Source organism: Acidovorax sp. SUPP1855 (genome assembly GCF_030158955.1).
GTDB lineage: Bacteria > Pseudomonadota > Gammaproteobacteria > Burkholderiales > Burkholderiaceae_C > Paracidovorax.
In genome coordinates, this window is record NZ_BQXI01000025.1 from 1 (window position 1) to 83,076 (window position 83,076).

Consider the following 83,076-nt stretch of genomic DNA (forward strand, 5'->3'; position numbering starts at 1 on the left):
CGGGCCTGCAAGGCCCCTCATGCACCCAGGCGCAGACCGCTGCTGGGCCTCATCACGCTCAAACGGCTGCTGGCGCCCACTCATTCCTGTTCGGATTCGTCAAACATGGGGTTGTGAGAGGCTCCCGACGGTGTGGGCGACCGGCTGGTGTCGTCCCGCCTGCAGGGAACCTCTCAAAACCCCTGTCTCAGCCACTTGGCGCGCTTACAAATCACGAGTTACGGCGTTCAAGCCTTGCAAATTCGGAAGTTTTGAGAGGTTCCCGAACGGCATCGTCACGGTCAACACGGCCGTCAATCAGCTCGACCAGGTGACGCAGCAGAACGCCGCGCTGGTGGAGGAATCGGCCGCGGCGGCGCAAAGCCTGCGCGACCAGGCCTCGCAGCTGGCGGATGCCGTGCAGGTGTTCCGCCTGACCACGGCGCAGGCCACGCCGCTCGCTCGGCCCGCGCGCCCCGCCCTCGCCGCGGGCTGAGCGGAACGCGCCCCCGCGCCAAGCGGCGCGCCAACGGCGGCGCCGCTGGCACTGCGCTGCCGCGCCCAGCCATTCCACCCGGGCCAACCGGCCGGCCGGTGCGGTGGTATATGCTGCGGCCCCCGAGCTGCCCTGGCCGGCACGCCCCACCGCACCCGACATGCCCACTTTTGCCATCGATCTGCCCACGCTGCTGGCGATGACCGTCATCGGTTCCGTCGTCATGGCCGCCTGCCTGGTGCTGGTCGGCCACGAGCGCCGCCGCGATGGCCTGGGCCTGTGGGCCGCCGCCCTGGTGCTGCAGTCGCTGGCTTACGTGCTGCTGGCCCTGCGCGGCCGCGTGCCGGACATGCTCTCCATCGTGGTCGCCAACGGCCTGCTGTCCAGCGTGTTCGCCTGCCTGCTGGCGGCCGTGTGCCAGTTCCACCGCCGCCCGCTGCCCTGGGGGCGGCTGATCGGGCCGGTCGTGCTCACGCTGGCGCTCTTCCTCGCGTTCCTGCAGGACTACGAAATGCGCCTGGTGCTGGCGGGCGTGGTCTTTCCCGCGCAGTTGGCCCTGGTGCTGTGGACGCTGTGGCGCTTTCCGTCGCCCGGGCGCGGCGCAGGCCTGGTGGCGCTGGGCATCGTGCTGCAGATGTCGGTGCTGGTGGTGCGCGCCGTGGCCGCGGCCACGGGCGCCATGCCGCTGAACGGGCTGCTGCAGGGCGGCTGGCTGCAGCACGCCACGTTCCTGTCCACCTTCATCGCCGTGCAGGCCTCGTCATTCGGCTTCATCTTCATGGCGCGCGACCGCGCCGACGACACCAACCGCCGCATGGCCGCGCGCGACCCGCTCACGGGCGTGGCCAACCGCCGCGCGGCCATCGCCGCCCTGGACCGCGACATCGCCCGGGCCATCCGCACGCGCGAGCCGCTGTCGCTCATGATGGTGGACATCGACCACTTCAAGCGCATCAACGACGGGCTGGGCCACCTCGTGGGCGACCAGGTGCTGTGCCGCGTGGTCGATGCCATGGGCGAGCGCCTGCGGGCGCAGGACATGATCGGGCGCTACGGCGGCGAGGAGTTCCTCGTGGTGCTGCCCGACACGCCGCTGCACGGCGCGCGGCAGCTGGCGATCCAGCTGTGCCGGGCGATCGAGCAGACGCGCTTCGACCTGAGCGGGCACACCGTGCCGGTCACCCTGAGCATCGGCGTGTTCGGCGGACGCATCGAGGAGGGCGACAGCTGGGACATGCTGATCGCCGCCGCCGACCGCGCCATGTACGAGGCCAAGCGCAGCGGACGCAACCGCGTTGCCGTCGCGGGCGATCTGCGCGGGGTGGTGCCCGCCTCCGCACTGCACGACAATCCGGAAACCCTTCCTCCACCGGAGCGGTGAACTGCAACGCACCGGCGCGCCCGCCGGATGCCGCGGCCGGTGGCAGGATCTTTTCCTGGACCGCCCCCGAGGAACCGCCATGAACGCCCGCACCGCCCCCGACCTCCTGCAACCCGCCGAAGCCCTGGCCCACGTCAGCCGCCAATGGGACGGCGACATCCTGCGCCAGCTCACCGAATACATCGAGATCCCCGCCAAGTCGCCCGGCTTCGCCCCCGACTGGGAGCAGCTCGGATACCTGGACCGCGTGCTGCGCAATGCCGCGAACTGGGTCGAAGCGCAGAAGGTGGCAGGCCTCACGCTCGAGATCGTGCACCTGCCCGGCCGCACGCCGGTGCTGTTCTTCGAGGTGGCCGCCACGCAGCCCCAGTCGAGCCAGACCGTGCTGATGTACGGCCACCTGGACAAGCAGCCCGAGTTCGAGGGCTGGCGCAAGGACCTGGGGCCCTGGACGCCCAAGTACGAGGACGGCAAGCTCTACGGCCGCGGCGGCGCCGACGACGGCTACGCGGTGTATGCCAGCATCGCCGCCGTGCAGGAGCTCAAGCGCCAGAACGTGCCGCACCCGCGCATCGTCGGCCTGATCGAGACCTGCGAGGAAAGCGGCTCGGGTGACCTGCTGCCCTACATCGACCTGCTGCGCACGCGCTTAGGAAGCGTGGCCCTGGTGATCTGCCTCGATAGCGGCGCCGGCAACTACGACCAGCTGTGGCTCACCACCAGCCTGCGCGGCATGGCCAGCGGCACGCTCAAGGTGGAGATCCTCACCGAGGGCATCCACTCGGGCGATTCGTCGGGCCTCGTGCCCTCGTCGTTCCGCATCATGCGGCAGGTGCTGGACCGGCTCGAGGACAGTGCCACCGGCCGCCTGCTGCCCGCCAGCTTCCACTGCGAGGTGCCCACCGACCGCCTGGCGCAGGCCCGCGCCACCGCCGGCATCCTGGGCGAAGAGGTGTACAAGCGCTTTCCCTGGGCGCACTACGACTGCGGCGGCTCCACCACCTTCGCGCTGCCCACCACCACCGACCCGGTGCAGGCCCTGCTCAAGCGCACCTGGGAGCCCACGCTCAGCGTGACCGGCGCCGAGGGTTTTCCGGCCCTGAAGGACGCGGGCAACGTGCTGCGCCCCTACACCGCCTTCAAGCTCAGCCTGCGCCTGCCCCCGCTGGTGGACGCCGCGCAGTGCGTGCAGGAGATGAAGGCGCTGCTGGAGGACAACGCTCCCTACCAGGCCAAGGTCACCTTCGAGGGCGGCGGCGCGGCCAGCGGCTGGAACGCGCCCGACACCGCGCCGTGGTTCGAGGGCGCGCTCAACGCCGCCAGCCAGGCCCACTTCGGCGCGCCGTGCGGCTACATCGGCCAGGGCGGCACCATTCCGCTCATGAACATGTTGAGCCAGGGCTTTCCGAAGGCGCAGATGATGGTCTGCGGCGTGCTGGGCCCCAAGAGCAACGCGCACGGCCCCAACGAGTTCCTGCACGTGCCCTACGCCAAGAAGCTCACCGCCGCCGTGGCGCAGGTCATCGCCAGCCTGCCGCCCGCCGGCGCGCAGGACGGCACGGCGGCCGCGCCGGCCGCGGCCGCCTGAAGCCGCTGCGCACTGCCACCGTGGCCGCGCCCACCCCTTTTCCCGGGCGCGCCACCATGGCGCGCCTTTTTTCCGACAAGCCCGCTCCCTTTCGCATGGTCGATCCCGACGCCCCCTCCACCCTCAGCCCCTTCACCGCCGCCGATGGCGAGAACCTCGCCCTGCAGGACTGGCCGCTGCCCCATGCCGACGCGCGCGCCACCGTGCTGCTGGTGCACGGCCTGGGCGAGCACGTGGGCCGGTACAACCGGCTCGCCCGTCGGCTGAACGCCTGGGGTTTTGCCGTGCGCGGCTACGACCAGTACGGCCATGGCGAATCGGGCGGGCTGCGCGGCGCCCTCACGCCGCCGAACCGGCTGATGGTGGACCTGGCCGACATCGTCGATGCGACGCGGGCTCGGATGCCGCCCGGCCAGCCGCTGGTGCTGCTGGGGCACAGCCTGGGTGGGCTGGTGGCGGCGGACTTCGTGGCGCAGGCGCTGCGCCCCGTGGATGCGCTGGTGCTTTCCTCCCCCGCGCTGGACCCGGGCCTGAGCTGGACGCAGAAGTTCCTGGTGGCCACCCTGCCCCGCGTGCTGCCGAACCTGCGCCTGGCCACCGGGATCGACCCCACGCACCTGTCCCACGACCCTGCCGTCGTCGCGGCCTACCGCGCCGACCCGCGCTGCCACGACCGCGTCGGCGCCGGACTCGCGCGCTTCATCGCCTACACCGGCCCGGCCGTCGTGGCCCGCGCCGCGCAGTGGAGCGTGCCCACGCTGCTGATGTGGGCGGGCGCCGACCGGCTGGTCAACCCCGCCGGCAGCCGGGCCTTCGCCCGGGCCGCTCCGCCGGGCGTGGTGCATGCGCAGGAGTTCGCCCTGGCGTACCACGAGCTGTTCAAGGAAAGCCCCGAGCACGCCGCGCCGGTGTTCGCGGCCTTGCAGCAATGGCTGGACGCCCGCTGCCCCCGCACCAGCGGCCTGGAGCAAAATCGGGCGCCAGCACAATAACCACTAGGGCATATTGCTATATTTTTAATAGCAACTTGCAGGCATCGTGCTGGGCCGGGTCACAGGAAAGCGGGAGGCCCCTTGTCAGCCTTGCTTTCCACCGGGTTGGCCAGCAGCCAGTTGGCCGGGTACTGGCGCATGAACTCCCGCGCCTTCTCCGGCCGGGCCGACAGCCAGGCACCGTAGGCGCCCTCGTTGAGCAGGGCCGGCATGCGCTTTTCGCTGCCGGGCGGCTGGTAGCGGTGGATCAGCGCATGGCTGTTGGCGTTCACGGTGAGCACGGTGTAGCTGACCAGCTCCTCGCCCTCGGGGCCGGTCCAGCGGGCCCACAGGCCCGCCGCGGCCATCGGCAGGCCATCCACGCGCGCGATGCGCGTGGGCACGGCCTTGCCGCTGCGCCAGTCGTCCTCGAAAAACGCCGCCATGGGCACGATGCAGCGCTGGCCTTTCAGCCACGCCTCGCGGAACGGCGTGGCGGTGGAAACCGTCTCGGAGCGCGCGTTCACCAGCTTGGGGGCGCGCAGCCGCCCGTCGGAGGCCGATTTCACCCAGTGCGGCACCAGCCCCCACTGGGCGTGCACCAGTTCGCGTGCCAGCCGGGGGGCGCCGTCCGCATCGGGAGCGGCATCGGGATCTGCCCCGGCCGCCGATTCGGCATCGCCCGGCGGGGCATCGGTCGGCGCCGGCCCTGGCGTGCCCGGCGGGGGCGCCACGGCGCGGATGAAGAAGCCGGGCTTGCGGGGCTTCACGTAGCGTTCGCCGCGCGTGTCCGGCGGCTCCACGCCGAAGGCCTCGCGGTAGGTTTCGGGCAGGGGCAGGGTCTCGTAGCGCGTGGTCATCCGGGGATCGTACCTGCGGCCCCGGCCGCCCCCGCCCCTTCCTCGCACGGGGCCGCCCAGACCGCCCGGTCGCGCCCCTGCGCCTTGGCCGCATAGAGCGCGCGGTCCGCCCGCTCCAGCGTCTGCTCGATCGACTCGCCCACCACGTGCTGCGCCAGGCCGATGGAGACGGTCAGGTGGATCGCCTCCGAGCCCGGGTGCGTGAGCCGCAGCGCCGAGACGGTGCGGCGCACCCGCTCCAGCAGCGCGCTGGCATCGGCCGGCTGGGTGTTGCACAGCATCAGCACGAACTCCTCGCCGCCCCAGCGCGAGAGCACGTCGGAGTCGCGCACGCTGGCTTTCACCGAGCGGGCGAAGGCCTGCAGCGCGCGGTCGCCCGCCGCATGGCCATGGGTGTCGTTGATGGCCTTGAAATGGTCCAGGTCCAGCTGCACCAGCACCAGCGAATGCCCGCTGCGCGCGGTGCGGCGCTGCTCCAGCCGCATCAGCTCGATCATGTGGCGGCGGTCGAGCAGCCCGGTCAGCTCGTCGTGCGTGGCCAGCTCGCGGATGTGCTCCAGCGCCTCGGCCAGATCGTGCTTTTGCTGGCGCAGCTGCTGGCGCGTGGCCTGCACCCGCGTGGTGAGGAAGGTGCTGCCCAGCAGCACCACGAAAATCATGATCCCGTAGGCGGCGGCCATCGCGGGGCCCTGGTGCAGGTCCTCGCGCAGTTCCAGCAGCACGCCCCCGGCCCCGAACGCCGCCAGCGAATAGAACAGCACCCCCACCATCTGCCGCGTGGACAGCCCGAAGATCCCGAACATCAGGATCACCGCCAGGATCGGCAGCGTGATGCCCCGCGCCGGCCCCGCGATCACGAAGGCCGCGGCGTTGCAGGCCACGGCATAGAGCATCTGGAACAGCGTGAGCGAAGGGTCGCGAAAGCGCCGCGACACCCCGCTGCGGATCAGCGCGAACACCCCGATCAGGCCCGAGACGCAAAACACCGTCCACGTGTTGACCCATTGCACTTCCGCGATGCCCGCCCGGGCCACGATGTGCATCGCCGCCACGCAGCACAGCATGAGCAGCCCCGCCAACCCCGCCATGGCCGAGCGCACGCGCAGGCGCCGCTCGGTGCCCAGCAGCCCATCGAGCACGCGGGAGGGGGTACGGAACAGGGCGCGGTCGCGCCATCTCGCAAGCCGTGGCGGCAAGGGATCTCCTCGGAGTGGGTCGCAGGCCAGGCCGGCCATCGGGCGGCCCACGACGCCGCCGGGTGGGCCAGCACCGATGGTGCCTGCGGAATTCTAGGAGTCCTGTCGCCTGCGCGGCCACCCGGCATGGGAGGGTTTATACCCATCCCTCTTGCTCCGCGTTGCAACGCGGGCCCTGCCCTGTCGCTGTCAGGGAGCGGCCGCGAGCCGTTTCTTCATCGACGGTGCCGGGTGGAGCGCGTAGCCCCCGCGCTCGTAGAACGCGATGGCCTCGGGCCGTGCGTCCAGGAACACCACGACCATGGCGCGCGCCTGCGCATCGGCTTCGGCATAGGCCATCAGCGCCCGGCCTGCGCCGCTGCCCCGCACGGCGGCATCCACCACGAGGTCATCGACATGCAGGTAGGCACCGCGCGCCAGGGTCTGCACGGGCCGCATTCCCATGACCCCGACCAAGGCGCCGCCCTGGTAGGCGCCCACGAGTTCATAGCCGGCGCACGACTGCTGGCGCACGCGCCGCAGGAACTCGGCCTCGTCCAGCGCGCGCAGTTGCGCCATCACCGGATGGGCGTCCTTCCACTGCGCAGGCAAAAGCCTCCGGATTTGCAGGGCATCGGCGGGGTCTTGGGCCATGGCAATGGCATCTTTCATGCGGGCACCGGCTCCAGCACCGGCACGCCGCGCCGCTTGGCCACCGCGATGGGCGGGGCCCAGCGCGAGCCCTGGGGCTTCTTGCTGGTCACCAGGGTGATCTCGGCGGGTTCGAAGACTTCCAGGTTGTGGGTGATGGGCGTGGTCAGCACGTACTGCGCCTGGGTGGAGCGCAGGAAGTGGCCGACCAGCTGGATGTTGCGCACGTCCAGGTGGGCGAAGGGCTCGTCGATGAACACGAAGCCGCCCGAGCCGCTTTCCTCGTCCTTGAGCAGGCCCACGAGCAGGATGAGCGACTTGATGACCTGCTGGCCGCCCGAGGCCTCGCCGTCGTTCATGCCGATGCTGCCCTTGCCGTCGAACGCGAAGTGCACCTTCAGGCCCGCCTGCGCGAGCACGGTGTCGTCGTTCTCCAGCAGCGGCAGGTCGGCCGCCACCTCCACGCCGGCGAGGGCGCCCAGCTCCTGGATGTTCTTGCGGTAGCGGCGCACGGTGCTGCGCAGCACCTCGATGTAGCTCTCGCGCGCGTTGTGCACGGCGGTGCCGGCCTGGGCATTCTTGGCTTGGTGGTCCGACAGGCTCAGGGTCTGCTCGCGCACGGTGGTCTCCATGCGGCGGTGGCGCTCCTCCACCGTGGCGTCCTGCTCCCAGGTGTTGTGCTCCAGCTCCTGCTCCACGGACTGCAGCCGCAGGCGGGCCTGGGTGTCGTTGACGTATTCGTCCACCAGCGCCTGGCGCGTGGCCGGGGCGATCCAGCGCGGCGGAAAGCCGTGGCGCTGGCGCTGGCTGTGCCCCGCCGCGGCCACGTGGTTGCGCCGGCGGGCGGTCCATTCGTGCGCGGCGCGGTCGCTGTCGCTGCGGGCGCGCTGCAGCTGCTGCTCCAGCCGCTGGTGCTCGTCGGCGAAGGCGCGGTGGCGGTCGTGGGCGCGGGTGGCCTCGGTGTCCAGGCGCTGCCAGCGCTGGGCGGCGGCGATGCGTGCCTGCCTGGCCGCGGGCAGCACCTCGCGCGCCTGGGCGAACTCGTCGCTGCGGCGCGCCAGCTCTTCGGCGGCGCTGTGGCCTTCGAGCGCGCGGCGGGTGTCGGTGATCTGCCGCTTGAGCGCCAGCACGCGGTCCAGCACGGGCGCGAGCTGCGCATCGATCTGGGCCGCGTCGCGCTCGGCGGCGGCGCGGCGGGCATGCACGGCCGCGGCGCCGAATTGGTGCTCGCGCGGCTCCACCCACATGGAGCGAGCGCCGCGCCCGTCGTGCATGTAGGCCTGCGGCGTGATCCAGGTGCCGCCCAGGCGCTTGCCCTCGCGCGGATCGGCCACGCAGCGCAGCTGCTGCATCTGCTGTACCAGCCAGCGCGGCACGGGCGCGGTGAAGCGCACGTGGGACAGCAGCGTGCCCGGATCGCCCTTCAGGGCCTTCTCGCCCGGGCCGACGAGGTAGTGGCGGTAGCGCTCGCGCTCGCCGATCTCGTAGGCCTCGGCCAAGTCGCTGTCCTTGTCGAGCAGCACCACCCAGCGGTGGCCGCGCAGCACGCCTTCGATGGCGGCGCGCCATTGCTCGTCGGCCACCTCGACCACCTCGGCCACGAACCGGTGGCCGATGCCCTGGGCCACCAGGCGCTTGCGGAACTGCTGCACCTCGTGCGGCAGCGGCGGCAGGTGCTGGCCTTCCAGGGCCTGGAGGGCCTGCTGCGCGAGCTTGCGCCGCTGCTGCAGGGCCGATCGCTCGTCCTGCGCCTCGGCCTCTTCGGCCTGCAGCCGGGCCAGGTGGGACTGCAGCTCGTCAGCGTTGCTACCCTTGTCCACCAGCGCCAGCAGCTCCTGTTCGCGCTTGGCGAGTTGCTCCAGCGGCGATTCGTGGCGCGTGGCGTCGTCCAGCGCGGTGCGGGCCTCGTCGCGCTCGGCCAGCAGCCGGGTGGCGTCGGACTGGGCGCGGGCGCTTTCCTCGATCAGGGTGAGCAGGCGCTTGTTCTGCACGGCCTGGTCGGCCAGGGCGCTGCGGTGCTGGGTCTTTTGGCGGCGCAGCTCGCGCGCCTGCTTGGCCAGGGCCTCGCGCTCGCCGTGCCAGGCCAGCACGGGCAGCACCTCGGTGGCCAGGCGCTCGCGCTCGGCCACCTTGAACTGCCAGCTCTGGTAGCTGGCCACGCGGTTCTGCAGCTCGGCCAGTTGCGCGCGGCCGTGGTCGAGCTCGCGCTCGGCCTGGGCCATCTCGCGCACGAGCTGCTGCTGGTGCTCGCGCGCCTGGTCGTAGGCATCGAGCACCTGCTGGTCGCCGAACACGTCGAACACCAGGCGCAGCAGCTCGCGCGGGCTGAATTCGCACAGGCGGTCGGTCTGGCCCTGCTCCAGCGAGAGCACGCGGGCGATGGCGGGCGACAGGCCCGCCGCGCCCAGCACGCGGCCCCAGGCCTCCACGCCCATGAACCCGAGGTCTTTCTCGGGCGTGTCGCGCAGTTGTTCGATGCCCACGTCGCCGTCGAGCAGGCAGTAGCGGCGCTGCCAGTCGCCGCCGTTGCGGTCGATGCGGCAGGCCAGCGTGACCTGGTCGCCGTACAGCAGGCGCCGCGCGAACGGGCGGCTGGAGGTCTGGCGGCCCTGGGGCCGGTTGTCCACCACGGCGCGCAGCCAGGCGGTCTGCGCGCCGGCGTGGCGCGCGTAGGTGCGGTAGTCGCGCGGGGCCGAGCAGCGCAGGCCCAGCAGGGTGCGCATGGCATCGAGCAGCGTGGTCTTGCCCGAGCCGTTGGGCCCGGCGATGGTGATGATGGACGCATCGAGCGGCAGGGCCACGCGCTGGCAGTAGTCCCAGTGGACGAGTTCGAGGGTTTGCAGGTGGAACATGGGGGCGCGGGGTTCGTCGTCGGTCAGGCGGCGGGCGCCGGGGTGGGGTCCGTGGCGGGCGCGGCAGCACCCGGCGTGGCAGCGGCGGCCTCGCTGCGCTCGCGCGCCAGCACGTCGGCCAGGGCGCCGTCGAGGATGCGCGGGGCCATCACGTCGTAATCGAGCAGCACGTCCAGCAGCGGGCCTTCGGCGATCTCGTCCTGGCGGCGCAGGATGAAGCCGTGGCGCTCCAGCAGCTTGAGGTTGGCATCGAGCCGCATCTTCTTGCCCAGCTGGTTGCCGTAGTCCTCCAGCAGGGTCTTGTACGACAGCACGGGGCTCACCAGCCGCGCGGACGGCAGCGGCTTGGCGCCGGGGAACATGTCGTTCTGGCCCTCGTCGGCCTGCTCCACGCGGCTGGTCTGGCGCTCGCGCTTCGGTAAAACGATCAGCGCCCACAGCACCACCAGCAGCGCCTGCGCGTCGCGCGGCAGGTCCAGGTTGTTGTTGGCGTTGACGCCGGCCTCGCCCAGCACGGCGGTCTGCGCGGGCGGCAGCAGGGCCACGCTCACGTGGTCGGCGTAGATGCTGTCCATGAAGCGCAGGCCCACCTGGGCCAGGCGCTGCTCGACCAGGGCGAAGAGTTCGGCATCGACCAGCGCGCGCTTGACGCGCGGGTGGCTGCGCGGCAGCCAGCGGCGCGTGAGGAGTTCGGCAATCAGCAGGGCGGCATCGTCCATGGGGGTCTTCAAAGGGTCTCGGGGCCGGGGTTCGGCGAAGGATCGGGCGCGGTGGCGGCCTTGGCCGGTGCGTCGGCCGGCACGGCGGTGGCGGGCACCATGCGGCCCTGGCTCAGCAGCTCCACCTGGGGATGGTCGATGGCCTCGGTGGCGGCCTCCCACTGCACGCGCCAGGGCAGGCGCGCCAGCGCGCCGGTGGCGCCCGGCAGCACGCCGGCCTGGGGGTCGCCCAGCAGGGGCAGCAGCTGGGCCTTGTAGGCGACCTGGGCGTAACGGGCATCAGCGGGCGTGGCGCCCAGCAGCGCCGCGGCAACGCCGTGCGGCGCTGCCTCGCCGTCCCCTTCGATCGACCAGGCCTGCAGCAGGGCCGACAGGTCGCCCAGCTCGCTCGGCAAGGCCACGGCGGTGAGGTTGCCGGCCGGCGCCGGCTGCGCGCCAGGCAATTCCTCGGCCGGGCCGGCGACGGGGCGGTCGCGTTCGAACTCGGCCTCGGTCACGTCCAGCAGCTCGTGCGGGGCCAGGGCCGACAGGCCCGCGGGCACGCCCAGGGCGCCGTCCAGCAGCGCATGGGGCGAGCGCACGGTCTGCAGCCAGCGCTTGACGTCGGTGCTGGTGATGCCGGTGGTGCCCAGGGTCACGCGCTGGCGGTCCACCTGCTGCAGCGCGCGGTTGAACTGGCTGGCCATGGCCAGCAGCCGCGACTGGGCCTGCCCCAGCCCGCGCGCGGCGCGCTCCAGCGCGATGTGGCCGTGCGCGTGGCCGATGATGGCGGTGATGGCCTCGGAGGCGCGGTCGATCAGCACCGCCGCGCGGTCGTAGCGCTGGCGCGCGGCGCGCAGGCGGAACTCCGACCCGCTGGCGATGGCATCGGCGAATTCGCCGTGCAGCCGGGTGAGCTGCGCCTGCAGCAGCTGCACCTGGCCCGCATCGAGCGCGCCGAGCTGGTTGGCGCCCACCACCTGGCCGAGCAGCGCGGCCAGCTCGCCGCCGTCCTCGTCCCCGCCGCCGTCGCTGGCCAGGGGCGCCAGCAGGCCGGCCACGCGCTGCGCGAGCGGCGGCAGCGCATAGGTGCGGGCGCTGTCGTCCCAGGCCAGCAGGCCCACGTCGCGAAAGCGCTTGAGCACGGTGTCCAGCGCCTCCGGGCGCAGGGCGTGGAAGATCTCGTCGATGCGCTCGCGCGCCAGCGTGGCCTCGCCCTGGCGCGCCAGTTGCAGGAAGGCCCACAGCCGCAGCTGCACCAGTGCCGCCGGGCCGTGGAACAGCCCGCTCAGCGCCTGGGTGACGGCCTGCTCGCGCGCAATGCGCCACAGCAGGGCCGAATCGCCCGCCGCATCGGCATCCCGGAAAAAGTCGAACAGCCCGCCCTCGTTCTCCGCCCCCTGGGGCCACGGCGCCTCGGCCGCCAACACAGTGCTCTCCATGCCGTCCTGTTCAGTGTTCCGTCGTCATTCGAAGGCCAGCTGCGCCAGCGCGGCGACCGAAGCGGTCTCGGCCCGCAGCACGCGCGCCCCCAGGCTGGCCGGCGCGAAGCCGTGGGCCAGCGCCAGGTCTTCCTCCTGCGCGGTCAGCCCGCCCTCGGGGCCATGCAGCACCTGCACGCGGCCGGCGCTGCCGACCGCCTCGCGCAGCGGGCGGGAGCCACCCTGCAGCGACAGCACGAGGCGCGCCAGGCCGCCCTCCGCCGCGTGGGCCTCGGCCGCCTGCGCGCGCAGCCAGTCGGCCAGGGCCAGCGGGGCATGCACCTCGGGCACCCGGTTGCGCCCGCACTGCTCGCAGGCCGCCACGGCGATCGCCTGCCAGTGGGCCTGGCGCTTTTGCGCGCGCTCGCCCGACAGTTTCAGCACGCTGCGCGCGGCGGCCACGGGCTGGATGCTGGCCGCGCCCAGTTCGGCGGCTTTCTCCACGAGCCAGTCCATGCGCTCGTTGGCCGGCATGCCCACCACCAGGTGCACGGCGCGCGCGGCCTCGCGCTCCACGGGGTCGTGCGCGCCGACCTCCACGTCCACATCGGAGCGGCCCATGCGGGTGATGGTGGCGGCGTATTCGCCCCCGCGCCCGTCGAACAGCGTGATCGCGTCGCCGGGCTGCAGGCGCAGCACCTGCACGTGGCGCGCGGCCGAGGGCGGCAGCGCCAGCGCGGCGCCGCCCGCCAGGGGCAAGGGGCAATGGAAACGGGGCATTTGCTACTATTTTTATAGCTACACGCCCTAGTATTGATTGCGGCGGTAGCGGTTTTGACTCAAACTCTTCCGAAAGCGAAGCCGGTGGCTTCCTGCGTGCCTTCGATCTCGTCCACCAGCCGCAGCAGCGGCTTGAGCTCGCGGTAGCGGCTGGCCGTCGAGCGGATGTAGCCGATGAAACGCGGCGTGTCCGCCAGGTACTTGGGCTTGCCGTCGCGCAGCGTGATCCGCGCGAAGATGCCGGCCACCTTCAGGTGCCGCTGCAGGCCCATCCATTCGACCGCGCGGTAGAACTCGCCGAAGTCCGCGCCCCAGCCGCTGGCGCTCGCCGCACCGACCAATCCCGACTTTCGCGCCTTTTCCCAGTAACGCACGGTAATGTCGATGACGAAATCCTCTTCCCAGCTGATGAACGCATCGCGCAGCAGGCTGGCGATGTCGTAGGTGATGGGGCCGTGCACCGCATCCTGAAAATCCAGCACGCCCAGCGGCCCGCCCGCCGGGGGCGCCATGAGGTTGCGCATCATGAAGTCGCGGTGCACGAACACGCTGGGGGCTTCCAGATTGTTGGCGACCAGCACGTCGAAGGTCTTGGCGAGCACGCCCTGCTGCGCCTCGGTGAGCGCCACGCCGCGGTGGCGCGCCAGGTACCAGTCGGGAAAAAGGGCCAGTTCGCGCCGCAGCAGGGCCTCGTCGTAGGGCGGCAGCACGCCGGGGCGCGAGGCCTGCTGCCACTGCAGCAGCACGTCGCTGGCCTGCAGGTACCAGGCGTGCGCCGCCTCGGGCGCCGCGGGGTCGAGCCGCTCGATGACCGTCTGCGCGCCCAGGTCGGACAGCAGCATGAAGCCGTGGGGTTCGTCCCAGGCCAGCACCTCGGGCACGTGCAGGCCCGCGCCGGCCATCAGGCGCTGCACGTGGGCGAAGGGGCGGCAGTCCTCCTTGTCCGGCGGGGCGTCCATCACGATGCGGCTGGTGCCGTCGGCGGCATCGATGCGCAGGTAGCGGCGAAAGCTCGCGTCCGCCGAGGCGGGGCGCACGCTCGCGGGGCGCAGGCCGTGCGTGGCCGCCAGCGACGCCAGCCAGGCCTCGAACGCGGTGCGGCGGGCGGCGTCGGGCCAGGCGACGGCGGGAAAGGCGGGAGCGGCAGCCGCAGCGCCGGCCGGGGCCGGATCGGCCACGATGGGGGAAGGAGGGTGGCTCATGGATAATCCGATTTTACAAACCCGGCCTGCCCGGACCGGGTGGCCTGCGGTGCCTGCTCCGCGCCGCCGACCGGCTGATTCCATGGACATCCCTTCCTTGCCCGATCCGTTCCGACCGACGCCCCCCTTCCTGCCCGCCCGCCGCGGCGCTGCGGCCCGCCGTCCCTCGGCGCCCGCGTTCGAGCGCCGCGCGGTGGCCCGCCTGATCGCCTGGATGCTGTGCGGCGCGCCCCTGGCAGCGCTCGCCCAGTCGGAGGCGGAGCCCGGCGCGCCGGCCGTGCCCGAGGCGGCACCCGCCCTGCGCGCCAGCCCCCTGCTGCAGGAGAAGATCCCCGAAGCCGTGCGCCCGCAGCTGCCGATCTTCGTGAAGGGCGACAGCGTGACCGGCCAGCCGGACATCAACGCCATCGTCGAAGGCAATGCCGAACTGCGCCGCGGCGACACCATCATCCACGCCGACCGGCTGGAATACGTGGTGCCCGACGACCTCGCCAAGGCGCGCGGCCAGGTGCGCATCAACCGCGCGGGCAACGTGTACGAGGGCTCGGAGCTGGAACTGCGGGTCGACGCCTTCTCGGGCTACTTCGATGCCGCCAACTATCGCTTCCTGATGAACGGCGCCCACGGCGAGGCCAGCCGCGTGGACTTCATCGACCGCGACCGCTCGGTGGTGCACAACGCCACCTACACCACCTGCCAGAAGAACGACGAAGCCACCTGGCAGCCCGACTGGGTGCTGCGCGCGCGGTCGATCCGCATCGACAACGAAGAGCAGGTGGGCACGGCCGACGGCGCGGTGCTGGAGTTCAAGGGCCTGCCCGTCCTGCCGATCCCGCACATCACGTTCCCCCTGTCCGACCGCCGCAAGTCGGGGCTGCTGCCCCCCACCGTGGCCATCGACAACGTGAGCGGCGTCGAGTACGCGCAGCCCTACTACTGGAACATCGCGCCCAACCGCGACGCCACCATCACGCCCACCGTCATGTCCAAGCGCGGCGTGAACCTGGGCGGCGAATTCCGCTACCTGGAGCCCACCTACCGGGGCGAGCTGCGCGGCGACTACATGCCGGCCGACAAGCTGCGCGACCGCGACCGCTGGGGCTACGGCCTCAAGCACAGCGGCACGTTCGACACGCCGCTGGGCGGCCTGCACTTCAACATGGACGTGAGCCGGGTCAGCGACGACAACTACTGGCGCGACTTCACGCGCAACGTAACCGGCATGACCCAGCTCACCCAGCGCCTGCTGCCCGGCGACGCCACGCTGTCGTGGGGCAAGGACGACATGTCGCTCAGCCTGCGCACGCTCAAGTGGCAGACGCTGCAGGACGTGAGCGCGCCCATCGTGCCGCCCTACGACCGCATGCCGCAGCTGCGCTGGGGCTACAACCCCACCATGCTGCCCTACGGCCTGGATGCCAGCGTGGAGGCCGACTACACCAGCTTCCATGCGGACCGCTCCCTGACCGGCCAGCCCAACGCCCAGCGCAGCTACGCCATGGCGCAGATCAGCCGGCCGTTCCTCGCGCCGGCCGGCTTCGTGACCCCGCGCGTACAGCTGCACGCCACGCAATACCAGTTCGACAGCCCGCTGGCCAACGGCCAGCGCAACGCGCAGCGCACGCTGCCCACGTTCAGCCTGGACAGCGGCCTGGTGTTTGAGCGCGATGCGCGCTACTTCGGCCGCAACTTCCTGCAGACGCTGGAGCCGCGCGCCTTCTACACCTACACGCCCTACCGCGACCAGAGCCTGCTGCCAGTGTACGACACAGCGGCGAACGACTTCAACTTCGCCACCATCTACACCGAGAACGGCTATGGCGGCAACGACCGCCTGGCCGACAACAACCTGCTCACCCTGGGCGTGACCACGCGGCTGCTGGACCCGGACGACGGCGCCGAGGCGGCCCGCTTCGGCATCGCCCAGCGGGTGCGGTTCTCCGACCAGAAGGTCGTGCTGCCCGGCGAGTCCACCGTCAGCGAACGGCTGTCGGACGTGCTGCTGGGCGCGGGCCTGAACTGGACGAAGCAGTGGGGCTTCGACTCCACGGTGCAGTACAACCCCAAGACGGGCCGCTCCATCCGCTCCACCGTGGGCGCGCGCTACAACCCCAGCGCCTACCGCGTCATCAGCGCCGCCTACCGCCTGCAGCGCGGCACCAGCGAGCAGATCGACGTGGGCTGGCAATGGCCCATCAACGACCTGTGGGGCGACAAGGGCCAGGACCTCGGCCCGGGCCGCGGGCAGGGCCCCGGCCGCTGGTACACCGTGGGCCGCCTGAACTACAGCATGCAGGACCGCAAGCTGGTGGACACCGTGGTGGGCTTCGAATACGACAGCTGCTGCTGGGTCGGCCGCGTGGTGCTCGAGCGCCTGCAAAGCAGCGTGACCACCGCCAACACCCGGCTGCTGTTCCAGATCGAGTTCGTGGGCTTTTCCCGCCTCTCGCTCGGATCCAACCCCCTCACCAGCCTGAAGCAGAACATTCCGCGCTACCAGTACCTGCGCGAGCAGACCAGCACGCCCAGCCGCTTCACCAATTACGACTAACCCGACACCTGCCAACCACATGAACCATCGCGCTTTCACCCTGGGCCTGGTGTGCCTGGCCACCCTGGCCTCCCTCGCACCCGCGGGCGCCTCCGCGCAAGGACTGCGCGCCTCGGGCGCTGCCAGCGGCACCGGCGGTACCGGGCTGTCCTCGCGCGCCCTGCCGCCCGTCACCGTGCCGGACGCCCGCACCGGCGCGGACCGCAGCGGCATCCGCCAGGCCGACTACATCGTGGCCGTGGTCAACACCGCGCCCATCACCAACAACGAGGTGCAGACCCGCGTGGCCCGCGTCGAGCAGCAGCTGGCCGCCCAGGGCGGCGAGCGCCCGTCCCGCGACGTGGTGGCGCGCGAAGTGCTCGAGCGCGTGATCAATGAAAAGATCCAGGTGCAGATGGCCAACGAGAGCGGCATCAAGGTGGACGACATCGCCGTCTCCCAGGCCGAGCAGTCGGTGGCGCGCCAGAACAACGTGAGCCTGGAGGAAATGCACCGCCGCCTCGCGATCGACGGCATCAGCAAGGACCGCTTCCGCGAAGAACTGCGCAACCAGCTGCTGGTGCAGCGCCTGCGCGAGCGCGACGTCGAAGCCCGGGTGCGCGTGAGCGACCTGGACGTGGACCAGTACCTGCGCGAGCAGCAGTCCGCCTCCGATCCGGCCAAGGTCGAACTGAACCTGGGCCACATCCTGGTGCTCGTGCCCGAGAACGCCAGCCCCGAGGTGGTGGAGCAGCGCCGTCTGCGCGCGCAGCAGGCGGCCGACAAGGTGCGCGCCGGCGACGATTTCGGCCAGGTGGCGCGCGAGTTCTCCGATGCGGCCGAGGGCGCCTCCGGCGGCCTGCTGGGCCTGCGCCCCGCCGATCGCTACCCCGAGCTTTTCGTGCGCTCGACCCAGCAGACGCCCGTGGGCGGCATCGTCGGCCCCGTGCGGTCGCCGGCCGGGTTCCACGTGCTGAAAGTGGTGGAAAAGACCAATGCCGCCGCCCCCACCGTGGCGGTGCAAAGCCATGCGCGGCACATCTTGCTGCGTGCCAATCCGCAGCTGACCGAGACCGCGGCGGCCGCACGGCTGGCCGACTACCGCCGGCGCATCCTGGCAGGCCAGGCGGACTTCGCCACGCTCGCGCGCGAGAACTCGCAGGACGGCAGCTCCAAGCAGGGCGGCGACCTCGGATGGGCCAGCCCGGGCCGCTACGTGCCCGAGTTCGAGGAAGCGCTCAATGCGCTCAAGCCCGGCGAGATCAGCGAGCCCATCGTCACGCGGTTCGGCGTGCACCTGATCCAGTTGCTGGAGCGCCGCGAGGCCAAGCTCACCCAGCGCGAACAGCGCGACATGGTGCGCGACGTGGTGCGCGAAAAGAAGCTGGACGAGGCCTACGCCACCTGGGCACAGGAAGCCCGGGCCCGCGCGTATGTGGAATACCGCGATCCGCCGCAATGACGCGCCGCCTGCCCAAGCGCCTTCGCCGCGCAGCGCCATGAAGCACATCCCGCGCAAGCGCTTCGGCCAGCATTTCCTGTCGGACCACGGCATCATCGATGCCATCGTGCGCGCCATCGGCCCCGAGCCGGGCCAGCCCATGGTGGAGATCGGTCCCGGCCTGGCCGCCCTCACGCAGCCGCTGGTCGAGCGCCTGGGGCGCCTTACCGTGATCGAGCTGGACCGCGACCTGGCAGCGCGGCTGCGCCTGCACGGCCAGCTGGACGTGATCGAATCCGACGTGCTGAAGGTGGACTTCGCCCAGGTCGCCCAATCGCTGAGCGTGCCCAAGGTGCGCGTGGTCGGCAACCTGCCGTACAACATCTCCACGCCCATCCTGTTCCATCTGCTGGAGCAGGTGCATGTCATCGAAGACCAGCATTTCATGCTGCAAAAGGAAGTGATCGACCGCATGGTGGCGAGCCCCTCCACGGGCGACTACGGGCGGCTGTCGGTCATGCTGCAGTGGCGCTATGCGATGGAGGATGTGCTGTTCGTGCCGCCGGAGAGCTTCGATCCGCCGCCGCGCGTGGACAGCGCCGTCGTGCGCATGGTGCCCCATGCCTCGCCGGCCCCCGTATCACCCGCCCTGCTGTCCGAACTGGTGCAGGTGGCCTTCAGCCAACGCCGCAAGCTGCTGCGGCACACGCTGGGCCGCTGGTTGCAGGAGCGCGCCTTCCCGGGCACCTTCGATACCCAACGCCGGGCCGAGGAAGTGCCGGTGCACGAGTACGTGGCCCTGGCTCAGTCACTGCACCCTGCCTGAGCGCAGGCGGTGCAATGCGGGGACCGGGCCACCCGGCCCCCTGCACTGAAAAGGGTCAAGCGCGGCAAGCATTGGCCTGAGGGCCTCGCCTGCTGCGCACTACCGCCTGGGATCAGGCGGCGGCAAGCCAATAACCCGCGTTGAACGGGCTGCTCATGCGCAGCGCTAGGGGCGATACGTCGACGAGCTTGTCGGTCGGCATTTTTTCCGCGGAAGGATCGACTGCGATTTCAATGGGCTGCGCTGCGGCGGTCTCGTTAGCCTCGTTCGCCCGTTCTGCCTGGCTGGTGGATGCAGAACGGGCTACAGAAAAGAATAGAAACACCGGAACGGTATCTTTCGATCGCTCCAGTAGTCCGCCGCTTCCCGGAAGATGTCGAGCAACTGCTCGCGTGCTTCCTTGTCGAACTTCACCGTGGTCGGGATCTGCTCCAGCACCACGATGAAGCCCGGTTGCGGGCCCGATTTATGCAATGGGTCCGTCATGCAGTCGTACAGCGCGTCGAAATTCTTTCCGAAGTGCGCCGGGAACATGAACTGGCCTGCGATCAGGTCCAGCACGTCCTGTTTGGTTTGTGCGTGTGCAAGGTTGGCGTACAGGAAGTGTTGGCCGAGCGCCTTGGCCGACTCTTGCAGGTCTTGCACGCGAAAAGCGCGAATAGACTGCACGATGTTGGGGCGCACGCCACGCAATGGGTTTTCCTGATCGTTACGAAGTGGCATTTCCATCTCCGCTGCTCTTTCTTTATGTAGTCACCAATGAGGAATATCCGGAAGTTCGGTCCAGCGGCCCGCCACCAAGGCGGGGGGCCGACAGGCGGGCAACCGATCGCGGCAATGCCGGCGAGCGCTTTTGGCGTCCAGCGTCATTCAACAATTTTTCGAAAGCTCGCGTAGTGGTCGCCGGTGTAGTAGCAGGCATCGGGAACGCGGGGCGCTCCTCCGCACACGATGCGCCGGGCACCACGGTTCTTCGCACCCGGCGTTCTGACGGTGTATTCGCGGTAATAGCCCCGTTTTTCCGGGGGCAGCAACCGTTCGCGATTGCCGAACACCGAACCATCCTTGTCGTAAGGAAATGGTCCACCTTCGCGGATGAGCCCGTAAGTCGCCCGCCCTTGCGGGGGCAACTCGGCCAGTGCGATGGTGGTCACTCCGTCGGAAGACGGGGGTTTTCGGGCCTGTCCCGTGGTCGGGACCAGAACGAACGCGGCACCCAGTACGCACGCAAGACCTGTCTTGTACGCCTGGATGGCGATAGCCTTCAGCATCAACTACACCTTTCAGAAACTACGGGTTTACCCGAAATTTCGAGCCGTTAGTTTGACTTAATCGCCCCCAAAAAGCAAGCGCCTGCCCAATAAATGGGCAGGCGCTTTCAAGGCCAAACGCGTCTAAAAGTTAGCGCTTGCTACGTCATCACCGCTCTACCGGGAGGCATTTGCATCAGCCACCGTGAGTGCCGTCATGTTGACGATGCGGCGCACGGTGGCGCTGGCTGTCAGGATGTGCACCGGTTCCGCCGCGCCCAGCAGCACAGGGCCGATGGCGATGCCGCCGCCGGCCGCCGTCTTGAGCAGGTTGTAGGAAATGTTGGCCGCATCAATGTTGGGCAGGACCAGCAGGTTGGCGCTGCCGGCGAGCGTGCTGTGGGGCATGACCATGGCGCGCTGGGCCGCATCCAGGGCGACATCGCCGTGCATCTCGCCATCCACTTCGAGCCACGGCGCCTGGATGCGCAGCAGGTCAAGGGTCTGGCGCATCTTGACGGCGCTCGGCTGGTTGCTGCTGCCGAAGTTGGAGTGCGACAGCAGCGCGGCCTTGGGCTTGATGCCGAAGCGCATCATCTCTTCGGCCGCCATGACGGTGATCTCGGCCAATTGCTCGGCCGTCGGGTCGTAGTTGACGTGCGTGTCCACCAGGAACACTTGCCGGTCGGGCAGCAGCAGGCCGTTCATGCAGGCGTAGGTGTTCACGCCGGCGCGCTTGCCGATCACCTGGTCGATGTAGTTCAGGTGCAGCGCCGTGTGGCCCCAGGTGCCAACGATGAGGCCATCGACCTCGCCCTTGTGCAACAGCATGGAGCCGATCAGCGCCAGGCGGCGGCGCATCTCGATCTTGGCGATGGGCACGGTGATGCCCTTGCGCTCGGTCATGCGGTGGTAGGTCTGCCAGAAGTCGCGGTAGCGGTGGTCGTTCTCGACGTTGACCACGTCGTAGTCCACGCCTTCCTTCAGGCGCAGGCCGAACTTCTCGATGCGCTGCGCGATGATGGACGGGCGCCCGATGAGCGTGGGCCGTGCGATCTTCTCGTCCACCACGATCTGCGCGGCGCGCAGCACGCGTTCTTCCTCGCCCTCGGCATAGGCCACGCGCTTCTTGGCGGCCGTCTTGGCGGCGGTGAAGATGGGCTTCATCGTGGTGCCGGAGGCATACACGAAGGTCTGCAGATGGTCGCGGTACGCGTCCATGTCGGTGATCGGGCGCAGGGCCACGCCGCTGTCGGCGGCGGCCTGGGCCACGGCCGGGGCGATCTTCATCATCAGCCGCGGGTCGAACGGCTTGGGGATCAGGTATTCGGGGCCGAAGGCCAGCGGCTCGCCCACGTACGCGGCGGCCACCACCTCGCTCTGCTCGGCCTGGGCCAGCTCGGCGATGGCGTGCACGGCGGCGATTTCCATCTCCAGCGTGATCGTCGTCGCGCCGCAGTCCAGCGCGCCGCGGAAGATGTAAGGAAAGCACAGGACGTTGTTGACCTGGTTCGGGTAGTCCGTGCGGCCGGTCGCCATCACGACGTCGCCGCGCACGGCGTGGGCGTCTTCGGGCGTGATCTCGGGATTGGGGTTGGCCAGCGCGAAGATGACCGGGCGCGCGGCCATCTTGGCCACCATGGCGGGCTTGAGCACGCCGCCAGCGGAGAGGCCCAGGAACACGTCGGCGCCCTCAATGACTTCGGACAGGCTGCGGGCTTCGGTCTTCTGGGCGAACAGGATCTTGTCCTCGTCCATCAGCTCGGTGCGGCCCTCGTAGACCACGCCGGCCAGGTCGGTGACGAACACGTTCTCGCGCTTCAGGCCCACCTTTAGCAACAGGTTCAGGCAGGCGAGTGCTGCGGCACCCGCGCCCGAGGTGACGAGGCGCACGGAACCGATGTCCTTGTTCACCACCTTCAGGGCGTTGAGCATGGCGGCGGCCACCGTGATGGCGGTGCCGTGCTGGTCGTCGTGGAAGACGGGGATGTTCAGCCGCTTGCGCAACTCGCGCTCCACGTAGAAGCACTCGGGCGCCTTGATGTCTTCCAGGTTGATGGCGCCGAAGGTCGGCTCCAGCGCGGCGATGACCTCGACGAGCTTGACCGGGTCCTTCTCGTTGATCTCGATGTCGAACACGTCCACGCCGGCGAACTTCTTGAACAGAACGCCCTTGCCTTCCATGACGGGCTTGGAAGCCAGCGCGCCGATGTCGCCCAGTCCGAGAACCGCCGTGCCGTTGGTGACCACACCCACCAGATTGCCGCGGCTCGTGTACCTGAAGGCGGCGTTGGGGTCCTTGACGATCTCCTCGCAGGGGGCTGCGACGCCGGGCGAGTAGGCCAGGGCCAGGTCGTGCTGGTTGACCATCTGCTTGGTGGCGGCGATCGCGATCTTGCCGGGCTTGGGAAACTCGTGGTACTCGAGGGCGGCACGCCGCAGCAAAGCACGTTTGTCGGGCGTCGGGTTCACCGGTGGGGTCTCGGACATCAAGGTCTCCAGCTCTGGAAGAGTGCCAGGCCGCGCCGCCAGGGCGCTTCGGGGCGGTTGTAGGTTCTTAGGGTGTGCGATTGTAGTCAGCCCGCCATCCAGACCCTGGTACGCAATTGTGCTTAATCCGGGTGAAACACCCGTGACCTGCGGCGCCCCGCCGCCCGTCCCAACACGCAACGCGCCGCTCAGGCCGGATCGAGCGGGAACACCGGCCGGCGCACGTTCCTGAACGGGAACAGCGCGTAGTTGGAGCTCGTCACCCCCGTGGGGCTGTCGCACTCGACCAGCGCGTGCGACAGCGGCACGAACACCGGGCGGCAGTACATGCGCGACTTGAGCAGCACGAAGCGGTGGGCCGTGGGGTCCAGGCCCACGCAGGAGAAAACGCCCAGGTCCCACGGCTCGTGCGTGCGCTCGGTCACCACGATGCGCGCCGCGCCGGTATCGAACAGCACCGTGCGCCCCATGGCGCAGCGCTGGCCGGTGTAGATGGGGCCGGTCACGGTGTATTCGCCATCGCTGATGGCCACCACCGTGCCCTCGACTGCCACGGGCGCCTTGGCCACGCCGAGCTGCGTGAGCGGCACCTTGTTGCCCAGCCGCACGGCGACGCGCGCGCCGACGCCGGCCGCCACCAGCTCGGCGACCGCCTCGGGATCGCACAGCGGGCCCACGGCGATGTCCTCCAGGCCGTTGGCGAGCGCCGCCTGCAGCACGTCCATGGCATCGCAGGTGCCGCCGGACATGCAGTTGTCGCTGTGGTCCAGCAACAGTACCGGGCGGTCCGCGCCCACGGCCAGGGCCTGCGCGCGCTGCAGGGACTGGTCTAGCGGCTCGCTGTCGTAGACGAACTCGGCGCGCTCGCTCCAGATGGCGGCGGCGATGCGGTCGGCGGCCGCCTGGGCCGGTTCGGGATCGTCGGCCGGGGCCGTGACCACCACGCTCATGCACGGCGCCTCGATGTCGGCGAGCGAAAAGCCGGCGAACACCGTCACCGCCGGAATGCCGCCCGCCTCGGCCGCGCGGGCCGCGTCCACCGCGCGCAGCATGGCGCCCTGCAGCGTGGTGCTGCGCAGCGTGTGGCCCATCATGGGCAGCGGGTGCCAGCGCACGGTGTAGCGCGCCTGGCCGTGCAGCATGGCCAGCAGCAGGCGCCCGGCGTGTTCGCCGGTTTCGTACATGTCGATGTGCGGGTAGGTCTTGAAGCCCACCATCACGTCGGCGTTGGCGACCATCTTGGGCGTGATGTTGCCATGCAGGTCCAGCGCCACGCCGACGGGCACGCCCGGTGCAGCGGCCCGCACGCGCTCCAGCAGGTCGCCTTCACCGTCGGGGCTGTTCTCAGCCACCATGGCGCCGTGCAGGTCCAGCAGGATGGCATCGCAGCCCGGGGCGGCGTCCACGATGCGGCGGGTCAGTTCGTCGTAGGCCGCGGCATGCACCGGCCCGCTGGGGTTGGCCATGGCCGACACGGGCGTGACCAGCGTGGCGCCCAGCCCCTTGGCCAGGTCGATGAACGCTGCCATGGCCGTGCGCATGCCCTCGTTCTCCTGCAGCGCCTGCGCGCCATAGGCAGGCGAAAAGGCCTCCAGCGGCGTGGGCACGGGCGAGAAGGTGTTGGTCTCGTGGTTGAGCCGCGCGATCAGGATCTTCATGCCGCCACCCCCGCGCTGCGCAGCATGGCCTGCAGCAGCACGTTGCAGCCGGCCTCCAGGTGCTCGGGCTTGGCATCTTCGATCTCGTTGTGGCTGATGCCGTCCGCGCACGGCACGAAGACCATGGCGGTGGGCGCCAGGCGCGCCAGGTACACGGCGTCGTGCCCGGCGCCGCTCACCACGTCCATGGCGGTGTAGCCCAGGGCCTGGGCATCGGCGCGCACGCCTTCGACCAGTGCCGGGTCGAAGGGCTGCGGCGGAAAGTACACGGCCTGCTCCACGGCCACCGGCGTGCGGTGGGCCGCGCCGATGCGCTCGCAGGCGGCGCGCAGGGCCGCATCCATCTGCAGCAGCACCGCGTCGTCGGCGGCACGCAGGTCCACGGTCATGCGCACGCTGCCGGGGATGACGTTGCGCGAGCTGGGGAAGACGTCCAGCACGCCCACCGTGCCGCGCGCGTGCGGGGCGTTGTCGAGCGCGATGCGATTGACTTCGGCCACCAGGCGGCTCGCCGCCAGCAGCGCGTCGCGGCGCAACTCCATCGGCGTGGGACCGGCGTGGGCCTCCATGCCCTGCACGGTCACGTCGTACCAGCGCTGGCCCAGCGCGCCCTGCACCACGCCGATCACGCAGTCGTTGGCCTCCAGCACCGGCCCCTGCTCGATGTGCGCCTCGAAATACGCGCCCACCGCGGGCGTGGGGCCCGCCGTGCCGGCATACCCGATGGCGGCCAGCGCCTCGGCCACGCTGGTGCCCTGCGCATCGCGCTGGGCCAGTGCATGTTCGAGCGTGAAGGCCCCGGCGAAAACGCCCGAGCCCATCATCACGGGCACGAAGCGCGAGCCTTCCTCATTGGTCCACACCGCCACCTCGATCGGCGCCTCGGTGGCGATGCCGGCGTCGTTGAGGCTGCGCACCACTTCCAGGCCGGCCAGCACGCCGTAGTTGCCATCGAACTTGCCCCCCGTGGGCTGCGTGTCGATGTGGCTGCCGGTCATCACCGGGGGCAGGGCATCGTTGCGGCCCGCGCGGCGCGCGAAGAGGTTGCCGATGGCGTCGATGCGCACGCTGCAGCCGGCCTCGCGCGCCCAGCGCACGAAAAGGTCGCGGCCTTCGCCGTCCAGCGCCGTGAGCGCCAGCCGGCACACGCCGCCCTTGGGCGTGGCGCCGATGCGCGCCAGGTCCATCAGCGATTGCCACAGGCGCGCGCCGTTCACGCGGGGCTGCAGGGCAGGGGGGAGGGTCTTCATGTCCACGGTGGTGATCCTGAAAGAGAAAGCAGAAGCAGAAAGCCGGTTTCGAACAAGGGGGCTCAGGCCAGGCCCACGCCCAGGTAGCGGTCTTTGGTGGCCTCGTCGGCCAGGAACGCGGCGTTGCCGGCCTCGTGCACGATGGCGCCCTGCTCGATGATGTAGTGGCGGTCGGCCAGCTGGGTGCAGACCTCCAGGTTCTGCTCCACCAGCAGGATGGCCACGCCAGCGGCCTTGATGGCTTGGAGCTGCGCCACGATCTCCTCGACGATCACGGGGGCCAGGCCCTCGACGGGCTCGTCGAGCATGAGCAGGCGCGGCGCGTTCATCAGCGCGCGGCCGATGGCCAGCATCTGCTGCTCACCGCCCGACAGCTGCCCGCCGCCGTTGCGGCGCCGCTCTTTGAGGCGCGGAAAGATGCGGTAGATGTCGGCCAGTTGCCAGGGCGACTGCTTGCGCAGGCCCAGCAGCAGGTTCTCTTCCACCGTCAGCAGCCGGAAGATGCCCCGGTGCTCCGGCACCAGGCACACGCCGCGCTGGGCGATGCGGTGCGCGGGCAGGCCCTGCACGTCGTCGCCGGCGAAGCGGATACGCCCCTGGCTGGGCGGCACCACACCGCAGATGGCCTTGAGCGTGGTGGTCTTGCCTGCGCCGTTGCGCCCGAGCAGCGTGACCAGTTCGCCATCGTTCACGTGCAGGTCCACGCCCTGCAGCACATGGCTCTTGCCGTAGTGGGCGTGCAGCCCTTCGATCTGCAGGATCGTCATGCCTTGCCCCCGGTGATCATGTTGCCCAGATAGGCGCTGCGCACCCGCTCGTCGCTGCGGATGGCGTGCGGGTGCCCCTCGGCCAGCACGCGGCCCTGCTGCATCACGGTGACGGTGTCGGAGATGTCCATCACGATGTTCATGTTGTGCTCGATGAGCACCACGGTGTGCTCGTCCTTGAGGCCCTGGATCAGCCGCTTCATGTCGTCCAGGTCGTCGATGCCCATGCCCGAGGTGGGCTCGTCCAGGAAGATGGCTTTCGGCCCCGCCGCCAGTGCCATGCCCACCTCCAGCCGCCGCTGCTGCCCGTGCGAGAGGTTGCCGACCGGCGTGTCCGCATGGCGCTCCAGGCCCAGGCGTGCCAGCACGCTGGCCACCACGTCGGCACGGGAGCGGGCACCCACGGGCGCGCTCCAGCAGTTGAGGGCCTGCGCGGGCGCGATGCCCTGCGCGGCCAGGCGCAGGTTCTCGCGCACGGGCAGGGTGAGGAACAGGCTGGTGACCTGGAACGAGCGGGCCATGCCGCGCTGCACGCGCCGGTGGTCGGGCTCGCGCGTCACGTCGTGGCCGTCGAACACGATGCGCCCGCCGCTCACGCCCTTGGTGCCGGTGAGCATGTGAAACAGCGTGGTCTTGCCCGCGCCGTTGGGGCCGATCACCGAATGCACGGTGTTCGCACGCACCTTCAGGTCCACGCCCGAGAGCGCGGCGAACTTGTCGTAGCGCTTTTCCACGCCGATGGCTTCCAGCAGGATGGGTGCGGCGGTCATGCTTTGTCTCCCGTGCCGGCGGCGGTGGCGTTCGCGCCGCCCTGGAGGCCGCGCAGGCGCCCCCATGCGGATTCCAGCAGGCCCCACAGGCCGCGCTGCATGCCCAGGCTCACCGCCATCAGCACCACGCCCAGCAGCAGCAGCCAGCGCGGCCACAAGGTGGAGAGCCAGTCGCCCACGATGAGGTAGAAGGCCGATCCCAGCAGCGAGGCCAGCAGGTTGCCGGTGCCGCCGATCACCGTCATCACCAGGATCATCTCGCTCGTGTGGTACTCGGCACTCGCCAGCGGGGCGATGCCGGTCATCATGGCGTGCAGCGCGCCGGCCAGGCCCGTTACCGCGCCCGAGATCACGAACGCCTGCAGCTTGAGCAGCCGCAGGTTGTAGCCGATGGCGCCCGCGCGCTCCTCGTTGTCGCGCACGGCCAGCAAGGTGCGCCCGAAGATCGACGCCGACACCTTCTGCAGCAGCCAGAAGGCCAGCAGGAACACCACCGCCACGAAGCCGTAGTACTGCCAGGGCGACTGCAGTGGCCACAGCGTGAACCCGCCCACGGCCAGCGAGGGGTGCGGAATGTCCATCAGGCCGTTGTCCCCGCCCGTGAGGCTGGGCAGGGAATAGGCCAGGAAATAGAACATCTGCGCGAACGCGAGCGTCAGCATCACGAAGTAGGTGCCGCGCTGGCGGATGGCCACCCAGCCCACCAGGGCCGCGCCCAGCGCGCCCGCCGCCACGGCGAGCGCCAGCGCGAGCGGCATGGGCAGCGGCCACCGCGTGAGCGTGAGGGCGATGGTGTAGCTGCCCAGCCCGAAGAAGATGCCCTGCCCGAAGGACAGCAGCCCCGTGTGGCCCAGCAGCAGGTTGCAGCCCATGGCCGCCAGGCCGTAGATCAGCACCTCGCTGGCGAGCGAGCCCGACTGCATGGTGAGCGGCATCGCCAGCACGAAGGCCAGGGCCAGCAGCAGGTGGAAGTGTTTGCGCAAGATCGTCATGGCGGTGTTCATCCTTTGCGGCCCAGCAGGCCATGCGGGCGCAGCAGCAGCACGGCGGCCATGGCGATGTAGATCATCAGGCGCGCGCCCTCGGGCCACACCGTGCTCATCACGCTCTGCACGATGCCGATCAGCAGGCCACCGACCAGCGCCCCGCCGAAGCTGCCCATGCCGCCCACCACCACGACCACGAAGGCCACGCCCAGCGCCTCGATGCCCATGAAGGGCTCGGCGCCGCGGATCGGCGCGGCCAGCACGCCCGCGATGGCGGCGGTGGCCGCACCCAGCGCGAACACCAGGCTGAAGATGCGGAACACGTTGATGCCAAGCAGCGACACCATCTCGGTCGATTCGCTGCCCGCGCGCACCGCGCTGCCCAGGCGCGTGCCTTCGAGCACGTACCACAGGCCCACGGCCAGCACGGCGGTGAAACCGATCACGAACAGGCGGTACTTGGGATACACGAAGCTGCCCCACATCACCACGCCCTGCAGCAGGTCAGGCACCGCCACGCTGTCGCCCAGCGGCCCCCACTGCAGGATGACCAGTTCCTGGATCGCCAGCGCCAGGCCCACGGTGACCAGGATGTGGAACTCGTGCGGCTTGGCGTACACGTGGCGCAGCACGAGCTTTTCGGTCAGCCAGCCGAGCGCGCCCACCACGAGCGGCACCACGGCCAGCGCGAGCCAGAAGCTCAGGCCCCAGCGCGTCATCTGGTAGCAGAAATACGCGCCCAGCAGGTAGAAGGCGCCATGCGCGAAGTTCACGAAGCGCAGCAGGCCGAACACGATGGACAGGCCGACGGCCAGCAGGAAATACAGCATGCCGATGCCGATCCCGTTGATGACCTGTAGCAGGTAGATGCTCATGGAAGTGGGGCAGTCAAGGCTTTGGCCCCGCGGCTGCGGGGCGGACGGTGAAGGGCCAAGGCGCGGGGCGCAGGAAGGCGGGAGCGAGCGGTCAGCCCAGCCTGCAGCCGGTCTGGTCCAGCGGCAGGAACGACTTGCCCGAACTCACCACGTCCACGTAGTCGTCCTTGTTGGCCATCCTGGCCTTGGGCTTGCCCTTGAGCAGGTAGTAGTTCTTGAGCACCTGGTGGTCGCCCTTGCGGATCTCTTCCTCTCCCGTGAGGCCCGCGTACTTCATGCCCTCCAGCGCGGCGATCACCGCCTTCTGGTCCACCGTGCCGGCCTTGAGGATGCCGTCGATCAGCAGCTTGGTGCAGATGTACGAGCCCGCCAGGCTGTAGTTGGGATTGGACTTGAACTTGTCGTTGCTGCGCTTGACCAGCTCCAGGTTCAGCGGGGCATCGGCGGTGTGCCAGTACTGCGCGCCGAAATACACGCCGTCGCACAGGTCCGCGCCCAGCGACTCGAACTGCTCCAGCCCCGAGGCCCAGGCGATCAGGATGGTCATGTTCTTGTGCATGCCGAAGCTCACCGCCTGGCGCAGCGCATCCGACGACTGCGAGCCGAAGTTCAGCAGCAGCAGCACGTCGGGCTTGGCGGCCATGGCGTTGGTCAGGTAGCCGCTGAACTCCTTCTCGGCCAGCGAGTGGTAGCTGTTGCCCACGTGCTCCAGGCCCTTTTCCTTGAAGACGTTCTTGGCGGCCGACAGCAGGCCGTCGCCGAACACGTACTGCGGCGTGATGGTGTACCAGCGCTTGGCCTTGGGCAGCGCGTCGGCCAGCGGGCGCACCGTCTGCTCGATGGCCCCGAAGGTCGGCACCGACCAGCGGAACGTGGCGCTGTTGCAGTCCTTGCCGGTGATCTCGTCGGCCCCGGCCGTGGTGATGAAGATGCCGCCCGCCTTCTCGGCCTCCTTGCCCATGGCCAGCGATTCGGACGACAGGATGCCGCCCGCGAAAAAGCGCGTGCCCTGCTGCTGCGACGACTCCTGCACCTTGCGCACGGCCGTGGCGGGCTTGCCCTCGGTGTCCAGCACCGTGTAGGCCAGGGGGCGCTTGAGGGCCGAGCCGTACTGCTCGATGGCCAGCTTCATGCCCAGGTCGGCGAACTTTCCGTTGGCGGCGAAGGCGCCCGACATAGGCACCGGGCAGCCGAACTGGATGGCGCCGGCGGACTGCGCCCAGGCGCTGCGCGCCAGGCCCAGCGATGCGGGCAGCGCGCCCAGTGCGGAGAGTTGCAAGACTTGACGACGGTGCATGAAGGGGCTCCTGTGGGGGTTGGGTCGGCCGGCCTGCAGGCCAGGGCACGGCTTTTTGCAAAGCACGCGGCGTGCCACGTGTTTTTCCTATTTATAGTGATAAATAGAACAAATCGCGTGCACGTAAACCCTGCCCGACCCGCCGCTGCACGGCCCTGGTGCATACACTGCACCACGGAAGCGACAGCCGGGTGCCAGGCACCGCGCTGCGCCTTGCCCCGTCTTCAACCCAGCAACGCACCCATGGCCACGAAACCGCCCGCCGGCAAGCCGATCAAGCCCCTGAAGCGCCCCGACCTGGTGGCGCAGGAAATCAAACGGCTCATCACCGAAAAGAACCTGAGCCCGGGCGACCGCCTGCCGCGCGAGAGCGAGCTGCAGGCGCAGTTCGAAGTGAGCAAGGGCACCATCCGCGAGGCGCTCAAGTCGCTGGAGGTGCAAGGCCTGGTGACCATCTCCACCGGCCCCTCGGGCGGCGGCACCATCGCCGAGGTGTCGCTGGACCGCACGCTGCAGTTCCTGCAGAACTACCTGTTCTTCCAGGACGTGACGATCGACAACATCTACGCCGTGCGCCAGTTCCTGGAGCCCGAGCTGGCCGCCGGCGCCGTGCCGCACCTGACCGAGGCCGATTTCGAGGCGCTGGAGCACAGCATCGCCTGCTGCGATCCCAACTCCAGCAGCGAGGACCTGCTGAGCCAGCGCCGCGAGGACGTCAACTTCCACGACATCCTGGCCGCGGCCAACCCCAATCCGTTCCTGCGCTTCACCTGCGAGCTGATCAACGAGATGCTGCGCCAGCTCATCGTGTATGGCAACCGCACCCCGAAGTCGGAGCACCGGCGCTTCGGCGAGGCCAACGCCAACTTCCACCGCGAGATCGTGCAGGCGGCGCGCGCCCGGGATGCAGAAAAAGTGCGCGAACTGATGGCACGGCACATGCTGGATGCGGCCAGCAGCGTCAAGCGCATGAAAGGCCGCATCCAGGGGCGCCTGATCCTGGACGCCGACACGCTGCGCAGCCCCCGCTCGGCCCACGTCCGCAGCCGCTGAACGGCGCGCCGGACTCCCCAAAACGCCAAAAGTTGGTGTTGGGTCGTGTTATTTTTGAATCAATTGGTATCTTCGTGAACCTTTGACATCGATTTCGCGGCTTCCGCGGCGACACTTCGCGCCTGCGGGCCCCCAATGGCCGGGAAAGCGCGACCGGGAGGGCGCGGCCGGCTCGGGCACCCGATACATTCCATTTCCATTCTTTGATGCACCCATGAACGCAGTTCTTCCGTGGGCCGGCTGGCTGGCGGCCGCCATGCTGTCCGCCGCGGTCCACGCCGGGGCGAAACCCCCCATGGCGCTCGATCCCGCCCAGTGCCAGCCCCCCGACGCGGACCTGTCGCTGCCGGCGGCCTGGGAGCCCTACCGCGACGCGGTGCGCGCCTGCCCGCTGGTGCAGGGCGGCGCCGCCGGGAATGCGCCGGCCAAGGCCGCCAAGGTGCGCCTGCTGGCCGTGTTCACCGACGCCCACTACCGCGGCCTGCCGCCCGATGCGCCGTGGGAGCGCTTTCCGCTGCCCCTGCTGGTGGACGACACCGGCCGCTGCGTCGGCAAATTGACCCACCTCTTTCCCGCGGACCCGCCCGAGGAACTGGACGTGGTCCCCGGCCGCTGGCGCGACGGCGTGCCGCACGAGATCCAGCTCCAGGTGCGCTCGCCCGCCGTGGGCGGCGACTACCACCTGCCCACCCTGCGGTGGGATGCCAAGAACCGCCTGTACCGGCCGGCAGCCTCCGGGCCCGCCTCCGCCAAGCCCCCGACGCCCCCGGACCAGGACAAGACCCCATGCCCGTAGACGCCACCGCGGTCGCGAAGCTGAAGCAGGCCTGCGACCAGGCCGCCGACCTCCATCCCAACTCCTGCAGCCACGCCGTCTGGCACGTGATCAAGCAGTACCTGCCCGACCAGCCCTACATGAGCGCCAACGCGCTGATGGACCACCTGCAGGGGCAGCGCCACTGGCGCTCCGTGCCCGCTTCGCAGGTGGGCGACCTCGCGCGCGGCGGCGCGGTCATCGTCGGGGGCAAGAAGGAGTCGGGCCACGGCCACGTCATCGTGGTCTACCCGGGCCCCGACAAGGCCGCCGGCGGCTATGCCTACACCCGCGGCGGCAAGACCGAAACGCTGCGCACCCGCGGCAGCTACCCGCCCGCGATGTCCACCTCGCTGGGCAACTGGGAAGGCGCCCGCAGCAAGGGCGACAAGACCATCTGGGACCCCTGGGCAAGCGACGCCAAGTTCGCCAGCGTGACCTTCTGGCAGCTGGTGCAGTAAGCCGTTCGCCGCCCGCCGCCCCGCCCGGCCTTTCCCCCCGATCCGTTTTTTTCATTCACAGCAACAGGTAATCTCCATGGCCTCTCACAGCAAACTTCTGGGTCTTCTTTTCAGCGCCGCGCTCCTGGGCGGCTGCGCCAACACGTCCAACACCGAAGCCAGCACGGCGGCTGCGGACGCATCGGCCCAGGCGGCCGCAGCGCCCGCCCCGGCGCCCGTCGCGCCCCCGCCAGCACCCGAACCCGAGCCGCTGCGCATTCCCGAAGACGGCACCGTGGCCGAGTTCTCGGGCCTGGAGACCGAACTGCCGGCCGACACGCCCGCGCTGCTCGACATCCTGACCGCCGACAAGGCCGGCAACCAGCGCTGGGAGATCAAGGGCTACGCCGACCGCAAGACCGCCAAGAACGCCCGCGAGATCGCCCTGGCCCGTGCCCTGGCCGTGCGCAAGGAACTGGTGTCGCGCGGCGTGCCGGCGAAGAACCTGCGCGTGATGTTCAGCACCGACCAGGCCCGCAACGCGGTGACCGTGCTGCCGCGCTGATCGCGCTCGCCTCCGTCGCCTGCACCGGAGTCATCGCCCGGGCAGGCCACCCGGCGGCCCGGGCGCCTTGCGCGCTCCGGGCCGCTGTGCTTTGGGGGCTCAGCGGTTGCTCGGGAAGGCGAACACCGCGCCTTCGCGCACGCCGGCCGAGGGCCAGCGCTGCGTGATGGTCTTGCGCTTGGTGTAGAAGCGCACGGCGTCGGGACCGTAGGCATGCAGGTCGCCGAACAGACTGCGCTTCCACCCGCCGAACGAGTGGTAGGCCACGGGCACCGGCAGCGGCACGTTCACGCCCACCATGCCGACCTGGATGTGGTCGGTGAAATAGCGGGCCGCCTCGCCGTCGCGCGTGAAGATGCAGGTGCCATTGCCGTATTCGTGGTCGTTGATGAGCTGCATGGCTTCCTGCAGCGTCTTCACGCGCACCACGCCCAGCACGGGGCCGAAGATCTCTTCCTGGTAGATCTTCATGCCGGGCTTCACGTGGTCGAACAGGCAGGCGCCCAGGAAGTAGCCCGCCTCATGGCCGGCCACCTGCATGCCGCGGCCATCGACCACCAGCGTCGCGCCTTCGGCCACACCGCTGTCTACATAGGCCTTCACCTTCTCGAAATGCGCCTGGGTGACCAGCGGGCCCATGTCGTTGCCGCCGTTGTCGGTCTGGGTGCCGGGGCCGACCTTCATCTTGGCGATCTCGGTCTTCAGGCCGGCGATCACCGCGTCGCCCACCGCATCGCCCACCGCCACCAGCAGCGGGATCGCCATGCAGCGCTCGCCGCACGAGCCATACGCCGCGCCCATCAGGGCGCTCACGGCGTTGTCCACGTCGGCATCGGGCATGAGCACCGCATGGTTCTTGGCGCCGCCCAGGGCCTGCACGCGCTTGCCATGCTTGCAGCCTTCCGAATAGATGTACTCGGCGATCGGCGTGGAGCCCACGAAGCTCACCGCCTTCACGCGCGGGTCGCGCAGCAGCGTGTCCACCGCCGTCTTGTCGCCGTTGACCACGTTCAGCACGCCGGGCGGCAGGCCGGCTTGCAGCGCCAGCTGGGCGATGAACAGCGTGCTGCTCGGGTCGCGCTCGGACGGTTTCAGCACGAAGGTGTTGCCGCAGGCGATGGCCATGGGCCACATCCACAGCGGCACCATGGCCGGAAAGTTGAACGGCGTGATGCCGGCGGTGACGCCCAGCGCCTGGAACTCGCTCCACGAGTCGATGTTCGGGCCCACGTTGCGGCTGTGCTCGCCCTTGAGCAGTTCGGGCGCGTAGCTGGCGTATTCCACATTCTCGATGCCGCGCTGTAGCTCGCCGTGCGCATCGCTCAGTACCTTGCCGTGCTCGGCGGTGATGAGGGCGGCGATTTCATCGGCGTGCTCTTCCAGCAGCACCTTGAGCCTGGACATCACGCGGGCGCGCTTGAGCGGCGGCGTGTTGCGCCAGGCCGGAAAGGCTGCTTCGGCCGAAGCGATGGCCTGCTCCACCGTCGCCTGCGAGGCCAGCGCCACGCTGTTGGACGACTGGCCCGTGGCCGGGTTGAACACGGGCTGCGTGCGAGCGGTGTCGGCCACGATCTGGCCGTCGATCAGGTGGCCGATGGTGGCGGTGACGTTCTGGTCTTGGTGCATGGGAATGGAGTTCAGGGTAAAAAGTGCCCCCAGTGCATATTCCACTAGGGCATACAGCTACAAAATAAATAGCAAACGCTGGCAGCGAGGCTCAAGCCGTCTCGGCCAGCGCATCGCCCAGGGCGCTCACCAGCCGGTCGATCTCGGCGCGTTCGCTGATGAACGGCGGCGCCAGCTGGATCGTGTCGCCGCCGTAGCGCACGTAAAAGCCCTTCTTCCAGCAGTTCATGGCGATCTCGTAGGGCCGGCGGGCCGGCTCGCCCGGCAGCGGCGCGATGGTGAAGCCCGCGGCCAGGCCGTAGTTGCGGATGTCCAGCACATGCTGCGCGCCTTTCAAGCTGTGTACCGCCTGCTCGAAGTACGGCGCCAGCGCCTTGGCGCGGCCGGGCATGTCTTCCTTTTGCAGGATGTCGAGCACCGCCAGGCCGGCGGCGCAGGCCACGGGGTGGGCCGAGTAGGTATAGCCATGCGGGAATTCGAGCATGTACTCGGGCCCGCCCTGCGCCATGAAGGTGTCGTAGATCTCCTTGGAGGCCACCACGCCGCCCAGCGGCTGCGCGCCGTTGGTCACCTGCTTGGCGAAGTTGAGGATGTCGGGCGTCACGCCGAAGGCCTCCGCCCCCGTCCACGCGCCGCAGCGGCCGAAGCCGGTGATGACCTCGTCGAAGATCAGCAGGATGTTGTTCTGCGTGCAGATCTCGCGGATGCGCTCCAGGTAGCCCTTGGGCGGAATCACCACGCCGGCCGAGCCCGAGAACGGCTCCACGATCACCGCCGCGATGTTGGAGGCGTCGTGCAGCGCGATCACGTCCAGCAGCTTGTCGGCCAGCGCCCGGCCGCCGTCCTCGGCCATGCCACGCACGAACGAGCCCATTGCCGGCTGCGTGTGCGGCAGGTGGTCTGCCTCCACGCCCTGGCCGAAGGTCTTGCGGTTGCCCACCATGCCGCCCACCGAGATGCCGCCAAAGTTCACCCCGTGGTAGCCCTTCTCGCGGCCGATCAGGCGCGTCTTGCCGGCCTGGCCTTTGGCACGCCAGTAGGCGCGCGCCATCTTGAGCGAGGTGTCGGCCGACTCCGAGCCCGAGCCGGTGAAGAACACGTAGTCGAGCCCTGCGGGCGTGAGCTCCTTGATCTTGTTGGCCAGCGCGAACGACGCCGGGTGGCCGAACTGGAAGGCCGGCGAATAGTCGAGCGTGGCGGCCGCCTTGCCGATCGCCTCGGCGACGTCCCTGCGGCCATGGCCCAGCCCCGCGCACCACAGGCCCGAGAGGCCGTCGAAGATCTTGCGGCCTTCGGAGTCGGTGTAGTAGGCGCCCTGGCCCGAGACGATCATGCGCGGCGCGGCCTTGAACTGCCGGTTGGCGGTGAAGGGCATCCAGTGCGCGTCCAGCCAAGCCGCGTCCATGCGCGGCGCGGAGGCTTCGGGAGCGGAGTCGAGGACGGTGAAGCTCATGGTCGGTCCAATCACAAAGAAAACAAAAGGGGCGCAAGGCGCTGCCGCACAGGCCGCGGGCGGCCCTGCCAGCGGGCGGGTGGCCCCATTGTTCCGGCGGTCGATAATCCCTCCAATGGACAAATATCAATGTTTACTTGACGATTCATGCAAGTAAAGCCCACCCCGCTCGCCATGCCGAACGACGCCCCGCCCCCCGCCTCGCCCACGCTGCCGTCCCCGGCGCCCCAGGCCGCGCGCGAACGCGCGGTGCTCGGCCAGCTGAGCGACATGGACCTGCGCTTGCTGCAGGTCTTCAAGAGCGTGGTCGATTGCGGCGGCATGGCCGCGGCCGAACTGGAACTGAACATCGGCACCAGCACCGTGAGCCGCCACGTGAAGGACCTGGAAACCCGCTTGGGCATGACCCTGTGCCGGCGCGGCCGCGCGGGCTTCGCGCTCACCCCGGAAGGCCAGCGCGTGTACGACGAAACCCTGCGCCTATTGGCCGCAGTGCAGGGCTTTCGCGACAGCGTGGACGGCATCCATTCGCGCATGGGCGGGCAACTGGCCGTCGCCGTGTTCGACAAGACCGCCAGCAACCCGGCCGCGCGCATCGGCGAGGCCATCGCCGCCTTCACCGCCCAGGCGCCGGACGTACACCTGCAGATGCACGTGGGCTCGATCAACGCCATCGAGCGCGGCGTGATCGACGGCACCTACCAGGTGGGCATCATCCCCGCCCACCGCGCCTCGCAGAGCCTGCTGTACACCGACCTGTTCGGCGAGACCATGCTGCTGTACTGCGGCGCGGGCCACCCGCTGTTCGGGGCGGACCACTCGGCGCTCGACTGGGACGCCGTGCGCACCCACCCGTTCGCCGGCCTGGGCTACCACTCGCCCAACATGGAGCTGAGCCACCAGGCCCGCCTCACCCGCACCGCCACGGGCTTCGACCAGGAATCCATCGCCACGCTGGTGCTCTCGGGCCGCTACCTGGGCTTTCTGCCCGACCACTATGCCGAGGCGTTCGAGCGCCGGGGCCGCCTGCAGGCCGTGCGGCCCGAGGCGCTGCGCTATGAATGCCAGTTCGTGAGTCTGCTGCGAAGGTCGCCCGAGCCGCCGAGGGCGGCGCAGGCGTTTCAGCGGTGTTTGGTGGGGGCGCATGCTTGCGGCGGGAGTGCTGGCCCACAAGGCTCCGCGGACCATGGGGATTGAAGCCAAGCGTTTTTTTACTCCCCTGCTCAATGCACCACAATGCCCTCGTTCCAGGAGGCGGCCTTTCACCTGAGGACGGCCACACCGTTAACCAAAACAAAACGCACCCGGGAGGAGCGAAAAGATGGAAAAACAGGACGAACTGCTCATCGCCAGTTACTACGCACTCACTTGGTGGGCCGAAACACTCAACCAGCGGCACTTCGAATCCCCGGCGTTCGACGCCATGCCTTTTCGCGATACGTTCGTCAAATCCAGGCTGCAGTCCGGCGAAGGCCCCATTGCTTTGCTGATGCCAAGCTTGTATGTCGCCCTCGTGCTGCCCCGGGAAACCATATTCGATCAATACGCATCGGACTTTGAGGCAATCGATCGGCAGCTTGGTCGATTCGCCCGCAATGTACAGACCACTTATAAAAAGGAGCAGGAAGGGAACATCGCATTCACCCGGCACATCCGGAATGCGGTTTCACACGCTCGCACGGAGTGGATGGGCGATGGCGCGCGTTTTCATGACGAGAACTCCAAAACCAGCGAGGCGTTCAGCGCGGAAATCGGTATCCAGGGCCTGAACTGGCTCATGTCGGCACTGCAGCAGATCGTGCTCAAGCGGGTTCGCGACATCCAGATCCGGCAGGCTTCGGACAACAACGCCTGACATTGCAGACGGGGCTCCGGCCCCAGACCACCGCGAAAGCGGCATGAAGCCACGCATGGCCGTCGTGGGGACAGGCCATGATGTTGCAAAGCGGGCACCAGAAAAACTCAATCCGCCGAAGCCCCCGACTTCTTCACCAGTTCCGCCCAGCGCGGAATCTCCTTGGCCATGTGCGCCGCCAGAGCCTCTGGGGTGCTGCCCACGATGTCCATGCCCAGCTGCGTGTGCAGCTTGTCCACCACGTCCGGCTGCTTCAATGCCTTGACGATCTCGGCGTTCAGCCGCTGGACCACGGCCTTGGGCGTGCCCCTGGGGGCGTACACGGCCTGCCAGGACGACATCTCGAAGCCGGCCACGCCCGATTCGATCATGGTGGGCAGCTCGGGCGCGAGGGCGATGCGCTGGCCGGTGGTCACGGCCAGCAGCTTCACGCGGCCGGCCTTGGCCAGGGGCAGGGCGGCGGTCATCTGGTCGAACATGAACGACACCTGGCCGGCGGCCACGTCGGTGAGGGCGGGCGGCGTGCCCTTGTACGGCACGTGGGTGAGCTTCACGCCGATCAGATCGCCGAACATCTCGCCCGCCAGGTGGGTGGAAGTGCCCGCACCCGACGACGCGAACATGCGCTTGGACGGGTCTTTCTTGAGCAGCTCGATCAGTTCCTTGACCGAGTTCACGCCCAGCGCGGGGTTGACGATGAGCACGTTGGGCAGCGTGGCCACCAGGGCCACGGGCTCGAAGTCCTTGACCGGGTTGTACGACAGGTTCTTGTACAGGCTGGCGTTGATGGCGTGCGTGCTGATGGTGCCGCCGAAGAGGGTGTAGCCGTCCGGCGGGGCCTTGGCAGCGTAAGAGGCGCCAATGCCGCCGGCCTGGCCGGGCTTGTTGTCCACCACCACCGATTGCTTGAGCGCCTCGCCCAGCTTGTTGGCGAGCACGCGGCCGATGATGTCGGTGGAGCCGCCGGGCGTGAACGGCACGACGTAGGTGATGGGCTTGGCGGTGGGCCATTCCTGGGCGCCCGCAAGGAAGGGTGCCAGGGCCAGGGCGGCCAGCAGGGCGGTGTGGCGGATGAATCGCATGGGGTTTGTCTCCGGGTGTCGTTGTGGTGCTGCGATGTGGGGAAGGGGGAAAAGCGGAAAAAAGCGGTGCGGGCGGTGTGGGCCGGGTGTCAGCGGCCTTTCTCGGCGCGCCAGGCGGCGAAGTCGCCGTGGGTGGCGGGGTCGGTGGGCGGGTACAGGCCGATGATCGAGCGGCCTTCCAGCACCTTCTCGGTCACGAAGTCTTCGAAGGCGGTCATCTCGGCGGCTTCAGCGGCGATCTCGTCGGCCAGGTGCGCTGGGATGACGATGACGCCCTCGCCATCGCCCACCAGCACGTCGCCGGGGAACACGGCCACGTCGCCGCAGGCGATGGGCCCGTTGATGTCGATGGCCTGGTGCAGCGTGAGGTTGGTGGGCGCCGAGGGGCGCTGGTGGTAGGCCGGCATGTCGAGCGCGGCGATCTCGGGCGTGTCGCGAAAGCCGCCGTCGGTGACCAGCCCGGCCACGCCGCGCTTCATGAGGCGCGAGGCGAGGATGGAGCCGGCCGATGCGGCGCGCGCGTCTTTGCGGCTGTCGATGACCAGCACGGCGCCGGGCGGGCAGTCTTCCACGGCCTTGCGTTGCGGGTGGTCGGGGTTCTTGAACACGTCGATGGTGTTCAGATCTTCGCGCGCCGGGATATAGCGCAGCGTGAAGGCCTCGCCCACCATGTTGGCGCGGCCGGTGCGCAGGGGGTGGACGTTCTGCAGGAACTGGTTGCGCAGCCCCTTCTTGAAGAGGGCGGTGCACAGCGTGGCGGTGCTGACGTGGGCGAGGCGGTCGCGGGTGGCGGGGTTCAAGGGCATGTCTCCGGGGGTCAGAAGATGTCGGGCTCGGGCTCGGGCACGGGAGCGCCGAAGCCGGTTTCGAGGAAATCGAAGTCGCAGCCCTGGTCGGCCTGCAGGATGTGGCGGCTGAACATCCAGCCGTAGCCGCGCTGGTAGCGTGCGGGCGGCGGCGTCCAGGCGGCGCGGCGGCGGGCGAGTTCTTCGTCGTTCACCTCCATGTGGATGCGGCGCGCGGGCACGTCCACGGTGATGAGGTCACCGGTTTTCACGAGCGCCAGCGGGCCGCCGATGTAGGCCTCGGGCGCGGCGTGCAGGATGCAGGCGCCGTAGCTGGTGCCGCTCATGCGCGCATCGGACAGGCGCAGCATGTCGCGCACGCCCTGCTTCACCAGCTTCGCGGGGATGGGCAGCATGCCCCATTCGGGCATGCCGGGGCCGCCCTGGGGGCCGGCGTTGCGCAGCACCAGGATGTGGTCGGCCGTCACGTCGAGGTCGGGGTCTTCCACCGCGGCCTTCATGCTGGGGTAGTCGTCGAACACCAGCGCCGGGCCGGTGTGCTGCTGCAGGTGCGGAGCGCAGGCGCTGGGCTTGATGACGGCGCCGTCGGGCGCGAGGTTGCCGCGCAGCACGGCGAGCGCGCCCTCGGCGTAGATGGGGTTGTCCAATGGGCGGATCACGTCGTCGTTGAACACGGCGGCGCCTTCGATGTTCTCGCCCAGCGTGCGGCCGGTGACGGTGCGCGCACCGAGGTGCAGGTGCTGCGGCATGCGCGACATCAGGCCGGGCAGGCCGCCGGCGTAGTAGAAGTCCTCCATCAGGTAGGTGTCGCCGCTGGGCCGCACGTTGGCAATCACGGGCACGTGGCGGCTGGCGGCGTCGAAGTCATCCAGCGTGACGGCGCAGTGCGCGCCCGCGCGGCGCGACATGGCCACCAGGTGGACGATGGCGTTGGTGGAGCAGCCCACGGCCATGGCGACGTTGATGCCGTTCAGGAACGATTCGCGGCTCAGCAGCTTCGCCGGGGTTTCGTCCTGCCAGACCATCTCGACGATGCGGCGGCCGCTCTCGGCGCTCATGCGCACGTGGTTGGCGTCCGGCGCGGGGATGGACGAGGCGCCCGGCAGCGTCATGCCGATGGCCTCGGCGATCGCCGTCATGGTGCTGGCCGTGCCCATGGTCATGCAGGTGCCGTGGCTGCGGGCGATGCCGCCTTCCACGCCGAGCCACTGCGTCTGCGTGATCTGGCCGGCGCGGCGCTCGTCCCAGAGCTTCCACGCGTCCGATCCCGAGCCCAGCACCTGCCCGTTGTAGTTGCCGCGCAGCATGGGGCCGGCCGGCACGAAGACGCAGGGCAGGCCCATGCTGATGGCGCCCATCAGCAGGCCGGGGCCGGTCTTGTCGCAGCCGCCCATCAGCACAGCGCCATCGACCGGATGGCTGCGCAACAGCTCTTCGGTCTCCATGGCCAGCATGTTGCGGTAGAGCATGGTGGTGGGCTTGACGAAGGCCTCGGCCAGCGAGATGGCGGGCAGTTCGATGGGAAAGCCGCCTGCCTGCAGCACGCCGCGCTTGACGTCTTCCACGCGCTGCTTGAAGTGGCCGTGGCAGGGGTTGATGTCCGACCACGTGTTGACGATGGCGATGATGGGCTTGCCCACCCAGTCTTCGGGCGCGTAGCCCATTTGCATGATGCGGGAGCGGTGGCCGAAGGAGCGCAGGTCGTCGGGGGCGAACCAGCGTGCGCTGCGCAGGGACTCGGGGGTACGGCGGGTCGTCGTCATAGGCTCCATCACAGGTTTCGGTGCATTAAAGCACTAATATATTAGTACGTCAAAATCGTGCAGTGCGACAATCCGCCGCCTATGAACGTGAGAGACAAAGTCCGCCTCGACCGGTCGCGCCACGCGGCGCCGCAGATCTTCGAAAAGCTGCGCGCGGCCATCGTGTCGCTGGACCTCACCCCCGGCACCGTGCTGGCCCGCGCCGAGCTGGCCGAGCGCTTCGGCATCAGCCAGACGCCCGTGCGCGATGCGCTGATGCGGCTGGGCGAAGAGGGGCTGGTGGACATCTTTCCGCAGCACGCCACGGTGGTGAGCCGCATCGACGTGGCCGCCGCGCGGCAGGCCCACTACCTGCGCCGTTCCATCGAGCTGGAGGTGGTGCGCACGCTGGCGCTGCAGGGCGGCGAGGCCGTCGCCCGGCGCCTGCAGGCCCAGATCGGCGTGATGCAGGCCGCCGCCGACCCCCTGGAGCCCGAGGCGTTCTCGCAGGCCGACCTGGCGTTCCACCGCCTGATGTACGAGGCCGCCGAGGTGCCGCGCCTGTGGGAGCTGGTGCGCAGCCACTCCGGCCATGTGGACCGTCTGCGCCACCTGCACCTGCCCAGCGCGGGCAAGGCCGCGTCGGTGCTGGCCGACCACCGCCGCATCGCCGAGGCCATCGCGCAGGGGGACGCGCCTGGCGCCCAGGAGGCGCTGCGCACGCACCTGTCGGGCACGCTCAGCCAGGTGGACGAGATCTGCGCCCGCCATCCGGACTACGTGCACGCCGACTGAGGCATGCCGCGCGGTGCTGGCCCCGGCGCCAGCCGGATCGGCCTGCAGACCAATAAGTACTAGGGCATATTGCTATTTAACTTATAGCAAATGCTCAAGCGACGAACCGAATGGTCTGCGCCACCAGGCCGAAGGTGCCGGCGGCCACCTGCGCCTGGATCTCCACGGAGCGGTTCTCGGCCAGGTCGGACGCGGTGCCGCCCTCGAAGCGGGCGCTGGCGTAGTGGACCGGCACTCCGCGCACCACGATCACCGAGGCCGCCGGGATCACGCGCTGGATCGATCCCTTCACGTCGAAGCTGCGGCTGGCCAGGCTGCCGGCCTCTTCCAGCGCGATCTCGCTCGCGTTGAACTGGCCGCTCACGAACACGCCCTTCACGTCCACGCGCCGGCCCAGCGCCAGGCCCGCAGGCGGGTTGGCCACGCCGCTGGCGTTCACCGCCACGCCGTTCACGCTGAAGGCCGTGTTGCTGGTGAACGCGGTGATGTAGCCCTTGAGTTCGACCGCCACGTTGTTGCCGCTGGGCAGCGTCACGCTGCTGGCGGTGGTGCGCAGGGCCGAGGCCACCCAGCGGCCGGACGCGTCGGGCGCCGTCTGCAGCTCCACGCGGGCGTACTGCCCGTTGGCGATGCCGGGGGCCTGCGACGCGACGGCGCCGTAGGCGATCACCGCGCCGCCGATGCGGAAGGTCTGCGCCGTGCCGTCCAGCGCGGAGACCACGCCGCGCAGCTTGTAGCGGGTGGGCACGGGCTCGTCGCGCACCACCAGCGTGGCGCTGTACAGCCCGTCGGGGTTGCGAAGGCCGAACACCTGCACCACCTGGCCCACCGCCAGGCTGGCCGCGCCATTGGGCAGGTTGTCGCTGTAGAGCGTGGCATCGGCCCACTGCACGGTCTGGCCCAGCACGGCGAAGGTGCGGGCGGCGGTGTCGATGGCGGTGATGGGCCCCTCGATCTCGCTGCGCAGGCTGATGGTCGAGGCCACGGAGCGGCGCAGCCCGCTGGCGTCCACCGCGATGCCCGAGCCGTTCACCTCCACCACCATGCCCAGCCGCAGGGCGGCGGTGGTGACGGCCTGGCCGGCATCGTCCAGGATGCGCGCGGCGGTGTCGTCGTAGCGCAGGTTGTTGACGATGATGGAGCCGAAGCCGCTGATGGGGCCGCTGGAGAACGACGCATCGGCCGTGCTGCCGACGCCGGAGACATCGCCACCGCCGCCGCCCCCTCCGCCGCAGCCGAACAGCGCCAGGGTGGCGGAAGCCGCGCCACCGGCCAGCAGGCGGCGGCGCGCGGGGGAGGACGGGTGGACGTCGGGGAGCAAGGTGGACTGCATGGAAACCTCCGAAGGCGATGGGAATGTTGAAACGGCGAGGCCGGGCGGCGCTGGCGGGTGCGCGGCCAGAACCGATGCCGCGCGCCACGCCAGCGCCTGGAGGCATCTTGGAATCACCGGTCGCGCCGATGATTTCAATATGTGTACTTACTTGTTCAGTTTTAGAAGGGATTTGGCCACGGCGCCGACCGGGCTTTGGCGGGGCGCCTGTCTCGATACCTCTCGATACCGCGCCCGGCGTGCGCTGCGGCGCGCAGCCGAACGCCGAGCCGGCCGTGCGGCCAACGCCATTTCATTTCGAAACACTTGTGTACGCTTTAGCGTTTCGCGCCACGCCGGGCCCTGCGTGCCCTGGTGAAAAAACCAACGCCTCAGCCATGCCGAGGCCAGCGCAGGGGCGTGCGATCATTCCCAGCCGTTTGCACGGCCGGGCTGGTCATTCCTGCACCTGCGGCGGATAATCCAGGCACTTCCTCGCCCTCCACCGGAGCACTCCCATGGCCTCTGTTTCCTCGATCGCCGCCTCCGGCCTGCGCGCCGCCCAGGTGCGCATGGATGTCTCCGCCAACAACGTCGCCAACATGAACACGCCCGGGTTCAAGCGCCAGACGGTGGACCAGGAGGCCGTGGCCTCGCAAGGCGGTGTGGCCACCACCAATGTGGGCCGTGCGGCGCAGGAAGGCGCCTCGCTCGAGGCCGATGCGGTCGACCAGATCTCGGCCACCTATGCGTTCAAGGCCAATCTGCAGGTGTTGCGCACCGAAGACCGCATGATGGGCTCGCTGCTCGACACCCGGGCCTGACCCGCCGAAGACGCCTCTTACCCGTCCGCGGGGCCACCCACCCTGGACCGACGGCAGCCCGGCGGCTCCCTTTCCTTTTACTTCCTCGCTCAGACCATCACAGCGCGCCGGCCAGGCCGGCCAGCCGCTCGATCAGCCAGTGCCGAAACGGCCCGGCCGCCTGCCGGGGGCGTGGATTCGGTGCAGTGTTCATGGCCGTGCCTCAAGCCGCCAGGGGCGCATCGCCGGCCGCTGCCGCGCGGCGGCGGGCCGCCCGCTCCCAGGCCTTTTCGTGGAAGAAGAACGCCACCGCCTGCACCGTGGGCTCCAGCAGGCTCAGCGTGATCGAGGCGATCAGGTTGCCGGTGACCGCGTAGGCCACCAGGGCCGCCACGCAGATGTGGATGAGGTAGTAGCTGCCCGTCTTCATGAGGGTGGGCAGGTTGCGGAGCGTGGCTTGGCGGATGCGGGACATGGCGGACTCCTGTGGGGCGATCTCGGATGGGGAACAGACGACTGCACGAATGCTAGTGATTCGCATTGGCGAGCGCCAATTGATCGTGTCCAACGCCGCGATAGCCAAGCCCCGGGGCGCCGCTATGATGGCCGCACTTTCCAACCCCTCCGCACACCTCGAACGGGAGCACCGCATGGCCCTCATGGACTTCATCAAGAAACAGTTCATCGACATCATCCAGTGGACCGAGGACAGCGACGGCACGCTGGCCTGGCGCTTCCCGATGCGGGACATGGAAATCCAGAACGGCGGCACGCTGGTGGTGCGCGAGTCGCAGATGGCGGTCTTCGTGAACGAAGGCCAGGTGGCCGACGTGTTCGGCCCCGGCACCTACAAGCTGACCACGCAGACGCTGCCGGTGCTCACCTACCTGAAGAACTGGGACAAGCTCTTCGAGTCCCCGTTCAAGAGCGACGTGTACTTCTTCAGCACGCGCCAGCAGGTGGACCAGAAGTGGGGCACGCCGCAGCCCATCACCATCCGCGACAAGGATTTCGGCGCCGTGCGCCTGCGCGCCTTCGGCAACTACGCCTTCCGCGTGGCCGACCCCAAGCTGTTCCACACCGAGATCTCGGGCACGCGCGCCGAGTACACCGTCTCCGAGATCGACGGCCAGCTGCGCGGCCTGGTGCTGCAGAACATCAGCAACGCCATCGCGGGCAGCGGCCTGCCGTTCCTCGACCTGGCGGCCAACCAGGTGATGTTCGCCGAGGCCCTGGCCAAGGAGCTGCAGTCCGCGTTCGCCAAGATCGGCCTGCTGCTGGAAGGCATGACGGTGCAGAACGTCTCGCTGCCCGAAGAGCTGCAGAAGATCCTGGACCAGAAGATCGGCATGGGCATGGTCGGCAACGACATGGGCAAGTTCATGCAGTACCAGACGGCGCAGGCGATCCCGAAGTTCGCCGAAGGCTCGGGCAACGGTGGGGGCGGCATTGCCGGCGACGCCATGGGCCTGGGCGCCGGCGTGGCGCTGGGCCAGGTGCTGGCGCAAAACCTGCAGCAGGGCCTGCAGGGCCAGAACCCCGGCGCAGCCCAGCAGGCCGCAGCTGCCGTGGCCGCCGCGCCTGTGGCGGGCGTCAAGCCCGAGGACGTGATGGCCACGCTGGAGAAGCTGGGCGAACTCAAGGCCAAGGGCATCCTCACGCAGGAGGAGTTCGACGCCAAGAAGGCCGAACTGCTCAAGAAGCTGGTCTAGATTTCGCTATCGATTGAATAGCATCCTGCCCAATCGATACTAGGGCAGGAGGCCAAAAACACTCAAAAAACATGGCCGAGAGCGGCACCCAGCGTACCTACCGCGCGCCCTGCCCCGGCTGCGGCGCGCCGGTCGAATTCAAGAGCGCGCAGTCCACCCACGCCGTCTGCCCTTACTGCCAGAGCACGGTGGTGCGCAGCGGCGAGGTGCTCACGCGCGTGGGCAAGATGGCCGAGGTCTTCGACGACCACAGCCCCCTGCAGCTCATGGCCAGCGGCCGCATCGTGCTGGACGGGAAGGACCTGCCCTTCACGCTGATCGGGCGCCTGCAATACAAGGGCGACGCCGGCACCTGGACCGAGTGGAACGCCTTCCTGGAGGACGGCAGCACCGCCACGCTGGGCGAGGACAACGGCGCCTACGTGTTCACGCGGCCGGCCCCGGCGGGGCGCGAGCTGCCCGCGGCCGGCCAGTTCCGCGTCGGCATGACCACGGCGGTGGCCGGCAAGCCCTACAGCGTGGCCGCCAACGTGCAGGCGCAGCTCATCTCCGCCCAGGGCGAGCTGCCCAAGCTGCCGCCGCTGGGCCACCCGTTCAGCATGGTGGAGCTGCGCAGCGCGGACGGCGAGGTGCTGTCGATCGACTACGGCAGCACGCCCCCGAAGGTGGACCGCGGCCGGGCCGTGCAGCTCGACGATTTGAAGCTGCAGGGCCTGAAAGACGCGTCCGCCAAGGACGAGACAGGCCGGCAGTTCAACTGCCCCAACTGCGGCGCGCCGGTGCCCGTGAAGCTGGGCAGCACCAAGAGCCTGACCTGCCCGTCGTGCCACAGCCTCATCGACCTGTCCAGCGGCCTGGGGGCCGAACTGCGCCACGCGGTGCAGGACGAGCCGGTGAACCCGCTCATCCCGCTGGGCCAGACCGGGCAGCTGGAGGGCGTGCACTGGCAGGTGGTGGGCTTTCAGCACCGCATGGGCGTGGAGCCGGGCGACGACGAGCATTTCGGCTGGGACGAATACCTGCTCTACCACCAAAAGCGCGGCTTCGCCTTCCTGGTGGACGCAACCGACGGCTGGAGCCTGGTGCGGCCCACCACGGGCGCGCCGCAGCTGACCGGCGGCGGCCAGAGCGCGACCTACCTGGGCACCACCTACCGCCTGTCCAGCCAGTACGACGCCGAGACCACCTACGTGGCCGGCGAGTTCTACTGGCCCGTGGAGCGCGGCCAGAAAAGCGCCAACCGCGACTTCGCCAGCAGCACCGGCCGCGGCCTGCTGTCGATGGAGCAGACCCCGCGCGAGATCACCTGGTCCAGCGGCAGCAAGATCGACAGCGCGGTCGTGGCCCAGGCCTTCAAGCTGGATGGGCAGAAAGACCTGTTCAAACGCGCGGACGCCGCGCCCCTGGCCAGCGCCACCAGCATGGGCTGCATGACCATCATCGTCATCGCGGTCATCCTGATCATCATCCTGCTGCTGATGAGCAACTGCTCGGGATCGTCGGGCGGCGGCTACCGCAGCTCGGGCGGCTCCTTCGGCGGGTATTCCAGCGGGGGCGGGCACAAATGACGAAACGGCGACGCCCCTGCGCTCCCTTGTTGCAACCCCTTTTCATCTGACGGAGGTCATCATCATGGCTCTTGAATGGCTGCGGCCCGCCGCGTTTTTCGGCTCCATCCTGTTCGCGCTCATCGGCGTGCTGGTGTTCTGGGTGAGCTTCATCATCATCGACAAGCTCACGCCCTACGACCTGTGGGCCGAGATCGTCGAGAAGCAGAACAAGGCCCTCGCCATGGTGGTGGCGGCCATGTGCCTGGGCATCAGCATCATCGTGGCGGCGGCGATGCACGGGGGGTGAGGTGGTCCAGTAGCGCTGGGTATCCAGGAAACCCTCTGGCTTTCGGCCGCTGAACGCCGGCCCATGCAAACCCGCCGTTGGCTGGCGACCCATCCCATATATAAAAACGGCTTTTTCTATACAGATGCTGGCTAACATGTATAGAAAACCGGCTTTTCTATACACGTCACAGGCCAGCCCTCGCCCACCATGCCCGCCCTCCTCCCGCTCGAACAGCTGGACGCCACCCGTTTCGACACACCCGCCATTCTCAAGAAGCTGGCCAGCAGCAGCCGCCGATTGGCTGAACTCAAGGGTATTGCGGCGTCCATTCCCAACCAGGGCATCCTGATCAACACGCTGGGCCTGCAGGAGGCCAAAGACAGCTCGGAGATAGAGAACATCGTCACCACGCACGATGAGCTGTTCAAGGACGATGTGCTGCCCGAAGCGTTTGCCAACCCCGCGGCCAAAGAAGTGCTGCGCTACCGCCAAGCCCTGCGGGTGGGGTTTGAGCAGGTACGCAGCAGTAGTCTGCTCACGGCCAACCACATCATCCAGATCCAAGGCGAGCTGGAGCGCAACAATGCAGGCTTTCGCAAGCTGCCTGGTACGGCGCTGAAAGACGGCACAGGCCAGACGGTATATACGCCGCCGCAAGACCCCACCGAGATCGTCGCGCTGATGGGGGGGTTAGAGCGGTTTCTGAACGATCCCGACCTGTTTGCCGCCGACCCGCTGATCAAGATGGCGCTGGCGCACCACCAATTCGAAAGTATCCACCCGTTCTACGACGGCAATGGCCGCACCGGGCGCATCTTGAACGTGCTGTATCTGGTGAAGGAGGGGCTGCTCGATATTCCGGTGCTGTACCTGAGCAAGCACATCGTGCGTACCAAGGCCGAGTACTACCGCTTGCTGCAGACGGTGCGGGACCACGACACCTGGGAAGATTGGGTGCTTTACATGCTGGACGCCGTGGAGCAAACCGCCGCCCAGACCCTGGTCACCATCCACGCCATCAAGACAGCACTGTTCGACTACAAACACCGCATCCGGGCGCAGCACAAGTTCTATAGCCAGGACTTGATCAATAACCTGTTCACGCACCCCTACACCAAGATCGATTTTTTGCAGCGGGATCTGCAGGTCTCTCGGCTCACCGCCACCAAGTACCTGGATGCGCTGGCGGCCAGCGGCTTCGTTCAAAAGCAAAAGATCGGGCGCGGCAACTACTACGTCAATCAGGCATTGAACTCCATCTTGCTGGGTGAGAACGAGGCCCGGCCATGACCCGCATCGAGAGCGTTCGCACCGGCCTGCGGCCGACGTTCAAACGCATCCTGCGCAAGTACCAATACCCGCCCGACCAAGCCGACAGCGCGGTCGAACTGGTGCTGCAGCAGTCCGAAGCGCTGGGCGAAGCATGGGAGCACTGATGCCAGACGCTTCATTGCCCACCACCACAGCCAGCGCCGCGCCCGCGCCGCGCCCCGTCGACATCGCGCTGCTCGCCAGCGTCTTCGTCGTCGCCGCCTGCGGCCTGCTATACGAGCTGGCCGCAGGCGCGCTCGCCTCGTACGTGCTGGGCGATTCGGTGCTGCAGTTCTCCACCATCATCGGCACCTACCTCTTCGCCATGGGCGTGGGATCGTGGCTGTCGCGCTACTTCGAACGGCAATTGCCCGCGCACTTCCTGCGCATCGAACTGCTGGTGGCCCTGGTGGGCGGAGCGCTTCCGGCCACGCTGTTCCTGGCCAACGCCTACGCGCCGGGCGCGTTCCGCGTGCTGCTGTATGGCATGGTGCTGCTGGTGGGCACGCTGGTGGGGCTGGAGATTCCGCTGGTGATGCGCATCCTGAAGCGCAACGCGGTGCTGAAGGACCTGGTCTCGCAGGTGCTGACGTTCGACTATCTCGGGGCGCTGGCGGTGTCGCTCGCGTTCCCGCTGCTGCTGGTGCCGCACCTGGGGCTGATCCGCACGGGGCTGCTCTTCGGACTGATGAACGCGGCGGTGGCGCTGTGGGCGGTCTGGCTGTTTCGCCACGAATTGCGGCGCCTGCGCGCGCACGTGCTGGCCTGTGTGGCCGTGTTCGGCGTGCTGCTGGCGGGGCTGGTGGGCGCGGAGCACATCACGCGCTTTGCCGAGGACAAGTTCTACCAGGACCGCATCGTGGTGAGCCGCGCCACGCCCTACCAGCGCATCGTGGTGACCGAGGGCAAGGCGGGGCACCGGCTGTACCTCAACGGCAACCTGCAGTTCGCCGAGCGCGACGAGTACCGCTACCACGAGGCCCTGGTGCACCCGGCAATGGCGGCGTTCGCCTCGGGCGGCGCCGGGCCGCGGCGCGTGGCGGTGCTGGGCGGCGGCGACGGCATGGCGGTGCGCGAGATCCTCAAGTACCCCTCGGTCGAGTCGGTCACGCTGGTCGAGCTGGACCCGGCGATGACGCGCCTGTTCACCGACGACCCCACGCTCGCGCGGCTGAACGGTGGGGCGCTGTCCAACCCCAAGGTGCATGTCGTGAACACCGACGCGTTCCAGTGGTTGCAGCAGGGGAGCGTGGGGGCGCAAGACTTTTTCGACGTGATCGTGGTGGATTTCCCCGACCCGACCAACTTCGCCATCGGCAAGCTCTACACCAACAGCTTCTACGCCTTGCTGGCGCAGCGCCTGTCCGCGAGCGGCTATGCCGTGGTGCAGACCACCTCGCCGCTGGTGGCGCGCCAGAGCTTCTGGACGGTGGTGCAGACCATCGAATCGCTGGGCCTGCGCACCGCCCCGTACCACGCCCATGTGCCCAGCTTCGGCGAATGGGGCTTCGTGATCGCCAGCCGCCGGCCCTGGCACCTGCCGCAGGCGCTGCCCGAGGGGCTGCGATTCCTGTCGGTTCCCACGCTGGCGCTGCTGTTCGACTTTCCGCGCGACATGGCGCGCGTGCCCGCCGAGGTCAACCGCCTGTCCAACCAGGTGCTGGTGCACACCTACGAGCAGGAGTGGGGTAAGGTGGCGGCCCACTGACCGCGCTGGCCGCCCGGCCGCACCGCCCACATGCAACGCCGCCAATTCCTCGCCGCTTCGGCCACCTCGGCCGCTGCCGCCGCACTTGCCGGGTGCGGCGCCCCGCCCGAACTGGAGGGCGGCTTTGCCGGCATCGACATGGCGCGCGGCCATGCGCTGCGCGACCGGCTCCAGAAGGGCGGGCCGATCGAGCCCGACATCGTCCGGCGCACCCAGGTGGTGATCGCGGGCGGGGGCGTGGCCGGCCTGGCCGCCGCGCGCTCGCTGCGGCTGGCCGGTACCGACGACTTCGTGGTGCTGGAGCTGGAGGACACCGCCGGCGGCAACAGCCGCGCCGGCAGCGTGGCCGGGATGGCCTGCCCGCTGGGCGCGCACTACCTGCCCGTGCCGGGCGACAGCGCGCGCGAGGTGCAGGACCTGCTGGAAGAACTGGGCCTGCGCCAGCGCGTGGCCGGGCGCTGGCGCTACGACGAGCGCCACCTGTGCCACAGCCCGCAGGAGCGCCTGTTCTTCCAGGGCCAATGGCAGGACGGGCTGCTGCCCGTGCAGGGCGTGGGCGCCGAAACGCTGGCGCAGTACCGGCGCTTTTCCACCCGCGTGGCCGAACTGGGCCGCGCGGCGCCCTTCACCATGCCGGTGGTCAAAGGATGGAAGCCCAATCAGCCCCTGGCACAGATTCATCTAGGGCTTGACGCTATTACTTTCATAGCATGGCTGGAGCAGGAGGGTTTCGACGACACGCACCTGCGCTGGTACCTGGACTACTGCTGCCGCGACGACTACGGCGCCGGCACGGCGCGCGTGTCGGCCTGGGCGGGCATCCACTACTTCGCCAGCCGCCACGGCTTCCATGCCCCTGGCGATGCGGCCACCGAAGACCGCGAGGGCGTGCTCACCTGGCCCGAGGGCAACGGCTGGCTCACCCAGCGCCTGGCCGCGCCGCTGCAGGCCGGCGGACAGCTGCGCACCGGCAGCTCGGTGCTGCGCATCGAGGAAACCCGCCAGGGCGTGGAGGTGGACGTGTTCCACCACGCGAGCGAAAGCGTGGAGCGCTGGCAGGCGCGCCGCTGCATCGTGGCGCTGCCGGTCTTCATCGCGGCGCGCGTGGTACGCAACCCGCCCGGCTTCCTGCAGCAGGCGGCGCAGCGCCTGTCGTGGGCGCCCTGGCTGGTGGCCAACATCCACATCGACGCCCCGCTGGCCGACCGCGAAGGCGCGGCCCCCGCCTGGGACAACGTGCTCTACGCCGACCCCACGCCCGGCGGCCTGGGCTACGTGAACGCCGGCCACCAGCGGCTGGACCCGCGCCCGGCCGCCACCGTGCTCACCTACTACCAGGCGCTGGGCGACGTGGCCGACGGCCGCCGGCAGTTGGCGGAGCAACCCTGGGCGCACTGGCGCGACGCCATCCTCGCCGGTCTGGCCGCGCCGCACCCCGACCTGGCCCGGCACGCCCGGCGCATGGAGATCACGCGCTACGGCCACGCCATGTCGATCCCGGTGCCCGGCACCCAGGCGTTCCTGGGCAAGATCGCCCCCCAGCGCCCGTCCAGCAAGCGCTACCAGCTATCGAACGGAGAGCGCGTGGCCGTGCCGCCCACGCCCGGCACCGCGCGGCTGGCGTTCGCGCATGCGGACTGGTCGGGCTATTCGGTGTTCGAAGAGGCGTTCACACGCGGGCACGCGGCGGCACTGGCCTGAGCGCTTTTCTCTGGCCCCCTCTGTCCATCAATGGTCATCGGTAAAGCCGTGATAGCTCCTGCGCGGCGTCAGCCCATGCTCTCTTCGAATGGAGTTTTCTGAAGGGACTTCGTCGGCATAGGGTCCGACGCCGATCGTGCGCAACTCCACGGGCAGCAGCGCTTTCTCCAAAGGACGGTCCGAGCCCTGATGACCAGAGGTCGAAGTGTCTTCCGAGCGGTGTGGCTGAATGCCGTGCAGGCTGTCACGCGCATGAATCATTTCGTGGCCGAGCGTTGCCACGTAATGGTCTGCGCTCAACTCGTACTCATCCGAGTCCTCGGATGAAAACTTCATGCCGATGTCTGGGTCGGTGTGGATCCAGACATCGTCTGCGCCGGGAGTCTCCCTGCCGGGCATCGGGGCGGCCGCCACTTCGGGCATGAACAAATCGCCCGACGGACGGCGGCTCATGTAGCTGTCGATGTCATCCCAATTGTCCATGGGCCGCAACTGCGTGTTGCCAGCGCTCTGCTGGCAGGAAAGCGCGTGCGGCCAACCCCCTTGCGAAGGCGTCAGCACCACGCGCTTTCGGGGCGCCATGGTGGTGATGGATTCGATCTGCCGCAGCAGAGTGCGGCCGGAAGATTGGGACGCCAGTTGCGCCAGGGTTCCCTCGTTGCGGTGCAAGAAATCCTGGTTCTTGGCTTCAAGGGCTTCCACCTGCTGGAGGGTGCGAGCGCCCGCTTCCTGCGGCCGGGGCGTATGGATGTAGACACCGGGAAAATCCGTGCGGTGGATGGGCATGGGACACCTCCTGACGGCGTTTGCCGAAAAGGGAAAGACGCTACCGGCATCTCGGTCACGCGGCGGCCCGCGACGCCAAGGAAGTGACCAGGTTCCGAACGGCATCCCGGGAAGGCGTTGGGCACTGGCGAGCTCTCACAGACCATGGAGCCGGCAGGGATACCGCAGGCAGCCAACCAACCCGCTTCCGAAATAGATATATCTTCTATCTTTTAGATATATCTAATTGCTCCATGAAACATGAATTCCTGGATGTGCGCCAGCCCCCTCTCGAGCGGCGCGGTGGTGGCCGCGTGTTCGGCCACGGTGGCCTGCGCCTCGTGCTGCTGCAGCTCATCGCCGACAAGCCGCGCCACGGCTACGAGCTCATCAAGGCCATCGAAGACCGGCTGAACGGCGCCTACAGCCCCAGCCCCGGCGTGATCTACCCCACGCTCACCCTGCTGGAAGAGATGGGCCATGCCACCGTCACCGCCGATGGTGGCCGCAAGCTGCACACGCTGACCGATGCGGGGCGCGACCACCTGGCCGAGCACCGCACCGAGGTGGATGCGCTGCTGGCCCGCATGGCCAGCGGCCTGCCGATGCGCGGCGGCGGGCATGGCGAGCGCCCTGCGCCGGTCGAGCGCGCCGTGCACAACCTGCGCCATGCGCTGCACCTTCGCCTGGCGCGCGAGCCGCTGGCCGCGGCGCAGATCCATGCCATCGCCGATGCGCTGGACGCCGCGGCACGGCAGATCGAGCGTCTTTAGAACCTGTTCCCCGCCGGCCTGCAGGACGCCCCAGAGCGACCGCCCCGGCGCCCCCCGTTGCCCGGAGTGCGCCCCCACGACGCCCTGGCCTCCCTCCGCAACGCCGGTATCGCCCCGGCAGAAAGCCTGAAATGACCACACCGTCCGCTTCGACCACCACCCCAGCCACCTCTGCCGCCGCCGCAGCGCAGCCTTCCCCCGAACTGCTGGCGGCGCGCGCGCCCCAGCGCATGCGCCATGAACTGCGCCGGCGCATCCTCACCGTGCAAAGCGCCGAGCGCGTCACGCCGCACTGCGTGCGCATCGTCCTCACCGGCCCCGACCTGGAGGGCTTTGACAGCGCGGGCTTCGACGACCACGTGAAGCTCATCCTGCCCGACCCCGCCACGGGCCGGATCGACTTTCCCGTGCCGGCGGACACCGGGGGCCTCGCGCCCGACTCGCCCCGGCCCACCATGCGCGACTACACGCCGCGCCACCACGACATCGCCGCGCGCACCCTCACCATCGACTTCGCGCTGCACGACGCGGGCCCGGCCACGCAATGGGCGCTGCAGGCCGCGCCCGGGCAGACCGTCGGCGTGGGGGGCCCGCGCGGCTCCATGGTCATTCCCACCGCCTTCGACGGCTACGTGCTGATCGGCGACGACACGGCCCTGCCCGCCATCGCCCGCCGCCTCGCCGAACTGCCCGCCGGCGCGCCCGTGCTGGTGCTGGCCGAGGTGGACGGCCCGGCCGACGAGCAGCCCCTGCCCACCGCCGCCGATGCCCGCATCGTCTGGGTGCACCGCCAGGGCGCCGAGGCCGGCACCGCCGAGCCCCTGCTGCAGGCGCTGCGCGCGCAGACCCTGCCCGCGGGCGACTTCCACGCCTGGGTGGCCTGCGAATCGGCCGTGGCCAAGGCCCTGCGCGCGCACCTGGTGGGTGAGCGCGGCGCCTACCCCAAGTGGGTCAAGGCATCGGGCTACTGGCGCCGGGGCAGCGCGGCCACGCACGACACGCACGAGGACTGACCTGCAGGGACCGGCAGGTGCCGCGCAGGCCCCTCATGCGGGCTGCGCGGCCAGCCCCTGCGCCACATGGTCGATCCAGGCCCGCACCCGCGCCGGCAGAAAGCGGTTGGGCGGGTACAGCAGCCAGGCCGTGCCGGAATACGCCGTGGTGTGGCGCCAGCCGGGCAGCACGCGCACCAGCGTGCCGGCCGCCAGGGCCGCCTGCGCCGTGAAGCCTGGCAGCGAGGCGATGCCCAGGCCGCCCAGGGCGGCCTCGCACCGCACCTCGCTGTGGTTGGCCACGTAGCGGCCGCGCACCTTGACCACGGCGGATTCCGCTGCGCCCCCCCCACCACCCGGCCGCTCGAAGCGCCAGTGCCGGTCGCGCTCGTCCTCGCCCAGGGGCAGGCAGTCGTGCTGCGCCAGATCGCGCGGGTGCTCCGGCAGGCCGCGCTGCGCCAGGTAGGCCGGGCTGGCGCACACCACGTGTTCCACCGGCTCCAGCGGCCGGCCCGCCAGCCCCGGGGGCGGCGCGTCGGTGATGCGCACCGCCACGTCGATGTGCTCGGTGAACAGGTCCACGGTGCGGTCGGTGATGACCAACTGCACGTCCACCTGCGGGTGCGCGGCCAGGAAGGACGGCACCAGCGGGTGCAGCCGCTGGCGTCCGTAGGCCTTGGGCGCGCTCATGCACACCAGGCCGCTGGGCACGTCGGCATGGTGGCCGGCCAGCGCCAGCACCTCGCGCGCACACGATTCCAGCCCCTGGCAGCGCGCGAACGCCGCGTGGCCCGCCTCGGTCAGGCGCAGGCGCCGGGTGGTGCGCTCCAGCAGCCGCACGCGCAGCACGCCTTCCAGCCGCGCCACCTGGCGGCTCACGGCCGACGGGGTCAGGCCCAGCTCGCGCGCCGCCGCGGAAAAGCTGCCCGCCGCCGCCACGCGGGCGAACACCGCCATGTCGGGCAGGCAGTCCAGGGCGTCATTTGTGCGCATGGGGAACCAATGTTGTTCTCTGACCAGCCATTATCGATGGCGCGGCATGAATCTACGATCGCCGCATGACCACGCTGCCCCTCGCCCGCCCCGCCACGCTGCTGCGCAGCGCCGACCTCGTCCTGCTGCTGGTGGCCGTGGTCTGGGGCACCAGCTACGGCGTGGCCAAGGGGGCGCTGGCGTTCTACCCGGTGCTGGGTTTCCTGGCTGTGCGGTTTTTGCTCACGGCGGCGCTGCTGGCCCCGGCGTGCCTGCGGGCGACGCGGGCGCAATGGCAGGGCGCCCTGCGCGCCGGCCTGCCGCTGGGCGCGCTGCTGATGGCGATCTTCGTGTGCGAGACCTATGGCGTGGCGCACACGCAGGCCAGCCAGGCGGCGTTCCTCATCAGCCTGTGCGTGGTGTTCACCCCGTTCGCCGAATGGTGGATGCTGGGCCGGCGGCCGGCCGGCGCCGTGTTCGGCTTTGCGGCCGTTTCGCTGCTGGGCGCGGCGCTGCTGGCGGGCGGCGGCCTGCAGATTCGATGGGGCCTGGGCGACGGACTGATGCTGGCCGCCGCCGCGCTGCGCGCCGTGACCGTGTGCGCCACCAGCCGCCTCACCCGGCGGCATGCCCAGGCGCCCATGCTGCTGCTCACCGCCGTGCAGTCCGCCGTGGTGGGGCTGGGGTGCCTGCTGGTGGCCGTGTCGCTGCCGGGCGGTCTGCCCGCCCTGCCGGCCGAGGGCGCCTTCTGGGCCGCGAGCCTGTACCTGGTGCTGGGCTGCACGGTGTTCGCCTTCATCGCGCAGAACTGGGCGCTGAAACACACCGCCCCCAGCCGCGTGGGCCTGCTGATGGGCACCGAGCCGGCCTGGGGCGCGTTGTTCGCCGTGCTGTGGCTGGGGGAGAGTCTGGGCCCGGTGCAATGGCTGGGCGGGGCGCTGATCGTGGGGGCGGCGTGGTGGACGCTCGCGCGCCAGCGCGCGGGCTGATCACCGGCTCGAAGCTCCCATTGCACCGCGACACTGCACGGCGATACTCCGGCAGACAACGCGCCCGCCCCGAGCCGCCGTGGCGCCGCCGACCCCCACAAGGAGCTTTTTCGATGACCGACCTTCGCGACATCCTGGCGCACCTGCGCGCAGGGCGCTGGAACGAGGCCCACCAGCAGGTACAGGACGATGCGACGCCGCTGGGCGCCTGGCTGCACGGCATCGTGCATCTGCAGGAAGGCGACCTGGAAGACGCCGAATACTGGTACGACCAGGCCCAGCGCGACTTTCGCAGCCGCGGCACGCTGGAGGAAGAGATGCAGCGGCTGGAAGCGGCCCTGCCGCCGAAGTAGCGCTGGAAGGCGCCGCGCACGGGCGCGGCCCTGCGCCGTCATGGCCCTGTAACGGCGCGCCGGCATCGTTGCGGTTTTCGTTCGCCACAAGCCATCGCATGCTGCCCTCTTTCCGCCTCGCCCCCTTCGCCCTGCTGGCCTGCGCCGCCGCCCTGCTGCCCGCCCACGCCCAGCAGGCTTTTCCCGCCACGCTCGCCGGCCATGCGGTGCTGCCGGCGCAGACCTTCATTCCCGCGCCCAAGGATGCCCCGGCCGATCTGCAGACCAGCGGCAAGTTCACCACGCCGCAGCGCGTGGACCAGCTGGGCAGCGTGGAAGGCACCTCCGCCGGCCGGCCCACGGGCGTGTCGCTGCCGTTCAAGGGCCAGCCCGCGCAGGGCCATTCGGGCATCAAGCGCATGGCCGACGGGTCGTTCTGGATCCTGACCGACAACGGCGCGGGGGCCAAGGCCAACTCGCCGGACTTCATGCTCTACCTGAACCACTACACGGTGGACTTCCAAAGCGGCCAGTTCAAGCGCCAGAAGACGGTGTTCCTGCACGACCCGGACAAGAAGGTACCGTTTCGCATCGCCGAAGAGGGCACGAAGGAACGCTACCTGACCGGCTCGGACTTCGATCCCGAGAGCTTCCAGTTCGCCGGCGGCGCGCTGTGGATCGGCGAGGAGTTCGGCCCCTACCTCATCAAGGCCGATCTGTCCGGCCGCGTGCTGGCCGTGTTCGAGACGCAGGTGGACGGCAAGGTCGTGCGCTCGCCCGACCACCCGGCCATCACCGCCGCGGGCGCGCCCGATGCCAAGGCGCCGGCCTTCGAGATCAAGCGCTCCAAGGGCTTCGAGGGCATGGCGTCGTCCAGGGACGGCAGCAAGCTCTACGCGCTGCTGGAAGGCCCGGTGTGGAACGAATCGGCCAAGGCCTATGAATCGGTGGAAGGCGGCAAACAATACCTGCGCGTGCTGGAATTCGACGTGAAGCAGGAAAAGTGGACGGGCCGCCACTGGAAGTACGTGCTGGAGGCCAACCACCACGCCATCGGCGACTTCAACATGATCGACGAGAACACCGGCCTGATCATCGAGCGCGACAACGGCGAGGGCACGGCCGACAAGGCCTGCCCCGAGGGCCAGAAGCGCACCGACTGCTTCCACGACCTGGCGAAGTTCAAGCGCGTGTACAAGATGGAGTTGACCGATGCCAACGCGGGCGCCGAGCTGCGCAAGGTGGGCTACATCGACCTGCTGAACATCCAGGACCCGCAGCGCCTGGCGAGAAAGCCTTTGAACAACGGCGTGCTCGCCTTCCCGTTCTTCACCATCGAGAACGTGGACGTGGTGGACGCCACGCACATCGTGGTGGGCAACGACAACAACCTGCCGTTCAGCTCCAGCCGCGAGCCCAACCGGGCCGACGACAACGAACTGGTGCTGCTGGAAGTGGGCGAGCTGCTGCGCGCGAGGTAAAGGGGCGTTCCGCACCATTGAGAGGCTTGCCAGCACCGGCTGCGCGCGTTCGTTTAATAAGAGTTCGACATCCCCCCGCACTAGTAGTTAGTAGCGCGTTGCAAACTCAGCGGTTCGTGATGTCCTGCTATAACTTCCCTCCTCATCGAGATCAGAGGGAACGGGCGAATGTCCAACGAACGAACGTCACAGCTGCAGGCGCTACTGCTCAATTTGCTGCCCGCAGACCACACCACGGTCGGCAACAACACCTTGTTGGAGCAGTTCTTGGAGCAGACACGCCACGCTGGCACCACGCCGCCCGCTACCGACGACGACTTCAAAACCGCACGCGATGCGCTCGTGGCCACAGGGCAGGCGGTCAAAGGCAAGGGCCGGGGTGGCTCCACCGCCAGGGCCACTGGCGCCAAGCGCCCTGCCTTTGCGCTGGACGCACCCGAGGCCCTCGCAGCCCTCGACAACACTGGCAAACCAACCAAGGCAGCGCCCAGCAAGGCCAGAGCCAGGCCCACACCCAGCCAGCCCGACACGGGCGACGCCCAGGTGCTGGCCTACCGCCACCCCGACCGCCGCAAGAACAACCCCGAAGTGGGCTTGGTCAACACCGAAAGCGACCCCGAGCAACCCAAGACCCGCTGGGCCTACGACCCCCACCTGGACCCCACCCTGCAGTTCGATACCGCCCGCGCCCAGGCCGACGCGCTGATCGCCGACGCCCTGGCCGGCAACGACCCCGCCGCCATGCGGCACGCCCTGCAAACCCTGCAGCGCATGGGCGCGCCCTACCTGCAATGGACCGGCAAGGCCGAGCGCACCAGCTTCGAGGTGGACACCGTCAGCCTGCACGTGCACGAGCGCATCGACGCCATGAGTATCCTGAGCAGCGTGAGCAAACGGCAAAACGCTATGAAATCAGGAGCTGCTAGCGCAGGTGCAGCAAGCGCTAGCGGCCAAAAAATCCAAAACTTTCAGTTCCAGACTGGCCTGTTCGAGGCCCCGTTCGAGAGTGTGCCCCTGCGCTCGGCGCTGGACTTTTACAAACACGACCGAGGCTGGGCCAACCGGCTGGTCGCTGGCGACAGCCTGCTGGTGATGAACAGCCTGCTGCACAAGGAAGGCATGGCCGGGCAGGTGCAGATGATCTACATCGACCCGCCCTACGGCATCAAGTACGGCAGCAACTTCCAGCCCTTTGTGGGCAAGCGCGACGTGAAAGACCGGGCCGATGCGGATTTGACACAAGAGCCCGAAATGATCAAGGCCTTCCGCGATACCTGGGAGCTGGGCATTCACTCGTACCTGACGTATCTGCGCGACCGGCTGCTATTGGCCAAGGAGTTGCTGAGTGATTCGGGCAGCGTGTTTGTGCAGATTTCGGATGAGAACTTGCACAGAGTTAAGGTGGTTTTGGACGAATTATTTGGTGCTGAAAACTTTGTATCCTGTATTAATTTTCAAACAATGACTCCGCTGGAGTCGGGACATTTGGAAACAGTTTTTGACTATATCGTTTGGTATGCAAAAGATATTAAAAAACTGAAGTACAGAAATTTGTATCGCGACAAACAATTAGATGGAAATGCAGAATTCAAGTTCGTGAGCCGCTCGCCTGGATATCGCGAGGTCACAAAAGAAGAGGTGACTCAAGGCTTGAAGGATATGGCAAACAACAGTGTATTTAAACGATCGGTTTTAGAGTCTTCTGGATTTACGCCGAGCTGTACTTTCAGATTCGACCATCACGGAGTCTCTTTTTGGCCAAGAGGTGGGAAGAGCTGGAGAACAAACGACATTGGTATCCAGCGAGCTGAGCGCAGCGATCGGTTATTTGTGCTTGGAACCAAGGTTTATTTCAAGCTCTACTTTGACGATTTTTCAAAGATGAGTTTATTGAATACTTGGTCAGACACAGTTGCAGGCTACGGCGAGACAAAAACATTTGTTGTGCAGACACATCCCAAAGTGATCGAGCGCTGCATGCTCATGACAACCGACCCCGGCGACTTGGTTCTCGACCCTACCTGCGGCTCGGGCACCACGGCCTATGTCGCCGAAAAATGGGGCCGCCGCTGGATGACCTGCGACACCTCGCGCGTGGCCATCACGCTGGCCAAGCAGCGGCTGATGACGGCCAGCTTTGACTACTTTGCGCTGCGCTACCCGCACGAGGGGCTGCGGGGCGGCTTCATCTACAAGACGGTGCCGCACGTCACGCTCAAGAGCATTGCCAACAATGCCGAGATCGACGCGATCTACGAGCGCATGCACCCGGCCATCACGTCGGCGCTGGCGGTGCTGAATGCGGCACTCAAGGCCCACGCCCCAGCCACGCCTTACTTGGTGACCGAGGGCGCACGCAAGGGCCAGAAGCTGGTGCTGGGCTTGAAGGGCCAGGACTTGGACGAATGGGAGGTGCCGTTCGAGCCACCCGCCGACTGGGCGGCAGAACTGCAAGCCCCGCTGGCCGCCTTCCACACCGCGCGGCAAAAGATGCAGGCCGAGATGGACCGCAGCATTGCCAGCAATGCCGACAACGAAACCCTGTACGACCAGCCCGAGCGCGACAAGGCCAAGCTGCGCGTGAGCGGCCCGTTCACAGTGGAGGCGGTGCCCTTTCCCACCGTGCTATCACTGGAGGAGCAGGACGCCAAGGCCGGACAAGCGCCAGGGGCCGATTTGGCCGATATGAGCATTGCCCGCAGCGGCCACACCAGCCGCCAGCATGCCTGGCGCGATGAGCTGCTGAAGACGGGCATTCGCGGCAAGGGTGGGCAGATGCTGCGCTTTGCCGAGCTGGAGGTGCTGCCCGGCACGGCCAGCCTGCACGCCACGGGCAGCCTCGACACCGGCGAGCGCGTGGTGGTGAGCTTTGGCCCCGAGCATGGTGCGCTGGAGCAGCGTCAGGTGGAGCGTGCACTGAACGAGGCCAGCGACCTGTTCCCCCGTCCCAAGATGATTGTGTTCTGCGCCTTCGCCTTCGACCCCGAGGCGGCCAAGGACATCGATGCGCTCAAGGGCATCACCGCGCTGAAGGCGCAGATGAACACCGACCTGCTGACCGAAGACCTAAAAAAGGCGCGCAGCAGCAACCAGAGCTTCTGGCTCATGGGCCAGCCCGATGTGCTGCTGACGCTGCTGGAGGGTGGCCTGTGGCAGGTGGAGGTCAACGGCTTTGATTACTTTGACACCGCCAAGGGCGAACTGGTGTCGGGCGGCAAGGCCAAAATTGCCGCTTGGCAGCTGGATACCGACTACGACGGGCGCAGCCTGTTCCCGCACCAGGTGTTCTTCCCCATGGCGGGCAAGGATGAGGGGTGGATGAAGTTGAAAAAAGACATCCGCGCCGAGCTGGACGCCGAGCGGCTGCAGGCCTTCACCGGCACGGTGTCGCTGCCATTCGCGGCGGGCGAGAACCGCATGGTGGCGGTGAAGATTGTGGACGACCGGGGCATTGAGTCGCTGAAGGTGATGCGGCTGGATGCGAGCACGCAAGGAGGCCAGTGATGGCGACGCCTAAGAAAAGCAAGAGGAGTTGCACGCTCCGCATGGAGCAGGTGGGGCCCATCCAGGCGGCCGATGTGACGTTTGGCGACCTGACGGTGATCGTGGGGCCGCAGGCCACGGGCAAGAGCATTTTTTTGCAGACGCTCAAGCTGGTGCTGGACCGGGACCATATTCACGACACGTTTCGGCACCACAGCGTGTCGTTCAACGGAGACGCCAGCGCCTTTTTGGGGGGCTACTACGGCAAGGGCATGGCGGCGGCCTGGAAGGCCGGCAAATCCTCCCTGCAATGGAACGGCAAGGAGGCATCTCTGCCCACGTTGGCCAAGCCCAGCAAGAGCTCAAGCCGTGAAGAGCGGCTGTTTTTCATACCGGCCCAGCGTGTGATGAGCCTGACGCGCGGCATGACGCAGAACTTCGGGCAGTTCGACTATGGCGACCCCTACACCCTGCGCTACTTCAGCGACACGGTGCATGACCTGCTGCAAAACGAGTTTGGCGCCAAGGGGGAGCTGTTTCCGCAACCCAACCGCTTGAACGAAACGCTGCGCAAACCCATCACCCAGCATTTGTATGGTGCGGCCAGGCTGTCGGTGGATTCCAAGGATTTCACCAAGCGGCTGGTGTTGAACGTGCCGGGGCATAGCGAAGGCCTGCCCTACACCGCGTGGTCTGCCGGGCAGCGCGAGTTCACGCCCCTGCTGCTGGGTTTGTACTGGCTGTGCCCGGCGGGGGGCACGTCTCGAAGAGACGACATCGAGTGGGTGGTGGTGGAAGAACCCGAAATGGGCCTGCACCCGCAAGGGATCGAAGCGGTGCTGCTGCTGGTGCTGGAGCTGATGAAGCGCGGCTACAAGGTGGTGCTCTCCACCCATTCGCCCGTGGTGCTGGACCTGGTGTGGGCGCTGCAGGAGTTCAAGCACCTGGGCGGCACCGAGGCCGATGTGCGCAAGCTGCTGAACCTGAGTGCCAGCGGATACGCCAAGGAGCTGGGCAAGGCTGTGTTGAGAAAAGACATGCGTGTGTATTTCTTCAACCGCGACAACGCCGTGCAGGACATTTCTCGCTTGAGTCCGTTGTCTGAAGAAACCGCCGAGGCCGAATGGGGCGGCCTGGTGGGCTTTGCCAGCCGCACGGGGCAGGTGATTGCCGACGTGGTGAACCGGGCCGAGGCCGGGCTTCAGAAGACGCGGCGCCCGCGCGCCGCGAAAGTGGGGGTGAAGGTCCGATGAGTACGCGACAACAGGGAGCCCGCCGAAAAGCACCCGCGACACCCGCTCCATCGGCCTTTGAGCAGGCGGTGGCCGCTGCCGGGCTGGCGTCTGAGCCCGGCAAGGGTGCCGTCGAGGGCTGCTACAGGGGGCTGATCGACGCCAAGATGGCCACGACGCGCTTTACCGGCAGTGTGGACATGGACGCCGCATTCGAAAGGGCCGAAGGGAAAGCCAACCGCTGGGACTATGGACTGGGCGCGCGTGCCTCTGGCCAGCCAGAGTGCGCTGTGTGGGTGGAGCCGCATTCCGCTGCGAGCACGGGCGAGGTGAAAACCATGTTGGCCAAGCTGGACTGGTTGCAAGCCAAGCTCGCGCAACCCCCATTTAAGCCCCTGAAGGCCTTGACCGATGCCTGCGTGGCGCAGGGGCGTCGGCCCTACCACTGGCTGGCCTCTGCCAACGTCGCGATTCGCCCTGGCAGCCGCGAGGCCAACATGCTCGCCGCGCGCGGCATGGACTTGCCCAAGAGCCGGGTGGTGATCTGATGGCGCAGCCGAAATCCCTCATCATCAACAGCGCATTCGTGGAGCCCCAGCAACACTGGGCCGAGAACCCTGACCGCACCTTGCGCATCGAGCCCGTGCGCCGCCCGGCGGGCTACGAAATCATCGACACGCGCGAGAACACGCGGCGGCAGGTGTCGATTCCGCTGGTGGACATGATCCGCCAACGGGTGCGCCAGTGGCGCGCCGATGGCTGGCCCGGCACCACGGCGGTCACGCTGGCGCTGCTGCAGCACTGGTGGGATGCAGACCAGGTATCGCGCAGGCAGTATCCGTTCTATTTTTGCCAGCTCGAAGCGATTGAAACGCTGATCTGGCATCTGGAGGCCATGCCCGAGTACCGGCAGGGCATCTACCTCCAGGGCGATGGCGGCGAGTTCGAGCGGCTGTGCAACAAGATGGCCACCGGCAGCGGCAAGACCACGGTGATGGCGATGATCATTACCTGGCAGGTGCTCAATGCGCTGACTTATCCCAAGTCGCCTCGCAAGTATTCGAGCGCGATCTTTCTGGTGGCACCGGGCCTGACGGTGAAGTCGCGCCTGCAGGTGCTGATGCCGGGGCACGAGAACAATTATTACGACCAGTTTGAGCTGTGCCCCTCCGAGGCCCTGCGGCAGAAGCTGAACCAGGCAGACATCCTGATCGAGAACTGGCACACGCTGATGCCGCTGAAGGAGCAGGAACGCTCGGTGGTCAGGAAGGGTAAGGAGAGCGACGAGGCCTTCACGCGGCGTGTGTTGGGCAAGCTGGCCAACGCCAAGAACCTGGTGGTCATTAACGACGAGGCACACCACGCCTACCGCAAGCCGGCCGACGTCAAGGTGAGCAAGGCCGATGCCGAGGCTTTTGGTATTGACCTGGACGAGGCCACCCGCTGGGTGGAGGGGCTTGACCGCATCCACAAGACTCGGCGCATTGCGCACTGTTTTGACCTGTCGGCTACGCCATTTGCCCCCACGGGTCGTACCAACACCGAAGCGGGCCTGTTCACCTGGGTAGTGTCGGACTTTGGCTTGAACGATGCCATTGAGGCCGGGTTGGTGAAGACGCCCCGCGTGGTGGTGCGTGACGATGCCCTGCCCGACGCACAGACCTTGCGGCCCAAGCTGTACCACCTGTACCGCGAGCCCGATGTGGCAGAAGACCTGAACCGCAAGGCCGAGGCCCATGAGCCTTTGCCCGCGCTGGTGCAGCAGGCCTACACGCTGCTGGGGGCCGACTGGCGAGCCACGGCCGCAGACTGGGCGGCCCAAGGGCACCTGTCGCCGCCCGTGATGTTGACGGTGTGCAACCGCACCGAGACCGCGGCGCGTGTGGAGCATTACTTCACCAAAGGACATGCCCAATGGTCTGAACTGCATGACGCTGCCCACACGCTGCGGGTGGACTCCAAGGTGCTGGAGAAGGCCGAGCTGGGCGAGGCGGCCGGCGCCGATAAAGACTACGACACCCGCCTGCGCAGCATTGTGCAGGCCGCACGGATAGTCAACGAGAGCAAAGAACGTTGGCTGACGACCAGCACCAAGAAGGAAGAGGTGTTGCGCGAACTGGTGGACACGGTGGGCAAGCCGGACCGGATTGGACAAGACCTGCAAAACGTGGTGTCGGTGGCCATGTTGTCCGAAGGCTGGGATGCCAAAACCGTGACGCACATCATGGGCCTGCGTGCCTTTACAAGCCAGTTGCTGTGCGAGCAGGTGATTGGTCGTGGACTGCGCCGCGTTGCATATGACATTGACCGCGAAACGGGCCTGTACGCGCCGGAGTTTGTGAACGTGTTTGGCGTGCCGCTGTCGGTGGCGATGCCGCCGGGCGGGGATGGGCCTGCGCCGCCGCCCCCGAAACCGAGCGTGCAGATCAAGTCGCTGCCCGAGCGGCAGGTGTATGAAATCAAGTGGCCCAACATCTTGCGCGTGGACCAGGTGGTGCGCCCGCAACTGGAGGTGTCATGGAGCGAGGTTCCGCCGCTGACGATTGACCCCGCCAAGGTGGCGCTGCACGCAGACATTGCCCCGGCGCTGGGAGGTGCGGCCGACTGGAGCCAGATCGTGACCATTGACCTGCAGAAGCTGCCAGAGGAGTTCCGGCTGCAGCGTTTGGTGTTCAAGGCTGCGCAGAAAGCGTTTGAGCAACTGCAGGATCAGTTCAAGGGCCAGCGGGAGTACTTGCTGTTTCAGCTCGTGCGGCTGGTCGAAACCTTTCTGGCCTCGGACAAGATCGCCATTCCTTCGCTGTTCCACCAGGATCCATTGCGCAAACGGATTTTGTTTTCGATGCACATGGATGCCATCGTGCAGCACATGATGGGCCATGTGGTGGAGCAGAACACGACCCGGCTGGAGGCCGTATTCGACGGCGAGCGGCCCGTGGGCAGTACGCGGGAGATGCGCACCTGGTACACCACGCGGGTGGCCGAGCCGACCCAGCACAGCCAAATAAGCCATATCGTGGTGGACAGCGGCTGGGAGAAATACGCCGCGAATGCCGCCGAAACCCATACCGATGTGGCGGCCTGGGTCAAGAACGACCACCTGGGTTTTCATGTGCTGTACCTGTGGAACGGCACCAAGCGCAAGTTCATCCCGGATTTCCTGTTGCGTTTTCGTTCGGGCAAGACCCTCATCCTCGAAATCAAAGGGGAAGGGAACCTCTCAAAACCCCTGTCTCAGCCACTTGGCGCGCTTACAAATCACGAGTTACGGCGTTCAAGCCTTGCAAATTCGGAAGTTTTGAGAGGTTCCCGGAAGACTCTGCTCAAGACCAGGCGAAGCGCAGCGCACTGGATCAGTGGGTTCAGGCCGTGAACGCGCAGGGTGGCTTTGGCATCTGGGCGTGGGATGTGGTGGTGGGGAGCGCTGCTGGACTCCAGGACGTGATCGCGAAACACGCGCCGCGCTGATGACAGCGTATCCCTTGGGCTGAGCCGTGTTCTTGGGATGACAGGGCTTGCTGTTGGGTCGGATGGCAAAATTCCCGGCTCCTACTCCAACGCACCCGGAAGCCACGCCACCATGTTCACTGGCATCGTCCAAGCCACGGCGGCCCTCGCCGCCATCCATGACCGCGAAGGCCTGCGGACCTTCATCATCGATTTTCCGCCCGGCTTCTGCCAGGACCTCGCCGTGGGCGCGAGCGTGGCGGTGGATGGCGTGTGCCTCACGGTGACCGAGCTGCTGCCGCCCAACGCGGCGGCGTTCGACGTGGTGCTGCAGAGCCTGAACGTGACCACCCTGGGCAGCTACGCCGTGGGCGACCGGGTGAACGTGGAGCGCGCGGCCAGGGACGGCGCCGAGATCGGCGGGCACCCGCTGTCGGGCCACATCGACTTCGCCACCACGCTGCAGTCGGTGCGCGAGTCGGACAACAACCGCGTGTGGCGCGTGGACATTCCGCCCGCCTTTCGCAAGTACATCTTCGCCAAGGGCTACATCGCCATCCACGGCGCGAGCCTGACGGTCTCCGAGGTGAACCGCGCCGAGGGCTGGTTCGAGGTGTGGCTGATCCCCGAGACGCGCCGCGCCACGGTGTTCGAGCACAAGCAGGCGGGCGACCGCCTCAACATCGAGATCGAGCGCAGCACGCAGGTGGTGGTGGATACCGTGCGCGAGGCGGTGCAGGAAAGCCTGGGGGCCCTGCAGCCGGTGCTGGAGGCGCTGCTGCGCGACAAGGGCCTGTCGCTCGAAGACTTCGTGCAGCCGCCCGTGCTGCCGCGCTGAAGGGCCGCCGGGCTCCGGGTGCGGCAGCTCGGCATCAAAACGGGCTCCAGCACATATTCCACTAGGGCGTATCGCTATTAATTCAATAGCAAACGCCTGGGCACGTCAAAGGATGACCAGCTCCCCGGCGCCCGTGTCCGCCCGGGGCTCGGCCAGCACCACGCGGTTGCGGCCCGTTTCCTTGGCGCGGTACATCGCCGCGTCGGCCTCCGACAGCAATTGGTCCAGCACCAGGCCGTGGCGGCCGGAATCGGCCACGCCGAAGCTCGCCGTCACGCGCAGCGGCTCGGGCGATGCCGGCAGCAGCAGTTGCAGGTTCGCCACCACCTCGCGCAGGCGCTCGGCCAGCCGCACGCCGTGCGCGGGGTCGCAGTGGCTCAGCAGCACCACGAACTCCTCGCCGCCGAAGCGGCCCACCAGATCGCCCAGCCGCAGTTCGGCCCGCAGCGCGCGCGCCACCGACACGAGCGCCTGGTCGCCCACCGCATGGCCCCACTGGTCGTTGAGCATCTTGAAGCGGTCCACGTCCAGGATGACGATGACCACGCCGAAGCCGTGGCGCCGGGCCTGCGCGAGCACGCTTTCCGCCGCGTCGAAGAAGGCGCGCCGGTTGGGCAGGCCGGTGAGGAAGTCGGTGTTGGACTGCTCGCGCAGCTGCTCGATCAGGCTGTTGCGCTCGCGCTCCAGGGCCTCGCGCTGGCGGGTCTGCAGCTGCAGCTCGCGCGCGGCGCGGATCACCGCGGCCATCTCGTCGTTGGCGACGGGCTGGGGCAGGGGCGCATCCAGGTCGTTATTGGCCAGCGCCTTCAGCGCCCGCGCGGTCTGCACCAGCGGGCGCAGGACGCGGCGGTCCACCATCGACAGCGCCACCAGCAGCAGCGCCAGCAGCACCACCGAGCCCGCGGCGACCAGGCCCAGCATGCGCACGGCCCGGGTGTATTCGGCGCTGGCGCGCTCGCGCAGCTGGTTGAGCAGCGTGTCGCGCACATCGAAGATGGTGTTCATGTCGGGCACGTAGAGCGCCGCGAACCCTGCGGCGTCCAGCCCGTAGCGGCCGTTGCCCTCCCCGGCGGCGATCATGCGGTCGATGAGCGGCCCGGTGTCCCGGAAGTAGCGCTGCTGCACCGTCTGCCACGCCTGGGCGATGGGGCGCGGCTGCTCGGGGACAGAAAGCCGCAGCTCGATCAGGAAACGCAGCTGCGCGATGCGCCCGCGCGTTTGCTCGATGGCCCGGCGTTCCTCGGCCGTGAACGGCTGCTGGCGCGCCAGCGCCGCCGTGAAATGCGAGCCCAGCAGCCCTGCGAACTCCCGCAGTTCGGCCGCGAGGCGCGCAACCTGCACGTCATCGGCCAGGGCCGGGTAGTGCTGCCGCGCGGCATTGGCCAGGCTGCTCGTGACCGGGGCCAGCAGCGGCACGATCGCCACCATGCCGTAGACGGCCGAACGAATCGACTCCGGCGCCCGCGCCTCGCGCGGCTGTGCCACCACCTGGTCCACCGCCGCACGGGCCGTGGCCAGCGCCATCTTGGCGGCGAGCACGCGCCGCGCGCTGTCGGCCAGCGTGGGATCGCCATTGCGCGCTGCCAGCACCCCATGCAGCGCATCGAAGGCGCGGTCGGTGCGGGCGCGGGCCTGCGCCAGCGGCTGCTGCAGCTCCGGCGGCAGGGGTGACGGGCCACCCAGCGCCCCGTTGGTGGGGCCGCGCTCGCGCGACACCATCTCGGCGGCGAGCAGCCCCGCGCGCAGCTGGTCGATGGCCTCCACGCTGGCCGCCGACGCGCGCACCGACTGGTACTCCGTCGTGGCGATGCGGCCGACCAGCAGCATCGTGGCCAACACCACGAGGGCCCCGAAAAGGCGGAGGAATCGGCTTAAAGACATGGTGTCTGGCATCAGTACGGCGGGGCAACGGTGTGGAAATTCTCTCACCTGCATCCGATCGGGGCGCTGCGGCCGCGAACGGATGGGCCAAATGGCGACGGTTTTCGGGGAATTGGCAACGAAAAGTTGCAAGAAATGCGCCTGCACGGGCCGGCGGGCACCGGCCGTAGGATGGAGGCCTTCGCTGCCCGTGCCGCCCCTTCGCACCGCCCACGCCCATGCCCGCCCACGCCCGATCCCACCCCCTGCCATCCACACCGCCCCGGGCGCGCCCCCTGGCCGCGGCCGATCTGCCCGGCCTGTTGCAGGTGCAGCGCGCCTGCTATGGCGAGGGGTTCGAGGAAAGCCATGCGGTGTTCCTGCGCCGCCTGGCGAGCCCGGCGCAGTGCTCGCTCGCCCTGGAGCGGGACGGCCACCTGGGCGCCTATCTGGCGGCCTACCGCTCGCTGCGGGGCAAGGTCACGCCGCTGCACGGCGATTTCGAGGCCGCCGAGGCCCCCGACACGCTGTACCTGCACGACATGGCCGTGGCGCCCGCGCTGGCGGGACAGGGCCTGGCACAGGTGCTGCTGGCCGAGGCCTGGGCTGCGGCACGCAGCGAAGGGCTGCGCCACAGCGCGCTGGTCTCGGTGCAGGGCTCGCAGGGCTACTGGGCACGGCACGGCTATGCCCCCGCACCGCTGCAGGACGCTGCGCAGCGCGCACGGCTGGCCACCTACGGCGAGGGCGCGGTGTACATGGTGCGGGACCTGCCGGGGGATTGAGCGCCCCGCCCGCAGCAGGGCTCAAGCGCCGCCGCCGCGCTCCTGCCCGGCCTGCGCCACGATCCAGTCGCGGAAACGCCGCAGCTCCGGATCGATGAGCGCGGGCGCCGCATAGACCAGGTGGTACGCCAGCGGCGTGGCCAGCGCACCCGCCTGCACGCCGATCAAGGCGCGCGTGGCCAGCTCGCGCCCGATGAGCGCGCGGCGCACCAGCGCGAAGCCCCGGCCGGCCACGGCGGCTTCGATGGCGCCGTTGGAATCGGCGAACACCACGCCCTGTTCGGTGTTTACCCGAGGCATACGGTGGGCTTCGCACCACAGCCGCCAGTCGCCCCGGTGCTCGTCGTGCAGCAGGCGGGGGCCGTCGATGTCGCGGGCGCGCGCGATGCGCCGCGGCGCGATGAGGCGGGGGCTGCACACGGGCACGAGATCGTCGGCCAGCAGCGCTTCAGCCCGCAGGCCCGGGTACTTTCCCATGCCGTGGCGCACCGCGAAATGCACGCCCTCGCCGGCCAGATCGACCGTGCGGTTGGTGGTGCTCACGTGCACATCCAGACCGGCCACGTGCTGCTGGAAGTCATGCAGGCGCGGCACGAGCCACTGCACGGCGAAGCCAGGCGTGCAGCTCACCAGCACCACACGCCGCGCGCCGGCGGCCACCCGCGAGGTGGCGTGGCCGATGACCGCGAGCGCATCGCTGCAGGCCGACTGGTATTCGGCACCCGCCCGCGTGAGCGCCAGGCCGCGCGGCAGGCGCTCGAACAGCGTGCAGCCCAGGAACTCCTCCAGCTTGCGCACCTGCTGCGACACCGCGCCCGGCGTGACGTGCAGCTCGGCGGCGGCGCGGCGCACGCTCAGGTGACGCGCAGTGGCTTCGAAAAATCGCACGGCGATGAGGGGAGGCAGGCGCATGACCGTTCAGTCAAAATAAACAGTCGCGCAGCATAAATGGTTTGCGAAAACCCACCGGATTTCGAAGAATGGGCCTCCAGCGCCGGGGGCGTCCCGGGCCCGCCAGGGCTTGGCGAAAGCCTTCGGTTTCGTCGTTTCGTTTTGCCGATTCGGCGGGGTCCGCGCCCCGCCGGCGCCGCCCATGACCCTTGCCAGCCTGATCCGCCTGTTCGCCCTGGCCGCCCTGTGGGGCGGCAGTTTTCTGTTCATGCGCATCGCCGTGCCGGTGCTCGGCGCGGTGCCCACGGCCTTCGGGCGCGTGGCGCTGGCGGCGGCCGGGCTGATGGCGTTGCTGGCGTTCGCGCGGCTGCGGCCGGCCTTTCACGGCAAGCTGGGCGCGGCGCTGGTGCTGGGCGTGGTCAATTCGGGGGTGCCGTTCCTGATGTTCGCGCTCGCGGCCCGCACGCTGCCGGCGGGCTACAGCGCCATCCTGAACGCGACCACGCCGCTCATGGGCGTGCTGATCGGCGCCGCGGCCTTCGGCGAGCGGATCACTGCCGCGCGCACGGCCGGCGTGCTGCTGGGCATGGCCGGGGTGGCCGTGCTGGCGCAGACGGGCCCCGTGGCCCTGTCGCCGCAGGTGATGGCGGGCATGGGTGCCTGCCTGGTGGCCACGGCCTGCTACGGCGCGGCGGGCTTTCTCACGCGCCGCTGGATCACCGCGCGCGGCGGGCTCGACAGCCGCCTGGTGGCGGTGGGCAGCCAGTGGGGCGCCGTGCTGGTGCTGGCGCCGTTCGCGGCCTGGGAGGTGTGGCGCCAGCCCGGCCTGCCCGCCACCTGGATGGCCGCGCCGCCCGTGGTGTGGGCCGCCATGCTCGCCATGGGGCTGCTGTGCACGGCCCTGGCTTATGTGCTGTATTTCCGGCTCATCGCCGACGTGGGGCCGCTCAAGGCGCTGTCGGTGACTTTCCTGGTGCCGCTGTTCGGCGTGGCCTGGGGCTGGCTGGTGCTGGACGAGGCCGCCACCGCCGCCCATGCGGCCGGTGGCGGGCTGATCGCCGCGGCGCTGTGGCTGGTGCTGCGGCCGACGCCAGTGGCGAAACCTGGACGTTAGCCCGGCAGCGAGGGTGGGGCGGTCGGCAGTCCGCCCGCATCGTCCAGCAGCCAGCGCCGCACCTGTGCGACCGATTCGGGGTGCCGCTGCTTGCGGGGGTGCACGAGGTAGTAGCCCGCGCCGGTGCGCAGGGCCTCGGGAAAGGCCAGCACCAGCCGCCCGGCCGCCAGATCGGGCGCCACGAATTCCTGCTGGGCCAGCGCCAGGCCCTGCCCCATGACGGCGGCATCGATGGCGAGCGTGGTCTGGTTGAAATGCAGGGCGCGCGCCGCAGGCGCCCTGGCCTGCGGCGCGCACTGCTCGAAGTAGGTCTCCCATGGCGACTGGGCATCGTGCAGCAGCACCTGCGCGATGCCCTCGCCGGCCCGCCCGGCCTGCGCGCTCGGCTCCCGCCACCGCGGGCTGCAGACGGCGACCAGGCACTCCTCGAACAGCAGATCGGCGGACAGCCCGGGCCCGAACGGGGGTCGGCCATAGCGCACGGCCAGGTCCACCGCCTCGTTGTGGAAGTGCGCCAGCCGCTCCGTGGCCAGGATGCGCAGATCGACGCCAGGGTGCCGACGCGTGTAGCCGTCGAGCCGCGGGATGAGCCATTTGGTGGCGAAGGTGGGCGTCACGCTCACGGTCAGTCGCAGGGGTTGGGGGACCAGGCTCTCCGTGGCCTGCGCCAGCAGTTCGAAGGCCCGCCGAACGCCGACGATGTAGCGATGGCCGTTGGACGTGAGCGCCAGCGCGCGGGGCAGGCGCTCGAAGAGCTTCAGGCCCAGCTCCGCCTCCAGGGCCCGGACCTGCTGCGCCACCGCGCCTTGCGTCACCCCCAGTTCCAGCCCGGCCAGCCGGAAGTTGAGGTGGCGGCTCGTGGCTTCGAAAGCACGCAGGGCATTGAGCGAGGGCATGCGCCCGAGAGGTTCCGTCATGGGTGCAGATTTTCTACTGATTCGAGGCAGGCGATCTGCAGCAAGTCAGCCCCCTGAAACGCCTGCGCTGTCGAACAATCTCCAGGTGCCACTGGCGGCACGCAAGGACCGATAAATGGCAGTAGAAAAAGTGGCGCTCATCACCGCCGGCGGCGGCGGCATGGGGGCGGCGGCCGCACGCCGGCTGGCCGCCGACGGCTTTCGCATCGGAATCCTTTCCTCCTCCGGGAAAGGGCAGGCGCTCGCCGAGGCGCTGGGGGGCGTGGGGGTCACCGGCTCCAACCAGTCGGTGGAGGACATCGGGCGGCTGGTGGACCTGGCCCACCGGCGCTGGGGCCGCATCGACGTGCTGGTCAACAGCGCCGGCCACGGGCCACGGGCGCCATTGCTGGACCTGTCCGACGAACAGTGGCTCGAGGGCATGAACACCTACCTGTTGAACGTGATCCGGCCCGCCCGCCTGGTGGCGCCCCTCATGCAAAGGCAGGGCGGCGGGGCGATCGTCAACATCTCCTCGGCCTGGGCACTGGAGCCCAGCGCGCTGTTCCCGGCGTCGTCCGTCATGCGCGCCGGCCTGGCCTCGTTCACGCGCATCTTCGTGGACAGCTTCTCGGGCGACAACGTGCGGATGAACAACGTGCTGCCCGGCTGGATCGACAGCCTGCCCGTGTGGGAAGAGCGGCGTGCCGCGGTGCCGCTGCAGCGCTACGGCACCGTGGAGGAAGTGGCCGCCACGGTCGCCTTCCTGGCCTCCGACGGAGCGGCCTACATCACGGGGCAGAGCCTGCGGGTGGACGGCGGGCTCATGCGCGCGCCGTGATCCGTCCGGGCCCTTCCACGGCCACGGCGGCGGCCCTATGATCCGCGCACCGGGAACACAGCCTCCCGTCCCGCCCCGGGTAGACGGTGTCCCGTCCAAGTGCTGGCAGCTCTCATGGAATCGATCATGGACACCGCCTTGCCCGACGACGCCGCATCGGCACGCCCCCACCCGCTGCCACGCTCCGTGGCCCTGCTTTTCTGGCTGAAGCTCGGCTTCATCAGCTTCGGCGGCCCGGCCGGGCAGATCGCCCTCATGCATGCGGAACTGGTGGAGCGCCGCCGGTGGATCTCGGAAAAGCGCTTTCTCCACGCCCTGAACTACTGCATGCTGCTGCCCGGGCCCGAGGCCCAGCAGCTGGCCACCTACCTCGGCTGGCTGCTGCACCGGACCTGGGGCGGCATCCTCGCCGGCACGCTGTTCGTGCTGCCGTCGCTGTGCCTCCTCATCGGCCTGTCCTGGCTCTACATGGCCCATGGGGACGTGCCGGTGATCGCCGGGGTGTTCTACGGCATCAAGCCGGCCGTCACGGCGCTGGTGGTGCAGGCGGCCTGGCGGATCGGCGGCAGGACGCTGAAGAACCGCTGGCTGTGGGGCATCGCGGTGGCCGCGTTCGGGGCCATCTTCGCGCTGCAGGTGCCGTTTCCCGCGATCGTGCTGCTCGCGGCGTTGGCCGGCCATGTGGGCGGCCGGGTGTCGCCGCAGGCTTTTTCCGCCGGCGGCGCCCATGGCGCGGCAGCGGCATCGGCCGGGCGGGCGCTGATCGACGACGACACGCCCGCGCCGCCCCACGCCTCGTTTTCGTGGGCGCGGTTTGCCAAGGTGCTGCTGGTGGGCGCGGGGTTGTGGCTGCTGGCGCTGGGAGGGCTCTGCGCGCTGTTCGGATGGCATGGGGTACTGACCCAGATGGGATGGTTCTTCACCAAGGCCGCGCTGATGACCTTCGGCGGCGCCTACGCCGTGCTCCCCTACGTCTACCAGGGCGCCGTCGACCACCACCACTGGCTGAGCGCCACGCAGATGATCGACGGCCTGGCGCTGGGCGAGACCACGCCCGGGCCGCTCATCATGGTGGTGTCGTTCGTGGCGTTCGTCGGGGGATGGACCCATGCCCTCTTCGGGCCCGGATCGCTGTTCCTGGCAGGTGCCGTGGCCGCCACCGCGGTGGCGTTCTTCACCTTCCTGCCTTCGTTCGTCTTCATCCTGCTGGGCGGTCCGTTCATCGAGTCCACCCACGGCAACCTGAAGTTCACCGCGCCGCTGACCGGCATCACCGCCGCCGTGGTCGGCGTGATCGCCAACCTGGCGGTGTTCTTCGCCTATCACGTGCTGTGGCCGCAGGGCCTGGGAGGCCGCTTCGACGCCGCGTCGGCCGCCATCGGCGTGCTGGCCGCGGTGGCCCTGTTCCGGCTCCGATGGGGTGTGATTCCGGTGCTGGCGCTCTGCGGACTGCTCGGCGTCGCGTGCCGGCTGTCAGGGGTGTGAGCCGCTGCAGCGCGCAGCCACCGTCACTCCGGATTCACCAGCTTGATGGCGCGCGTTCCGATCTCCGCGCCCGTCACCGCATCGATCGCGATGGGCTGGATGTCGGTCCCCCGCTCGGCGTCCTGAAAGCGCACCAGCGGGCCGGTGCCCCGGTGCTTTCGCCCCCACGCGCCGATCATGAAAAGCACCGGCAGGTAGTCGCGCCCCGCCTGGGTCAGGACGTATTCCTCGCGCGGCGGGCGTTCGGAGTACTGGCGCTTTTCGAGCAGCTTTTCCTCGGTCATGGCGGCCAGCCGCTTGGTCAGCATGGTGGGCGCGATCCCGAGGCTCTTTTTGAACTGATCGAAGCGCGTGAGGCCGGCATGCGCATCCCGAAGTATCAGCATGGTCCAGGCATCGCCCAGAACCTGCAGGCTGCGCGCGATGGGGCAGGGGCTGTCGCCCGATTTTTCAGCGTTCATATCGTTTCAGTATTTAATAACTATTAAATCGATACTAACATGCGGACCTCTGCCAGTCCACCCATGGAAACCATCCCAATGCCCTATTTCACTCTGAATTCCTCGCCGTCGATCAAGGCCCCATTGCCTGCTTCGCCCGCCGCCCCGGTACGCCTTCGGGCCACGGTGGCCGCGGCACTGGCGCTGGCGAGTGCCTTCGCGATGCCCGCCCAGGCACAGGAACGCACCGCGACGCAGCAGCAACAGCCCACGCTGTCCCGCGCCGAGGTGATCGCCGACCTCGCCCTGTGGCGCCGCGCGGGCGCCGACCGGTACGAAGGGCTGTCGCGTTCGTACGGCCTGGAGACGCAGGCCTACGACGCGGCCCAGCAGGAGTACCTGCGCCTTCGCCAGAGCGAGGCATTCCCGGCGGAAGTCCGCAAACAGCAGGCAGCGGACGGCCAGTGAGCCCGCGCACGGTGGAACACGGCGGCGCCCTCGGGCGGCCGCCGCCTCACCCTGCGAGCAAGGCCTTGGCCGGCTCCACCTGCATCTGCGGCGGGATCGCCACCCCGTTGCGGACACTCAACACCTCGGCCATGACGCTCACGGCGATCTCCGCCGGCGTCTTGCTGCCGATGAACAGGCCGATGGGCCCCTTCAATCGCGCCAGCGCCGGTGCGTCCAGGTCGAAGTGCTCGGCCAGCCGCTGGCGCCGCGCTGCGTTGTTGCGCCGGCTGCCGATGGCGCCGACATAGAACGCATCGGTCTTCAGCGCCTCCAGCAGGGCGAGATCGTCCAGCTTGGGGTCGTGCGTCAGCGCGATCACGGCGCTGCGCCGATCGGGGCGGAAGGCCAGCACCACGTCGTCGGGCATGCCATCGGCCAACGCGGTGCCGGGCACCGACCACGCGCCGCGGTACTCCACCCGCGGGTCGCACACCGTCACCGCGAAGCCGTTGAAGCCGGCCATGGTGGCCAGGTATTCGGCCAGTTGTCCCGCGCCGATCAGCAGCATGCGTTACTGCGGGCCGAAGGTGCTGGCCACCGTTTGCGCATCCGCATGGAAGGCCTGCGCGCCGCGGGCCTCGGACAGGGTGACCGCCCCATCGCAGAGTCGCACGCTGCGGCGCACCAGGCAGCCCTCGGCCAGCGACTCGACCAGGGCCTGCAGCGAGTCGAGCGCCGGATCGCGCTCCACCAGCAACTCCAGCGTGCCGCCGCAGGGCAGTCCGAACCGGTGGGCCTCATCGGCGGACACGCCGTACTTCAGGAGCACCGGGCTCGCCGGGTCGCGGGGCAGGGCATCGTCCCGGCCGGGCGTGCAGCACCGGGCGATCAGGTCGTCCTCGATGCAGCCGCCACTGACGGAGCCCACGACCGCGCCGCGGTCCGACAGCGCAAGGATGGAGCCCACGGGCCGGGGCGACGAGCCCCACGTCCGCACCACGGTGACGAGCCAGCCGTGCCCCCCCGCGCGGCGCCAGTCGAGCAGGGTGTGCAGCACCCGGAAATCGAGGTTGTCCACGGCGCGTTCCCTCCGGCGTCAGGCCTGGGCCGGCAGGTGCGGCAGCAGCTTGTCCAGGGTGATGGGGTAATCGCGCACCCGCGCGCCCGTGGCGTTATAGACGGCGTTGGCCACGGCGGCGCCGACGCCGCACAACCCCAGTTCGCCCACGCCCTTGGCCTTCATGGGCGAGGAGACGGGGTCGGTTTCCGGCAGGAAGATCACCTCCTGGTGCGGGATGTCGGCATGCACCGGCACCTCGTAGCCGGCCAGGTCATGGTTGACGAAGAAGCCCCGGCGCTGGTCCACGGCCAGCTCTTCCATGAGCGCCGAACCCACGCCCATGGTCATCGCGCCGATGACCTGGCTGCGGGCGGTCTTGGGGTTGAGGATGCGGCCCGCCGCGCACACGGCCAGCATGCGGCGCACCCGCACTTCGCCCGTGTCCACCGCCACGCCCACCTCGACGAAATGCCCGGCGAAGGTGGACTGCTGGTACTGCTTGTCGAGGTCGCCGTATTCGATGGCGTCCTCGGCCACCAGGCCGGCCTCGCCCGCCGCCTCGCCCAGGGGCACCGAACGCCCCGCCGCGCGCACCATGCCATCGGCGAACACGGCATCGGCCGGCGCCACGCCGAGCTTGCGCGCGATCGTCTCGCGCAGCTTCATGCAGGCCGCGTACACGCCGGCCGTCGCGTTGTTGGCGCCCCACTGGCCGCCCGAGCCGGCCGAGGCCGGAAAGGCGGAATCGCCCAGGCGCACGTCCACCTGCTGGAGCGCGACGCCCATCACCTCGGCGGCCGTCTGGCCCATGATGGTGTAGCTGCCGGTGCCGATGTCGGTCATGTCGCTCTCCACGGTCACGCGCCCCGTGCGGTCCAGGCGCACGCGCGCGGCCGACTTCATCAGCAGGTTGTTGCGAAAGCCCGCGGCCACGCCCATGCCGACCAGCCACCGGCCCTCGCGCCGCTGGCCTGGTGCCGCGCTGCGCTGGCTCCAGCCGAAGCGCTCCGCGCCCAGGCGCAGGCACTCGACCAGCTGGCGCTGCGAGAACTTGCGGCCCGGCTTTTCAGGATCGGTCTGGGTATCGTTAAGGACGCGGAATTCGATGGGGTCGATGCCCAGCCGCTCGGCCATTTCGTCCATGGCGATCTCCAGCGCCATCAGCCCGGGCGCCTCGCCGGGCGCGCGCATGGCATTGCCCTCGGGCAGGTCCAGCTGCGAGATGCGCAGCGCCGTGTAGCGGTGGGCACCGGCATACAGCAGCCGTGTCTGCGCGATGGCGTCCTCGGGGTCGCCGCCGGGCAGATTGCCGGACCAGCTTTCATGGCCGATGGCGGTGATACGCCCGTCCTGGCCCGCGCCGATGCGGATGCGCTGGATGGTCGCGGGCCGGTGCGTGCCGTTGTTGGCCATGAGCGGGCGCTGCATCGCCACCTTGACCGGCCGGCCTGCCGCGCGCGCGCCCAGCGCGGCCAGCACGGTGTCGGCCCGCAGGAAGAGCTTGCCGCCGAAGCCGCCGCCGATGTAGGGCGACACCAGCCGCACCTTGTCCGGCGCCAGGCCCAGGGTCTTGGCCAGGTCGCCCGCGGTCCAGGCGATCATCTGGTTGGACAGCCACACCGTGAGGTGGTCGCCCTCCCAGGCCGCCAGCGAGGCGAAGGGCTCCATCATCGCGTGGGTGTGGTCGGGCGTGGTGTAGGTGACATCCAGCCGCACCGGGGCCTCGGGATAGCGGCCGGCGAAGTTGCCGAACGCGCTCTCGGGCTTGGAGGACTTGGGCACGGTGGCGGAACCACGCTCAGCCGCCAGGTCGAACGCGCCAGGCGTGCTGACGTAATCGATCTTCAGCAGATGCGCCGCGGCGCGGGCCTGCTCGAAGGTTTCGGCCACGACCAGCGCGACGGCCTGGTGGTAGTGCTCGATGCCGCTGCCGCCCAGCAGGCGGGCGACGTTCATCTTGCCCTTGCCGAGCTTGCCGGCGTTCTGGGCATTGACGATGGCCAGCACGCCCGGCGCGGCGCGCGCGGCGGTCAGGTCCATCGAGGCGATCCGCCCCTTGGCGATGGACGATCCCACGATGTAGCCGTACGCTTGGCGCGCCACGACGTCGTGCTGCTCGTAGGCATAGCGCGCCTGTCCGCTGGTCTTGAGCGGGCCGTCGATGCGGTCCAGCGGCTGGCCGACCACCTTGAGCTGGTCGATGGCATTGTGCGAAGCCGGGGTGTCGAATTTCATGATTGGCCTTTCGCCTCGGCCAGCACGCCGGCGAGCGTGCGCTCGACCAGGGCCACCTTGAATGCGTTTTCGTGGGTGGGGCGCGCCGCGCCCAGCAACTGCGCCGTGGCGGCCTGCGCGCCTTGCGGCAGGGCCGCGTCCGCCGACGCCATGCGCCAGGGCTTGTGCGCCACGCCGCCCAGGGCGACGCGGCCCGTGCCGTCCTTTTGCAGCACGGCCGCCACGGAAATGAGCGCGAAGGCGTACGAGGAGCGGTCGCGCACCTTGCGGTAGATGTGGGTGCCGCCCGCGGGCGCGGGCAGCGTCACGGCGGTGATGAATTCGCCGGCGTCGAGCGCGGTCTCGATGTGCGGGGTGTTGCCCGGCAGCCGGTGGAAGTCGGCAATGGGAATGCGGCGCGGCTGGCCGTCCGCCCGCACCGTCTCGACCACCGCATCGAGCGCCCGCATGGCCACGGCCATGTCGCTCGGGTGCGTGGCGAGGCAGGCCTCGCTCGCGCCCACCACCGCATGCTGGCGCGTGACGCCGCCGATGGCCGCGCAGCCCGCGCCCGGCTGGCGCTTGTTGCACGGCATGTTGGTGTCGTAGAAGTAGGGGCAGCGCGTGCGCTGCAGCAGGTTGCCGGCGGTGGTCGCCTTGTTGCGCAACTGGCCCGACGCACCGGCCAGCAGGGCGCGCGACAGCAGGCCGTAGTCGCGCCGCACGCCGGCATGCGCCGCCAGGTCGGTGTTGCGCACCAGCGCACCGATCCGCAGGCCGCCCTCCGGCAGCGGCTCGATGCGGTCCAGGCCCAGGCCGTTGATGTCGATGAGGTGCGTGGGCGCCTCGATCTGCAGCTTCATCAGGTCCAGCAGGTTCGTGCCGCCGGCGATGAACCGGGCCTGCGGGTTGCCTGCGGCAGCGGCTGCGGCGGCCTGCACCGAGGCCGCGCGTTCGTAGGTGAATGGCTTCATGCGGCACCCCCGTTCGTGGTGGCCACTTCGGTGATCGCATCCAGGATGTTGGAATAGGCGCCGCAGCGGCAGAGGTTGCCGCTCATGCGTTCGCGGATCTCGTCGGCCGAGAGCAGCGGCTGCGCCGTGAGGTCGCCGCTCACATGGCTGGGAATGCCGGCCTTGATTTCCTGCAGCACCCCCACGGCCGAGCAGATCTGGCCCGGCGTGCAGTAGCCGCACTGGTAGCCGTCGTGCTTGACGAACGCGGCCTGCAGCGGGTGCAGCTTCTGCGGCTGGCCCAGGCCTTCGATGGTGGTGACCTGCGCGCCCTCGTGCATCACCGCCAGGGTCAGGCAGGCATTGATGCGGCGGCCATCGACGATGACCGTGCAGGCACCGCACTGCCCGTGGTCGCAGCCCTTCTTGGTGCCAGTGAGGTGCAGGTGCTCGCGCAGGGCGTCGAGCAGCGTCGTGCGGGTGTCCAGCGACAGGGTCTGCTGCTGGCCGTTGATGGTCATGCGCACCGGCATGGACGTCTCACCCTGGGGCGCCTGCGCGCCGGACTTGGCCGGCAGCGGCGCCGCGGTGCGGGCGGCGGCCCCGGTGGCGGCCACCGCAGAAGCCGAGGCGGCCCCCACGACGAACAGGTCTCGCCGGGTCAGCGCTGGGTCGGAGAAGTTTTGCATCGTGGGATCCTTTATGGGGGAAGGGGCGGGGGAGCCCTCTGGCCACTCGCCGGGGTGCGGGAGCGCGTGCGCGGGCATGTCTTTGCAAGCCTCACCCAATCCATCTTGCGCAGACGCCAAGGAGAAGGTTTGGAGGCCAACGCCGCGTCCGCTTGTCAGCCACCAGTGGCGCGGCAGGCGATCGGCAGGCCGTACCCTTCGATGTCCGTCCATACCGATGCCGGGCGAATCGCCGTCCTCGCCCGCGTGTCGCGCATCCCCTACACGGCCTGACATGCCCTCTCGTCATAATGGCCGCCATGCCGAACCGCTGGAAACCCAACGTCACCGTGGCCGCCGTCATCGAACAGGACGGCCGCTTCCTGCTGGTGGAAGAAGACACGGCCGACGGGCTGCGGTTGAACAACCCGGCGGGCCACCTGGACCCGGGCGAGTCGCCCATCGACGGCTGCGTGCGCGAGGTGCTGGAGGAAACCGCCAGCGACTTCACCCCCACGGCACTGGTGGGCGTGTACCTCAACCGATTCACGCGCACCCGCACGGGCGACGACATCACCTACCTGCGCTTTGCCTTCGCCGGCTCGGTGGGGCCGGTGCATGCCTGGCGCACGCTGGACGACGGCATCGTTCGCACCGTGTGGATGACGCTCGACGAGATCCGCTGCTGCGCGGACCGCCACCGCAGCCCGCTGGTGATGGAGTGCATCGAGGACTACCTGGCCGGCAAGCGCTACCCGCTGGAGCTCATCCACACCGACGCCAGCGTGCTGCAGCCCCCGTGAACCAGGTTGGGGCACAAGGCGGTGCATCGGCGCCAAATGCCCCTGGTGCCGCCGTATTCATTGCATTCAATGCTATTTTTTTAATAGCGATGGAGACGGGATCTCATGCGCCATCGGTCGAAAAAAGCCTGGGGCCGGCCAGCCCCAGGCTTTCTGCTCATCGCAAGTCCGTTCATTGCCAATGCGCGGCAACGACCTTCCATGGCCCATCCTGCGCCGCCGCCACGCCCCTGGCGTCGATGGCGGCAGGTGGAGCGAACTGCGCCATTGCGTCCGTCAGCAGTTGGGTCTGGCGGTCCAGTGATGCGGATGCACCATCCATCTGCACCGTTTGGAACAACGGTTTCCACTGAATCGCTGCGAAAGAATCCAAAGGTGCGATGCTCCAGTCGGTCGGCGCCACTGCGTCGATCAATGGCTCTTTCTCCTGCGGCTTCAGGGTCACGAAGTCCGCATCGTCCAAGCCAGTGAACGCGTAGGGCTTGTTGACGCCGGCCATGG

General features: G+C 68.9%; 73 protein-coding genes and 2 pseudogenes. 38 read left to right on the plus strand and 37 right to left on the minus strand.

All coding sequences use genetic code 11. The features are described 5' to 3' along the window. The first annotated feature begins 310 nt into the window (after nucleotides 1–310). From AVMA1855_RS19140 to AVMA1855_RS19155, 4 genes are all read left to right on the plus strand, one after another. Nucleotides 311–475: a hypothetical protein gene (locus tag AVMA1855_RS19140; protein WP_349817122.1), complete on the plus strand. Its 165-nt coding sequence runs from the start codon at nucleotides 311–313 to the stop codon at nucleotides 473–475. A 160-nt stretch (nucleotides 476–635) separates the two neighbouring features. After that, nucleotides 636–1,856: a GGDEF domain-containing protein gene (locus AVMA1855_RS19145; protein WP_284426902.1), complete on the plus strand. Its 1,221-nt coding sequence runs from the start codon at nucleotides 636–638 to the stop codon at nucleotides 1,854–1,856. Nucleotides 1,857–1,935: 79 nt separating this feature from the next. Next, nucleotides 1,936–3,444, plus strand: a complete 1,509-nt coding sequence (locus AVMA1855_RS19150; protein ID WP_284426903.1) for a M20 family metallopeptidase — start codon at nucleotides 1,936–1,938, stop codon at nucleotides 3,442–3,444. Between the two features lie 95 nt (nucleotides 3,445–3,539). After that, nucleotides 3,540–4,436, plus strand: a complete 897-nt coding sequence (locus AVMA1855_RS19155; RefSeq protein WP_284426954.1) for an alpha/beta hydrolase — start codon at nucleotides 3,540–3,542, stop codon at nucleotides 4,434–4,436. 59 nt (nucleotides 4,437–4,495) lie between these two features. Here the strand turns inward: AVMA1855_RS19155 and AVMA1855_RS19160 are convergent, their stop codons facing one another. From AVMA1855_RS19160 to AVMA1855_RS19195, 8 genes are all read right to left on the minus strand, one after another. Further along, the gene (locus AVMA1855_RS19160) at nucleotides 4,496–5,275 is read right to left on the minus strand and encodes an SOS response-associated peptidase (RefSeq protein WP_284426904.1); all 780 of its coding nucleotides are present in this window, start codon (nucleotides 5,273–5,275) and stop codon (nucleotides 4,496–4,498) included. Then, nucleotides 5,272–6,471 (minus strand): GGDEF domain-containing protein, encoded by a 1,200-nt coding sequence (locus tag AVMA1855_RS19165; RefSeq protein WP_349817123.1) that lies wholly within the window; start codon nucleotides 6,469–6,471, stop codon nucleotides 5,272–5,274. Before AVMA1855_RS19165 ends, AVMA1855_RS19160 begins: the two co-directional genes overlap by 4 nt. Nucleotides 6,472–6,660: 189 nt before the next feature. Further along, a complete protein-coding gene (locus AVMA1855_RS19170; RefSeq protein ID WP_284426905.1) occupies nucleotides 6,661–7,104 on the minus strand; it encodes a GNAT family N-acetyltransferase in 444 nt (147 codons plus the stop codon). Between the two features lie 14 nt (nucleotides 7,105–7,118). Further along, nucleotides 7,119–9,953: an ATP-binding protein gene (locus AVMA1855_RS19175; RefSeq protein ID WP_284426906.1), complete on the minus strand. Its 2,835-nt coding sequence runs from the start codon at nucleotides 9,951–9,953 to the stop codon at nucleotides 7,119–7,121. Nucleotides 9,954–9,976: 23 nt separating this feature from the next. After that, nucleotides 9,977–10,672 (minus strand): hypothetical protein, encoded by a 696-nt coding sequence (locus AVMA1855_RS19180; RefSeq protein ID WP_284407109.1) that lies wholly within the window; start codon nucleotides 10,670–10,672, stop codon nucleotides 9,977–9,979. Between the two features lie 8 nt (nucleotides 10,673–10,680). Then, entirely contained in the window at nucleotides 10,681–12,093 is a 1,413-nt protein-coding gene (locus AVMA1855_RS19185) for a hypothetical protein (protein ID WP_284426907.1), read from the minus strand. A gap of 24 nt (nucleotides 12,094–12,117) precedes the next feature. Continuing rightward, entirely contained in the window at nucleotides 12,118–12,852 is a 735-nt protein-coding gene (locus AVMA1855_RS19190; protein WP_284426908.1) for a 16S rRNA (uracil(1498)-N(3))-methyltransferase, read from the minus strand. 59 nt (nucleotides 12,853–12,911) lie between these two features. Then, on the minus strand, nucleotides 12,912–14,054 hold the full coding sequence (locus AVMA1855_RS19195) for an aminoglycoside phosphotransferase family protein (protein WP_284426909.1): 1,143 nt from the start codon (nucleotides 14,052–14,054) through the stop codon (nucleotides 12,912–12,914). 82 nt (nucleotides 14,055–14,136) lie between these two features. Between AVMA1855_RS19195 and AVMA1855_RS19200 the strand changes: the two genes are divergently transcribed. The 3 genes from AVMA1855_RS19200 to rsmA are packed head-to-tail and all read left to right on the plus strand — an operon-like array spanning nucleotide 14,137 to nucleotide 18,851. Beyond that, entirely contained in the window at nucleotides 14,137–16,605 is a 2,469-nt protein-coding gene (locus AVMA1855_RS19200) for an LPS-assembly protein LptD (protein WP_284426910.1), read from the plus strand. A gap of 19 nt (nucleotides 16,606–16,624) precedes the next feature. Next, the gene (locus AVMA1855_RS19205) at nucleotides 16,625–18,046 is read left to right on the plus strand and encodes a peptidylprolyl isomerase (RefSeq protein ID WP_284426911.1); all 1,422 of its coding nucleotides are present in this window, start codon (nucleotides 16,625–16,627) and stop codon (nucleotides 18,044–18,046) included. Nucleotides 18,047–18,083: 37 nt separating this feature from the next. Next, nucleotides 18,084–18,851 carry a 16S rRNA (adenine(1518)-N(6)/adenine(1519)-N(6))-dimethyltransferase RsmA gene (gene rsmA, locus AVMA1855_RS19210; RefSeq protein WP_284426912.1) on the plus strand — a complete coding sequence of 256 codons (768 nt, stop codon included), beginning with the start codon at nucleotides 18,084–18,086 and terminating at the stop codon, nucleotides 18,849–18,851. 112 nt (nucleotides 18,852–18,963) lie between these two features. On the opposite strand, the gene AVMA1855_RS19215 is transcribed toward rsmA, so the two are convergent. The 11 genes from AVMA1855_RS19215 to AVMA1855_RS19265 form a co-directional block, all read right to left on the minus strand. Further along, nucleotides 18,964–19,176, minus strand: a complete 213-nt coding sequence (locus tag AVMA1855_RS19215; protein WP_217640151.1) for a hypothetical protein — start codon at nucleotides 19,174–19,176, stop codon at nucleotides 18,964–18,966. After that, a complete protein-coding gene (locus AVMA1855_RS19220; protein ID WP_092742419.1) occupies nucleotides 19,155–19,580 on the minus strand; it encodes a barstar family protein in 426 nt (141 codons plus the stop codon). Before AVMA1855_RS19220 ends, AVMA1855_RS19215 begins: the two co-directional genes overlap by 22 nt. Nucleotides 19,581–19,717: 137 nt before the next feature. Then, nucleotides 19,718–20,122, minus strand: a complete 405-nt coding sequence (locus AVMA1855_RS19225; RefSeq protein ID WP_272566361.1) for a guanyl-specific ribonuclease — start codon at nucleotides 20,120–20,122, stop codon at nucleotides 19,718–19,720. 156 nt (nucleotides 20,123–20,278) lie between these two features. Continuing rightward, nucleotides 20,279–22,591 carry an NADP-dependent malic enzyme gene (locus AVMA1855_RS19230; RefSeq protein ID WP_284407116.1) on the minus strand — a complete coding sequence of 771 codons (2,313 nt, stop codon included), beginning with the start codon at nucleotides 22,589–22,591 and terminating at the stop codon, nucleotides 20,279–20,281. 188 nt (nucleotides 22,592–22,779) lie between these two features. Continuing rightward, complete coding sequence (locus AVMA1855_RS19235; protein ID WP_284426913.1) at nucleotides 22,780–24,249, minus strand: M81 family metallopeptidase; 1,470 nt, start codon at nucleotides 24,247–24,249, stop codon at nucleotides 22,780–22,782. Continuing rightward, nucleotides 24,246–25,499, minus strand: a complete 1,254-nt coding sequence (locus AVMA1855_RS19240; protein WP_284426956.1) for a Zn-dependent hydrolase — start codon at nucleotides 25,497–25,499, stop codon at nucleotides 24,246–24,248. The genes AVMA1855_RS19235 and AVMA1855_RS19240 overlap by 4 nt, the downstream gene beginning before the upstream one ends. A 62-nt stretch (nucleotides 25,500–25,561) precedes the next feature. Beyond that, the gene (locus tag AVMA1855_RS19245; protein ID WP_284426914.1) at nucleotides 25,562–26,266 is read right to left on the minus strand and encodes an ABC transporter ATP-binding protein; all 705 of its coding nucleotides are present in this window, start codon (nucleotides 26,264–26,266) and stop codon (nucleotides 25,562–25,564) included. Then, entirely contained in the window at nucleotides 26,263–27,036 is a 774-nt protein-coding gene (locus tag AVMA1855_RS19250; protein ID WP_284426915.1) for an ABC transporter ATP-binding protein, read from the minus strand. The genes AVMA1855_RS19245 and AVMA1855_RS19250 overlap by 4 nt, the downstream gene beginning before the upstream one ends. Further along, nucleotides 27,033–28,028, minus strand: coding sequence for a branched-chain amino acid ABC transporter permease (locus tag AVMA1855_RS19255; protein WP_284426916.1), 996 nt, complete (start codon nucleotides 28,026–28,028; stop codon nucleotides 27,033–27,035). The genes AVMA1855_RS19250 and AVMA1855_RS19255 overlap by 4 nt, the downstream gene beginning before the upstream one ends. 8 nt (nucleotides 28,029–28,036) lie before the next feature. Next, on the minus strand, nucleotides 28,037–28,897 hold the full coding sequence (locus AVMA1855_RS19260; protein WP_284426917.1) for a branched-chain amino acid ABC transporter permease: 861 nt from the start codon (nucleotides 28,895–28,897) through the stop codon (nucleotides 28,037–28,039). Nucleotides 28,898–28,988: 91 nt separating this feature from the next. Beyond that, nucleotides 28,989–30,194: an ABC transporter substrate-binding protein gene (locus tag AVMA1855_RS19265; RefSeq protein ID WP_284426918.1), complete on the minus strand. Its 1,206-nt coding sequence runs from the start codon at nucleotides 30,192–30,194 to the stop codon at nucleotides 28,989–28,991. Nucleotides 30,195–30,437: 243 nt separating this feature from the next. Between AVMA1855_RS19265 and AVMA1855_RS19270 the strand changes: the two genes are divergently transcribed. From AVMA1855_RS19270 to AVMA1855_RS19285, 4 genes are all read left to right on the plus strand, one after another. Then, a complete protein-coding gene (locus AVMA1855_RS19270) occupies nucleotides 30,438–31,247 on the plus strand; it encodes a FadR/GntR family transcriptional regulator (protein WP_284397492.1) in 810 nt (269 codons plus the stop codon). A 214-nt stretch (nucleotides 31,248–31,461) separates the two neighbouring features. Further along, nucleotides 31,462–32,043 (plus strand): hypothetical protein, encoded by a 582-nt coding sequence (locus AVMA1855_RS19275; RefSeq protein WP_284407123.1) that lies wholly within the window; start codon nucleotides 31,462–31,464, stop codon nucleotides 32,041–32,043. Beyond that, nucleotides 32,034–32,522 (plus strand): hypothetical protein, encoded by a 489-nt coding sequence (locus tag AVMA1855_RS19280; protein WP_284397486.1) that lies wholly within the window; start codon nucleotides 32,034–32,036, stop codon nucleotides 32,520–32,522. The genes AVMA1855_RS19275 and AVMA1855_RS19280 overlap by 10 nt, the downstream gene beginning before the upstream one ends. 76 nt (nucleotides 32,523–32,598) lie before the next feature. Next, on the plus strand, nucleotides 32,599–33,066 hold the full coding sequence (locus AVMA1855_RS19285) for an OmpA family protein (protein WP_284426919.1): 468 nt from the start codon (nucleotides 32,599–32,601) through the stop codon (nucleotides 33,064–33,066). A 99-nt stretch (nucleotides 33,067–33,165) separates the two neighbouring features. Here AVMA1855_RS19285 and AVMA1855_RS19290 read toward each other — a convergent pair whose 3' ends face one another. After that, nucleotides 33,166–34,692 carry a CoA-acylating methylmalonate-semialdehyde dehydrogenase gene (locus tag AVMA1855_RS19290; RefSeq protein ID WP_284426920.1) on the minus strand — a complete coding sequence of 509 codons (1,527 nt, stop codon included), beginning with the start codon at nucleotides 34,690–34,692 and terminating at the stop codon, nucleotides 33,166–33,168. A 91-nt stretch (nucleotides 34,693–34,783) separates the two neighbouring features. Further along, the gene (gene aptA / locus AVMA1855_RS19295) at nucleotides 34,784–36,145 is read right to left on the minus strand and encodes an omega-aminotransferase AptA (RefSeq protein ID WP_284426921.1); all 1,362 of its coding nucleotides are present in this window, start codon (nucleotides 36,143–36,145) and stop codon (nucleotides 34,784–34,786) included. A gap of 174 nt (nucleotides 36,146–36,319) precedes the next feature. Here aptA and AVMA1855_RS19300 point away from each other — a divergent pair, with 174 nt between their 5' ends. Both AVMA1855_RS19300 and AVMA1855_RS19305 read left to right on the plus strand, forming a co-directional pair. Then, nucleotides 36,320–37,342, plus strand: coding sequence for a LysR family transcriptional regulator (locus tag AVMA1855_RS19300; RefSeq protein ID WP_502870350.1), 1,023 nt, complete (start codon nucleotides 36,320–36,322; stop codon nucleotides 37,340–37,342). A gap of 124 nt (nucleotides 37,343–37,466) precedes the next feature. After that, a complete protein-coding gene (locus AVMA1855_RS19305; RefSeq protein ID WP_272566445.1) occupies nucleotides 37,467–38,000 on the plus strand; it encodes a HEPN family nuclease in 534 nt (177 codons plus the stop codon). Nucleotides 38,001–38,107: 107 nt separating this feature from the next. Here the strand turns inward: AVMA1855_RS19305 and AVMA1855_RS19310 are convergent, their stop codons facing one another. From AVMA1855_RS19310 to araD, 3 genes are all read right to left on the minus strand, one after another. After that, on the minus strand, nucleotides 38,108–39,082 hold the full coding sequence (locus AVMA1855_RS19310) for a Bug family tripartite tricarboxylate transporter substrate binding protein (RefSeq protein WP_284426922.1): 975 nt from the start codon (nucleotides 39,080–39,082) through the stop codon (nucleotides 38,108–38,110). Nucleotides 39,083–39,171: 89 nt separating this feature from the next. Then, on the minus strand, nucleotides 39,172–39,882 hold the full coding sequence (locus AVMA1855_RS19315; RefSeq protein ID WP_284426923.1) for a ribonuclease activity regulator RraA: 711 nt from the start codon (nucleotides 39,880–39,882) through the stop codon (nucleotides 39,172–39,174). Between the two features lie 17 nt (nucleotides 39,883–39,899). Continuing rightward, nucleotides 39,900–41,651, minus strand: a complete 1,752-nt coding sequence (gene araD / locus AVMA1855_RS19320) for an L-arabinonate dehydratase (RefSeq protein WP_284426924.1) — start codon at nucleotides 41,649–41,651, stop codon at nucleotides 39,900–39,902. Nucleotides 41,652–41,732: 81 nt separating this feature from the next. Between araD and AVMA1855_RS19325 the strand changes: the two genes are divergently transcribed. Beyond that, a complete protein-coding gene (locus AVMA1855_RS19325) occupies nucleotides 41,733–42,425 on the plus strand; it encodes a GntR family transcriptional regulator (protein WP_284426925.1) in 693 nt (230 codons plus the stop codon). A gap of 94 nt (nucleotides 42,426–42,519) precedes the next feature. Here the strand turns inward: AVMA1855_RS19325 and AVMA1855_RS19330 are convergent, their stop codons facing one another. After that, entirely contained in the window at nucleotides 42,520–43,758 is a 1,239-nt protein-coding gene (locus AVMA1855_RS19330) for a DUF5666 domain-containing protein (RefSeq protein ID WP_284426926.1), read from the minus strand. Between the two features lie 497 nt (nucleotides 43,759–44,255). Between AVMA1855_RS19330 and AVMA1855_RS19335 the strand changes: the two genes are divergently transcribed. Next, nucleotides 44,256–44,561, plus strand: a complete 306-nt coding sequence (locus AVMA1855_RS19335; RefSeq protein WP_272566450.1) for a flagellar basal body rod protein FlgC — start codon at nucleotides 44,256–44,258, stop codon at nucleotides 44,559–44,561. A gap of 202 nt (nucleotides 44,562–44,763) precedes the next feature. Here the strand turns inward: AVMA1855_RS19335 and AVMA1855_RS19340 are convergent, their stop codons facing one another. Next, nucleotides 44,764–45,015, minus strand: coding sequence for a DUF2061 domain-containing protein (locus tag AVMA1855_RS19340; RefSeq protein WP_272566451.1), 252 nt, complete (start codon nucleotides 45,013–45,015; stop codon nucleotides 44,764–44,766). A gap of 175 nt (nucleotides 45,016–45,190) precedes the next feature. Here AVMA1855_RS19340 and AVMA1855_RS19345 point away from each other — a divergent pair, with 175 nt between their 5' ends. The 7 genes and pseudogenes from AVMA1855_RS19345 (at nucleotide 45,191) to AVMA1855_RS19375 (ending at nucleotide 52,811) form a co-directional block, all read left to right on the plus strand. Then, nucleotides 45,191–46,252, plus strand: coding sequence for an SPFH domain-containing protein (locus tag AVMA1855_RS19345; RefSeq protein WP_284426958.1), 1,062 nt, complete (start codon nucleotides 45,191–45,193; stop codon nucleotides 46,250–46,252). Between the two features lie 71 nt (nucleotides 46,253–46,323). After that, on the plus strand, nucleotides 46,324–47,820 hold the full coding sequence (locus AVMA1855_RS19350) for a DUF4178 domain-containing protein (RefSeq protein WP_284426927.1): 1,497 nt from the start codon (nucleotides 46,324–46,326) through the stop codon (nucleotides 47,818–47,820). Between the two features lie 64 nt (nucleotides 47,821–47,884). Next, a complete protein-coding gene (locus AVMA1855_RS19355; protein ID WP_272566455.1) occupies nucleotides 47,885–48,109 on the plus strand; it encodes a DUF350 domain-containing protein in 225 nt (74 codons plus the stop codon). Nucleotides 48,110–48,298: 189 nt separating this feature from the next. Then, the gene (locus tag AVMA1855_RS19360) at nucleotides 48,299–49,381 is read left to right on the plus strand and encodes a Fic family protein (protein ID WP_284426928.1); all 1,083 of its coding nucleotides are present in this window, start codon (nucleotides 48,299–48,301) and stop codon (nucleotides 49,379–49,381) included. An 8-nt stretch (nucleotides 49,382–49,389) separates the two neighbouring features. Then, a pseudogene (locus tag AVMA1855_RS19365) lies at nucleotides 49,390–49,527 on the plus strand (type I restriction enzyme endonuclease domain-containing protein); the annotation flags it as partial. Continuing rightward, nucleotides 49,527–51,110, plus strand: coding sequence for a polyamine aminopropyltransferase (locus AVMA1855_RS19370; RefSeq protein WP_284426930.1), 1,584 nt, complete (start codon nucleotides 49,527–49,529; stop codon nucleotides 51,108–51,110). The pseudogene AVMA1855_RS19365 and the gene AVMA1855_RS19370, both read left to right, overlap by 1 nt. A gap of 30 nt (nucleotides 51,111–51,140) precedes the next feature. Next, nucleotides 51,141–52,811, plus strand: a complete 1,671-nt coding sequence (locus tag AVMA1855_RS19375; RefSeq protein WP_284426931.1) for an NAD(P)-binding protein — start codon at nucleotides 51,141–51,143, stop codon at nucleotides 52,809–52,811. Between the two features lie 27 nt (nucleotides 52,812–52,838). Here the strand turns inward: AVMA1855_RS19375 and AVMA1855_RS19380 are convergent, their stop codons facing one another. Next, entirely contained in the window at nucleotides 52,839–53,597 is a 759-nt protein-coding gene (locus AVMA1855_RS19380) for a M91 family zinc metallopeptidase (protein ID WP_284426932.1), read from the minus strand. 233 nt (nucleotides 53,598–53,830) lie between these two features. Between AVMA1855_RS19380 and AVMA1855_RS19385 the strand changes: the two genes are divergently transcribed. After that, a complete protein-coding gene (locus tag AVMA1855_RS19385) occupies nucleotides 53,831–54,349 on the plus strand; it encodes a PadR family transcriptional regulator (protein ID WP_284426933.1) in 519 nt (172 codons plus the stop codon). A 131-nt stretch (nucleotides 54,350–54,480) separates the two neighbouring features. Further along, on the plus strand, nucleotides 54,481–55,362 hold the full coding sequence (locus AVMA1855_RS19390) for a siderophore-interacting protein (RefSeq protein ID WP_502870351.1): 882 nt from the start codon (nucleotides 54,481–54,483) through the stop codon (nucleotides 55,360–55,362). Nucleotides 55,363–55,395: 33 nt separating this feature from the next. Here AVMA1855_RS19390 and AVMA1855_RS19395 read toward each other — a convergent pair whose 3' ends face one another. Continuing rightward, nucleotides 55,396–56,334: a LysR family transcriptional regulator gene (locus AVMA1855_RS19395; RefSeq protein WP_284426934.1), complete on the minus strand. Its 939-nt coding sequence runs from the start codon at nucleotides 56,332–56,334 to the stop codon at nucleotides 55,396–55,398. Nucleotides 56,335–56,399: 65 nt separating this feature from the next. Between AVMA1855_RS19395 and AVMA1855_RS19400 the strand changes: the two genes are divergently transcribed. The 8 genes from AVMA1855_RS19400 (at nucleotide 56,400) to AVMA1855_RS19435 (ending at nucleotide 68,115) form a co-directional block, all read left to right on the plus strand. Then, complete coding sequence (locus AVMA1855_RS19400; RefSeq protein ID WP_284426935.1) at nucleotides 56,400–57,302, plus strand: DMT family transporter; 903 nt, start codon at nucleotides 56,400–56,402, stop codon at nucleotides 57,300–57,302. Between the two features lie 113 nt (nucleotides 57,303–57,415). Beyond that, nucleotides 57,416–57,655, plus strand: a complete 240-nt coding sequence (locus AVMA1855_RS19405; RefSeq protein ID WP_284426936.1) for a hypothetical protein — start codon at nucleotides 57,416–57,418, stop codon at nucleotides 57,653–57,655. A 98-nt stretch (nucleotides 57,656–57,753) separates the two neighbouring features. Further along, nucleotides 57,754–59,115 (plus strand): esterase-like activity of phytase family protein, encoded by a 1,362-nt coding sequence (locus AVMA1855_RS19410; RefSeq protein WP_284426937.1) that lies wholly within the window; start codon nucleotides 57,754–57,756, stop codon nucleotides 59,113–59,115. A 168-nt stretch (nucleotides 59,116–59,283) separates the two neighbouring features. After that, nucleotides 59,284–62,619 carry a site-specific DNA-methyltransferase gene (locus AVMA1855_RS19415; protein WP_284426938.1) on the plus strand — a complete coding sequence of 1,112 codons (3,336 nt, stop codon included), beginning with the start codon at nucleotides 59,284–59,286 and terminating at the stop codon, nucleotides 62,617–62,619. Then, on the plus strand, nucleotides 62,619–63,851 hold the full coding sequence (locus AVMA1855_RS19420; RefSeq protein ID WP_284426939.1) for an AAA family ATPase: 1,233 nt from the start codon (nucleotides 62,619–62,621) through the stop codon (nucleotides 63,849–63,851). The genes AVMA1855_RS19415 and AVMA1855_RS19420 overlap by 1 nt, the downstream gene beginning before the upstream one ends. Continuing rightward, nucleotides 63,848–64,378, plus strand: coding sequence for a hypothetical protein (locus AVMA1855_RS19425; RefSeq protein ID WP_284407144.1), 531 nt, complete (start codon nucleotides 63,848–63,850; stop codon nucleotides 64,376–64,378). The genes AVMA1855_RS19420 and AVMA1855_RS19425 overlap by 4 nt, the downstream gene beginning before the upstream one ends. Next, on the plus strand, nucleotides 64,378–67,203 hold the full coding sequence (locus tag AVMA1855_RS19430) for a BPTD_3080 family restriction endonuclease (protein ID WP_502870352.1): 2,826 nt from the start codon (nucleotides 64,378–64,380) through the stop codon (nucleotides 67,201–67,203). The genes AVMA1855_RS19425 and AVMA1855_RS19430 overlap by 1 nt, the downstream gene beginning before the upstream one ends. A 207-nt stretch (nucleotides 67,204–67,410) precedes the next feature. Continuing rightward, entirely contained in the window at nucleotides 67,411–68,115 is a 705-nt protein-coding gene (locus AVMA1855_RS19435; RefSeq protein WP_284409993.1) for a riboflavin synthase subunit alpha, read from the plus strand. A 105-nt stretch (nucleotides 68,116–68,220) separates the two neighbouring features. Here the strand turns inward: AVMA1855_RS19435 and AVMA1855_RS19440 are convergent, their stop codons facing one another. Then, nucleotides 68,221–69,996, minus strand: coding sequence for a diguanylate cyclase (locus AVMA1855_RS19440; RefSeq protein WP_284426941.1), 1,776 nt, complete (start codon nucleotides 69,994–69,996; stop codon nucleotides 68,221–68,223). 218 nt (nucleotides 69,997–70,214) lie between these two features. On the opposite strand from AVMA1855_RS19440, the gene AVMA1855_RS19445 reads away from it, so the two are divergent. Beyond that, nucleotides 70,215–70,760 carry a GNAT family N-acetyltransferase gene (locus tag AVMA1855_RS19445; protein WP_284426942.1) on the plus strand — a complete coding sequence of 182 codons (546 nt, stop codon included), beginning with the start codon at nucleotides 70,215–70,217 and terminating at the stop codon, nucleotides 70,758–70,760. A gap of 21 nt (nucleotides 70,761–70,781) precedes the next feature. Here the strand turns inward: AVMA1855_RS19445 and AVMA1855_RS19450 are convergent, their stop codons facing one another. Next, nucleotides 70,782–71,672: a LysR substrate-binding domain-containing protein gene (locus AVMA1855_RS19450; RefSeq protein ID WP_284426943.1), complete on the minus strand. Its 891-nt coding sequence runs from the start codon at nucleotides 71,670–71,672 to the stop codon at nucleotides 70,782–70,784. Nucleotides 71,673–71,853: 181 nt separating this feature from the next. On the opposite strand from AVMA1855_RS19450, the gene AVMA1855_RS19455 reads away from it, so the two are divergent. Then, nucleotides 71,854–72,765 carry a DMT family transporter gene (locus tag AVMA1855_RS19455; protein WP_284426944.1) on the plus strand — a complete coding sequence of 304 codons (912 nt, stop codon included), beginning with the start codon at nucleotides 71,854–71,856 and terminating at the stop codon, nucleotides 72,763–72,765. Here the strand turns inward: AVMA1855_RS19455 and AVMA1855_RS19460 are convergent. Further along, complete coding sequence (locus AVMA1855_RS19460) at nucleotides 72,762–73,682, minus strand: LysR substrate-binding domain-containing protein (RefSeq protein WP_284426945.1); 921 nt, start codon at nucleotides 73,680–73,682, stop codon at nucleotides 72,762–72,764. The two genes, AVMA1855_RS19455 and AVMA1855_RS19460, sit on opposite strands and share 4 nt — an antisense overlap. A 115-nt stretch (nucleotides 73,683–73,797) precedes the next feature. Here AVMA1855_RS19460 and AVMA1855_RS19465 point away from each other — a divergent pair, with 115 nt between their 5' ends. Beyond that, entirely contained in the window at nucleotides 73,798–74,502 is a 705-nt protein-coding gene (locus AVMA1855_RS19465) for an SDR family oxidoreductase (RefSeq protein ID WP_284426946.1), read from the plus strand. A gap of 126 nt (nucleotides 74,503–74,628) precedes the next feature. Then, nucleotides 74,629–75,987, plus strand: a complete 1,359-nt coding sequence (chrA, locus tag AVMA1855_RS19470; RefSeq protein WP_284426947.1) for a chromate efflux transporter — start codon at nucleotides 74,629–74,631, stop codon at nucleotides 75,985–75,987. 23 nt (nucleotides 75,988–76,010) lie between these two features. Here chrA and AVMA1855_RS19475 read toward each other — a convergent pair whose 3' ends face one another. Next, a complete protein-coding gene (locus AVMA1855_RS19475; protein WP_272566480.1) occupies nucleotides 76,011–76,448 on the minus strand; it encodes a winged helix-turn-helix transcriptional regulator in 438 nt (145 codons plus the stop codon). 78 nt (nucleotides 76,449–76,526) lie between these two features. On the opposite strand from AVMA1855_RS19475, the gene AVMA1855_RS19480 reads away from it, so the two are divergent. After that, on the plus strand, nucleotides 76,527–76,895 hold the full coding sequence (locus tag AVMA1855_RS19480) for a DUF4148 domain-containing protein (RefSeq protein WP_284426948.1): 369 nt from the start codon (nucleotides 76,527–76,529) through the stop codon (nucleotides 76,893–76,895). A 46-nt stretch (nucleotides 76,896–76,941) separates the two neighbouring features. On the opposite strand, the pseudogene AVMA1855_RS19485 reads toward AVMA1855_RS19480, so the two are convergent. The 4 genes and pseudogenes from AVMA1855_RS19485 to paoA all read right to left on the minus strand — a co-directional run bounded on the left by AVMA1855_RS19485 (nucleotide 76,942) and on the right by paoA (nucleotide 81,793). Continuing rightward, nucleotides 76,942–77,955 (minus strand): annotated as a pseudogene (locus AVMA1855_RS19485) (XdhC family protein). A gap of 18 nt (nucleotides 77,956–77,973) precedes the next feature. Further along, the gene (paoC, locus tag AVMA1855_RS19490) at nucleotides 77,974–80,172 is read right to left on the minus strand and encodes an aldehyde oxidoreductase molybdenum-binding subunit PaoC (protein ID WP_284426949.1); all 2,199 of its coding nucleotides are present in this window, start codon (nucleotides 80,170–80,172) and stop codon (nucleotides 77,974–77,976) included. Further along, nucleotides 80,169–81,125, minus strand: coding sequence for an FAD binding domain-containing protein (locus AVMA1855_RS19495; protein WP_284426950.1), 957 nt, complete (start codon nucleotides 81,123–81,125; stop codon nucleotides 80,169–80,171). Before AVMA1855_RS19495 ends, paoC begins: the two co-directional genes overlap by 4 nt. Then, nucleotides 81,122–81,793: an aldehyde dehydrogenase iron-sulfur subunit PaoA gene (gene paoA / locus AVMA1855_RS19500; protein ID WP_284426951.1), complete on the minus strand. Its 672-nt coding sequence runs from the start codon at nucleotides 81,791–81,793 to the stop codon at nucleotides 81,122–81,124. The genes AVMA1855_RS19495 and paoA overlap by 4 nt, the downstream gene beginning before the upstream one ends. A 299-nt stretch (nucleotides 81,794–82,092) precedes the next feature. Here paoA and AVMA1855_RS19505 point away from each other — a divergent pair, with 299 nt between their 5' ends. Next, nucleotides 82,093–82,575: an NUDIX hydrolase gene (locus AVMA1855_RS19505; protein ID WP_284426952.1), complete on the plus strand. Its 483-nt coding sequence runs from the start codon at nucleotides 82,093–82,095 to the stop codon at nucleotides 82,573–82,575. A gap of 172 nt (nucleotides 82,576–82,747) precedes the next feature. On the opposite strand, the gene AVMA1855_RS19510 is transcribed toward AVMA1855_RS19505, so the two are convergent. Continuing rightward, a partial coding sequence (locus AVMA1855_RS19510; protein WP_284426953.1) for a hypothetical protein occupies nucleotides 82,748–83,076 on the minus strand: 329 nt, incomplete at its 5' end.

What these genes read in the sequence shown, in the direction of transcription:
- AVMA1855_RS19145 (WP_284426902.1), top strand. Translation starts at nt 636, where the DNA reads ATGCCCACTTTTGCCATCGATCTGCCCACGCTGCTGGCGATGACCGTC.
- AVMA1855_RS19150 (WP_284426903.1), top strand. Translation starts at nt 1,936, where the DNA reads ATGAACGCCCGCACCGCCCCCGACCTCCTGCAACCCGCCGAAGCCCTG.
- AVMA1855_RS19155 (WP_284426954.1), top strand. Translation starts at nt 3,540, where the DNA reads ATGGTCGATCCCGACGCCCCCTCCACCCTCAGCCCCTTCACCGCCGCC.
- AVMA1855_RS19160 (WP_284426904.1), bottom strand. Translation starts at nt 5,275, where the DNA reads ATGACCACGCGCTACGAGACCCTGCCCCTGCCCGAAACCTACCGCGAG.
- AVMA1855_RS19170 (WP_284426905.1), bottom strand. Translation starts at nt 7,104, where the DNA reads ATGGCCCAAGACCCCGCCGATGCCCTGCAAATCCGGAGGCTTTTGCCT.
- AVMA1855_RS19175 (WP_284426906.1), bottom strand. Translation starts at nt 9,953, where the DNA reads ATGTTCCACCTGCAAACCCTCGAACTCGTCCACTGGGACTACTGCCAG.
- AVMA1855_RS19180 (WP_284407109.1), bottom strand. Translation starts at nt 10,672, where the DNA reads ATGGACGATGCCGCCCTGCTGATTGCCGAACTCCTCACGCGCCGCTGG.
- AVMA1855_RS19185 (WP_284426907.1), bottom strand. Translation starts at nt 12,093, where the DNA reads ATGGAGAGCACTGTGTTGGCGGCCGAGGCGCCGTGGCCCCAGGGGGCG.
- AVMA1855_RS19190 (WP_284426908.1), bottom strand. Translation starts at nt 12,852, where the DNA reads ATGCCCCGTTTCCATTGCCCCTTGCCCCTGGCGGGCGGCGCCGCGCTG.
- AVMA1855_RS19195 (WP_284426909.1), bottom strand. Translation starts at nt 14,054, where the DNA reads ATGAGCCACCCTCCTTCCCCCATCGTGGCCGATCCGGCCCCGGCCGGC.
- AVMA1855_RS19200 (WP_284426910.1), top strand. Translation starts at nt 14,137, where the DNA reads ATGGACATCCCTTCCTTGCCCGATCCGTTCCGACCGACGCCCCCCTTC.
- AVMA1855_RS19205 (WP_284426911.1), top strand. Translation starts at nt 16,625, where the DNA reads ATGAACCATCGCGCTTTCACCCTGGGCCTGGTGTGCCTGGCCACCCTG.
- rsmA (WP_284426912.1), top strand. Translation starts at nt 18,084, where the DNA reads ATGAAGCACATCCCGCGCAAGCGCTTCGGCCAGCATTTCCTGTCGGAC.
- AVMA1855_RS19220 (WP_092742419.1), bottom strand. Translation starts at nt 19,580, where the DNA reads ATGGAAATGCCACTTCGTAACGATCAGGAAAACCCATTGCGTGGCGTG.
- AVMA1855_RS19225 (WP_272566361.1), bottom strand. Translation starts at nt 20,122, where the DNA reads ATGCTGAAGGCTATCGCCATCCAGGCGTACAAGACAGGTCTTGCGTGC.
- AVMA1855_RS19230 (WP_284407116.1), bottom strand. Translation starts at nt 22,591, where the DNA reads ATGTCCGAGACCCCACCGGTGAACCCGACGCCCGACAAACGTGCTTTG.
- AVMA1855_RS19235 (WP_284426913.1), bottom strand. Translation starts at nt 24,249, where the DNA reads ATGAAGATCCTGATCGCGCGGCTCAACCACGAGACCAACACCTTCTCG.
- AVMA1855_RS19240 (WP_284426956.1), bottom strand. Translation starts at nt 25,499, where the DNA reads ATGAAGACCCTCCCCCCTGCCCTGCAGCCCCGCGTGAACGGCGCGCGC.
- AVMA1855_RS19245 (WP_284426914.1), bottom strand. Translation starts at nt 26,266, where the DNA reads ATGACGATCCTGCAGATCGAAGGGCTGCACGCCCACTACGGCAAGAGC.
- AVMA1855_RS19250 (WP_284426915.1), bottom strand. Translation starts at nt 27,036, where the DNA reads ATGACCGCCGCACCCATCCTGCTGGAAGCCATCGGCGTGGAAAAGCGC.
- AVMA1855_RS19255 (WP_284426916.1), bottom strand. Translation starts at nt 28,028, where the DNA reads ATGACGATCTTGCGCAAACACTTCCACCTGCTGCTGGCCCTGGCCTTC.
- AVMA1855_RS19260 (WP_284426917.1), bottom strand. Translation starts at nt 28,897, where the DNA reads ATGAGCATCTACCTGCTACAGGTCATCAACGGGATCGGCATCGGCATG.
- AVMA1855_RS19265 (WP_284426918.1), bottom strand. Translation starts at nt 30,194, where the DNA reads ATGCACCGTCGTCAAGTCTTGCAACTCTCCGCACTGGGCGCGCTGCCC.
- AVMA1855_RS19270 (WP_284397492.1), top strand. Translation starts at nt 30,438, where the DNA reads ATGGCCACGAAACCGCCCGCCGGCAAGCCGATCAAGCCCCTGAAGCGC.
- AVMA1855_RS19275 (WP_284407123.1), top strand. Translation starts at nt 31,462, where the DNA reads ATGAACGCAGTTCTTCCGTGGGCCGGCTGGCTGGCGGCCGCCATGCTG.
- AVMA1855_RS19280 (WP_284397486.1), top strand. Translation starts at nt 32,034, where the DNA reads ATGCCCGTAGACGCCACCGCGGTCGCGAAGCTGAAGCAGGCCTGCGAC.
- AVMA1855_RS19285 (WP_284426919.1), top strand. Translation starts at nt 32,599, where the DNA reads ATGGCCTCTCACAGCAAACTTCTGGGTCTTCTTTTCAGCGCCGCGCTC.
- AVMA1855_RS19290 (WP_284426920.1), bottom strand. Translation starts at nt 34,692, where the DNA reads ATGCACCAAGACCAGAACGTCACCGCCACCATCGGCCACCTGATCGAC.
- aptA (WP_284426921.1), bottom strand. Translation starts at nt 36,145, where the DNA reads ATGAGCTTCACCGTCCTCGACTCCGCTCCCGAAGCCTCCGCGCCGCGC.
- AVMA1855_RS19300 (WP_502870350.1), top strand. Translation starts at nt 36,320, where the DNA reads ATGCCGAACGACGCCCCGCCCCCCGCCTCGCCCACGCTGCCGTCCCCG.
- AVMA1855_RS19305 (WP_272566445.1), top strand. Translation starts at nt 37,467, where the DNA reads ATGGAAAAACAGGACGAACTGCTCATCGCCAGTTACTACGCACTCACT.
- AVMA1855_RS19310 (WP_284426922.1), bottom strand. Translation starts at nt 39,082, where the DNA reads ATGCGATTCATCCGCCACACCGCCCTGCTGGCCGCCCTGGCCCTGGCA.
- araD (WP_284426924.1), bottom strand. Translation starts at nt 41,651, where the DNA reads ATGACGACGACCCGCCGTACCCCCGAGTCCCTGCGCAGCGCACGCTGG.
- AVMA1855_RS19325 (WP_284426925.1), top strand. Translation starts at nt 41,733, where the DNA reads ATGAACGTGAGAGACAAAGTCCGCCTCGACCGGTCGCGCCACGCGGCG.
- AVMA1855_RS19330 (WP_284426926.1), bottom strand. Translation starts at nt 43,758, where the DNA reads ATGCAGTCCACCTTGCTCCCCGACGTCCACCCGTCCTCCCCCGCGCGC.
- AVMA1855_RS19335 (WP_272566450.1), top strand. Translation starts at nt 44,256, where the DNA reads ATGGCCTCTGTTTCCTCGATCGCCGCCTCCGGCCTGCGCGCCGCCCAG.
- AVMA1855_RS19340 (WP_272566451.1), bottom strand. Translation starts at nt 45,015, where the DNA reads ATGTCCCGCATCCGCCAAGCCACGCTCCGCAACCTGCCCACCCTCATG.
- AVMA1855_RS19345 (WP_284426958.1), top strand. Translation starts at nt 45,191, where the DNA reads ATGGCCCTCATGGACTTCATCAAGAAACAGTTCATCGACATCATCCAG.
- AVMA1855_RS19350 (WP_284426927.1), top strand. Translation starts at nt 46,324, where the DNA reads ATGGCCGAGAGCGGCACCCAGCGTACCTACCGCGCGCCCTGCCCCGGC.
- AVMA1855_RS19355 (WP_272566455.1), top strand. Translation starts at nt 47,885, where the DNA reads ATGGCTCTTGAATGGCTGCGGCCCGCCGCGTTTTTCGGCTCCATCCTG.
- AVMA1855_RS19360 (WP_284426928.1), top strand. Translation starts at nt 48,299, where the DNA reads ATGCCCGCCCTCCTCCCGCTCGAACAGCTGGACGCCACCCGTTTCGAC.
- AVMA1855_RS19370 (WP_284426930.1), top strand. Translation starts at nt 49,527, where the DNA reads ATGCCAGACGCTTCATTGCCCACCACCACAGCCAGCGCCGCGCCCGCG.
- AVMA1855_RS19375 (WP_284426931.1), top strand. Translation starts at nt 51,141, where the DNA reads ATGCAACGCCGCCAATTCCTCGCCGCTTCGGCCACCTCGGCCGCTGCC.
- AVMA1855_RS19380 (WP_284426932.1), bottom strand. Translation starts at nt 53,597, where the DNA reads ATGCCCATCCACCGCACGGATTTTCCCGGTGTCTACATCCATACGCCC.
- AVMA1855_RS19385 (WP_284426933.1), top strand. Translation starts at nt 53,831, where the DNA reads ATGAAACATGAATTCCTGGATGTGCGCCAGCCCCCTCTCGAGCGGCGC.
- AVMA1855_RS19390 (WP_502870351.1), top strand. Translation starts at nt 54,481, where the DNA reads ATGACCACACCGTCCGCTTCGACCACCACCCCAGCCACCTCTGCCGCC.
- AVMA1855_RS19395 (WP_284426934.1), bottom strand. Translation starts at nt 56,334, where the DNA reads ATGCGCACAAATGACGCCCTGGACTGCCTGCCCGACATGGCGGTGTTC.
- AVMA1855_RS19400 (WP_284426935.1), top strand. Translation starts at nt 56,400, where the DNA reads ATGACCACGCTGCCCCTCGCCCGCCCCGCCACGCTGCTGCGCAGCGCC.
- AVMA1855_RS19405 (WP_284426936.1), top strand. Translation starts at nt 57,416, where the DNA reads ATGACCGACCTTCGCGACATCCTGGCGCACCTGCGCGCAGGGCGCTGG.
- AVMA1855_RS19410 (WP_284426937.1), top strand. Translation starts at nt 57,754, where the DNA reads ATGCTGCCCTCTTTCCGCCTCGCCCCCTTCGCCCTGCTGGCCTGCGCC.
- AVMA1855_RS19415 (WP_284426938.1), top strand. Translation starts at nt 59,284, where the DNA reads ATGTCCAACGAACGAACGTCACAGCTGCAGGCGCTACTGCTCAATTTG.
- AVMA1855_RS19420 (WP_284426939.1), top strand. Translation starts at nt 62,619, where the DNA reads ATGGCGACGCCTAAGAAAAGCAAGAGGAGTTGCACGCTCCGCATGGAG.
- AVMA1855_RS19425 (WP_284407144.1), top strand. Translation starts at nt 63,848, where the DNA reads ATGAGTACGCGACAACAGGGAGCCCGCCGAAAAGCACCCGCGACACCC.
- AVMA1855_RS19430 (WP_502870352.1), top strand. Translation starts at nt 64,378, where the DNA reads ATGGCGCAGCCGAAATCCCTCATCATCAACAGCGCATTCGTGGAGCCC.
- AVMA1855_RS19435 (WP_284409993.1), top strand. Translation starts at nt 67,411, where the DNA reads ATGTTCACTGGCATCGTCCAAGCCACGGCGGCCCTCGCCGCCATCCAT.
- AVMA1855_RS19440 (WP_284426941.1), bottom strand. Translation starts at nt 69,996, where the DNA reads ATGTCTTTAAGCCGATTCCTCCGCCTTTTCGGGGCCCTCGTGGTGTTG.
- AVMA1855_RS19445 (WP_284426942.1), top strand. Translation starts at nt 70,215, where the DNA reads ATGCCCGCCCACGCCCGATCCCACCCCCTGCCATCCACACCGCCCCGG.
- AVMA1855_RS19450 (WP_284426943.1), bottom strand. Translation starts at nt 71,672, where the DNA reads ATGCGCCTGCCTCCCCTCATCGCCGTGCGATTTTTCGAAGCCACTGCG.
- AVMA1855_RS19455 (WP_284426944.1), top strand. Translation starts at nt 71,854, where the DNA reads ATGACCCTTGCCAGCCTGATCCGCCTGTTCGCCCTGGCCGCCCTGTGG.
- AVMA1855_RS19460 (WP_284426945.1), bottom strand. Translation starts at nt 73,682, where the DNA reads ATGACGGAACCTCTCGGGCGCATGCCCTCGCTCAATGCCCTGCGTGCT.
- AVMA1855_RS19465 (WP_284426946.1), top strand. Translation starts at nt 73,798, where the DNA reads ATGGCAGTAGAAAAAGTGGCGCTCATCACCGCCGGCGGCGGCGGCATG.
- chrA (WP_284426947.1), top strand. Translation starts at nt 74,629, where the DNA reads ATGGACACCGCCTTGCCCGACGACGCCGCATCGGCACGCCCCCACCCG.
- AVMA1855_RS19475 (WP_272566480.1), bottom strand. Translation starts at nt 76,448, where the DNA reads ATGAACGCTGAAAAATCGGGCGACAGCCCCTGCCCCATCGCGCGCAGC.
- AVMA1855_RS19480 (WP_284426948.1), top strand. Translation starts at nt 76,527, where the DNA reads ATGCCCTATTTCACTCTGAATTCCTCGCCGTCGATCAAGGCCCCATTG.
- paoC (WP_284426949.1), bottom strand. Translation starts at nt 80,172, where the DNA reads ATGAAATTCGACACCCCGGCTTCGCACAATGCCATCGACCAGCTCAAG.
- AVMA1855_RS19495 (WP_284426950.1), bottom strand. Translation starts at nt 81,125, where the DNA reads ATGAAGCCATTCACCTACGAACGCGCGGCCTCGGTGCAGGCCGCCGCA.
- paoA (WP_284426951.1), bottom strand. Translation starts at nt 81,793, where the DNA reads ATGCAAAACTTCTCCGACCCAGCGCTGACCCGGCGAGACCTGTTCGTC.
- AVMA1855_RS19505 (WP_284426952.1), top strand. Translation starts at nt 82,093, where the DNA reads ATGCCGAACCGCTGGAAACCCAACGTCACCGTGGCCGCCGTCATCGAA.